At 59.6% G+C, this 115,343-nt stretch carries 97 protein-coding genes and 3 pseudogenes (1 of these 100 only partly in view); 46 read left to right on the top strand and 54 right to left on the bottom strand.

Going from position 1 to position 115,343, the window contains the following annotated elements; all coding sequences use genetic code 11:
* Positions 1–51: 51 nt before the first annotated feature.
* Genes QPJ95_RS07345 through dapE form a run of 3 tightly spaced genes read right to left on the bottom strand, consistent with a single transcriptional unit; the run spans position 52 to position 2,182 of the window.
* Positions 52–618: a TIGR04282 family arsenosugar biosynthesis glycosyltransferase gene (locus QPJ95_RS07345; protein WP_270917544.1), complete on the bottom strand. Its 567-nt coding sequence runs from the start codon at positions 616–618 to the stop codon at positions 52–54.
* The gene (locus QPJ95_RS07340; protein ID WP_270917545.1) at positions 615–1,040 is read right to left on the bottom strand and encodes a GNAT family N-acetyltransferase; all 426 of its coding nucleotides are present in this window, start codon (positions 1,038–1,040) and stop codon (positions 615–617) included. Before QPJ95_RS07340 ends, QPJ95_RS07345 begins: the two co-directional genes overlap by 4 nt.
* Positions 1,037–2,182, bottom strand: a complete 1,146-nt coding sequence (gene dapE, locus QPJ95_RS07335) for a succinyl-diaminopimelate desuccinylase (protein WP_270917546.1) — start codon at positions 2,180–2,182, stop codon at positions 1,037–1,039. Before dapE ends, QPJ95_RS07340 begins: the two co-directional genes overlap by 4 nt.
* Before the next feature lie 321 nt (positions 2,183–2,503).
* Between dapE and QPJ95_RS07330 the strand changes: the two genes are divergently transcribed.
* From QPJ95_RS07330 to QPJ95_RS07320, 3 genes are all read left to right on the top strand, one after another.
* Entirely contained in the window at positions 2,504–4,075 is a 1,572-nt protein-coding gene (locus QPJ95_RS07330; RefSeq protein ID WP_270917547.1) for a Hint domain-containing protein, read from the top strand.
* A 4-nt stretch (positions 4,076–4,079) separates the two neighbouring features.
* The gene (locus tag QPJ95_RS07325) at positions 4,080–5,174 is read left to right on the top strand and encodes a Hint domain-containing protein (RefSeq protein WP_270917548.1); all 1,095 of its coding nucleotides are present in this window, start codon (positions 4,080–4,082) and stop codon (positions 5,172–5,174) included.
* 67 nt (positions 5,175–5,241) lie between these two features.
* Positions 5,242–6,306, top strand: coding sequence for a transporter substrate-binding domain-containing protein (locus QPJ95_RS07320; RefSeq protein ID WP_270917549.1), 1,065 nt, complete (start codon positions 5,242–5,244; stop codon positions 6,304–6,306).
* A gap of 16 nt (positions 6,307–6,322) precedes the next feature.
* On the opposite strand, the gene QPJ95_RS07315 is transcribed toward QPJ95_RS07320, so the two are convergent.
* Positions 6,323–6,670 carry a hypothetical protein gene (locus QPJ95_RS07315; RefSeq protein WP_270917550.1) on the bottom strand — a complete coding sequence of 116 codons (348 nt, stop codon included), beginning with the start codon at positions 6,668–6,670 and terminating at the stop codon, positions 6,323–6,325.
* Between the two features lie 155 nt (positions 6,671–6,825).
* On the opposite strand from QPJ95_RS07315, the pseudogene QPJ95_RS07310 reads away from it, so the two are divergent.
* Positions 6,826–8,403 (top strand): annotated as a pseudogene (locus tag QPJ95_RS07310) (choice-of-anchor L domain-containing protein).
* 252 nt (positions 8,404–8,655) lie between these two features.
* On the opposite strand, the gene QPJ95_RS07305 reads toward QPJ95_RS07310, so the two are convergent.
* The gene (locus QPJ95_RS07305) at positions 8,656–9,000 is read right to left on the bottom strand and encodes a hypothetical protein (protein WP_270917551.1); all 345 of its coding nucleotides are present in this window, start codon (positions 8,998–9,000) and stop codon (positions 8,656–8,658) included.
* 131 nt (positions 9,001–9,131) lie between these two features.
* On the opposite strand from QPJ95_RS07305, the pseudogene QPJ95_RS07300 reads away from it, so the two are divergent.
* Positions 9,132–9,769, top strand: a pseudogene (locus tag QPJ95_RS07300) (urocanate hydratase); the annotation flags it as partial.
* 128 nt (positions 9,770–9,897) lie between these two features.
* Here QPJ95_RS07300 and dapD read toward each other — a convergent pair.
* The 4 genes from dapD to QPJ95_RS07280 form a co-directional block, all read right to left on the bottom strand.
* The gene (gene dapD, locus QPJ95_RS07295; RefSeq protein ID WP_270917552.1) at positions 9,898–10,725 is read right to left on the bottom strand and encodes a 2,3,4,5-tetrahydropyridine-2,6-dicarboxylate N-succinyltransferase; all 828 of its coding nucleotides are present in this window, start codon (positions 10,723–10,725) and stop codon (positions 9,898–9,900) included.
* Positions 10,726–10,783: 58 nt separating this feature from the next.
* Entirely contained in the window at positions 10,784–11,221 is a 438-nt protein-coding gene (locus QPJ95_RS07290; RefSeq protein WP_270917553.1) for a hypothetical protein, read from the bottom strand.
* 70 nt (positions 11,222–11,291) lie between these two features.
* Positions 11,292–11,891: a GntR family transcriptional regulator gene (locus QPJ95_RS07285; RefSeq protein ID WP_270917554.1), complete on the bottom strand. Its 600-nt coding sequence runs from the start codon at positions 11,889–11,891 to the stop codon at positions 11,292–11,294.
* Positions 11,892–11,929: 38 nt separating this feature from the next.
* Positions 11,930–12,850, bottom strand: coding sequence for a threonine/serine dehydratase (locus QPJ95_RS07280; RefSeq protein ID WP_270917555.1), 921 nt, complete (start codon positions 12,848–12,850; stop codon positions 11,930–11,932).
* A gap of 74 nt (positions 12,851–12,924) precedes the next feature.
* On the opposite strand from QPJ95_RS07280, the gene QPJ95_RS07275 reads away from it, so the two are divergent.
* Positions 12,925–13,773: an LOG family protein gene (locus QPJ95_RS07275; protein WP_270917556.1), complete on the top strand. Its 849-nt coding sequence runs from the start codon at positions 12,925–12,927 to the stop codon at positions 13,771–13,773.
* Positions 13,774–13,818: 45 nt separating this feature from the next.
* Here the strand turns inward: QPJ95_RS07275 and QPJ95_RS07270 are convergent, their stop codons facing one another.
* The 3 genes from QPJ95_RS07270 to QPJ95_RS07260 all read right to left on the bottom strand — a co-directional run bounded on the left by QPJ95_RS07270 (position 13,819) and on the right by QPJ95_RS07260 (position 16,090).
* On the bottom strand, positions 13,819–14,028 hold the full coding sequence (locus tag QPJ95_RS07270) for a hypothetical protein (protein WP_270917557.1): 210 nt from the start codon (positions 14,026–14,028) through the stop codon (positions 13,819–13,821).
* Between the two features lie 179 nt (positions 14,029–14,207).
* Positions 14,208–15,395 carry a 23S rRNA (adenine(2503)-C(2))-methyltransferase RlmN gene (gene rlmN, locus QPJ95_RS07265; protein WP_270917558.1) on the bottom strand — a complete coding sequence of 396 codons (1,188 nt, stop codon included), beginning with the start codon at positions 15,393–15,395 and terminating at the stop codon, positions 14,208–14,210.
* A 158-nt stretch (positions 15,396–15,553) separates the two neighbouring features.
* Entirely contained in the window at positions 15,554–16,090 is a 537-nt protein-coding gene (locus QPJ95_RS07260; protein ID WP_270917559.1) for an invasion associated locus B family protein, read from the bottom strand.
* A 169-nt stretch (positions 16,091–16,259) separates the two neighbouring features.
* Here QPJ95_RS07260 and QPJ95_RS07255 point away from each other — a divergent pair, with 169 nt between their 5' ends.
* A complete protein-coding gene (locus QPJ95_RS07255) occupies positions 16,260–17,258 on the top strand; it encodes an asparaginase (RefSeq protein WP_270917560.1) in 999 nt (332 codons plus the stop codon).
* 37 nt (positions 17,259–17,295) lie between these two features.
* On the opposite strand, the gene QPJ95_RS07250 is transcribed toward QPJ95_RS07255, so the two are convergent.
* The 7 genes and pseudogenes from QPJ95_RS07250 to QPJ95_RS07220 form a co-directional block, all read right to left on the bottom strand.
* Positions 17,296–17,610 (bottom strand): YciI family protein, encoded by a 315-nt coding sequence (locus QPJ95_RS07250; RefSeq protein WP_270917561.1) that lies wholly within the window; start codon positions 17,608–17,610, stop codon positions 17,296–17,298.
* Positions 17,611–17,658: 48 nt separating this feature from the next.
* Positions 17,659–18,087: an SRPBCC family protein gene (locus tag QPJ95_RS07245; RefSeq protein WP_270917562.1), complete on the bottom strand. Its 429-nt coding sequence runs from the start codon at positions 18,085–18,087 to the stop codon at positions 17,659–17,661.
* The gene (locus tag QPJ95_RS07240; RefSeq protein WP_270917563.1) at positions 18,084–18,404 is read right to left on the bottom strand and encodes an ArsR/SmtB family transcription factor; all 321 of its coding nucleotides are present in this window, start codon (positions 18,402–18,404) and stop codon (positions 18,084–18,086) included. Before QPJ95_RS07240 ends, QPJ95_RS07245 begins: the two co-directional genes overlap by 4 nt.
* Positions 18,405–18,482: 78 nt before the next feature.
* Positions 18,483–19,241: a TSUP family transporter gene (locus tag QPJ95_RS07235; RefSeq protein ID WP_270917564.1), complete on the bottom strand. Its 759-nt coding sequence runs from the start codon at positions 19,239–19,241 to the stop codon at positions 18,483–18,485.
* Between the two features lie 3 nt (positions 19,242–19,244).
* Positions 19,245–20,120 carry a phosphoserine phosphatase SerB gene (gene serB, locus QPJ95_RS07230; RefSeq protein WP_270917565.1) on the bottom strand — a complete coding sequence of 292 codons (876 nt, stop codon included), beginning with the start codon at positions 20,118–20,120 and terminating at the stop codon, positions 19,245–19,247.
* A gap of 81 nt (positions 20,121–20,201) precedes the next feature.
* Entirely contained in the window at positions 20,202–21,242 is a 1,041-nt protein-coding gene (locus QPJ95_RS07225) for an AI-2E family transporter (protein ID WP_270917566.1), read from the bottom strand.
* A 104-nt stretch (positions 21,243–21,346) separates the two neighbouring features.
* A pseudogene (locus tag QPJ95_RS07220) lies at positions 21,347–22,639 on the bottom strand (DUF2330 domain-containing protein).
* A 289-nt stretch (positions 22,640–22,928) separates the two neighbouring features.
* Between QPJ95_RS07220 and QPJ95_RS07215 the strand changes: the two are divergent.
* The 3 genes from QPJ95_RS07215 to QPJ95_RS07205 all read left to right on the top strand — a co-directional run bounded on the left by QPJ95_RS07215 (position 22,929) and on the right by QPJ95_RS07205 (position 26,788).
* Entirely contained in the window at positions 22,929–24,077 is a 1,149-nt protein-coding gene (locus QPJ95_RS07215) for a phosphoserine transaminase (RefSeq protein ID WP_270917567.1), read from the top strand.
* A gap of 77 nt (positions 24,078–24,154) precedes the next feature.
* A complete protein-coding gene (serA, locus tag QPJ95_RS07210; RefSeq protein ID WP_270917568.1) occupies positions 24,155–25,750 on the top strand; it encodes a phosphoglycerate dehydrogenase in 1,596 nt (531 codons plus the stop codon).
* A gap of 306 nt (positions 25,751–26,056) precedes the next feature.
* The gene (locus QPJ95_RS07205; protein WP_270917569.1) at positions 26,057–26,788 is read left to right on the top strand and encodes a metallophosphoesterase family protein; all 732 of its coding nucleotides are present in this window, start codon (positions 26,057–26,059) and stop codon (positions 26,786–26,788) included.
* A 196-nt stretch (positions 26,789–26,984) separates the two neighbouring features.
* On the opposite strand, the gene tdh is transcribed toward QPJ95_RS07205, so the two are convergent.
* Both tdh and QPJ95_RS07195 read right to left on the bottom strand, forming a co-directional pair.
* Positions 26,985–28,028, bottom strand: coding sequence for an L-threonine 3-dehydrogenase (gene tdh / locus QPJ95_RS07200; RefSeq protein ID WP_270917570.1), 1,044 nt, complete (start codon positions 28,026–28,028; stop codon positions 26,985–26,987).
* Positions 28,025–29,212, bottom strand: a complete 1,188-nt coding sequence (locus QPJ95_RS07195) for a glycine C-acetyltransferase (protein ID WP_270917571.1) — start codon at positions 29,210–29,212, stop codon at positions 28,025–28,027. Before QPJ95_RS07195 ends, tdh begins: the two co-directional genes overlap by 4 nt.
* Positions 29,213–29,390: 178 nt before the next feature.
* Here QPJ95_RS07195 and QPJ95_RS07190 point away from each other — a divergent pair, with 178 nt between their 5' ends.
* The gene (locus tag QPJ95_RS07190) at positions 29,391–29,888 is read left to right on the top strand and encodes a GAF domain-containing protein (RefSeq protein WP_270917572.1); all 498 of its coding nucleotides are present in this window, start codon (positions 29,391–29,393) and stop codon (positions 29,886–29,888) included.
* A 33-nt stretch (positions 29,889–29,921) separates the two neighbouring features.
* On the opposite strand, the gene QPJ95_RS07185 is transcribed toward QPJ95_RS07190, so the two are convergent.
* A complete protein-coding gene (locus QPJ95_RS07185) occupies positions 29,922–30,488 on the bottom strand; it encodes a helix-turn-helix domain-containing protein (RefSeq protein WP_270917573.1) in 567 nt (188 codons plus the stop codon).
* A gap of 111 nt (positions 30,489–30,599) precedes the next feature.
* Between QPJ95_RS07185 and QPJ95_RS07180 the strand changes: the two genes are divergently transcribed.
* Entirely contained in the window at positions 30,600–31,775 is a 1,176-nt protein-coding gene (locus QPJ95_RS07180) for an acetyl-CoA C-acyltransferase family protein (protein WP_270917574.1), read from the top strand.
* Positions 31,776–31,869: 94 nt separating this feature from the next.
* On the opposite strand, the gene ubiB is transcribed toward QPJ95_RS07180, so the two are convergent.
* Positions 31,870–33,399, bottom strand: coding sequence for a 2-polyprenylphenol 6-hydroxylase (gene ubiB / locus QPJ95_RS07175; RefSeq protein WP_270917575.1), 1,530 nt, complete (start codon positions 33,397–33,399; stop codon positions 31,870–31,872).
* Positions 33,400–33,402: 3 nt separating this feature from the next.
* Positions 33,403–34,155, bottom strand: a complete 753-nt coding sequence (gene ubiE, locus QPJ95_RS07170) for a bifunctional demethylmenaquinone methyltransferase/2-methoxy-6-polyprenyl-1,4-benzoquinol methylase UbiE (RefSeq protein WP_270917576.1) — start codon at positions 34,153–34,155, stop codon at positions 33,403–33,405.
* Between the two features lie 85 nt (positions 34,156–34,240).
* Here ubiE and mutM point away from each other — a divergent pair, with 85 nt between their 5' ends.
* The 8 genes from mutM to gyrB all read left to right on the top strand — a co-directional run bounded on the left by mutM (position 34,241) and on the right by gyrB (position 44,175).
* Entirely contained in the window at positions 34,241–35,092 is an 852-nt protein-coding gene (mutM, locus tag QPJ95_RS07165) for a bifunctional DNA-formamidopyrimidine glycosylase/DNA-(apurinic or apyrimidinic site) lyase (protein ID WP_270917577.1), read from the top strand.
* 63 nt (positions 35,093–35,155) lie between these two features.
* Positions 35,156–35,932: an enoyl-CoA hydratase gene (locus tag QPJ95_RS07160; protein WP_270917578.1), complete on the top strand. Its 777-nt coding sequence runs from the start codon at positions 35,156–35,158 to the stop codon at positions 35,930–35,932.
* A 221-nt stretch (positions 35,933–36,153) separates the two neighbouring features.
* A complete protein-coding gene (rpsT, locus tag QPJ95_RS07155; RefSeq protein ID WP_270917579.1) occupies positions 36,154–36,417 on the top strand; it encodes a 30S ribosomal protein S20 in 264 nt (87 codons plus the stop codon).
* 568 nt (positions 36,418–36,985) lie between these two features.
* Positions 36,986–38,398, top strand: a complete 1,413-nt coding sequence (gene dnaA / locus QPJ95_RS07150; RefSeq protein WP_270917580.1) for a chromosomal replication initiator protein DnaA — start codon at positions 36,986–36,988, stop codon at positions 38,396–38,398.
* Between the two features lie 203 nt (positions 38,399–38,601).
* Positions 38,602–39,720: a DNA polymerase III subunit beta gene (gene dnaN / locus QPJ95_RS07145; RefSeq protein ID WP_270917581.1), complete on the top strand. Its 1,119-nt coding sequence runs from the start codon at positions 38,602–38,604 to the stop codon at positions 39,718–39,720.
* A 60-nt stretch (positions 39,721–39,780) separates the two neighbouring features.
* Entirely contained in the window at positions 39,781–40,878 is a 1,098-nt protein-coding gene (recF, locus tag QPJ95_RS07140) for a DNA replication/repair protein RecF (protein ID WP_270917582.1), read from the top strand.
* Positions 40,875–41,495, top strand: coding sequence for a LysE family translocator (locus QPJ95_RS07135; RefSeq protein WP_270917583.1), 621 nt, complete (start codon positions 40,875–40,877; stop codon positions 41,493–41,495). Before recF ends, QPJ95_RS07135 begins: the two co-directional genes overlap by 4 nt.
* Positions 41,496–41,757: 262 nt before the next feature.
* Positions 41,758–44,175, top strand: coding sequence for a DNA topoisomerase (ATP-hydrolyzing) subunit B (gene gyrB, locus QPJ95_RS07130; RefSeq protein WP_270917584.1), 2,418 nt, complete (start codon positions 41,758–41,760; stop codon positions 44,173–44,175).
* Between the two features lie 278 nt (positions 44,176–44,453).
* On the opposite strand, the gene QPJ95_RS07125 is transcribed toward gyrB, so the two are convergent.
* A complete protein-coding gene (locus QPJ95_RS07125; RefSeq protein WP_286018249.1) occupies positions 44,454–45,674 on the bottom strand; it encodes a BCCT family transporter in 1,221 nt (406 codons plus the stop codon).
* 376 nt (positions 45,675–46,050) lie between these two features.
* On the opposite strand from QPJ95_RS07125, the gene pncA reads away from it, so the two are divergent.
* The 3 genes from pncA to pncB all read left to right on the top strand — a co-directional run bounded on the left by pncA (position 46,051) and on the right by pncB (position 50,314).
* The gene (pncA, locus tag QPJ95_RS07120) at positions 46,051–46,650 is read left to right on the top strand and encodes a bifunctional nicotinamidase/pyrazinamidase (RefSeq protein ID WP_270917586.1); all 600 of its coding nucleotides are present in this window, start codon (positions 46,051–46,053) and stop codon (positions 46,648–46,650) included.
* Between the two features lie 66 nt (positions 46,651–46,716).
* A complete protein-coding gene (locus QPJ95_RS07115; protein WP_270917587.1) occupies positions 46,717–48,963 on the top strand; it encodes a PAS domain-containing hybrid sensor histidine kinase/response regulator in 2,247 nt (748 codons plus the stop codon).
* A gap of 61 nt (positions 48,964–49,024) precedes the next feature.
* Positions 49,025–50,314: a nicotinate phosphoribosyltransferase gene (pncB, locus tag QPJ95_RS07110; RefSeq protein WP_270917588.1), complete on the top strand. Its 1,290-nt coding sequence runs from the start codon at positions 49,025–49,027 to the stop codon at positions 50,312–50,314.
* A gap of 80 nt (positions 50,315–50,394) precedes the next feature.
* Here the strand turns inward: pncB and QPJ95_RS07105 are convergent, their stop codons facing one another.
* From QPJ95_RS07105 to QPJ95_RS07080, 6 genes are all read right to left on the bottom strand, one after another.
* A complete protein-coding gene (locus QPJ95_RS07105) occupies positions 50,395–51,852 on the bottom strand; it encodes an aldehyde dehydrogenase family protein (RefSeq protein ID WP_270917589.1) in 1,458 nt (485 codons plus the stop codon).
* The gene (locus QPJ95_RS07100; protein ID WP_270917590.1) at positions 51,845–52,318 is read right to left on the bottom strand and encodes a GNAT family N-acetyltransferase; all 474 of its coding nucleotides are present in this window, start codon (positions 52,316–52,318) and stop codon (positions 51,845–51,847) included. The genes QPJ95_RS07105 and QPJ95_RS07100 overlap by 8 nt, the downstream gene beginning before the upstream one ends.
* Positions 52,315–53,913, bottom strand: coding sequence for an ABC transporter ATP-binding protein (locus tag QPJ95_RS07095; RefSeq protein WP_270917591.1), 1,599 nt, complete (start codon positions 53,911–53,913; stop codon positions 52,315–52,317). Before QPJ95_RS07095 ends, QPJ95_RS07100 begins: the two co-directional genes overlap by 4 nt.
* Entirely contained in the window at positions 53,910–54,725 is an 816-nt protein-coding gene (locus QPJ95_RS07090) for an ABC transporter permease (RefSeq protein ID WP_270917592.1), read from the bottom strand. Before QPJ95_RS07090 ends, QPJ95_RS07095 begins: the two co-directional genes overlap by 4 nt.
* Before the next feature lie 43 nt (positions 54,726–54,768).
* On the bottom strand, positions 54,769–55,716 hold the full coding sequence (locus QPJ95_RS07085; protein ID WP_270917593.1) for an ABC transporter permease: 948 nt from the start codon (positions 55,714–55,716) through the stop codon (positions 54,769–54,771).
* Between the two features lie 247 nt (positions 55,717–55,963).
* Entirely contained in the window at positions 55,964–57,442 is a 1,479-nt protein-coding gene (locus QPJ95_RS07080; RefSeq protein WP_270917594.1) for an ABC transporter substrate-binding protein, read from the bottom strand.
* Between the two features lie 164 nt (positions 57,443–57,606).
* Between QPJ95_RS07080 and panB the strand changes: the two genes are divergently transcribed.
* The 3 genes from panB to glpK all read left to right on the top strand — a co-directional run bounded on the left by panB (position 57,607) and on the right by glpK (position 60,852).
* Positions 57,607–58,446 carry a 3-methyl-2-oxobutanoate hydroxymethyltransferase gene (panB, locus tag QPJ95_RS07075; protein ID WP_270917595.1) on the top strand — a complete coding sequence of 280 codons (840 nt, stop codon included), beginning with the start codon at positions 57,607–57,609 and terminating at the stop codon, positions 58,444–58,446.
* Positions 58,443–59,300 (top strand): pantoate--beta-alanine ligase, encoded by an 858-nt coding sequence (gene panC / locus QPJ95_RS07070; RefSeq protein ID WP_270917596.1) that lies wholly within the window; start codon positions 58,443–58,445, stop codon positions 59,298–59,300. The genes panB and panC overlap by 4 nt, the downstream gene beginning before the upstream one ends.
* A gap of 67 nt (positions 59,301–59,367) precedes the next feature.
* Positions 59,368–60,852, top strand: a complete 1,485-nt coding sequence (gene glpK, locus QPJ95_RS07065; RefSeq protein WP_270917597.1) for a glycerol kinase GlpK — start codon at positions 59,368–59,370, stop codon at positions 60,850–60,852.
* A gap of 103 nt (positions 60,853–60,955) precedes the next feature.
* On the opposite strand, the gene QPJ95_RS07060 is transcribed toward glpK, so the two are convergent.
* From QPJ95_RS07060 to QPJ95_RS07005, 12 genes are all read right to left on the bottom strand, one after another.
* Positions 60,956–62,209 carry a flavin-dependent oxidoreductase gene (locus QPJ95_RS07060; protein WP_270917598.1) on the bottom strand — a complete coding sequence of 418 codons (1,254 nt, stop codon included), beginning with the start codon at positions 62,207–62,209 and terminating at the stop codon, positions 60,956–60,958.
* Between the two features lie 81 nt (positions 62,210–62,290).
* On the bottom strand, positions 62,291–62,833 hold the full coding sequence (gene idi / locus QPJ95_RS07055) for an isopentenyl-diphosphate Delta-isomerase (RefSeq protein ID WP_270917599.1): 543 nt from the start codon (positions 62,831–62,833) through the stop codon (positions 62,291–62,293).
* 148 nt (positions 62,834–62,981) lie between these two features.
* Entirely contained in the window at positions 62,982–63,443 is a 462-nt protein-coding gene (locus tag QPJ95_RS07050; RefSeq protein ID WP_270917600.1) for a c-type cytochrome, read from the bottom strand.
* Positions 63,444–63,553: 110 nt separating this feature from the next.
* The gene (locus QPJ95_RS07045) at positions 63,554–64,582 is read right to left on the bottom strand and encodes a P1 family peptidase (protein ID WP_270917601.1); all 1,029 of its coding nucleotides are present in this window, start codon (positions 64,580–64,582) and stop codon (positions 63,554–63,556) included.
* A gap of 83 nt (positions 64,583–64,665) precedes the next feature.
* The gene (locus QPJ95_RS07040; RefSeq protein ID WP_270917602.1) at positions 64,666–65,019 is read right to left on the bottom strand and encodes a cupin domain-containing protein; all 354 of its coding nucleotides are present in this window, start codon (positions 65,017–65,019) and stop codon (positions 64,666–64,668) included.
* Complete coding sequence (locus QPJ95_RS07035; RefSeq protein ID WP_270917603.1) at positions 65,016–65,762, bottom strand: SDR family oxidoreductase; 747 nt, start codon at positions 65,760–65,762, stop codon at positions 65,016–65,018. The genes QPJ95_RS07040 and QPJ95_RS07035 overlap by 4 nt, the downstream gene beginning before the upstream one ends.
* Positions 65,763–65,824: 62 nt before the next feature.
* A complete protein-coding gene (gene arfB, locus QPJ95_RS07030; RefSeq protein WP_270917604.1) occupies positions 65,825–66,244 on the bottom strand; it encodes an alternative ribosome rescue aminoacyl-tRNA hydrolase ArfB in 420 nt (139 codons plus the stop codon).
* Between the two features lie 332 nt (positions 66,245–66,576).
* Positions 66,577–67,200 carry a queuosine precursor transporter gene (locus QPJ95_RS07025; protein WP_270917605.1) on the bottom strand — a complete coding sequence of 208 codons (624 nt, stop codon included), beginning with the start codon at positions 67,198–67,200 and terminating at the stop codon, positions 66,577–66,579.
* Positions 67,201–67,356: 156 nt separating this feature from the next.
* Complete coding sequence (locus QPJ95_RS07020; RefSeq protein WP_270917606.1) at positions 67,357–68,265, bottom strand: esterase-like activity of phytase family protein; 909 nt, start codon at positions 68,263–68,265, stop codon at positions 67,357–67,359.
* Complete coding sequence (mepA, locus tag QPJ95_RS07015) at positions 68,238–69,059, bottom strand: penicillin-insensitive murein endopeptidase (RefSeq protein ID WP_270917821.1); 822 nt, start codon at positions 69,057–69,059, stop codon at positions 68,238–68,240. The genes QPJ95_RS07020 and mepA overlap by 28 nt, the downstream gene beginning before the upstream one ends.
* 44 nt (positions 69,060–69,103) lie before the next feature.
* Positions 69,104–70,468 (bottom strand): MFS transporter, encoded by a 1,365-nt coding sequence (locus tag QPJ95_RS07010; protein WP_270917607.1) that lies wholly within the window; start codon positions 70,466–70,468, stop codon positions 69,104–69,106.
* A gap of 50 nt (positions 70,469–70,518) precedes the next feature.
* On the bottom strand, positions 70,519–71,067 hold the full coding sequence (locus QPJ95_RS07005) for an acyl-CoA thioesterase (RefSeq protein ID WP_270917608.1): 549 nt from the start codon (positions 71,065–71,067) through the stop codon (positions 70,519–70,521).
* Positions 71,068–71,196: 129 nt separating this feature from the next.
* On the opposite strand from QPJ95_RS07005, the gene QPJ95_RS07000 reads away from it, so the two are divergent.
* The 3 genes from QPJ95_RS07000 (at position 71,197) to yaaA (ending at position 74,480) form a co-directional block, all read left to right on the top strand.
* Entirely contained in the window at positions 71,197–71,484 is a 288-nt protein-coding gene (locus tag QPJ95_RS07000) for a YggT family protein (protein ID WP_270917609.1), read from the top strand.
* 143 nt (positions 71,485–71,627) lie between these two features.
* Complete coding sequence (gene recQ, locus QPJ95_RS06995; protein WP_270917610.1) at positions 71,628–73,676, top strand: DNA helicase RecQ; 2,049 nt, start codon at positions 71,628–71,630, stop codon at positions 73,674–73,676.
* A 30-nt stretch (positions 73,677–73,706) separates the two neighbouring features.
* Complete coding sequence (yaaA, locus tag QPJ95_RS06990; protein ID WP_270917611.1) at positions 73,707–74,480, top strand: peroxide stress protein YaaA; 774 nt, start codon at positions 73,707–73,709, stop codon at positions 74,478–74,480.
* Positions 74,481–74,493: 13 nt separating this feature from the next.
* On the opposite strand, the gene QPJ95_RS06985 is transcribed toward yaaA, so the two are convergent.
* Positions 74,494–76,773, bottom strand: coding sequence for a response regulator (locus QPJ95_RS06985; protein ID WP_270917612.1), 2,280 nt, complete (start codon positions 76,771–76,773; stop codon positions 74,494–74,496).
* Between the two features lie 145 nt (positions 76,774–76,918).
* On the opposite strand from QPJ95_RS06985, the gene QPJ95_RS06980 reads away from it, so the two are divergent.
* Together QPJ95_RS06980 and pbpC are read left to right on the top strand one after the other, a co-directional pair.
* Positions 76,919–82,360: an alpha-2-macroglobulin family protein gene (locus QPJ95_RS06980; RefSeq protein ID WP_449301433.1), complete on the top strand. Its 5,442-nt coding sequence runs from the start codon at positions 76,919–76,921 to the stop codon at positions 82,358–82,360.
* 95 nt (positions 82,361–82,455) lie between these two features.
* On the top strand, positions 82,456–84,456 hold the full coding sequence (pbpC, locus tag QPJ95_RS06975) for a penicillin-binding protein 1C (RefSeq protein ID WP_270917613.1): 2,001 nt from the start codon (positions 82,456–82,458) through the stop codon (positions 84,454–84,456).
* 196 nt (positions 84,457–84,652) lie between these two features.
* On the opposite strand, the gene QPJ95_RS06970 is transcribed toward pbpC, so the two are convergent.
* From QPJ95_RS06970 to QPJ95_RS06955, 4 genes are read right to left on the bottom strand one after another with little or no spacing between them, the layout of a single operon-like run.
* Positions 84,653–86,695, bottom strand: coding sequence for a hypothetical protein (locus QPJ95_RS06970; RefSeq protein ID WP_270917614.1), 2,043 nt, complete (start codon positions 86,693–86,695; stop codon positions 84,653–84,655).
* Positions 86,692–89,463: a DUF4159 domain-containing protein gene (locus QPJ95_RS06965; protein ID WP_270917615.1), complete on the bottom strand. Its 2,772-nt coding sequence runs from the start codon at positions 89,461–89,463 to the stop codon at positions 86,692–86,694. Before QPJ95_RS06965 ends, QPJ95_RS06970 begins: the two co-directional genes overlap by 4 nt.
* Positions 89,463–90,350: a DUF58 domain-containing protein gene (locus QPJ95_RS06960; protein WP_270917616.1), complete on the bottom strand. Its 888-nt coding sequence runs from the start codon at positions 90,348–90,350 to the stop codon at positions 89,463–89,465. The genes QPJ95_RS06965 and QPJ95_RS06960 overlap by 1 nt, the downstream gene beginning before the upstream one ends.
* Entirely contained in the window at positions 90,347–91,354 is a 1,008-nt protein-coding gene (locus QPJ95_RS06955; RefSeq protein WP_270917617.1) for an AAA family ATPase, read from the bottom strand. Before QPJ95_RS06955 ends, QPJ95_RS06960 begins: the two co-directional genes overlap by 4 nt.
* Before the next feature lie 64 nt (positions 91,355–91,418).
* On the opposite strand from QPJ95_RS06955, the gene QPJ95_RS06950 reads away from it, so the two are divergent.
* The 3 genes from QPJ95_RS06950 (at position 91,419) to QPJ95_RS06940 (ending at position 93,211) form a co-directional block, all read left to right on the top strand.
* Complete coding sequence (locus QPJ95_RS06950) at positions 91,419–92,000, top strand: DUF1285 domain-containing protein (protein WP_270917618.1); 582 nt, start codon at positions 91,419–91,421, stop codon at positions 91,998–92,000.
* Between the two features lie 127 nt (positions 92,001–92,127).
* Positions 92,128–92,880, top strand: coding sequence for a hydroxypyruvate isomerase family protein (locus QPJ95_RS06945; protein ID WP_270917619.1), 753 nt, complete (start codon positions 92,128–92,130; stop codon positions 92,878–92,880).
* 94 nt (positions 92,881–92,974) lie between these two features.
* Positions 92,975–93,211 (top strand): DUF2798 domain-containing protein, encoded by a 237-nt coding sequence (locus QPJ95_RS06940; protein WP_270917620.1) that lies wholly within the window; start codon positions 92,975–92,977, stop codon positions 93,209–93,211.
* A 344-nt stretch (positions 93,212–93,555) separates the two neighbouring features.
* On the opposite strand, the gene polA is transcribed toward QPJ95_RS06940, so the two are convergent.
* On the bottom strand, positions 93,556–96,351 hold the full coding sequence (gene polA / locus QPJ95_RS06935; protein WP_270917621.1) for a DNA polymerase I: 2,796 nt from the start codon (positions 96,349–96,351) through the stop codon (positions 93,556–93,558).
* 813 nt (positions 96,352–97,164) lie between these two features.
* Between polA and QPJ95_RS06930 the strand changes: the two genes are divergently transcribed.
* On the top strand, positions 97,165–98,103 hold the full coding sequence (locus QPJ95_RS06930; protein ID WP_270917622.1) for an ABC transporter ATP-binding protein: 939 nt from the start codon (positions 97,165–97,167) through the stop codon (positions 98,101–98,103).
* A gap of 28 nt (positions 98,104–98,131) precedes the next feature.
* Here the strand turns inward: QPJ95_RS06930 and QPJ95_RS06925 are convergent, their stop codons facing one another.
* Positions 98,132–98,458, bottom strand: a complete 327-nt coding sequence (locus QPJ95_RS06925; protein ID WP_270917623.1) for an ArsR/SmtB family transcription factor — start codon at positions 98,456–98,458, stop codon at positions 98,132–98,134.
* 84 nt (positions 98,459–98,542) lie between these two features.
* Between QPJ95_RS06925 and QPJ95_RS06920 the strand changes: the two genes are divergently transcribed.
* On the top strand, positions 98,543–99,034 hold the full coding sequence (locus QPJ95_RS06920; RefSeq protein WP_270917624.1) for a DUF6428 family protein: 492 nt from the start codon (positions 98,543–98,545) through the stop codon (positions 99,032–99,034).
* 175 nt (positions 99,035–99,209) lie between these two features.
* Here the strand turns inward: QPJ95_RS06920 and QPJ95_RS06915 are convergent, their stop codons facing one another.
* Positions 99,210–99,674, bottom strand: coding sequence for a DUF1203 domain-containing protein (locus QPJ95_RS06915; protein ID WP_270917625.1), 465 nt, complete (start codon positions 99,672–99,674; stop codon positions 99,210–99,212).
* A gap of 207 nt (positions 99,675–99,881) precedes the next feature.
* Here QPJ95_RS06915 and QPJ95_RS06910 point away from each other — a divergent pair, with 207 nt between their 5' ends.
* From QPJ95_RS06910 to QPJ95_RS06885, 6 genes are all read left to right on the top strand, one after another.
* Entirely contained in the window at positions 99,882–102,809 is a 2,928-nt protein-coding gene (locus QPJ95_RS06910) for an error-prone DNA polymerase (RefSeq protein ID WP_270917626.1), read from the top strand.
* A gap of 123 nt (positions 102,810–102,932) precedes the next feature.
* Positions 102,933–104,450, top strand: coding sequence for a 2,3-bisphosphoglycerate-independent phosphoglycerate mutase (gene gpmI / locus QPJ95_RS06905; RefSeq protein WP_270917627.1), 1,518 nt, complete (start codon positions 102,933–102,935; stop codon positions 104,448–104,450).
* Positions 104,447–105,571, top strand: coding sequence for a murein hydrolase activator EnvC family protein (locus QPJ95_RS06900; protein WP_270917628.1), 1,125 nt, complete (start codon positions 104,447–104,449; stop codon positions 105,569–105,571). Before gpmI ends, QPJ95_RS06900 begins: the two co-directional genes overlap by 4 nt.
* Positions 105,572–105,587: 16 nt before the next feature.
* Positions 105,588–106,919: a S41 family peptidase gene (locus QPJ95_RS06895; RefSeq protein ID WP_270917629.1), complete on the top strand. Its 1,332-nt coding sequence runs from the start codon at positions 105,588–105,590 to the stop codon at positions 106,917–106,919.
* Between the two features lie 141 nt (positions 106,920–107,060).
* Positions 107,061–108,119, top strand: coding sequence for a bifunctional transcriptional activator/DNA repair enzyme AdaA (locus QPJ95_RS06890; protein WP_270917630.1), 1,059 nt, complete (start codon positions 107,061–107,063; stop codon positions 108,117–108,119).
* On the top strand, positions 108,116–108,868 hold the full coding sequence (locus QPJ95_RS06885; RefSeq protein ID WP_270917631.1) for an isocitrate lyase/PEP mutase family protein: 753 nt from the start codon (positions 108,116–108,118) through the stop codon (positions 108,866–108,868). Before QPJ95_RS06890 ends, QPJ95_RS06885 begins: the two co-directional genes overlap by 4 nt.
* On the opposite strand, the gene QPJ95_RS06880 is transcribed toward QPJ95_RS06885, so the two are convergent.
* Positions 108,865–109,242 carry a hypothetical protein gene (locus tag QPJ95_RS06880; protein ID WP_270917632.1) on the bottom strand — a complete coding sequence of 126 codons (378 nt, stop codon included), beginning with the start codon at positions 109,240–109,242 and terminating at the stop codon, positions 108,865–108,867. The two genes, QPJ95_RS06885 and QPJ95_RS06880, sit on opposite strands and share 4 nt — an antisense overlap.
* An 11-nt stretch (positions 109,243–109,253) precedes the next feature.
* Positions 109,254–110,015: a DUF6478 family protein gene (locus QPJ95_RS06875; protein WP_270917633.1), complete on the bottom strand. Its 762-nt coding sequence runs from the start codon at positions 110,013–110,015 to the stop codon at positions 109,254–109,256.
* 283 nt (positions 110,016–110,298) lie between these two features.
* Between QPJ95_RS06875 and QPJ95_RS06870 the strand changes: the two genes are divergently transcribed.
* The 3 genes from QPJ95_RS06870 (at position 110,299) to QPJ95_RS06860 (ending at position 113,587) form a co-directional block, all read left to right on the top strand.
* Positions 110,299–111,189 carry a CPBP family intramembrane glutamic endopeptidase gene (locus tag QPJ95_RS06870; protein WP_270917634.1) on the top strand — a complete coding sequence of 297 codons (891 nt, stop codon included), beginning with the start codon at positions 110,299–110,301 and terminating at the stop codon, positions 111,187–111,189.
* Positions 111,190–111,249: 60 nt separating this feature from the next.
* Entirely contained in the window at positions 111,250–112,206 is a 957-nt protein-coding gene (gene accD, locus QPJ95_RS06865; RefSeq protein WP_270917635.1) for an acetyl-CoA carboxylase, carboxyltransferase subunit beta, read from the top strand.
* A 106-nt stretch (positions 112,207–112,312) separates the two neighbouring features.
* Positions 112,313–113,587 carry a bifunctional folylpolyglutamate synthase/dihydrofolate synthase gene (locus tag QPJ95_RS06860; RefSeq protein ID WP_270917636.1) on the top strand — a complete coding sequence of 425 codons (1,275 nt, stop codon included), beginning with the start codon at positions 112,313–112,315 and terminating at the stop codon, positions 113,585–113,587.
* A gap of 216 nt (positions 113,588–113,803) precedes the next feature.
* Here the strand turns inward: QPJ95_RS06860 and zapE are convergent, their stop codons facing one another.
* Positions 113,804–114,874, bottom strand: coding sequence for a cell division protein ZapE (gene zapE, locus QPJ95_RS06855; protein ID WP_270917637.1), 1,071 nt, complete (start codon positions 114,872–114,874; stop codon positions 113,804–113,806).
* Between the two features lie 160 nt (positions 114,875–115,034).
* Between zapE and QPJ95_RS06850 the strand changes: the two genes are divergently transcribed.
* A protein-coding gene (locus QPJ95_RS06850; RefSeq protein WP_270917638.1) for an MFS transporter crosses the window boundary here: on the top strand, positions 115,035–115,343 show its 5' portion. Its footprint extends 942 nt past the window's final position; the window shows 309 of its 1,251 coding nt (coding positions 1–309); it begins with the start codon at positions 115,035–115,037; its stop codon lies off the right edge, out of view.

Below are 115,343 nucleotides of genomic sequence, written 5' to 3'. Positions count from 1 at the left end.
CCGCCTAACATGGTCGGCGGCTAAGGTCATTGGGAAATATGAGTGTCCGTTTTACAGATCGGCGATTGTGTCCACGTCGCGCAGGCTGTCCGTCAGAGCAATGCGGTATCCGGGCAAACTGGCCAGGCTGTCGCTCAGCGCATGTTCACTGGACCAGCGGACATCGGTGAAGATGCCACGCGGCTGGCGTTGCGGGTGTTTCAGCCCCACCAGCCAATAGCCACCATCCAGCGCCGGGCCAAAGGCTGCATCGTGATTCCCCAGCGCGCTAAAGGCGCGGGCGATGTGTTTGCGGGAGATGTCGGGAATATCCGCTCCAATCAGACAAGCCGGGCCCCTTGGCATCGCTGCCAGCATCCGCGCCATCCGCTGGCCCAGATCGCCGCGCCCTTGTGGCATCCGGGGCAGGTCAGCAGGCCAGAGGCGCGCCGACAGGGCGCGATCCGGGGTGACCGCCAGTACAATCTGCCAGCGTGGATCACGTAGGCGGCGGATTAGCCGTGTTGATTGATGGCGAAACCACCATGCTGCGCCAACCATACCCAGATCCCGTCCCAATCTGGTTTTCACCCGCCCCGGCTGCGGCAGCTTCAGCATGATGATCAGCGTGGGCTTCACCGCAGATCCAACACCATGTCGCGATGTTCGATCCCCGCATCCAGATAGACCGCCCCATAGACCGAGAAGCCCAGTCTCTCATAAAATCCTAAGGCATGCAGTTGCGCCCCCAGCTTGGCCTTGGTGACACCGGGTTGATCCTTGGACTGCTGTACGGCCGCTTTGATCAGGTCAGCCCCTAAACCAGTGCCACGTGCTGATTTCAGCACACAAACCCGGCCAATTTTGGCGGTGTCGCCTTGATACACCACTCGGGCAGTGCCGGTCGGCACGCCGTTGTCCGTTGCCAGAAGGTGGGTCGCGAGTTTGTCCAGATCGTCAATTTCCTCATCGATCGAAACGTCCTGCTCGACAACAAAGACCTGATGCCGCAACGCAAAACAGGCGCCGTGATCACTGGTGACCGAGATCGAATAGCTCATCCAAAATAATCCGTCAGAATACGGCTGTAGATTGCCTTTAACTGGTGGATCTGTGCGACTTCTACCCTCTCGTCCACCTGGTGCATGGTGCGGCCAACAAGACCGAATTCCACCACCGGGCAGTGGTTCTTTACAAAGCGCGCGTCCGAGGTGCCGCCAGTGGTCGACAGTTCGGGTTTGACGCCGCACTCTGCTTCGACCGATGCGGAAACCAGATCTGACAGCGGCCCGGGGGCGGTGATGAAGCTCTCGCCGGAAATCGATATTCTGACCCCGATTTCAAGACCAAACTCAGCGGCGATCTTGGAGGATTCGTCCCGCAGCCACTGGCTCAGGCTGGCGCCGGAATGGGAGTCGTTAAAGCGGATGTTCACCGTCGCATTTGCCTGCGCGGGGATGACGTTGGTGGCGCTATTGCCGGTGTCGATGGTCACCACCGCCAGTGTGGATGCATCAAAATGCGCGGTGCCCTGATCCAGCTGATGGCTGGCCAGATGATCCATCAGCCGCACCATGGCGTTCAGCGGGTTGTTGGCGCGGTGAGGATAGGCCGAGTGCCCCTGAACGCCGGTAACCGTAAACCAGGCCGTCATCGACCCGCGCCGGCCGATCTTGATCATTTCACCCATGGTGTCGGGGCAGGTGGGCTCCCCCACCAGACAGACCGACATCGCCTCATCCTCGGCTGTCATATAGTCCAGCAGCGCGGTGGTACCGTCAACGGCGTCGCCTTCTTCGTCGCCGGTGATGGTCAGGATGATGGCCCCGTTGGGTGGTGTGTCACGGACAAAATCAATGGCCGCCGCCGCAAAGGCCGCAACCCCGGATTTCATGTCGGTGGCACCGCGGCCATACATGAACCCGTCTTTCTCCTCGGCGCCAAACGGCGGCATGGTCCAGGCGGCCTCGTCCCCCAGTGGCACCACATCGGTATGGCCGTTAAAACCAAATGTGCGCGCATGCCCCTTGTCGCCCCAGCGGGCAAACAGATTGCTGACGTCGCCGCGATCAACGCGGCAACAGGTGAAACCGCCCTCGGTCAGCAGCTTTTCCAACAGCACCAGGGCGCCACCCTCAACCGGGGTAACCGAGGCGCAGCGGATCAGATCGGCGGTCAGGCGGGCAGGGTTGATTTGGGACATCAGAGGGCTCCGGCAAATGTGGGTTGCCTTGGATTAGCGCGAATTTGGAGGTGACGCAATTCGTGCAGTGGCAAGCTTGTCTTGGAAATGTGGCGTAAAAGCAGCGACATGACGCGAATTTTTCTGGCCGGATGACAGCGGGCGGTAATACATGTTAAAGATTTGTTAATAAATAACCCGAGGCAGGGCATCCGAGCACAGCGGTCACCGTAATAGCGGGACCACATTTTCAGCCACCGTCAACAGGCGGGGTCCGTGTGAAATGACGGGGGAAAACCCTCGCGCCGGATGTTTTGTCTCATTGAGGAATGAGGCAGAGACATGGTTGCAGCGTCAGAACTTACTTATCAGACCAATGCCAGTGCCATGCAGATGGCAGAGGCCATTTTTGGCGATGGTGTCACCGTTGTCAGCGCCGACTATACAGGGGATAGCAGGTCCTCGGCGATCTATTCCAATGGCGATAGCATTGCTCCCGGGGCCACCCCCGGAGACACCGGCGTCATCTTGTCTACCGGCCGGGCCAAGGAATATACCAATTCATCTGGTGAGGCGAACCAGGACGCCAACCAATCCCGAAATACCAGCGGTGAAAACAACAATGCCGATTTCAATGCCGCCGCCGGGTCCAACACCTATGATGCCTCATATCTAGACGTCACCTTTATCCCCGACTCAGGGGTAATGACGATGCAATTCATCTTTTCTTCCGAGGAATACCCCGAGTTCGAGAACTCGGTTTATCAGGATTTCGTGGGTGTCTGGATCAATGGTGTGCAGGTCGATCTGGTGGTCGGAAACGGCGATGCTGACCCGGGCAATGTGAATTCCACCAACAATGAAAACCTGTTTCTCGATAACTCGAATGATGCTTATAACACCGAGATGGACGGGCTGACGGTCACCATGACGCTGACCATGAATGTCATTCCGGGGGTGGAAAACACCATCCGTATCGGCATAGCGGATGTGTCCGACAGCAGTTACGATAGTAATCTTCTGATCGCCGGAGATTCGGTGCAGGTTGATTTTGTCGCGATAGAAGACTCTACCAACCTCTATCCAAGCGGCAGCAAGACCATCGACGTGTTGGCCAATGACGTTGATAATTCCAGCGGCACGCTGACCATTACCCACGTGAATGGTGTTGCGGTTTCTGCGGGGTCAACGGTGACGCTGAACACCGGCCAGACGGTTCTTCTGAACGCTGATGGCACCCTGACATTGACAGGTGACGGTGACACCGAGAATTTCAATTTCACCTACACGGCGTCCAACGGCGTCAACACTGATACCGGTTTTGTCAACGTCAGCTCGATCCCTTGTTTTGTGGCCGGAACACTGATCCGCACCCCCTATGGCGAGTTGGCGGTGGAAGATCTGCAGCCCGGTGATCTGGTGGTGACCCGTGACGACGGCGCCCAACCGATCCGCTGGATTGGTGCCCGGCTGGTCGAGGCCGAAGGCGATTTCGCCCCGATTCACATTCGTAAGGGGACCTTTGGGTCGCACCGTGATTTGCGCGTTTCACCTCAGCACCGGGTTCTGGTGCGCGATAGCCTGGCCGAGTTGCTGTTCGGAGAGGCCGAGGTGCTGGTGGCCGCCAAAGACTTGCTCAATGATCGCTCGGTGACCCGCAGCCCCGGTGGTGAGGTAACTTATGTGCATCTGATGTTTGACCGCCATCAGGTGATTTTCTCCGAAGGGCTGGAGACTGAAAGTTTCCTGCCGGGTCCGCAGACCACAAACCTGTTGGAGCAGCCGGTTGTCGATGAGATCTGCGCGTTGTTTCCTGAACTGGATCCGGCCACCGGTGAAGGATACGGTGACACCGCCCGGCCGACCCTGAAATCATACGAAGCGCGGCTGTTGTCCGCAACCAAGGTCGCTTGATCTGATGGCTTGGCTGGCGGTGTCATCCTCGAATTTCAATCAATTTGACGCGGGCGGAATTGAGCCCGATGCGACCGCTGAACATCGGGACTGCAACCCGGACGCCCTCTTGGTCCGGGGCTCGCTGGTGGTTGAGATGCGGCTGCCAGACAGCCAGCGCCCGGAGCCATTGCTGTTGTTTGCACAAGACGGCGATTGGCCGGTGAGATTGGCGCTGCGGGCGGTCCCCGGTGGTGGTTTGAACTTGGTTCTGGAGCAGTTCGGAACCGTTGAGCATCGGACCTTGAACCCAACCGATTCGGGCCGAACCGAGCTGTTGCGGCTGACGTATTCGTGGGATGCGCCGCAGCGTTGGGGGCGGTTGGCGTTGGAACGGGTGGACGGCGGTCAGGCGCAGATTGTCGAGCTTAAGGCGCCGCGACCCTGGCGCCTAGCGGACCTGAGGGCGCTGTTGCAGCCTGGCCCGTTTCGGTTTGTCTCGACGGATGTTCAATATCTGGCGCTGTCAGATCAGATCGAACCGGTTGGACCAATGCCATCTCTGGCGGCGCATACGCCGATTGCCACTCCGCAAGGCTACCGGGCTTTGTCGACATTGCAGCGGGGCGATCTGGTGCTGACAGGTGATGGCACCACGGTTCCGGTGCTGCATGTGGTGAGGCGGTCCGTGCCGGCCGCTGGCTCGTTCCAGCCCATCCGGTTGCGGGCGCCCTATTTTGGCCTGTTACAGGACATCGACGTCGCCCCGTCGCAACGGCTGGTGCTGTCAGGATCCGAAGTGGAATACCTATTTGGCCAGCAGTCGGTATTGGTGCCGGCGCGGCATCTTCTGGCGACTCATACAGCCTTTCAGCCCAAGATCGACAAGCCGACGACTCGCTATATGCAAGTGTTGCTGCCGGATCATGCCGCCCTGCTGGCCGCCGGCGCGGTGGTGGAAAGCCTGTTTGTTGGACGCCTACGCAGAGACCGAAACCGGCTCGCTGCAAGTCTCTTGGCTGAATTGGACCGGTCAGGCCTACCGGAACATGGTCGCTCAAAATACCCGGTTTTACGGTCTTTTGATGCCACCGTATTGGCCGAACGCCGGATCGCCTGAATCCTGCGCACTTGCGCGGCGGCTGCGTTCCGCCTAAAAATGGAAATTACGTGTATTTATGATCTGAATGGCCCCTTTGTTGCGAATTATTGCTGCTCTTTTTATTCTGCTGTTGAGCTGGGGTCAGTCCCTGACCGCGCAGACACTGACTGTTGCCACGGTCACCCGGCCGCCGTTTTCATTTGTTGAAAATGGCCGGGATGCGGGATTCTCCATCGACCTGTTGGCTGAATTGTCCGACCGGTTGGGTTGGAAATATGAGATCAACCGGGCTGACGCGTTTTCCGAAATGCTTGGGTTGGTGGGGCGCGGTGAGGCTGATTTGGCGATTGCCAATATCTCCATTACCGCCGCTCGTGAAATTGTAATGGACTTTAGCCAGCCGATTTTTGAGAGCGGTTTGCAGATGATGGTTCGGGTTGAAGACCTGCAGACGCCGTCCTTGCTGAACGCAGTGTTGTCCTGGGATCTGGCGGCGGCCATTGGCATAGCTTTTGTGCTGTTGGTCGGCGGTGGTATGTTGATGTGGGCATTAGAGCGCCGGGCCCAGCCCTATTTTGACCGGCCGTTGAAAGAGGCCTGGTTTCCTTCGTTCTGGTGGGCGCTGAACTTGGTGGTGAACGGTGGCTTTGAGGAGCGCGTGCCGCGCACACCAATTGGCCGCATGTTTGGTGTGGTTCTGGTGGTCTCATCGCTGTTTGTGGTTTCGGTGTTTGTGGCCAAGATCACCGCAGTCATGACCGTCAATGCGATTACCGGGTCGGTGAATTCCGTCAATGATCTGTATGGCAAACGCGTTGGCACCATCAGAGGCTCGACCGCCGCTGGATTTCTTGACCGGCGCGAGATTGCGTATCGCGGCTATGACGGGCTGTCTGCGCTGAAAGAGGCCTTTGAGGTGGGCAATATTCAGGTTGTGGTCTTTGATGCGCCGATTCTGAGTTATTATACCACCCACAAAGGCTACCGATATGGCCGCACTGTTGGATCTGTGTTTCTCAAGGAAAACTACGGCATCATTTTCCCCGATGGCTCACCGCTGGTGGAAGATGTCAATCGCGCCTTGCTGGCCCTGCGCGAGGATGGAACCTATGATGTGATCTACCGCCGGTGGTTTGGGGCGCGCGACTAGGCCGTCTTTATGATGTTCAGTGAATCGTGGGCTCGTCATCGCCAAAAAACGGCGTCATCTGGGCCACAATCACCGAGTTTTCTTCCAGCGCACGCTGCATCAGAGCACGTTCTTCAGCCTCGATTTCGTGACCTTCGGTTTCACGCTCGGCCAGAGTGCCATATCCGGTGACATCCAGCGGAGCCGTGTCCGCCTGTTTCAGGATCGCCACTGTTTCGCGCACCGCTTCGGCCTCATCTATGCCCGAGGCAAAAATCATCAGCGCGGCGCCGGTGGCGCCTTTGGGCAGGCCATCGCCTTCTTTGCGGCCAATCTGGACGACAAGCGTGTAAACCTGCTGGCGGGATATTTTCTTCTTTTCCATGCCGATGCCATAGACCCGCGCGGGGGCGGGGGTCAACCAGAGACAGGAAGCAGGGTCGAAGAACTCATGATTAGTCCTGCCAATATCCAAAATTTCTTCATTTATAAACTCATATTGAATAAGGATGACCAATAGCATTTAACGAGGAAGCAAACATGCCCACCGCGTCTGAATTGCCAATTGATACCAGTGCCAGCGCGATGGATATGGCAAATGCCATGTTTGGAAATGGCATTTCCATTGCTAGCGCCAGCTATTCCGGCGCCGCCTCCGCCTCGGGGATTTATACCGATGGGGATCTGGTGGCCGGGGATATTACCCCTTCGGACACCGGTGTTATTCTATCTACAGGTCAGGCAGAGGACATTACCAACAGCAGTGGTGATGTGAATACCCAGGCCGGGACCTCTACAAACCATCATTTGGCTGGCACCAGCGAGCTGACCGATATTGCCGGGGTGCAAACCTATGACGCCGCAGTGTTTGAGGCAACATTTGTGCCCGAAGGTTCGACCCTGACCATGCAGATAACCTTTTCCTCCGAGGAGTATCTGGAATACGTAAATGAGGGATTTAATGACGCAGTTGGTATTTGGGTTAACGGGGTGCAGGCTGAACTGACCATTGGTGAAGGCGACATTTCGATCGACAACATCAATGATGGATCAAACCCGAACCTCTATGTCGACAATGCGCAGACCGATGATACCTACAACACTGAGATGGATGGCTTTACGATAACCTTGACTCTCAAGGCGACGGTGATCCCAGACCAGGAAAACACTATCAAGATCGCTATCGCTGACGCCGGAGATGGTAAATACGATTCCAATCTCTTGATCGCGGGCGATTCCATTCAGACTGATTTGATAGCAACGGATGACGAGGTGACGATTTCTGGCGATGGGTCCGAGGATCTGGATGTTCTGGATAACGACATTCACACTGCAGGGGCCAGCCTGACGATTACCCACATTAATGGCCAACCGGTAACTGCCGGCGAATCGGTTACCCTGGCCACCGGCGAAGTGGTAACGCTGAATCCTGACGGAACGTTTTCTATCACCAATGACAGCGATGTGGATGAAACCAACACGTTTTCCTATACGGTTGAGGATGATCTGGGGAATACGGACGTTGGTTTTGTGGAGGTCACCACCGAAGTGTCTTCCCCGCCTTGTTTTGTGGCCGGAACATTGATCAATACAGAGAATGGCCCGGTGGCCGTTGAAGAGCTGGAAATAGGCGCTCTGATTAAAACCCGAGACCATGGTCCGCAGCCTCTGCGTTGGGTTGGACGCAGTTCACGCCGTGCCGAAGGGCGCGATGCGCCGGTGGTCTTTTCGGCTGGGGCACTTGGCAATCACGAAGGCATTGCGGTCTCTCCCAATCATCGGGTGCTGATCACTTCGCAACGCGCTGAACTTCTATTTGGACAGTCCGAGGTATTGGTCTAGGCGAAGCATCTGATCAACGACAGTACGATCCGGGTGCAGGCGGATGGCCGCCAGGTGACTTATGTACATTTGCTTTTTGATCAGCATGAAATTGTCTGTGGCAACGGGCTGGAGAGTGAAAGCTACCATCCCGGTGCCGAAACCCTGGATGCCTTTGATGCAGAGACCCGAGCTGAAATTCTTGAGTTGATGGACGGTCAGAACGGATATGGCCCGACAGCACGACCAGAGTTAAAGTTACACGAAAGCCGGCTGCTGTCGGATCCTAATCTCTAGTACTGTGTGCTCATCCGATACCCTTGATGAAAGGTCATCCGCACAAAGGTGACCGGTTGCTGTTGAAACCAGAGGGTGCGCTCCATCTGTTCATTTACGGCCTCAGCTGACAGGGTGAGCGCGGCATTTAAATACCGGACTTGCGCCAGCAGCCATTCATTGGGTCCAACCGTTTTGAAATCGGCCTCGACCAGCTCTGGCACCGCCGGAATATTGATAAAGCGTTGTTCGAACTGGAACGATCTGCTGTCGTCATGCTCCTATAGATTGCAAGCATGGGTCAATTTCCTCATACTCAGAAGATCGGACACTCTCCAGGTGCAGGACCTGGGCGTGGCGGTGGGTGGCGTTGCTCTCTTCAACGTGCCGCCGCAGCTCCAGATGCAGCGTTTCTCCAGCCGAGCCCTCTCCGGGGATGATCTCGTTGCGGTTCAGGTCACGTCGTCGCGGTGAGTGCTCTAGCAGCTGCAACTCTTCCGGCAGTGAGGTCCGCACGCTGAAATCCGAACCGATGTCAAAGGCGCCACCATGGGCCAGGTGTTCGGCACCATAAAGAGCCCGTCGCCCAGGTTTGCCCCGGCGATCAGGCGCTGTCATTGGCCGGAGCGTTTTGCAACCGCCATTCAACCGGGCGGGCACCCATCCAAGCCTGAACATCCTTCACTTCCCTGGGCTGTTCAACGATATGGATATGCACCGGGTTGTGGCCCTGGAGCGCCAATACAGTGGCCAGATCGTCGGGGCAACTGGGCAATGCCGCCGATATTTTCCAGACCTGTACCGCCGCGCCAAGGCGGGTGGCCGGTGCCCCATCATAGTGACCGACCAGACCTCGGCCCATGATCCAATCAATGGCCATCTACCGCAGGGTTGGAGCATTGGAGAGTGGAACGACAAACGCAAAACCGACCCCAAAGCAGTGGAGAAAGCAGCCCGGGCCTCGATGGCGCTGCAGGTCGAGGCCATGTGCCGGTTTCACGCGATGGGCGTTGTAACCGTGGAATACGGCGCCAATATCCGCCAGATGGCACTGGAAGAGGGGCTGAAAATGCGCTTGATTTTCGTGGTTTTGTGCCCGCCTATATTCGACCTCTGTTCTGCCGTGGCATCGGCCCGTTTCGCTGGGCGGCACTGTCCGGTGATCGCGAGGATATCTACAAAATCGGTGCCAAGATGAAACAGCTGTTTCCGGAGAGCACTTTTCTGCATAAATGGCTCAACATGGCGCACGACCGGATCGCCTTTCAGAGATTGTTGGATCAGACTTGGAGATCGCCACAAAGCAGGGCTGGCTTTCAACGAAATGGTGCGCAATGGGGAATTGATCACACCGGTGGTGATTTGTCGCGATCATCTCGATTCGGGGCTTTGCCCCCGCCGCCATGCTGGCGGCTCCCCCAGGATATTTATTGGCCAGATGAAAACGGGATCCTTTATTCATCTGGCTCTAAATATCCTGGGGTCTGGGGCAAAGCCCCAGCCACCGGAGGTGAATCAGTCGCGCAGAAGCTCATTGATGGCAGTCTTGGAGCGTGTTTTAGCATCAACGCGTTTCACAATCACCGCGCAGTACAGGCTGACACCATTTTTCGATGGCATTGAGCCGGACACAACCACCGAGTAAGGCGGCACTTCTCCGTACATGACTTCACCAGTTTCGCGGTCAACAATTTTGGTGGACTGACCTATGTAGACCCCCATGCCAAGCACGGCACCTTCGCGGATGATGCAGCCTTCGACGACTTCTGAACGGGCGCCGATAAAGCAGTTGTCTTCGATGATGGTTGGACCGGCCTGCATCGGTTCCAACACGCCGCCAATACCAACGCCGCCGGACAGGTGTACGTTCTTACCAATCTGAGCGCAGGATCCAACCGTGGCCCAGGTGTCAACCATGGTGCCTTCGTCGACATAGGCGCCTAAGTTAATAAAGGACGGCATCAGCACCACACCGGGGGCGACAAAGGCGGATTTGCGAACGATGGCGTTGGGAACAGCGCGGAACCCTGCTGCTTTCCATTGGTCTTCGCCCCAGCCCTTAAATTTGCTGTCGACCTTGTCCCACCAGCCGCTGCCCTGTGGGCCGCCAGATTGCATTTCCATATCTTTGATGCGAAAGCCCAGCAGAACGGCTTTTTTAGCCCACTGGTTTACGTGCCAGTCGCCATTTTCCAGTTTTTCGGCGACCCGCAGGCTGCCTGAATCCAACGCATTTAGCGTGTCTTGAATGGCCTCACGGGCCTCTCCGGTAGCGGCGGGAGTGATGCTGTCGCGGACCTCCCAGGCGGCTTCGATGGCGGTTTCCAGCTGGGCGTTGGACATATGTTAAGCTCCGAAAACGTAATGGTTCGGGCTTTCATAGCGGCAATTCCTGCTCAGGTCATCGCCAGATTTCAACGAATGTGCCGTTCTCGACCTCAATTTCCCCGAAACTCTGAGATTCTTGCAGGTCGGAGACATCCGGCAGTGCCCTGATCATCTCGCGAAGTGTTTTCTCGATGTAGTTCTGCGGTGCCAGTTTGTTCAGGCCGAGCAGTTTTTCCGTAAGGCTTCGTTTATGTTTCACAAAGACAATTACCCTGCAGAAGTTTGCCTCAGTATTGAACTGGCCCCCGATATGGTAGGTGGTGCCGTTTTTCAGGGCACCAAATTGAGGGGCCTGGTTTTCTGGTTTGACGGCACTGCAAGTGAATGCCGCTGCCGTCAGGCCGGTTTGCAGGGTGCTTATCAGCGTTCTCTCACAGGTTCGCGGACCTGTTTCAGCACCTGTGACCTGTGAGGTAGAAAAGTTGGGGATCGTGAAATTAAAGTAATACATGTTGAACGCCTCAAATTGACATGCATTTACAGTGGCTAATGGTATTGTCAGAATTAAGGCAGCGCAAAGATCAGCGCACCCGTCGGAGGTGACGACGCAGAATCTCACAGGCCGCTGCGGCATCGCGGCGCAGCATGGCTTGAACGATTGCGGCGTGATCCTTGTCTGTGCGGCGGCTCCACCGGTGCTGCCAGTTGGCGAACAGATGACGGGCAGAGGCAATGTGAAGATCGTCGATCGCGGCCAGTAGCCGTGGCATCGCACAGGGGGTTAGAATCACCCGGTGAAACCCGCGGTTCAGCTTTTCCCAGACCGCCATGTCATCAGCAGCGTCACAGGCAATGCGGGCCGCTTCAGCTGCATCCAGATCCTGCTGGCTTAGGTTTGCGATGGCATGGGTGAGGGCGAGGATCTCGAGAGAGATCCGCATTTCGATGACTTCGTGAATTTCGCCTGGGTCCTGGGCGGTGACCCTTGTGCCGCGCCTTGGAATGGACTGCGCCAGCCCATGTGCCTCGAGCCGCAGCAGGGCCTCACGCACTGGCACATGGCTGGTGTCAAACTCCCGTGCGATATGGTCCTGACGGAGTTTCTCTCCGGCGGGAAGATCACCTGCAACGATGCGTTCGCTGAGGCTGTGATAGATGAAATCGGCGATTGTGGCTGTCATAGATAATAGATAAAATTCAAATCAGTGGCCCGCAAGAGCTATCCCAGCGGATTTGGCGCTATATTGCCGCCACAAATCAGCACGGCAACGCGTTCACCCGCTGCGGGGCGGTAGGCGCCGGATATCAGCGCTGCCAGTGCGGTGGCCCCTGCCGGTTCGACCAGAATCCGATGCTGCATCCACAGGGCTTTCTGGGCGGTGGTGATCGCCCTGTCTGTGACCGTGACAGATGTGGTGTTTTGCGATGTGGCCAGCTCGAAACAGATATTGCCGACCCGTTTGGCCCCCAGCGCATTGGCGGCAACGCCCGAGACCTCGACATCAACCGGGTGTTGGCTCTGAAGGGCAGCGTTCAGAGCGCAGGAGGTTTCCGGTTCCACTGCGACGATCTTTTTGCCGCCGTCAAACCAGGCCATGGCGCCAGCGATCAAGCCACCCCCACCAACCGCAATCAGCAGAGTATCAGCCTGCAATCCCTGCTGCTGCCATTCGGCGAAACATGTGCCCTGGCCGCTGACGGTGGCGGCGGCGTCATAGGCGTGCACCTGCATGGCCCCGGTCTCGGCTTCGTAGTGTTGCGCCAGTTCAAGGGCATTGGCATAGGCCCCGGAAACCACTTGCAGGTCTGCGCCCGAGTCGCGGATGAGGGCGATTTTGGCAGGACCGGCCATTTCAGGCACGTAGATCCGCGCCCGGTGCCCCAGCTTATGTGCCGCATAACCCACCGCAGCACCGTGGTTGCCGCCGGATGCAGCCACCAGCCCCGCCGCCGGCACCTGCTGGCTGAGCAGGGTGTTAAAGGCTCCGCGCGCCTTGAAACTACCGGTGTGCTGCATGTGCTCCAGTTTCAGCTCAACCGCGGCGTTCAGTCCAAATCCCTGAACTTGCAGCACCGGCGTGACCTGAATATGGCCACTAATCCGTTCAGCAGCGGCTTCAATGTCGCTTTTCCAACCCATCTTACGCGCCTTTATCTAGTGTTGCGGCGGTTGACCTTATAGGCTGAAATAAAACACGCAAGCAGGATCCCAAAATGAGTGATGACCGCCACAGCCGATTTCGCGATGCCCATTCCGACCGGGATCAGGCCGAACATGTGCCTTCGACACCTCAGAGTGATTCCCCGGCCTATCGCCTGGCCTTTGCCGATGAGGATTTCCTCTGCCGTGACGAATTGCGCCCGGTGCGGTTACAGCTGGAACTGCTGAAACCGCAATTGTTGCTGGACGAACGCGGTATTGAAAGCACCATCGTATTGTTTGGCGGCGCTCGTATTCCGGACCCCGCGCATAAGGACCAAGCGCGCACTCAAACTCTGGCAGATTTGTCGAAATATTATGACGAGGCGCGTGAGTTCGCCCGCTTGATGACGTTGAAGTCGATCGAGACCGGCGGCCGTCAGCACGTGATTGTCACTGGCGGTGGTCCCGGCGTGATGGAGGCCGGCAATCGTGGGGCGATGGATGCGGGCGGGGCGTCGATTGGGTTGAGCATTGTCTTGCCGCATGAACAGGCCCCGAACGAATATGTGACCCCGGATCTCAGCTTTAACTTCCACTATTTTGCGATCCGAAAGATGCATTTCCTGATGCGGGCGCGGGCGATCTGCGTGTTCCCCGGTGGTTTTGGCACCATGGATGAAATGTTTGAGAGCCTGACCCTGATCCAGACGGGCCGGATGGAGCGGGTGCCGTTCCTGCTGTTTGGCAAGGCGTTCTGGGAAACGGTCATCAACTGGGATGCGCTGGCAGATGCCGGCACTATTTCGGATCAGGATCTTGATTTGTTCCGCTTTGTTGATACCGCGCAAGAGGCGATGGAGCTCATTGAAAACTGGGAGCCGGCGCCGCCGCGCGATAATCTTCCCGGGCGGGAGAAATAATCCGCCCCTGCGATAGAGTATAATTAAAGATATGAACTGGGTGGGTTAGGCCATGTCTGTCGGCAGCACGCCCAGTTCAACGCCCTGGGGCAGGCTGGTCAATACCTGTGCGCCGCGCACGTCTTTGATCGCATATCCGTAGCCCTTCAGGCGGAATTTCCATTCCCGCGCACTCAGTGCTTTTTCCCGCTCACCGCGGATCAGGTTTAGAACGCCATCCTCGATCATGCTGCCGCCAATATCTGCCTGTGTCATTGTCAGATCTCCTGTTTCTGATTGTTCTCAGAATGGAAACTGATTGTTCGACATGTCAGAACTGTACCGGAATTGAGGAAATTTTGAGGCGCATTGTGGCGGCCTGCCTTATGGGCACGAAGGTGTTGCGGCAATTTTGCCCCACCCGGCCATTAGACCGAGTGGGGCTGACAGTCGGGTCAGGAGGAAATGTTCGCCTCGGCTTCGATCTGCTTGCGGCTCTTGCGGGCGCGTTCAGTGGCGGATTTCAACTGACCACAGGCCGCCATGATGTCTTCGCCGCGCGGTTTGCGGATCGGCGAGGCATAGCCCGCCTCGTGGATGATATCCGCAAAGGCGTGGATGCGGTTGCCCGAGCTGCGCTTGTACGGAGCTCCGGGCCATTCGTTGAACGGGATCAGGTTGATCTTGGCCGGGATACCCTTGATCAGCTCGACCAGACGATGGGCGTCTTCCTTGCTGTCATTGACGTGGTCCAGCATCACATATTCAAAGGTGATACGCTCAGAATTGGCAACCCGTGGATAGTCCCGCAGGGCCTGCAGCAATTTCTCCAGATTCCAGCGTTTGTTGATCGGCACCAGCTTGTCGCGTACCTCATCGGTGGTGGCGTGGAACGAGATCGCCAGCATGCAGCCGATTTCTTCCGCTGTACGGGCAATCTCGGGGACGACGCCGGAGGTCGACAGGGTAATGCGGCGGCGGCTGAGTTGAATGCCCTCGGGGTCCATTGCGATCTTCATCGCGTCGCGGACGTTTTCAAAGTTATACAGTGGCTCACCCATGCCCATCAGCACGATATTTGACAGCCGCCGGGTGCGGTCATCCGAGCGGGTGCCGGGCACCGGCCATTCGTCCAGATCGTCGCGTGCCATCATCACCTGGCCGATGATCTCGGCGGATGTCAGGTTGCGGACCAGTTTCTGGGTGCCGGTGTGACAGAACGAACAGGTCAGGGTGCAGCCCACCTGAGACGAGATGCACAGGGTGCCGCGATCTGTTTCGGGGATATAGACCACCTCGACCTCGTGACCGCCGGCGATGCGAACCAGATATTTGCGGGTGCCGTCCTGAGATACCTGTCTGGTGATCACCTTTGGGATTTCAATGACACAGTGCTCGGCCAGGTCGGCGCGCAGGGTTTTGGACAGGTTGGTCATCTCGGCAAAGTCGCGTTTGCCCCACTGATAGATCCACTGCCAGATCTGGCCGACCCGCATTTTGGCTTGCTTCTCGGCGGTGCCAAGTTGAATCAGTGTCGCCCGCAATTGTTCGCGCGTCTGGCCGACAAGATTGATCTTACCGCCCTCGGGCAGCTTGCGGGGCAAGGTTAAAACGTCTTGGGTGATCGGTGTGTCGGCTGTCATGGCTTTGGACTCGGAGCTAAGAGAGTGGATGCAGCTCTATATAGGAGTTTTCGCCAAGATCAAAAGTTTTTGGCCAAAGTCGTTACCAATGCGACATTTTGAGAGAACGCATTGGCCGAAGTTCCGGAACCTTTGTGATACCGGAACTCAGTGTTTTCTTACTTAGTGCAACGCTTGTCAGCGTCTTCGATTGAGGCGGTAAAGCCCAGCAAGGAAAAGCTGTCTTGCGTCTGGGTGCCGCGGGCGGACCGGGCGGTCAGAATCGCCTTTGCTCCACGCTTCATCGCGGTAATAATCTTGGCATCGTCGGCGGCAGTTGCAGGCCAAGCCCATTCGTCATCGGTGAACAGTTCAAACTCGGACTCGCCAACTTTCATGTTCACTGTGGACCCCGGAGCAAATGGATAGCCGCCGGTAAAGGTTACCTGTCCGCTTGCGTCGCCGTCAGGGCGGTAGAAAACAAACAGCTGAATTTCGCTGCGACGCACGGCAACAACCCGACCATCGCGCGTGTTGACTGATTCTTCCGGGGCTGAGACGGCCCAGCATTCGACAGGATCATTCCCTTGAAACACACTCCAGGCCACGTTGGCGGCAACGCGGTTGGTGCTTTGGTTTTGTTGTGCATTTGCTGTGGTGGCGATGATACCGGCCAGACACAGGCTCACGATTGCATGGGCAAATTTCGATGCCATTTGTCCCGACTCCAAGACTGTCATAACCTCAATAACGCCAGAGAGCCTGCAGTGTTCGCCACCGTCTAGGCCAATTCCTCTCGCATGTTGACACAACCACACTAACGACATTAGCACCACTGGAGAAAGTGCGATTGGCAGGAAATCGCCAAGAAAAAGGGCTAATAGCATGACAAATCCGGTTCCGATGGCTGAAATCTGGCGTGGCCAGTTGCTCGAGAGCCTTCATCTGGGGCATGCGGTTGTCTGTGACGACAGCGGTCAGGTGGTCCGCAGCTGGGGCGATCCGGACGCGGTGATCTATCCGCGCAGTTCCTCTAAGATGATCCAGGCGCTGCCGTTGATCACCTCGGGGGCGGCTGAAAAATTTGGCCTGACCAGTGAGCAGTTGGCTTTGGCCTGTGCGTCGCACAATGGGGCTGCGATCCACACCAGCAGGGTCAACGCATGGCTGTCGCAACTGGGGTTGAGTGATGGTGATTTCCGCTGTGGTCCGCAACTGCCCAGTGATATCCCTGCGCGCAATGACCTGATCAAGACGGATACCAGCCCCTGTCAGGTGCATAACAATTGTTCTGGTAAACACGCTGGTTTCCTGACCCTGGCCAAGCACATGGGGGCGGGGCCAGAGTATGTCGAGCTGGACCACCCGGTGCAGCAGGCGGGTTTGACGGCGTTTGAAGAGACCACAGGTCAGGATAGTCCCTGTTATGGCATTGATGGATGTTCGGCCCCGAACTTTGCCACCACGGTAACGGGTATGGCGCGGTCAATGGCCTGGTTTGCATCCGCCTCGGACCGTTCGGATCGGGCTTCGCTTGCGGGTCAGCAATTGGTGGCGGCGATGACGCAGCACCCTGATCTGGTGGCCGGCGAGGGTAAGGCTTGTACCAACCTGATGCGTGCCATGGGCGGTAAGGTTGCGATCAAGACTGGGGCTGAAGGGTTCTATATCGCCATCATCCCAGAGAAACGCATGGGTATCGCCCTGAAAATCGCAGATGGTGCGACCCGCGCTAGTGAATGCGCGATTGCCGCCATTCTGGTGTCACTGGGCGTTCTGGATGCCAATCATCCCGAGACGGTGAAGTACATGAATGCACCGCTACTGAACCGTCGCGATATCAACTGCGGTGTGGTTCGGCCAGCCGCTGAATTGCTGTTCTGAGTGTCTGTACTGCCCGGCCAATAGGCCGGGCAAGATACTACATTTCCAGAATTTCGGCCACTTCAACCGAACCATCGCCATCGACGACCATAGGGCAGCCTTTGGCCATTTCGCTGGCGGCATCGATACTGGCGGCCTCGACCACCGAATAACCAGCCAGCGGGTTGGCGCCGCCATCGTCCGCAATACCACTGGCACTGACGGTTTTTGACATGCCAACCGGTGCGCCTGGCACGATCAGGGCGTCTCCCATCGATCCCATCCAGTCTTTCCAGGCCTGCATGACCTTGGCGCCGTCTTCGGGAGTGTCGGGTTTCTTGCCACCATGATAGGCGAAAATGAACTGGGCCATTGCGAGTATCCTTGTGTAAAAATGAAACGGGTTAAAGTGCCGGGGTGATTAGGTGATATTTGCCGCGAGTTTGCGCAGCGAGGATGTCCAGCCTGCCTCGTGCCGGGCGCTTTGCGCGCTGTCGTCCAACGCGCGGTGATCGACAAGAAGGCGCGCGCCCGAAGTGCTGGCAACCACGGTAAAGGTCACATGGCTTTCGGTGCCGCGTTGGTCATCGTCGTCATGCCAGCCCCAAGTAAAGCCAACCGATTTTGGCGCGTCCACATGGGTGACATGGCCCGAGACTTTGAATTGCTGACCCTCATCATTGCGCATGATCGAAAACCACGGCCCGGTGCGGCTGAGGTCAAGATCATGTTCGGGCACATGCATGCCCTCGGGGCCCCACCATTTTAGCAATTTTTCCGGCGTCGTCAGCCAGTGGAACAACCGTTCGGGGCTAACTGAGAAATCGCGTTCCAGCCGTAGGTCGGTCATATATCGTCCTCCATCAGCGCGGTCTCCAGCCGGTGCAGGCTGGTGTCCCAAAATTCGCGCTTTGATTTGGTCCAGGTGGCGATCAACTGCAGCCCTTCGGGGCGGGCGGAATACAGCCGCCGGGTGCCCACGGCGCGCTGCTCTATCAAACCGGCCTCGCGCAGGACCTTTAAATGTCGCGAAATGGCCGGCGCGGTGAGCCCCGAGCCGCGCACCAGATCCCCCGCCGGTAATTCGCCGTGGTCCATCAACTGGTTCACAATCGACATGCGGACCTCGTCAGCCAGTGCGGAAAATGATTTTAGAAGCGGTGTCATGATATCATTATTAACTTATGTGTTAATTAAGGCAAGTGTTAAGTGTTTCGAGGAGGGGGGGGTGGTCGCCCGAACGGCTCAGATCATGTCCCACAGCAGTTTCAGCGCCAGCGACACCGAGGTGACCACCAGCAGCGGCTTGATCAATCGCGCCCCCTGTTTCTGGGCCATTTGCGCGCCTGCATAGGCACCGGCAATTTGCGCCACTCCCATCGCCAGCCCGGTGATCCACCACGGCGTTGCCACAAAGGCAAAGGCCAGCAACGCGCCGGCATTTGAGGCAAAGTTCAGCAGCTTGGTGTGGGCAGTGGCCTTTAGAACGCCGTAGCCCGCCATCGTGATAAAGGCGATCATGTAGAAACTGCCCGCACCCGGCCCCAGCAGCCCGTCATAGGCGCCGCACAGGGGCACCATGGTCGCGGCAAACAGAACCGGGGTCATTCGCCGATGCCGGTCGGTGTCCCCCAGCCCCTTTTTGGTGGCAAAAAACACCGCGATGCCAATCAGCAGTACCGGCAAGATCATTCGGATCCAACCGGTGGGCAGCATCGAAACCAGCAACGCCCCGGCGATGGAGGCGGCAAAGGCAATCAGTGCCGAGCCGCCTTGTTGGCGCAGATTGACATGACCGCCACGCGCATAGGTCAGTGTCGCGGTCCCCGCGCCGAACAGACCCTGGATCTTATTGGTGGCCAGTGCCGTCAGCGGATTGGCCCCCGCCAACATCAGTATCGGCACCGTGATCAGGCCTCCACCACCGGCAACGGCATCCATGAACCCCGCAACAAACCCCGCCGCCAGTAACAGCAGCAGGGTCTCAAAACCCACTTCCAGCATAGATTACCCTTTGAATTCGTCGCGGCTGTAGCCCTGCACAAACAGCAGGGCGGTCAGGTCACCATGATTGATGCGAATGTCACATTCGGCTGCAACCGAGGGCTTGGCGTGCAGCGCAACCCCGGCCCCTGCGCGTTTTAACATGCCCAGATCATTGGCCCCGTCGCCAACCGCCATCACATCCGCCTCGGTGATGCCCAGCTTGGCGGTGATCTGTTCCAGCGCCTCGACCTTGGCCTGGCGTCCCAGTATGGGCCGTCCCGCCTCACCCGTCAGTTTGCCGTCGGCCACATGCAGCATATTGGCCCGGTTTTCGTCAAAGCCAAGTTCGGCCGCAACCTTGGTGGTGAAGGCGGTGAAACCTCCCGACACCAGCGCCGCATAGGCGCCGTCTGCCTTCATTGTCGCCAACAGGGCAGCACCGCCGGGCATCAGGGTGATGCGCTCGTCGAGAACCTTGGCAATGACGCTTTCGGGCAGGCCCTTCAGCAGGCCAACCCGTTCGGTCAGCGCGCCGTCAAAATCCAGCTCGCCGTTCATGGCGCGGGCAGTGATGTCCTTGACGCGGGCACCCACACCGGCCTCTTCGGCCAGCTCGTCAATGCATTCTTGCTGGATCATGGTGCTGTCCATATCAGCCAGCAGCATCTTTTTGCGCCGCCCCTTGGTCTGTTGGATTACCAGATCCACGCCCATGCCCTGCAAGTCGGCCCAAACGTCCCATTGATTGTCGGGTCGGATGTCCACTGCAAACTCGGCCGCCTCGTCCGGGGCAAGCCAGGTGGCATCATTGCCGCCCCAGGCATTGCGCAGCGAATCAACCAGCGCCGGGTCCAGTGATGGGTCGGCGGGACTACAAAGAAGGGTGACAGTAAACATCTGTTGGCTCCAAATGGACGTGGGCGCGATTACGCCCCTAATAGCCACGCCAGCCGGTGTGGGCTAGCCCCAAGCGCGCTGTTACAGATCGCCCGTTTCAGACATCATCACGGCGATAAAGCGGGTATTGGGGATCTCGGCGAGGATGATCATCACCATTGCAGTCAGTGGAATTGCCAATATCGCCCCCATCAACCCCCATAGCGCGGTCCAGATTGCCAGTGACAACAATACCGTAAATGGGCTGAGGTTGACCGACCGGCCAAGGAATTTCGGCTCGATGTAATAGCCCACCGCAATCTGCGGGATCATCAGTGTCACCAGCGCTATGGCGGCGTGTGAGAACGAGGCGAACTGAACCAGGCTCATGGTCACTGGAAACATCACCGCAATGATCGACCCGATATAGGGAATGTAGTTCAGCAACCCGATCAGGATGGCCCAAAAGGCCGCCTGTTCGATGCCGAGCAACAGCAGGATCGCATAAGATACAAAGGCTAGGATCACATTGACCAGTGTCTTGGCTGCCAGATAGCCACCGATCTTTTCGTTGATCTGGCGCGCCATCTCCAATGTGTGCGCGGCCTGCTTGTGGTCGCCCATCGCGCGGCGTGTCTTGTTTGGCAGGTTGTCCAGCTCGGCCAGGATGAACACTGCGTACAAGGCCGCCGCAACGATCACGGTGCCACCGTTGCTGATGGTGGCGATCGCCGTTGGCATCAGGGTTGTGGCATCAATAAGATCCAGCACTCGTTCGCCCAGATTGGCCCAGCTGGGCAACTCGTGTACTCCGATCAGGGTCACAAACTTTGCCTGCAACACGTCAAAGTTTTCAGCATATCCCGGGATTGCAGCAGAAATTGCTGCGGCGTTTGAGGTGATAAAGGCGGCCAGCACCAGGACAGCAGCGGCAAAGGCCAGCAGGACCAGAAACCGACGCCAGCGGCGTGGCAGCGCGCCCAGCACCGGCACCCGCACCAGTGCCTCGGCAGCCGTGGTCAGGATGTAGACCGCGATGATCCCCACCAGAACAGGCAGGAGAATCGACTGACCCACTATCAGTAGCCAGCCCATCATCAGCATCAGCGCAACCGAGTAGGTCACCATTGCCAGTCTGCTCATCCCAAAACACCCGCTTGCAAATCCCTTACCCACACAGACCACGCGGCAGTGGCTGTTTGCAATGCCATTGCGTGCAGTCTCTGGTTGCCAGAAAACTGGTGCTATTACCAATAACCCTTTGGTACTGTGGCGCGGACCTTTCGTTCAACATCGCGCGCGGGCCAGCCTGTAACATCGGACAGCTGGACCGCCTCTTTGCGCAGGCGCAATCGCAGCCTTTCGACATATTTTTCACCAGCGTCACAGCTGACATCGCCGACGAAAGGGTGGTTCATCACGTAGCGCCCCTGAAAATTCTCTCGGTTGTTGGTGACGCGGAACGCGATGTCCTTTTGCATCTGCCCTTTGGTGTATCGGGCGTGCAGCCGGGTGACATAGACGTCCTTGGCCGGGTTATCACCATTCTTCAGCCAGTGGACGCCCAGCTCTTCCAGCTCAGCGCGGCTAAGAGGGTCGGCGGCGCAGGGGTCGCACCACTGCATGTCCCAGGCATATTCCGTCACAATACCACCCCAGTTCGGTGCAGTCTTGGCGAATAGGGCTTTGTAAAAACCGCCAAAATCCTTTTCGACAAACGACGGGATGTCAAAATTGCTGGGCAGCATATTGACCGGGTAATTCGCTGTTTCTACCCGCCCCTTGCGGGTCAGCATAAAGAACAGAGCATCCTGCGCGCCGCTGCTGTTCAGTTTTCCCAGTTGAATGGGCAGCATGAACTTGCGCGCGCGAAAGCTGATTTGCAGAGGCGGTAGTTCCTTCACTTCGCTGGCTTTGTGGCGCTCCAGGTTCACCCTGGCGACAAAGAATTTCATGCCAGCCTTGATGTATCCGCCCAGCACGGCCTCAGCTCCGTCGGGTAGCTTGTAGCCCTCGCCGGTCAAGAATTCGGACAGCCCGTCTGATTGCCCTGCTGCAAGAATCAGGATGTCATAGGTGCCAACCGCAAACTTGCCTTTGATCTTGATGCCCAAGGCATCAGCGCGACGATAGATCGGTTCCTGTCTGGGACGAAACAAACCGCCAGCGGCTTCCTCGATGACAACGGGTTCGACCGAATACTCGATATTGCCGCCCGTGCAGGGGTCATAATCGTTTTATTCCACCAGCCGTGGCGCAGTGTAGCTGTCCAGATGCGTGATGGTCTCTGGTGCGACCATACCGACCTGTTCGCGTTTCAGAACCTTGGGGGTGGGGATGATGATGGCGAAATCTTTGGCAACCCCGCGATAGTCGGATGACATAGTGATCACCGACCGGTTGCCATCGCGTACAAAAACAACTTTCGACGATTGATTATAAAGCGAGCCATCTGCCTTGGCGACATAAAAGCCGCAAAAGGCCTGAGCCGTACTTGCCCAGGTAAAGGCCCACAATAGGGCCAAAGAAATACGTAACATGTAATCCCTCCAGTAGATTAAATCTAAGGTAGAGTTGCATGAAAAATTCAAAATGGCACCCCACCAATCCCGGCTGTATGTGACAGCCCCGAAATCTGTGATCTGCGTTGAAAAGGAGAGGACTGTCGCATGCTGCGTGTTTCCGATCGTAGTCCCTTTGCGTCGCAATTCATCGAAGGATAGCCGTAATATGTCGCTTTTCCTGTTGCGCGCCGCGCCGCAGCACCCTAGCTCTGGCGGTGGGACACCCTTCCCCAACGAAGGGCACTTATCTGTAAGGATAGCATCAATGGCTACTCAGCAACCGGCCACGCGGCCGGCCAATCCGCGTTTTTCCTCGGGCCCCTGTGCCAAACCCCCCACATTCGAACTGTCCAAGCTGGCCGACGCCCCCCTGGGTCGCAGTCACCGCGCAGCTGTCGGCAAGGCCAAGCTGAAGCAGGCCATCGAAGGCACCCGCGAGGTTCTGGGCATCCCAGCTGATTACCGCATCGGTATCGTCCCTGCCTCGGACACCGGGGCTGTTGAAATGGCTCTGTGGTCGCTGCTGGGTGAGCGCAAAGTTGAAATGCTGGCCTGGGAAAGCTTTGGCGCCGGCTGGGTCACCGATGTGGTCAAGCAGCTGAAGATCGACGCCCAAGCGAAGATCGCTGACTATGGTCAGATCGTTGATCTGGCCTCGGTTGATTTTGCCAATGACGTTGTGTTCACCTGGAACGGCACCACCTCGGGTGTGCGGGTGCCCAATGGTGACTGGATCGCCACCGACCGCGCGGGCCTGACCATCTGTGATGCGACCTCGGCCGTCTTTGCGATGGATCTGCCCTGGGACAAGCTGGATGTGACCACTTTCAGCTGGCAAAAAGTTCTGGGCGGCGAAGCGGCGCACGGCATTATCGTTCTTTCCCCCCGCGCTGTTGCCCGTCTGGAAAGCTACACCCCGGCCTGGCCGCTGCCCAAGATATTCCGCCTGACCAAAGGCGGTAAGCTGATCGAGGGCATCTTTACCGGTGCCACCATCAACACGCCCTCGATGCTGGCGGTCGAAGACTACCTGTTTGCGCTGGACTGGGCGCAATCGGTTGGTGGTCTGCAGGGGATGATCGCCCGTGCCGACGCCAACGCCCAGGCGGTGTTTGATTTCTGTGACGCCAACAGCTGGATTGCCAATCTGGCCGAGGATGACGCGACCCGTTCAAACACCTCGGTCTGCCTGAGGTTCACCGATAGCCGCATCCAGGACGGTGCTGCCTTTGCCAAGGCGGTGGCCAAACGTCTGGAAGCGGAGAATATCGCGCTGGACATCGGTGCTTACCGCGATGCGCCTGCCGGTCTGCGGATCTGGTGTGGCGGTACGGTTGAGACCTCGGACATTCAGGCCATGCTGCCTTGGCTGGCCTGGGCATTTGACGCCGAAATCGCCGCTCAGGCGGCCTAAGCCCCCCTCATGTCAGTGTAGGGTGCGTGGTTCCACGCACCACTCCTCGCTCCAAAGAATTCAAAAGGACCAAAACCATGGCTCCCAAAGTACTCGTATCCGACAAACTCTCTGAGACCGCCGTGCAGATCTTTCGCGATCGCGGCATCGACGTCGACTTCATGCCTGACCTGGGCAAGGACAAAGACAGGCTGGCCGCAGTGATCGGTCAATACGATGGTCTGGCGATCCGCTCGGCGACCAAAGTGACACCAACCATCCTTGAGGCCGCCACCAAGCTCAAAGTTATCGCCCGCGCCGGTATCGGCACTGATAACATCGACAAGGAAGCCGCCTCGAAAAAAGGTGTGATCGTGATGAACACACCGTTCGGCAATATGATCACCACCGCCGAGCACGCCATCGCCATGATGTTCGCCGTCGCCCGCCAGATCCCCGAGGCCAGCACCTCGACCCATGCAGGCAAGTGGGAAAAATCCAAGTTCATGGGCACCGAGCTGACCAACAAGGTGCTGGGCGTCATCGGCGCCGGCAACATTGGTGGCATCGTTTGCGACCGTGCGCATGGTCTGAAAATGAAGGTTGTCGCCTATGACCCCTACTTGGGCGAAGAGAAAGCCGACAAGATGGGCGTTGAAAAGGTTGAACTGGATGCGCTGCTGGCACGCGCCGATTTTATCACCCTGCATGTGCCACTGACCGACCAGACCCGCAATATTCTGTCGCGCGAAAACCTGGCCAAGACCAAAAAGGGTGTCCGCATCATCAACTGTGCCCGTGGTGGTCTGGTGGACGAAGAGGCGCTGGCTGATCTGTTGAAATCCGGCCATATCGCAGGTGCGGCTTTTGACGTGTTCGTGAACGAGCCCGCCAAGGAAAACGCGCTGTTCAACCTGCCCAACGTGGTCTGCACCCCGCACCTGGGTGCTGCCACCTCGGAAGCACAGGAAAACGTTGCCCTGCAAGTGGCTGAACAGATGTCGAATTATCTGCTGACCGGTGCCGTAGAAAATGCGCTCAACATGCCCTCGGTGACGGCCGAAGAAGCCAAGATCATGGGCCCCTGGATCAAATTGGCCGACCACTTGGGCAGCTTTACCGGGCAGATGACCGATGAGCCGATCAAGGCGATCAACATCCTGTATGACGGTGTTGCCTCGGAAATGAACCTGGCGGCGCTGAACTGTTCGGTTGTGGCCGGTATCATGAAACGCGCCAACCCGGACGTGAACATGGTTTCGGCTCCGGTTGTCGCGAAAGAGCGCGGCATCCAGATTTCCACCACCAATCAGGACAAATCCGGTTCGTTTGATGGCTACATCAAGGTGACCGTGGTGACCGACAAGCGTGAACGCTCGGTTGCGGGCACCGTGTTCAGCGATGGCAAGCCGCGGTTCATCCAGATCAAAGGCATCAACATCGACGCCGAGGTCGGCGCCCATATGCTGTATACCACCAACGAAGATGTCCCCGGCATTATTGGTACTCTGGGCCAGACTATGGGGGAAAGCGGCGTCAATATTGCCAACTTCACGCTGGGCCGTACCGCTGCAGGCGGCGAAGCGATCGCCCTGCTGTATGTGGATAACCAAGTGCCTGCCGATGCTCGTGCCAAACTGGCCGAGACGGGTTACTTTACCCAGATCAAACCGCTGGAGTTTGATGTCAGCTAAGCATAGGCCATTTCACTAACAATATGAGGGAATCGCCGCCGTGGCGGTTCCCTTTTTACGGGACTCACTCTTGCAGTTCCCTCGATGTCCTGTTGCTATGCGATAATGGCAAATCGCATTGGTTGAGCAATAGGTGAGAGACATGGTCCCCCAGATGTTGGGCGACACTTAGCAAAAACCGATTGTCCGACTTCCGGCAGGCTCGACGCGCTGTTGTTCCAAAGCCGCAATGTGACCGTCACCTGCGAGATCAACGATAAACGGGCCTAACACCCCGGCATAGATGAAACAGCAACAGGACCACCTATGACCTCTCCCATTTACGCCATCGGCGATATTCACGGTCAGCTCGAGATGCTGGAGGCGGCACTGGGGCGTATCGAGGCGGATGGTGGCCCTGATGCCCGCATCGTTTTTCTCGGTGATTACACCGACCGTGGCCCGGACAGCCGCGGTGTGATTGATCTGTTGCAGCGGGGACAAGCCGAGGGCCGCAATTGGGTCACCCTGATGGGCAACCATGACCGGATGTTCGCGATGTTCCTGGAGGATTACCCGCGCACCGATTCGCAGCTACTGGTTGGTTTCCACTGGCTGCATGCGCGTATTGGCGGGGTGGAAACGCTGGCGTCCTACGGGGTTGACGTTGTCGAGGGCGACCGCACCTATAGTGTCCATGAGCGTGCGCAGGCGGCGGTGCCGCAAAGCCACATTGATTTTATGGCGGCGCTGCCAAGTCATCATCAAGAGGGTGACTTGCTGTTTATTCACGCCGGGATTCGTCCCGGTGTGGCGCTCAAAGATCAGGACATCGAGGACAAGATCTGGATCCGCGAGGAGTTCCTGAGCTACCCTGATCCGCATCCCTGGCTGGTGGTGCATGGTCATACGCAGGTGCCTCAGCCTGAGCATCATGGAAACCGGGTCAATTTGGATTCAGGCGCAGGATACGGTCGCCCGTTGACGGCTGCGGTGTTCGAAGGTCAGGATGTCTGGGTTCTCAGCGAAACGGGACGTGTTGCTCTTTTGCCTGAATGAGCGAATAACGCACGGATTTTTCACATATTTATGCATTTTTGACTTTTTCGTGTTATCGAAGTCTCGTGGCTGGAGGGCCATTTTTTATATGTGATTTTTTAGGATCTTTTGCCAATTCAAAAGGTAGTGTTGGCCCCCAGCCATGATTTTAACTGTGGTGAGCGACCAATTCTACGTTAATTCAGCGGCCCGATGATTATGTCCAATCAAGGACAACTTTGCCACTTTGCCCGGACTTCATCGCAGCAAAGCCCTGCTCAAAGTCATCGACGCCAAACCGGTGGGTGATGACACCGCTGACGTCCAACCCGTTTTGCAGCATTGCGATCATCTTGTACCAGGTCTCAAAAATTTCCCGCCCGTAGACGCCTTTGATGGTGATCGCCTTGAACACGATGCGGCTCCAGTCCACCGGTGATTTACCCGGCGGGATACCCAGCATTGCAATGTGACCGCCCATCACCAGCGCCTCGATCATCTGGTCCAGCGCCGCCTGATTGCCGGACATCTCCAGCCCGACGTCAAACCCCTGCGACATGCCCAGTTCTGCAATCACATCGTTCAGATCTTCCTTGGCGACATTCACCGGACGCACATTGGCGACCTTTTCCGCCAGCGCCAGCCGGTCCGGGTTCACATCGGTAATCGCCACATGCCGTGCGCCGACGTGCCGCGCCACCGCAGCGGCCATGATACCGATGGGGCCGGCGCCGGTGATCAGCACGTCCTCGCCCACCAGATCAAAGCTGAGCGCGGTGTGAACTGCGTTGCCAAGCGGGTCGAGGATGGCGCCGATATCGTCTGAAATCGCGTCGGGCAGTGGCACCACATTGAACGCCGGCAGCCGCAGATATTGTGCAAAGGCCCCCTGTTCATTGACGCCGATCCCGCGGGTCTCGGGATCAAGATGGAACTTGCCGGCCCGGGACTGGCGCGATTGGTGGCCGATCAGGTGGCCCTCGCCACTGCAGCGCTGGCCAATCTTCAGGTCGGTCACGTTGCGGCCCAGCTCGACAATCGTGCCGGCGAATTCGTGACCGGTGATCAGCGGCACCGGCACCGTCTTTGCCGCCCAGGCGTCCCAGTTCCAGATATGCACATCGGTGCCGCAGATGCCGGTTTTGTTGATCTTGATCAGCACATCATCCGGGCCGATGTCCGGCACCGGCGCGCGGGTCATCCACAGGCCTTCCTTGGGGTGGGATTTTTCCAGCGCCTTCATGGTGTTTGGCTTGCTCATTTGAGGATCCCCAGATCTTTGCCCACCTTGCCAAAGGCGGCCAGCGCGTGTTGCAGCTCATCCCGGGTCAGCGCCGCATTCATCTGGGTCCGGATGCGGGCCTTGCCACGCGGCACCACCGGAAAGAAGAACCCCGAGACATAGACGCCTTCGTCGAACAGCCGCGACGCCATATCCTGCGCCAGCTGCGCCTCACCCAGCATCACCGGCACAATTGGATGTTCGCCCGGCAGCAGGTCAAAACCTAGCGCGTCCAGGCCGGCGCGCCAGAATTTGGTGTTCTCAAACAGTTGTGCGCGCAGATCTGCGCCCCGTTCGACCAGCCGGATGGCTTCCAGCCCGGCAGCAACAATAGAGGGCGGCAGCGAATTAGAGAACAAATAGGGCCGCGCCCGCTGCCGCAGCAGGTCGATCACTGGCTGCGGCCCGGCGATATAACCGCCGATGGCCCCTCCCAATGCTTTGCCCAGTGTTCCGGTGACGATGTCCACATCAATGCCAAAGTGATCCGGCGTTCCTGCACCGTTGGGGCCCATGAACCCGGTGGCGTGGCAGTCGTCCACCATCAGCACCGCGTCGTATTTATCCGCCAGTGCGCGGATTTCCGGCAGTTTGGCCAGATAGCCATCCATCGAGAACACGCCGTCGGTGGCAATCATGATATGGCGCGCCCCGTCCTCGCGCGCCTGTTTCAGCCAGGCCTCAAGATCCTTCATATCGCTGTTCAGGTAACGATAACGCTTGGCCTTGCACAGGCGGATGCCATCGATGATCGAGGCATGGTTCAAACTGTCCGAGATAATGGCGTCCTCGGGTCCGAGCAGAGGTTCAAACAGCCCGCCATTGGCGTCGAAACAGGCGGCAAACAGGATCGAATCATCCTTGCCCAGAAACTTGGCCAGCCGTTGCTCCAACGCGCGGTGGATATCCTGAGTGCCACAGATGAACCGGACCGAGGCCATGCCAAAGCCCTTGTCATCCATCACGTTTTTAGCGGCGGAGATCAGATCAGGATGATCCGCCAACCCCAGATAGTTGTTGGCGCACAGGTTGATCACCTTGTGCTCGCCCACCATGATCTCACCGCCCTGAGGCGAGGTGATCATTCGCTCGCGCTTGGTCAGCCCCTCGGCTTCGATCTGCGCCAGCGTGTTCGAGATGTCGGTCAGAAAAGCGGTGGTCATGCGGTGAACTCCTTATCCGTGGAATATTATCTAGCATAACGGATTTGATTCCCAAATAGGGGATTTCAGTATTGTGGAAAAAAATCCGTGAAACTGGAATATTGGTACTAACGGAGATGCCGCTTGATCAGCGGTCGCGTTGCGGCAAAGGTCGCCCTACTTTTCAGGGAAATATTGTATGACCAATAACACTGCACAGGCCCGGTTTGAACTGGCCCTTTCATCCGCAAAAACAGCCCAACAAGCCTATGATGCGCTGAGTGAGCTGACCAAAGAGCTGGTCGGGGCCAAGCTGTTTACGGTGATGACGGTTGATATGGCGACAGAGCTGGCACAGCGCACTTATACCAGTGACCCGGAAAATTACCCGACCTCGGGCACCAAACCAATCACCCGCAACAGCTGGTTTTCCATCGTGCATGACCAGCACGAATGTTTTGTTGCCAATACCATCGAGGATATTGCGCAGGTTTTCCCCGACTATGAGTTGATCAATACGCTGGGCTGTCAGTCGGTGATCAACCTGCCCATCGTGATTGGTGGAACACTGGCCGCAACGGTGAACATTCTGCATGAAACGGGTTATTACACCGAGGATCGCGTGCAGCGCACCAAGGATCTTCTGACCCTGCCGTCTCTTGCCGCGCTTTGTGTGGCGCAACGGTTGATCACCTAACGGTCGTCAGGTTGGGCGCAGTCCAAACGGCCCTCAGGCATTCTTTACAATCAAAAACACCCGCGCCGCGCCGGTCGGTGCGGTGATCGAATGAGCCACATCCGCCGCGTAGCGGGCGGTATCACCGGTCTGTAGCTGGTTGCGGGCATGGCCGGAAATCACAGTGATTTCACCCTCCAGCACCGTCAGATGTTCAACCGCGCCGCGGGTGTGGGGTTGGCTCTTCAGCGCGCCGCCTTTGTCGAAACTTATGTCATAGACCTCGTGACCGCCGGCCTCTTCTGGTGGCGACAGGATCAGGATGCGGCAGCCCTGGCCGATGTTCTCGATTTTGGGCACGTCGACGGCGCGCAGCACCTCGATCCTGTCCTGTGCATCCTTGGCGTCCAGCAAGCCGGCAAAATCCACCTGCAGCGCACGGGTCAGGTTCCACAGGGTGGCAATGGTGGGCGAGCTTTCGCCGCGCTCTATCTGGCTGACCATGGAGCGGGACACGCCCGACAGGTTGGCCACCGCCTCCAGGCTTAAGCCCTGGTCGCGGCGCGTCTGTTTCAGGCGCGAGGGCAGCAGTGTCAGGATATCATCTGTGTTTTCCGTCATAACGGAGTCCTGCGCCCCGTGGTCGAATTTGTCAATGACGGGACGTCCCGGCAGACAGGGCGATGCTGCGGTTGCATAATACAGGTAACAGATTTCATGAGGAGAGAGACCATGACTGATATCGTCATTCTGGACGGCGCACGGACCGCAATCGGCACCTTTGGCGGCGCATTGGCCAATACAGCGCCGATTGATCTGGCTGCCACAGTGTCCAAGGCCGCAATGGAGCGCTCAGGCGTGGCGCCTGAGCAAATCGGCACTGTGGTGTTTGGCCATGTGATCAATACCGAGCCGCGCGATATGTATCTGAGCCGGGTGGCCGCGATGCAGGCGGGGGTGCCCGACAGTGTCCCGGCGATGAACGTCAACCGGCTGTGTGGATCTGGTGCGCAGGCCATTGTCTCGGCGGTCCAATCCCTGATGCTGGGCGATGCGGAATTCGCTTTGGCGGGTGGCGCCGAGAATATGTCGCGCAGCCCGTTCATCATGCAGCAGCAGCGCTGGGGCGCCAAGATGGGCGATGTGATGTCGCTGGACATGATGCTGGGGGCGCTGAATTGCCCGTTTGGCACTGGCCACATGGGGGTGACGGCGGAAAACGTTGCGGATGAGCATGACATCACCCGCGCCCAGATGGATGAGTTTGCAATGCTCAGCCAGTCCCGTGCGGCAGCGGCGATTGAGGCGGGGTATTTCCACAGCCAGATCACCCCGGTTGAGGTCAAGGTCAAGCGCGCCCTGGTGCCGTTTGAGGTGGATGAACACCCCACCGCCAGCACGCTGGAGAAACTGTCCGGGTTGCGGACAGTGTTCAAGAAAGACGGCCGCGTCACGGCGGGCAATGCCAGTGGCATCAACGACGGCGCCGCCGCGATGGTGCTGTCGACTGCCAGTGCCGCCGCGGCTGCTGGTTTGAAGCCCAAGGCGCGTATTCTGGGCTATGCCCATGCTGGTGTGCGCCCCGAGGTGATGGGCATCGGTCCGGTTCCCGCCGTTCAGGCCCTGTTGCAGAAAACCGGTCTCTCAGCTGGCGATTTCGACGTGATCGAAAGCAACGAGGCCTTTGCGGCGCAGGCGCTGGCGGTGAACAAAGAGCTGGGACTGGATCCGGCCAGGGTGAACCCCAACGGCGGTGCCATTGCTCTGGGCCATCCGGTTGGGGCCACCGGCGCCATCATCACCCTGAAGACGCTGTATGAGCTGGAGCGCATTGGGGGCTCAAAAGGCTTGATCACCATGTGCATCGGCGGCGGACAGGGTATTGCACTGGCGATTGAATTGCTGTGATCTGAGAGCGGGGAGGGGGCTGTCTGCCCCCTCTTGGCCACAGGCCAATTCACCCCCGAGGATATTTTTGGCCAGATGAAGCCTGCGGGGGATATTACAGGATCTGGCTGAGCACGGCGAACAGGCCAGCACCGACGACGGCTCCGGTTAAGGCCGGTGTGAGCCAGGACGTGGTCAAACGCTTGTGGTCCTCTGGCGCGGCGGATTGGGCAATCAGGGCCGATTCGACCAGTGCGGGCAGGCGTGGGCCAAAGCGGGCCATGACCTGAGCTGTGGACAGCAGATCCTTGATCACCGCGCGCGGGCCGATGGATTTCTTGATATAGTCACCCACCACCGGATAGGCGGTTTCCCAGATGTTGATATGGGGATCCAGCGAGCGGGCGACGCCTTCGACGACGACCATAGTGCGTTGCAGCAGGATCAGTTCGGTGCGGGTTTCCATGCCAAAGCGCTGGGTCACTTCGAACAGGTAGTTCAGCAAACGGCCCATCGAAATATGGCTGGCATCCATGCCAAAAATCGGTTCGCCCACGGCGCGCAGGGCGCGGGCAAATTCGTCGACATCGCGGTTGGCGGGCACATAGCCGGCCTCAAAATGGACCTCGGCGACGCGTTTGTAGTCGCGATTGATGAAGCCAAACAGGATTTCGGCATAAACCCGGCGGGTGTATTCGTCGATATGGCCCATAATGCCAAAATCATAGGCGATGATATCACCATTGGCGGCGACCTTGAGATTGCCCTGGTGCATGTCGGCGTGGAAGAAGCCGTCGCGCAGGGCATGGCGCAGGAACAGGCTGAGCACCCGTTCTCCCAGCGCCCGGCGATCATGGCCCGCAGCGTCCAGGGCCGCATTGTCGCCGAGATCGACTCCGTCTGCCCAATCCAGCGTCATCACCCGGCGGGCTGAGTAAGCCCATTGGATGGTGGGAAGCTGAAAGCCTTTGTCCTGACTGGTATTGGCGGCAAATTCCGACGCCGAGGCGCTTTCCAGGCGCAGGTCAAGTTCAGCCTGGACCACACCGTCAAAGTGTTCAATCACTTCCAGTGGCCGCAGCCGCCGGGCGCTGGGGGCAAACAGATCGACGATGCGGGCGGCAAAGTAGAAGGCGTCTACATCTTTGTTAAAGGCGCGCTCGATCCCCGGACGCAGCACTTTGACGGCCACTTCCTTGCCGCAATCAGCCAGCCGTGCCCGGTGAACCTGGGCGATCGAGGCGGCGGCGATGGGGTCGCTGAATTCCGAGAACATCTGGTCCACCGGCAGGCCCAGCTCGCGTTCGATCTCGGCTATTGCTTCCGCTTTGGAAAACGCTGGCAGCTTGTCCTGCAGCACCCGCAATTGTAGCGCCAGATCCTCGCCCACCACATCAGGTCGGGTCGACAGCATCTGGCCGAACTTGATATAGGCGGGCCCCAGTGCGGTCAGCGCCCGGGTGAGGGGCGGCATGTCGGGGTCACCCTTGTGGCCCAGCCATTTGAATGGCCAGCCCAAAGTATGCGCCAGGATGCGCAGGGGTTTTGGCGCGTCAAAGGCGTCGAGCACCACGCGCATGGCGCCGGTGCGTTCCAGGGTGGCGCCGGTGCGGATCAGGCGGATGATGTTGTGGGGGCCACGCATGGTTTAGATTTTCCAGCCAGAGTGCAGGGCGGCAATGCCGAGACTTAAGTTGCGATACTTGGCGTGCTCGAAGCCAGCTTTGCGGAGCATGCCCAGAAACGTCTCCTGATCGGGGAAGTTGCGGATCGATTCGACCAGATACTGGTAGCTGTCGTAGTCATTGGCGATCAGTTTTCCCATGCGCGGTATCACGTTGAAGGAATACAGATCATAGGCCTTTTGCATCGCCGCGTTGGGCAATTGGCTGAATTCCAGCACCATCAGGCGGCCGCCCGGTTTCAACACCCGGTAAGCCTCGTTCAGGGCCTCTTGCGGGCGGGTGACGTTCCGAATGCCAAACGAGATGGTATAGACGTCAAAGGAGCTGTCCTTGAACGGCAGCGCCATGGCGTCGCCGGTGACCCAGTCCAGACTGTCGGCCATCTGATCGGCCTCGGCGCGGGTGCGTCCCGCCTCCAGCATGGGGGTGGTGATGTCGAGAACGGTGGCATGGCCGCGGCCTGCGCGTTTCAGGAACCGGTACGAGATATCGCCAGTGCCGCCAGCGACATCCAGTAGGCGCTGGCCGGGGCGGGGCGCCAGCCAATCCATCATCGCATCTTTCCAGACCCGGTGAATTCCAAGGCTCATCACATCGTTCATGATGTCGTATTTTGACGCCACCGAGTTGAAGACGCCTTGTACGCGACCAGCCTTTTCAGCCTCGGGGACGGTTTCAAAACCGAAATGGGTGGTGGTCTCGGATGTGTCTGCCATTGGGGAGCCGTTTTCTAAATTTCGCCCCTGTTATAAGGCGCTGGCAGGGAGGTACAATGCGGCCGTTTGGTTTGGGAGCAAAGTGATGCCGGAATTACCCGAAGTTGAGACGGTACGCCGTGGATTAAGCCCTGCAATGGAGGGCGCGGTGATCAGCCATGCACAGGTCAACCGGCCTGACCTGCGCTGGCCGTTCCCGGAGCGTATGGCGGAGCGACTGACGGGTGCGCGGGTTCTGGCCTTGCGACGGCGGTCGAAATATCTGCTGGTGGACCTGGATCGTGGTGAAACACTGCTGGTTCATCTGGGCATGTCGGGGCGGATGACGGTATCGGGGGACCCGTTGGGGCAGTTTGTGCATGACCATCCGGCGGCGCAGAAACATGATCATGTGGTGTTTGACATGGATAACGGCGCCCGCATCACCTTTAATGACCCGCGCCGGTTTGGCGCGATGGATCTGCTGGAGACGGCAACAGCAGATCAGCACAAGCTGTTGTCGGTGCTGGGGCCGGAGCCACTGGGCAATGATTTTCACGAAGACTATCTTATCCAGGCTTTTGCGGGGCGCAATACGCCGGTGAAATCGGCGCTTCTGGATCAGGGAATCATCGCCGGCCTGGGCAATATTTATGTCTGCGAGGCATTGTTTCGCGCCAAGATATCGCCACGTCGCAAAGCTGGGCAGATTTCCGCCGGGCGGGTGGCCGCTTTGGTTCCGGTTGTCCGGCAGGTGCTGTCCGATGCCATTGACGCCGGCGGATCCTCGCTAAAGGATTTCCGGCAAGCCGATGGAACTCTTGGATATTTTCAGCATAGCTTTGATGTCTATGGGCGCGAGGGTGAACCCTGCAAACGTGAAGGTTGTGGCGGTACAATAGGTCGAATCACCCAGTCCGGGCGTTCAACCTTCTATTGTGGCAAGTGCCAAAGATAGCTTGAATGAGACGGTCTGCGTGGTAATGAATCGTTCGTAACGGAATAATGAAAGTTCACAAATATGGCCTTTGAGACGATCATCGCCGAAGTGCAGGACCACGTTTCCCTTATCAAGCTGAACCGGCCTGACGCGTTGAACGCGCTCAACTCCGTATTGCTGCAGGAATTGTGTGCCGCCGTGGAAGAGGCGGAAGCCAATGATAAGGTGCGCTGCATCGTGATCACCGGATCCGAGAAAGCCTTTGCCGCGGGCGCCGACATCAAAGAAATGGCAGAGATGAGTTTTGTTGACGTGTTCACTGGCAATCTGTTTGCCGACGTCAACGATCGGATTTCTGCCATCCGCAAGCCGATCATTGCTGCAGTCAGCGGCTATGCTTTGGGCGGTGGTTGCGAAATAGCGATGATGTGCGATTTCATCATTGCGGCGGATACTGCCAAATTCGGCCAGCCCGAGATTAACCTGGGCGTCATTGCCGGCATGGGCGGCAGCCAGCGTCTGACCCGCTTTGTTGGCAAGTCGAAATCCATGGATATGAACCTGACGGGTCGTTTCATGGGGGCCGAAGAAGCCGAGCGCGCCGGTTTGGTGTCGCGGGTTGTTCCCGCCAAGAAACTGATCGAAGAGGCAATGGCCGCGGCGCAGAAAATTGCCGAGAAGTCATTGCTGACAGCCGCCGCCGCCAAAGAGGCGGTGAACCGCAGCTATGAACTGACCCTGAGCGAAGGCATTCTGTTTGAGCGCCGGGTGTTCCATTCAATGTTTGCCACCGAAGATCAAAAAGAGGGCATGGCGGCCTTCCTGGAAAAACGCGAAGCGCAGTTCCGCGACAAGTAAGCCCGGATCATGTAAACGTCAGGAGCAGGCCCATGTGGCCTGTTTTTTCGTTTTTGAGAGACCGCGCAAGACTCGGGCTTGCCAAAGAGCCGCGTTTTGCGTAAGTCAGCCCGGATATATGCGCGTGCAGCCCGCTTAGGCTAGACTCACACCGGTGGATCAATCCGGGTTGGCTGGCATTGCGCGTCAGAGATACAAACCCGAGAGTAAGGTCCAATACCATGGCAAATACACCACAAGCAAAAAAGCGCGCCCGTCAGAACGAGAAGCGTTTTACTGTCAACAAAGCCCGTCGTTCGCGCATCCGCACCTTCCTGCGTACTGTCGAAGAAGCCATCGAATCAGGCGACAAGGAAGTGGCCGCTGCAGCTCTGCGCGCGGCTCAGCCTGAACTGATGCGCGGCGTCACCAAGGGCGTTTACCACAAGAACACTGCATCGCGTAAAGTCTCGCGCCTAGCAGCCCGCGTTAAATCGCTGGGTTGATTCCCTAGGGGTGATTCCCTGAGTTTTGGTTCCTGGACCAAGTATGACTATACGTCAAAGGCGCTGCAATTTGCAGCGCCTTTGCTTTTTTGTCACGCTCTTTGAGCTGTCCAAAGGGCCAGAGAGATTCTTTATCCACAATCTCCGAGTCAACATCAGAGTTTCATTGATGGCCGGTGCGCTATGTTGCTACCAATAGTACAGCGATTCATTCGCTGGGGGGACTAGGCTGCTCGCGACTTTCCTGATGGGCATCAGGAAATCTTTCGTGACTTAAAAATTCGGATGCGTACTCTAATTTATTGAGCGCAGATTGAATGCAACTGCCTCGGGTGATTCCGGGTGGCAGCCTTGTCGCATTGTAAGTGCGTAAAATTGACTAAATCCATGTGGAAACATGGGTGTTTTTGCTTTGCGAATGTCAAAGAAACTGTCCCGTAGGGAACGGTGTAGATCAGTTTAATGCTGGCCTGTGCCTGGGATAGTTATGTTTTATTGGCGTTTGCTGAGACTGTAGGGCGAGTGCTGGGCTGGTAAAGCCATTAATTCGGGATGTATGAGGCGCGGAATGACAGAAGATAAATGGAGCCAACTGAGACAACGGTTGCTCAAGACAATTGGCCAAAACAATTATACCACGTGGATTGAGCCACTTGAGTTTGATGTATTGGAAGGCGGAGTGGCTATATTCCACGTACCAACCAATTTCATGGGAAATTACGTTAGCCAAAACTTTGCAGATTTGATTCTGCATGAATTCAGCCTGTCCGGTGAACCGGTGCAGCGTTTGTCATTCAAAGTTGCTGCCAATTCGCCGGTCCGTCCGGCCCGCGCCCCTGAGCGTGCCGAAGAGCCTTATCTGGAATTGGCCGATCGGAACGTCGAGCTGGAGAATTCTGCTCCGCGTGCTGCCAGCGCGACTCTGGCCAAAATGGAAACACTGCAGGCCGCGCCGCTTGATCCGCGTTTCACATTCGACAGCTTTGTCGTTGGCAAGCCCAACGAGTTGGCCCACGCCGCCGCGCGCCGGGTTGCCGAGGGTGGTCCCGTCACCTTCAATCCGCTGGTGCTCTATGGGGGTGTTGGTCTTGGTAAGACCCACCTGATGCATGCCATCGCCTGGGAGCTGATCGCCCGCAAGCCCGACCTCAATGTGCTGTATCTGTCGGCAGAACAATTCATGTACCGCTTTGTGCAGGCCCTGCGCGAACGTCGCATGATGGATTTCAAACACCTGTTCCGGTCAGTTGACGTGCTGATGGTGGATGACGTTCAGTTTATCGCTGGCAAGGGATCGACACAGGAAGAGTTCTTTCACACCTTCAACGCGCTGGTGGATCAGAACAAGCAGATCATTATTTCAGCCGACCGCGCCCCGGGTGAGATCAAAGATCTGGAAGACCGGGTGAAGTCGCGGCTGCAATGTGGTCTGGTGGTCGATCTTCATCCCACCGACTATGAGCTGCGTCTTGGCATTCTGCAGACCAAGGTAACGCAATACGGCACCTCTTATCCGGGTCTTCAGATTGCCGATGGGGTGCTGGAGTTCCTGGCCCATCGCATTTCCACCAATGTGCGGGTGCTGGAGGGCGCTTTGACCCGTCTGTTCGCCTTTGCCTCGCTGGTTGGGCGCGAGATTGACATGGATCTGACCCAGGATTGCCTGGCCGACGTGCTGCGCGCCTCGGAGCGAAAAATCACCGTTGAAGAGATCCAGCGCAAAGTCTCCGACTACTACAATATCCGCATGTCTGACATCATTGGCCCCAAGCGGCTGCGCTCCTTTGCCCGTCCGCGTCAGGTGGCGATGTATCTGTCCAAGCAGCTGACCAGTCGGTCGCTGCCGGAAATTGGTCGCCGTTTTGGCGGCCGGGATCACACCACGGTGATGCACGGCGTCAAGCGCATCGAGGAGTTGAAGCAAACGGATGGTCAGATTGCTGAAGACGTCGAAATGCTGCGCCGCGCGCTGGAAGCATAAAATCCTTTGATTTGACGGCCCCGGAGAGATCCGGGGCCGTTTTTTCGTGCGGTAAGGCAACGATTGCCCGGCAATGAGGTGACATCGATGGTGTGCCCCCTTGACGGGGTGGCCATTCCACTGAACAAATCCATGAAAAGCCTTGTGCCGGTTGGGTAAAACGTTAGTTTGCCCTTCCCGGCCATTCGAAGAGGATTGAGGGAATGAAGATCAGTATCGAACGTGGTGCCCTGCTGAAGGCAGTGTCACAGGCCCAGTCAGTTGTGGAGCGCCGCAACACCATCCCGATTCTCGCCAATGTTTTGATCGAGGCCGAAGGGGAGCATGTGCAATTCCGCGCCACCGATCTGGATATCGAAGTGGTCGACAAAGCGGTTGCTCAGGTAGAACGCGCTGGTGCCACCACAGTGTCAGCCACCACCCTGCATGAAATTGTCCGCAAACTGCCCGATGGGGCCTTGGTTTCCCTGACAGCTGACGCGGCCACCGGACGGTTGACGGTTGAGGCCGGACGGTCCAATTTCTCATTGGCGACGCTGCCGCGTGAGGATTTCCCGGTGATGGCGTCATCTGAATATCAGTCCAATTTCACCGCGCCTGCCGGCATGCTGCGTCGGTTGTTTGATAAATCCAAGTTTGCGATCTCGACCGAGGAGACCCGTTACTATCTGAACGGTGTGTACATGCACACGGCGGATGGGGCGGATGGCAAGGCATTGCGCTGTGTGGCCACCGATGGTCACCGTCTGGCCCGCATCGATGCGGATCTGCCGGCCGGCGCGATGGATATGCCTGGCGTCATTGTTCCTCGTAAAACCGTCGGCGAGTTGCGTAAGCTGCTGGATGATGACGAGATGGAGATCGCGGTGTCGGTAAGCGAGACCAAAGTGCGCTTTGCGACGCCTGATATCACGCTGACCTCAAAAGTGATCGATGGGACCTTCCCCGATTACACCCGGGTTATTCCACAGGGCAACACCCGTCGTCTGGAAGTGGACGCCAAGGAATTTGCCCAGGCGGTGGACCGGGTGGCGACCGTGTCCTCCGAGCGTTCGCGGGCGGTGAAGCTGCAACTGGACGAAGACCGGCTGATTTTGTCGGTCAATGCGCCAGACAGCGGTGCGGCCGAAGAAGAGCTGGCTGTGGCCTATAGCGATGAACGGCTGGAGATTGGTTTCAATGCCAAATACTTGCTGGAGATTGCCAATCAGGTGGATCGCGAGAACGCGGTATTCATGTTCAACTCCTCGGGGGATCCGACCCTGATGCGCGAAGGCAATGACCAGAGCGCAGTCTATGTTGTGATGCCGATGCGGGTTTGATCGCCTGACGGCGATGCCTCCGGCGGGAGTATTTTTAGCAAAAAGAAATGAGGCCGGGCGATGTTGGCTCTGACCGCCCTGACCCTGTCTCATTTCCGCTCGCACAAGCGGTCGGAGCTGGCGCTGGATGGGCGCCCGGTGGCCATTCATGGCGCCAATGGCGCTGGCAAGACCAATATTCTGGAGGCAGTGTCGTTGTTTTCTCCGGGGCGCGGTTTGCGCCGGGCAGGTGCGGCGGATATGGCGCTGCGCAGCGCGGCGCTGGGGTGGAAGTTGAGCGGGCAGTTGCAGGCTCCCAATCAGATTTTTGAGATTGACACCTGGTCCGAGGCTGGCGCGGCGCGGCAGGTTCGGATTGATGGCAAGACTGCCAGCCAGATTGCCTTGGGCAAGATCTGCCGGGTGGTTTGGCTGATCCCGGCGATGGATCGTTTGTGGATCGAGGCGGCTGAGGGGCGGCGGCGGTTTCTGGACCGCATTGTTCTGAGTTTTGATCCATCCCATGCCGAGGCCTCGCTGAGTTATGAGAAATTCATGCGCGAGCGCAATCGGCTGTTGAAGGAACAGGTGCGGGATCCGGCCTGGTACCGGGTGCTTGAGGCGCAGATGGCCGAGGCTGGCAATCGGCTGCATCAGGCGCGGGTGCGGGCGCTGGAGCATCTGCACCGGGCGCAGGCCGAGGCCGAGACGGCGTTTCCGACCGCCGAGTTGGAGCTGATCCAGAGCGAGGGCAGTATGCCCGGCAGTGAAGAGGATCTGCGGGAGGCGCTGGCCGAGAGCCGGTTTCGGGATCTGGCGGCGGGGCGCACGCTGGTCGGGCCGCATCGCAGTGATCTGATCGGCACCTTTGCCGCCAAGGGCATACCCGCGAAGGACTGCTCGACCGGCGAGCAAAAGGCACTGCTGGTTTCGCTGATCCTGGCCAATGCGCGATCTCTGGCGCAGCGGGAAGGGGCACCGCCGATGTTGTTGCTGGACGAGGTTGCGGCGCATCTGGATGCGGACCGATGTGCGGCGCTGTATGATGAGATATGTGGTCTGAAAGCGCAGGCCTGGATGACTGGAACCGGGCCAGAGCTGTTTGATGTCTTGCGCGGTCGGGCGCAGATGCTGCAGGTGACCGAGGCCGACGGCCTGTCGCAGGTTCACCAGGCGTGAGTATCTCGGTTTGGGATCTGCTGCTTTATGGTGGGGCGTTGTTCGTCTTGTTCCTGACGCCGGGGCCGGTCTGGATGGCATTGGTGGCACGGTCCCTGTCGGGCGGGTTTAACGCGGCCTGGCCACTGGCGGTGGGGGTGGCCTGCGGCGATATTCTGTGGCCGCTGGTGGCGGTTGCCGGCATGTCCTGGCTGGCCTCCGAGGTGTCGGGTCTGATGGTGGTGATGCGCTGGACCGCCTGCCTGATGTTCGTTGCCATGGGAGTTCTGCTGATCCGTCATGCGGCAGACGGAGTGCAGGAAAACAAAACCCTGACCCGACCCGGCACCTGGGCGGGGTTTTTGGCTGGGGTCGCGGTGATCCTGGGCAATCCCAAGGCGATCCTGTTCTACATGGGGCTACTGCCGGGATTTTTTGATCTGTCACAGCTTACCCGGGGTGATGTGGCTGCCATTGTTGCCCTGTCGTTCCTGGTGCCACTGTTGGGAAATCTGGCGCTGGCGGCATCGATCCACCATTTGCGCCGCTTCATCACCTCGCCTGGGACTCTGCGGCGAATCAATCTGATTTCGGCAGGCTTGCTGATCTGTGTCGGTCTGGCGATCCCGCTGTTTTAGCCTGCGAGGCGCAGTGCGGCGATCACGCGGGGTGCCCGCGCCTGGGGCGGTAAATATTGCTCCGGTGTCCTCAAGCCAGACCGTTTTTCGAATTCCTCTCCGGCCTCAGAGGGCGGAATCCTCGCCGGGTCTGCGGCGGCTGAAACAGGCCAGGGCGCTGGCGGTAAAAGCAGCCTGATCCTGTCCATAAAAAGCGGGCGAATTGCGTGACAACCCGGCTCGGATTCCGTATAAATTGGCAAAGATCAAAAGGAAGACGCGAATGTCCGGAACCGAGCAAGCCCCCGCAGAATATGGCGCGGATTCTATTAAGGTTCTCAGAGGCTTGGAGGCGGTCCGAAAACGTCCGGGCATGTATATTGGCGACACCGACGATGGCTCCGGTCTGCACCACATGGTCTATGAGGTTGTCGACAACGGCATTGATGAGGCGCTGGCCGGTCATGCCGATGCGGTGACGGTGAAAATTCACGCAGATTCATCGGTTTCGGTCAGCGACAACGGACGCGGAATTCCGGTTGATATCCACAAAGAAGAAGGTGTGTCCGCCGCCGAAGTGATCATGACCCAATTGCACGCGGGCGGTAAGTTCGACAGCAATTCGTATAAGGTCTCGGGGGGGCTGCACGGGGTTGGCGTGTCGGTGGTGAACGCACTGTCCGTCTGGCTGGAACTGCGCATCTGGCGCAATGGCAAAGAACATGTCGCACGGTTTGAGCACGGTGACACAGCGGAGCATCTGAAAGTGGTGGGCGACTGTGGCGACCGCACCGGCACCGAAGTGCGGTTCATGGCCTCGACCGATACTTTCAGCAATCTGGATTATGTTTTTGAAACTCTGGAAAAACGCCTGCGCGAGTTGGCTTTTCTGAATTCGGGTGTCAAAATTGTGCTGATCGACGAGCGCCCGGCTGAACGTCTGGAAACCGCGTTGTTGTATGACGGTGGGGTCAAGGAATTCGTCAAATATCTGGACCGCCACAAATCCCCAGTGATGGAAACGCCGATTTATATCATTGGTGAACGCGACGATATCGTGGTGGAAATCGCCATGTGGTGGAACGACAGCTACCACGAGACGGTGCTGCCGTTTACCAACAACATCCCGCAGCGCGATGGCGGCTCACATGTGGCCGGGTTCCGCGGTGCGCTGACCCGCACCATCAACAATTATGCTCAGGCCACCGGCATCGCCCGGCGTGAGAAGATCAGCTTTACCGGTGATGACGCCCGCGAGGGCCTGACCTGTGTGTTGTCGGTCAAGGTGCCAGATCCGAAATTCTCCTCTCAGACCAAGGACAAGCTGGTCAGCTCGGAAGTGCGCCCGGCGGTCGAGGGTATGGTCAACGAAAAGCTGGCCGAGTGGTTCGAAGAGAACCCGGCGCAGGCCAAACAGATCGTCGGCAAGATCATCGAGGCGGCCCATGCCCGTGAGGCGGCCCGTAAGGCGCGTGAATTGACCCGGCGCAAGACGGCGATGGATGTGAACTTCCTGGCAGGCAAGCTCAAGGATTGTTCCGAGAAAGATCCCTCCAAAACCGAAGTCTTCATTGTGGAAGGGGACTCAGCCGGGGGCTCGGCGCAGACTGGCCGGGACCGTCGTACACAGGCGATCCTGCCGCTCAAAGGTAAGATCCTGAACGTTGAGAGGGCCCGGTTCGACCGCATGCTGGGCAGCCAGGAGATTGGCAACCTGGTGATGGCACTGGGCACCGGCATTGGTCGCGACGAATTCAACATCGACAAGCTGCGCTACCACAAGATCGTCATCATGACCGATGCGGATGTTGACGGGGCCCATATCCGAACCCTGTTGCTGACCTTCTTCTTCCGGCAGATGCCCGAGCTGATCGAGGGTGGCTTTCTCTATATTGCGCAGCCGCCGCTGTATAAGGTCAGCCGCGGTAAGTCCGAGAGATACCTCAAGGATCAGGCGGAAATGGACGACTACCTGGTTAACCAGGGGGTTGAAGGCGCCGTATTGCGGCTGGGCAACGGCGAGGAGCTTGCCGCTCAGGATCTGACCCGTGTGGTTGATGAGGCGCGCAAGCTGAAGCGGGTGCTGGACGCCTTCCCAACCCACTACCCACGTCATATTCTGGAACAGGCGGCGGTGGCTGGTGGCTTTGTGCCCGGCGCTGTGGACGCTGATTTGCAGGGTGTGGCCGACAGGGTTGCGGCGCGGCTGGACCAGATTGCGCTGGAATACGAAAAAGGCTGGCATGGTCGCATCACCCAGGACCACGGCATCCGGCTGGCCCGCATTCTGCGCGGCGTCGAAGAGGTCCGCACCCTGGACGGACCGATGCTGCGCTCGGGCGAGGCGCGCAAGGCGGGCAGTTTCACCAAAAGCCTGCAGGAGATCTACTCCGCTTCAGCCACCCTGGTCCGCCGGGATCGCAATCAGGCCATCCATGGCCCATTGGGACTGCTCAAGGCGATCCTCGACGAGGGCGAAAAAGGCCTGTCGCTGCAGCGCTACAAGGGCTTGGGCGAAATGAACCCCGACCAGCTGTGGGAAACCACTCTGGACCCGGATGCCCGCGTTCTGTTGCAGGTACGGGTGGATGATCTGATCGAAGCCGACGATCTGTTCACCAAGCTGATGGGCGATGTGGTCGAGCCGCGTCGCGAGTTCATCCAGAAAAACGCATTGAGCGTGGAAAACCTGGATTTCTAAACCTGCGCAGGGGTGCGCATCGTTTTGCGCATCGACCATAGATCGACGCAATTGCTCCAAAATCTTTCGCACCCGTTTTCGGGTGCGAAATGCGTTTTGATAGGGGGTATTTACGGGCGCAGCAGCGGGGGCCGGTGTTTGGACCTCATATGTTGGCTAGCCAGCGTAGGGGCCAGCGACCCCGCGATATGCGCCGTGACCGCCGCTATGGTCTGCTGTGATCGAGATATGGATGGCTGCCCCCGCCGCTGACAATAGCGGGAGCAGGCACGTTGGGATCAGTGGACAGATTCGATCTTTTTGAAATCGAGCTCATTTTCCTCTGGTGATCCTTTGATGGCAGCAACCTCGGCCCGCTTCATCAGCAAGATATAGGCGACGCAGACCACATAGATGCCGACAACAATGGCACCAATCCACTGGATCTGCAGCCATTGGCTTTGAAAGGCCAGCGTCAGGCCGAACAGAACAGCGACGTTGCCAGCGACATAAGTCGCTTTGCCAAACCGATCGGTGGTCAGCGAAAAGTTATCGGAGTAAAGGCGGATCAGGCTGTCCAGCGAGTTGATGACAAAAGTCACCCCAACAATGACCATGGCGATGTTCAGAACACCGGTGGTGTCGATGCCGTTGGCAAAGTAGAAATACAGCACCGAGAACCAGATCGCCAATGGGATGGATGGGATCACCAGCAGCGCCAGCAATAGATACTGAACCCGCAAACCGCCGACAAACCGCGCCGTGAACTGACCAATCATGATCGACCAGGCGAACCACCAGAACAGGTAAAACTCGTGGTAATCGTTGATCGGAGACGCGAATTTATGGATGTTTCCAAAGTACCCAGATGCCAGATCGCTAAGGTTCAAGGCCATATCGCCAAAGCTCATGCCGGCGTAAATCCACATGAAGGCAATCAAGCCAAGAAACAGAAACGTCGATCCGACGCTTAGAACTTTGACAAATTTAATGTCGGTACTGGAATATGCGGCCGCCAGGATAACGCAGAATACGATCACATAGAATGTGGTGATCACTGTCTCGCCGTCACGGACTTCGGGCATGTAGTACGGCAGATAGATCAAAAACAGACTGGCCGTGAAGGCGCAGGTGGCAACGATGACGATGTTGTTCAAAACCTTTACGAACGGGATTTCAAAAAACTTGACCCGGGGTTCAATGACACAAAAATAGAAACTGGTCAGGAAGTAGAAGCTCCAGATCAGAAAGCCCCAGAACCCGAACTCAATCGAAAGCGGGTTGGTAAAGCCGTAGTCCGCTGCATTGGCGCTGTCCGCATAGGTTGGGAACTCGCCCAGCGGGAACATGATGAGCCCAACATCAAGCCCGGACGTGAACAAAATGGCAATGAAGGTGAACAGCGGCACCGGGGTGACGCCGACCACCCGCAAATTCCACCATTTGATGACGCAAAACGCCACCAGCGCCAGTGCCATTACAATCCCGAATGAGATTGTAAGAGATAGTATAGTCGCCATTTAGTTCCCTCCCAATTGGCATGTGCGGATATCCGCGCGTCCTGATAGGGTTGGCTATCAGGGGCTTTTTGAGTGGATGTACTATTTATTGAACGACTGTACCATAAATTAATTGCCGCATGACGTTGACCTATGCCACCAGTCTTTACGGACCCCAACAAACGCGATCCGAGGCTATGGGGATGGGGTCTTGGGGCCAGGCAAAAGCCAACAGTGATCTGGACCTGTAGGGCAGCAACAGGCTTCATCAATCAGATGATTGGAAAACTGTCACCGATAATCACCTTACGCGAGCCGCTGACAAGTCAGTTTGGCGCCCACATTGACCTGCGACCCGTCATTGCCTAGGCCAGACGGACCAGAACGGGAGATCAATATGACCAATGCGCTTATCATCATCGATGTACAGAATGACTTTTGCCCCGGCGGCGCGCTGGCCGTTCCAGGTGGTGATGAAATCCTACCGGCGATCAATGCCATGATGGCGGATTTTGATGCGGTGGTTCTGACGCAGGACTGGCACCCTAAGGGACATTCGTCATTTGCCTCGTCGCAGGATGGAAAGGCCCCGTTTGACACCACAGCAATGGCCTATGGACCGCAGGTTTTGTGGCCGGACCATTGTGTGCAGGGCACTGAAGGCGCCGCGTTTCATGCGGATCTGGCGACCCATGCGGACCTGATCATCCGAAAAGGCTATCGCCCTCATATCGACAGCTACTCAGCCTTTTTTGAAAACGATCAGACAACCCCGACCGGATTGCAGGGCTACCTGAACGAGCGTGGTATCAAGGAGTTGACCATTGTTGGTCTGGCCACAGATTTCTGCGTCGCCTTTTCTGCGCTTGACGCTGTGCGCCTTGGCTTCAAGGTTCGGGTCGAACTGGCGGCCTGTCGCGCCATCGACATGGACGGGTCGCTGAACACCGCATTGGAGAGCATGAAAAATGCCGGGGTGACGCTCGGTCAGATGTGAGTGTGAAATATTAATACCGTAGCTCTAAATACGTTGCGAAGTGGCAATAACGCACAGGTAAATATGATGACTGAACTGCGAGGTGCATCCCTGGGCGCGTCGACCGACTATCATCGGATCTACAACCCGACAAATCTACTTTTGCGCTACGCAAGAGGCCGCATTCGGCACTTTGCAAGTCGTCAGATTTTTGCCGTTGCAACCGGTATCGTTCTTTGGTTTCTGATTTCACCGCGTATGGCGCTGATTGCACTGATCCTCGCGGTCTTAGGTGACTTTGCCGACTGCGTTTATTTGCGGTTCATTCCACGCCTTTTGGAGCGCGGCCACTCGTATCAACAGCTGTCATTGTTCAGTGGGGTTACTGCGGCGATACAGGCCCTGACCGCAGCAACCTGTGTGTGGATTTCGTGGCATGCACAGCACGACAGTGCCGAGCCACTTTTTGCGCTGGGGTTGCTGATTTGTGCGACGATCAACGGCGGATTGGTGCTGCCTTATAACCGCATCGCTGGGGGCGTCCGCTTAACGGTTTATGGCCTGACGCCCCTCGCCGTTTTGGCAGGAGAAGTGTTGGGCGGCTTTGAACCCGATACCCATATGCATATAAACCTGGCCGGGCTGGCCATGCTCTATACGATGATGATTTGGCTTCAAAGATTTATGGTTGGAAACTTTCACCGCACCCGCGTGCATATGAAATCTCAGTTTGAGCATCGCCAGCAATTGGAAGTATCCAACGCTCTGTTACAGGAACAACAAGAGCAGGCAATACGTCTGGCCCTGGTGGCGGAACACGCCAGCGACAGTGTGTTCCTGATCGATCGGGAGGGCAAGATTTCCTGGGTGAACGACTCCTTTACCCGGATCACTGGCTATACGTTTTCCGAGGCGGTTGGGCATACCCCCACTGAACTTTTGGTGAATGAAGATGTAGACCAAGAGGCGGTCAGAATATTGATGGAAAACCGGGCAAAGGGGCTGCCGTTTCAGGTTGAGGTCCAAAGCTGCTGTAAGGACGGTTCATTGATCTGGATTGAGACCAATCAGGTTCCGGTGCGGGGCTACAACGGTGAAGTGGAAACCATTGTCGCGGTTGAACGTGACGTGACTGCGGCCCGTCTACATGCACATGAGATGGAGCAGGCACGGATTGCGGCGGTGGAAGGAGAGCGGAGCAAAGCTGACTTCCTTGCCACCATGAGCCATGAAATCCGCACTCCAATGAATGGTGTCATCGGCATGGCGCAAATGTTGGAAGGCACCTCGCTGGATCTAGACCAGCAGCTCTATACCAGTACGATCTTAAGCTCTGCCAAGACCCTTCTGGCGCTGATCAATGATGTGTTGGATTTGTCAAAACTGGATGCCAACAAGGTGGTATTTTCGCGCGTTGACTTTGACATCCACGAAAGTTTTCAGGAAACGCTTTGTCTGTTGCAACCGCAAGCGCAGGAAAAGGGGGTGGTGCTGGTTCTTGATGCTCCAAAGGATATCCCCAAGACCATTCACGGAGATGACCGCAGAATTCGTCAGATTCTGCTGAACCTTGTTGGCAACGCCATCAAATTCACCGACACCGGAGAGGTCAGGGTGGCGCTGGATATCCAGCCGCAGGGGGATGCATTGGAGCTCAGCTTTTCTGTCAAAGACACCGGCATCGGTATCCCGGAGAATAAGCTAGATCATATTTTTGAGCATTTTTCACAGGCCGATGCCGCCACAACCCGCAGGTATGGTGGCACCGGTCTTGGGCTTGCGATTTCACGCAAACTGACCAAAGCCATGGGGGGCGATATTGCTGTCATCTCAGAGGTTGGGGCGGGGACCTGCCTGACGGTGACGTTGGAACTGGCCGCTGCAAAGCCTTCGTCTGATGCCGGGCTGAACACCGAGATTGTGGCCTCTGCCGCGCCATCTGTCCCGTCTGGGATGCGGGTTCTTGTGGCCGAGGACAACAAGGTAAACCAGCTGGTGATGCGCAAATTCCTGCGCGATGTTCCCGTCGAGCTGGCGTTTGCGCAAGACGGTAGCGAGGCGGTGGAAATGGTTCAGCAGACCAGGCCGGACCTAGTGTTCATGGATATGTCGATGCCGGTGATGAACGGCCTAGAGGCCACCCACGTCATCCGCAACGGCGGTGGCACCCAGCCGGTGATCGTTGCGCTGACTGCAAATGCCTTTGACAGTGATCGCGACGCCTGCCTGCAGGCGGGGATGGACGACTTCCTGAGTAAGCCCTTGAACCGCAATGACCTACTGGCGGTCCTGCAACGATATGGCGCAGCACTCAAGATCCCTTCAAGCTGCTGATTTTCTTGCTCCTGCCGTCGCGCTGCCTTATCAGTCAGTGAACCAACGAATGAGGTCGCCGGTGGATATCGCAACCCGGGTCTATAATCATAAGTGGAAGATTGATCCGATCATACGATCGTTGATCGACACTGATTTCTATAAATTGCTGATGTGCCAGTCGGTGTTCCGCAATAAGCCGGATACTCAGGTGGCGTTTTCGCTGATCAATCGTTCAATCAAGGTGCCGCTGGCCGATCTGATCGACGAGGGTGAGCTGCGCGAGCAACTGGACCATATCCGAACACTGACACTGTCGCGTGGTGAAAGCACCTGGCTGCGCGGCAATACATTCTACGGCAAACGGCAGATGTTCCGGCCGGATTTCATGGAATGGTTCGAAGGTCTGCGGCTGCCTCCGTATCACTTGGAACGCCGCGGTGATCAGTACGAGTTGACGTTTGAGGGCAGCTGGCCCGAGGTGATGCTGTGGGAAATCCCGGCCTTGGCGGTGCTGATGGAACTGCGCAGCCGTGCCGTTCTGAATAGGCTGGACCGGTTCGAACTGCAGGTTCTCTATGCCCGCGCCATGACCAAGGTTTGGGAAAAGATCGAGCGGTTACGCCAGATTGACGGGTTGAGCATTGCCGATTTTGGCACCCGCCGCCGTCATTCGTTTCTGTGGCAGGACTGGTGCGTTCAGGCGATGAGCGAGGGCTTGGGAGGCAAATTCACCGGCACCTCGAACTGCAAAATTGCCATGCGTCGCGAGCTGGAGGCGATTGGCACCAATGCCCATGAGCTGCCGATGGTCTATTCGGCCTTGGCCGAGGATGATGCGGCGCTGGCGCAGGCCCCCTATGACGTGCTGCAGGACTGGAGCGACGAACACGAGGGCAATCTGCGCATCATTTTGCCAGATACCTATGGCACCAAGGGGTTCCTCGACAACGCACCGGACTGGCTGAACCAATGGACCGGCATTCGGATCGACAGCGGTGATCCGGCCACTGCCGCCGAGATCGCCATCAACTGGTGGCAAGAGCGCGGCGAGGACCTTAGCCAGAAACGGGTGATCTTTTCGGATGGTCTGGATGTCGAGAAAATCGCCGAAATGCATGCGAAATTCTCGGGTCGGGTCAATGTGTCCTTTGGCTGGGGCACCTTGCTGACCAATGATTTTCGCGGGCTGGTGCCGGATCAGGGTTTGGCGCCGTTCTCGCTGGTGTGCAAAGCCGTTTCTGCCAATGGCCGCCCAACCGTGAAACTGTCGGACAACCCCGAAAAAGCAATGGGCCCTAGGGATGAAATCGAGCGCTACAAACGGGTGTTTGGCGTCGGTAAGCAAAAGCGGATGCGGGTGATCGTATAACCACCCGCTCCGAGGTCTTTTACGCCGCAAAACTGCCGTAAATTGTTTCGCGCGCGAAACAATGCGGCAATTTTGATGACCTATCCGTGGTGTGCTGCAACGGTTTTCAGCTGTGAAAACCCATACAGCGCCTCAAAGCCTTTTTCGCGGCCATGACCGGATTTTCCGACGCCGCCAAAGGGTAGCTCAGCCCCGCCGCCAGCGCCGTAGTTGTTGAGAAACACCTGGCCGGCGCGCAGCTTTTTGGCCAGCCGCATCTGCCGCGCACCGTCACGGCTCCAGACGCTGGCGACCAGGCCGAATTCGGTGGAGTTCGCAATCTCCAGCGCCTCTTCTTCGGTATCGAAGGGAATGATCACCTGAATGGGACCAAAGATCTCTTGCTGTGCCAGCGGGTGATCGGCGGGGACATCGGCAAACAGGGTCGGGCGAACATAGGCACCGGCTGCGGGGGTGCCATCGACGATCCTGCCCTGCGCAGCCATGGTCAAATCGGCGCCTTTTGCCATAAACCCTTCGACAATATCCTTTTGCCGGGTCGAGATCAGCGGCCCCAGGCGAAGATCCTCGGAGGCGGCGCCAACGGTTAGCTCGCCGTAAGCTGTGCTCATCCGCGCCACGATTTCGTCGTAGACGCCACGCTGCACCAGAATGCGCGAGGAGGCCGAACAGGTCTGGCCTGCGTTCTGAATGCCGGCATTGACCAGAAATGGCAAAGCCGCATCCAGATCGGCATCGTCAAACACCAGCTGCGGAGATTTCCCGCCCAGCTCTAGGGTGACAGGAATCACGTTTTTGCCTGCGGCCTGCTGAACCAGCGCGCCGGTGGCTACCGATCCGGTGAAGGAAATGTGCTGGATACCCGGGTGCGAAGACAGCGCGGCGCCGGCCTCAACGCCCAGTCCCGGAACAACATTCAGCGCGCCGGCGGGCAACCCGGCTTCCTGTGCGATATGGGCAAAGGCCAGGGCTGTCAGGCAGGCCTCTTCTGCCGGTTTCAACACCGTCGCATTGCCCATCGCCAGCGCTGCGCCAACCGATCGACCGATGATCTGCATCGGGTAATTCCACGGCACGATATGGCCGGTCACGCCATGTGGTTCGCGCAATGTGTAGACGGTATAGCCATCCAGATAGGGGATGGTCTCGCCATGCACCTTGTCCGCCGCACCGCCGTAGAATTCCATGTAGCGGGCCAGCGCCACTGCATCGGCGCGGGCCTGGGTCAGCGGTTTGCCCACATCCATCGCCTCTAGCGCGGCCAACTCGTCGACGCGCTCCAGCACCAACTGACCGATGCGGGTCAGGATGCGGCCACGTTCCAGCGCCGTCATACGGCCCCAGTCGCCATTCAGCGCGGCGTCGGCGGCCTGCACTGCGGCGTCGATGTCGGCTTTGCCGCCCCGCGCGATCTGGCAGATATCGCTGCCGTCGGATGGGTTCACCAGCGTCAGGGTTTCGCCACTGGCAGCGGCGCTCCACTGGCCGCCAATCAGGCAGGTGGTGGGGTCAAACCAAAGGGATTGCACGTCAGTCATCATGAGGTCCTGCTATGTCGAAAGTGTAGCTTTTTATCTGGTGTTCAGTATATGGGGCGCCTTCGCGCAGTTCGCGCACGCCGGGCATACCGCTAAGACAGGTGCCCCAGAATGCGGCGGCCTGCTTTGAGTGGGCGGACAGGCCCATGCGCCAGCGGCCGGGGAATTCCTGTAGCAGGATTTGCGCCGCCTCGTAGCCATAGCCCAGGCGCCGGTGTTTTGAGAAAATCGCAAACTCTGACAGTTCGCGACGGTCATCCGGCAAGTTCAGCACAATGGCAAAGCCGATACGGGCGGCGTTCTTGTTGATCCAGAAGGCGGTGACATCCTTGCGGTGCAGAAACTGGTCTGCGCGCTCGTCCGGATTGACGCCCGCCTTGGGGGCGACCTCGCCGAAATAGGGCGCCAGTGCCGCCGCCAGAAAGGCCCGTTCCCGTGGCAGGATAAGGCTCAGTGTCAGGCTCATGCGACAACTGTCATCGCGTCGAGGTCGGGCAGTTTTGGTGCCGCCGCCAACAGCGTCCGGGTGTAGGGGTGCTGTGGGTCGGAAAATACCGCTTCCGTCGGGCCCTGTTCAACGATCTCGCCAGCCTTCATCACCAGAACCTTGTCGGTGATGGTGCGCACCACGTTCAAATCGTGGCTGATGAACAGATAGGTCAGCGAATAGGCCTCGCAGAGCTCTACCAGCAGATCGAGGATCTGCGCGCGAACGGATACATCCAGCGCCGAGACCGCCTCGTCGAACAGGATCAGTTCCGGCCGGGTGATCAGGGCGCGGGCGATGGCAATGCGCTGACGTTGGCCGCCAGAGAACTGGTGGATGTATTTGCGCCCGTCAGCGGCGGACAATCCAACCGCGATCAGCGTTTCAGCGATCAGCTGCTGGCGGGCGCTGCCGGTGGGGGGATCGTTCAATAGATAGAATGGTTCGGTGATCAGCCGGTCGACCCGGTGACGCGGGTTGAAGCTGCCAAAGGGATCCTGAAACACCACCTGCATTTTGCGCCGCAGCTCGGCCCCCTGATTGGGGGTGACGGGCTGCCCAGCCAGCTGGATTTCGCCGCTCTGCAGCGGCTCCAGCCCCAAAATGGCCCGTGTCAGGGTCGATTTCCCGCAACCGGATTCACCCACCAGCCCCAGCCGCTCGCCTTGGTTCAGGGTAAAGCTGACTTTGTTGACTGCGCGGTAGCTGCCGGGCGCTGCAAACAGCGAGCTCCGGGGCAGCGCGTAGTCGCGCACCGCATCCTTGACCTGCAACAAGGGCTTGGAGGTGGGGGTTGGCGGCAGGGTCACCTGATGGTTCGATGCGGCAAACAGCATACGGGTATAGGGCTGCTGCATATTGCTCAGCAGCTCCTGAGTCGGCCCGGACTCGATGATCTTGCCCCGCCGCATCACGACAATTTTGTCGGCCAGATCCGCCACCACTGCCAGATCATGGGTGATCATCAGCAGCCCCATGCCATAGTCCTGCACCAGATCTTTCAGCAGTGCCAGAATCTGCGCCTGCGTGGTGACATCCAGCGCTGTTGTCGGCTCGTCTGCGATCAGCAGTTTGGGGCGCAGGGCGATGGCCATGGCGATGACCACCCGCTGGCGCTGACCGCCTGACAACTCGTGTGGAAAGCGGCTCAGCGGGAAGCGGTCGGCGGGCAGGCCCACACGTTCTAGCACGTCGATCGCATGCTGGCGGGCCTCGGCTTTGGGCATTGCCTTGTGAATCAGGATGGTTTCCATCACCTGATCACCGATGGTCTGTACCGGGTTCAGCGCGGTCATCGGCTCTTGGAACACCATGCCAATTGACGCGCCGCGCAGGCCGCACATCTGGGCCTCGCTCTGCTCTAGCAGATTGTTGCCGCCCAGTGAGATGGTGCCGCTGGCCTGGGCCACCTCGGGCAGCAATTGCATCACCGCAAGGGCCGTCATCGACTTGCCCGAGCCGCTTTCGCCAGTGACCGCGACGATTTCACCCGGAGCGACCGACAGCGATACGTGCTGTAGAATCGGAATGTCTGCGATTGTCATCGACAGGTTTTGAATGTCCAGCAAGCTCATGTCCGGACCACCCGCAGCTTGGGGTCCAGCCAGTCGCGCAAGCCGTCACCCATCAGGTTCAGGCCCAGCACGGTGACGATGATTGCACTGCCGGGGATCAGCGCCAGATGAGGGGCAAAGCTGACCATGGTCTGGGCATCCGCCAGCATCCGGCCCCAGCTGGGGGTGGGGGGCTGGGCGCCAAGGCCGACATAAGACAGGCCCGCCTCGGCCAGAATGCCCAGGCTGAACTGGATGGTGCCCTGCACGATCAGCAGGTTGGCGATATTGGGCAGGATGTGCTCAGCCGAAATCCGCGCCAGGCCCTTGCCGGAAACCCGGGCGGCAAGGATGAACTCGCGCTGCCACAGCGACAGCGATGCGCCGCGGGTGATGCGGGCAAAGACCGGAATGTTGAAAATGCCGATGGCGATGATCGCGTTGACCGCGCCGGCGCCAAAGATGGCGGTGATCAGGATGGCGATCACCAGCGAGGGGAAGGCAAACACCAGATCATTGCCGCGCATTATCAGCTCGTCCAGCCCGCTGCCGCTGCGGGCGGCGGCTGTCAGGCCGAGGGGAATGCCGATGCTCATGCCGATGCCCACGGCCACCAGCGCCACCGCAATCGAGGTGCGCGCCCCGACCATTACCATTGAAAAGATGTCGCGGCCAAAATGGTCGGTGCCCAGCCAGTGGCTGAGATTCGGCGTTTGCAGCTTGGCGGGGATATTCATCGCGGCGTGGTCAAACGGTGTCCAGACGAAGGACACCAGCGCCGCCAGCAACACCAGCGACGACAACGCCGTGCCTATAATCAGATTGCGGGTCATGGATGGTTACTCACTGATGAATGGGCGCAAAGGGTAGCAAATCTCATGTCCGGTTCCTGAGCCTTGGGTCAACGGCCGCATAGGCCAGGTCCACCAGAAAATTCACCGTAATCACCGCAAAGACCAGCAGCATCACCACCGATTCAACCACGATCAGATCGCGGGCCGAAATCGCCTGAAACACCAGCCGCCCCAGCCCCGGCAGATAGAACACCTGCTCGATGATGATCGCGCCTGCCAGCAGGAATGAAAATTGTAGCCCGATGATGGTCAGCACCGGGATCAGCGCGTTGCGCAACCCGTGCCGCCACAAGGCCTGACGGCGGCTTAGCCCCTTGGCGCGGGCGGTGCGCATAAAGTCCTCGCCCAGAATATCCAGCAGCGCCGAGCGCATCACCCGAGCCAGAATGGCGGCCTGTGGCAGCGCCAGTGAAATCGCCGGCAGGGTCAGCGAATGCAGCCCGGCCAGTAGTCCGTTGTCCCAACCGGCAAAGCCACCCGCATTGAACCAGCGCAGGTTGATGGCAAAGATCAGCACCAGCATCATGGCAAACCAGAAGTTCGGCACCGCGACGCCTAGTTGCGTTGCGCCCATCACGGCCATATCGCCGGTTTTGCCGCGACGGGCAGCGGCATAGATGCCGGCCGGAAAGGCGATCAGCGTTGACAGTATAAGCGCGTATAGCGCCAGCGGCAGCGACACCCACAAGCGGTCGGAAATCATCCCGGCCACCGGTGTGCGATAGGTGTATGAGGTGCCAAAGTCACCCTGCACCATGCCGCCGACCCAATCGGCGTAGCGGGCAAATTTGGACTGATCCAACCCCAGCTCACTGCGCAGCGCTGCCACCGTGTCGGGCTGCGCATTGATCCCCAGCATGAACGAGGCCGGGTCTCCCGGTGCGATTTCGATGACAAAGAAGATCACCAGCGAGGCGACGGCCAGGCTGAGGATCAGGGAGAGCAGGCGTTTGAGTGAATATCTTATCATTGGCGGCACGTTAGAAGGGCGCTTTGAGAAGGTCCAGAGGGATCGTAAAAGAAACGTGAGATCACAGATGGAAAATCGTCTGTTGCCAATGGTATAGCAGAAAAATGTGCGGGTTGCGCGCCAATGCGGATAAAGGCCCTGCAGCGGGTGCAATCAGATCCGGGTTGTTGTTTGGCCAACCGTCACTGGCGGGGGCCTGAATTGAAAAAGGCCCCGTTGCCGGGGCCTTTGACGTGATGTGATGGGTCTAGTCGGCCCAGCTGACAGCGGTCAGATCGGTGGCCTGCGTTGGCGCATTGCTCCACAGACCCTGAACCCCAGCCTTGGCCACGCTCAGCTGTGCCAGCTGAAACAGATAGCCGTTGACGTAATCCTCAGAGATAATGGTCTGCGCCTGTTGCATCAGCGCGATCCGCTTGTCGGGATCGGTGGTGGCGTTCAGGTCGCTCATCAGCTCTTGGAAGCCCTTGTTGTCATACTGAAAATAATACTCAGGACGGGCATAGATACCAATATCCATCGGCTCGGTGTGGCTGATGATGGTCAGACCAAAAGTCTTGCCCCGGAATACGGTTTCCAGCCACTGGGCCCATTCCACGTTGATGATCTCAGCCTTGATGCCAACCTGCGCCAGCTGCGCGGCGACGATCTCGCCTCCGCGACGGGCATAGGAGGGCGGCGGCAGGTGCAGAGTGGTTGCAAAGCCATCAGCCAGGCCGGCCTCGGCCAGCAGCGCCTTGGCTTTTTCCGGGTCATAGGCGGAATTGCCGGTTAGATCGACATAGGCCGGGTTGTGCGGCGCAAAATGGCTGCCGATCGGCGTGCCATAGCCGAACATCGCACCGTCGATGATGGACTGACGATCAATGGCATGGGCCACAGCCTGACGCACCAGCACATTGTCAAATGGCGCTTGCTTGTTGTTGGTTGACAGGATGGTCTCACCCTCGGTCGAGCCAACGAGAACCTGGAACCGTGGGTCCGCTTCGAACTGCGGGATGTTTTCCGGTGCCGGGAAGCCAATAAAGGCGTCCACATCTTCGGCCATCACAGAGGAAAACGCGGCGGTGGGGTCGCTGATGAACTTGAACGTGACGCTGTTCAGCACCGCAGGGGTGCCCCAGTAATCGGCGTTTTTCTGCAGATCGATCCGGTCGCCCTGCATCCAGTTGGCGAATTTGAAAGCGCCGGTGCCGATGGGGTTGGTCTTGATATTGTCGATGCTCTCGGGGGCGACAATCACTGCGTCACCCCAGGCCAGGTTGAACAAGAAGCTGCCGTTCGGCTCTGCCAGCGTCACCTTGACGGTCTGCGCGTCAACCACAGTGACATCGGCGATGTCGGCAAACAGGGCTTTCTGCGCGTTGGTGCTGTCCTCGGCGCGGGCCCGATCAAGGCTGAATTTCACGTCGCCGGCATCCAGAGTGGTGCCATCGTGAAAGGTCACACCAGCCTGCAGGTTAAAGGTATAGGTCAAGCCGTCGCCGGAGATATCCCAGCTAGCGGCCAGACCGGGAACCACAGAGCCATCGCCCATGAACCGGGTCAGGCCCTCAAATACGTTGGAATACAGAACCGAATCGATGGCCCCGGCCGCAGCACTTGTTGGGTCCAGATGTGGTGGCTCCAGCTGCATCGCGACAATGATCGAATCTTTGGCTACCGCCGCGCCGGCGGTCAGCGCCAGTGCCGAACTTGCCGCAAGAATTAGTGATTTTATTGACATAATCAATCTCCCCGTCTGGTTGTCTGCGCCTGTGAGTGTGGCGCTTTGAGCGGAGTGTTCCCGCTTTGCGTTACGTAATCAAGGCCATGTGGACATTTCGCGCACTGGAAGCACGCGGCGTAAATTGTTAGTTGTGCGCAACACGAACAGCCAGCAGGTCCAACATGAGCGCCACTGCCAGAAAGACGGCCCCCAGTGCCGAAGATATTCGCGCCCGCAAGGGCAAAACACCCATCGTAAGTCTGACCGCCTATACCACGCCAATGGCGCGGTTGATGGATGCTCATTGCGACTTTGTGCTGGTCGGTGACAGCGTCGGAATGGTGCTGCATGGGCTGCCCTCGACCCTGGGGGTGACGATGGAGATGATGATCCTGCATGGTCAGGCGGTGGCCCGCGGGCTGCAGCTTGCGATGATGGTGATCGACATGCCGTTTGGGTCGTATGAGGAGGGCCCGCAACAGGCCTTCCGCAATGCTGCCCGGTTGATGGCGGAGACCGGGGCTGGCGCGGTCAAGCTGGAGGGCGGCGTGGAGATGGCTGACACCATCCGCTTTCTGGTGGCGCGTGGTATTCCGGTGATGGCCCATATCGGCCTGACACCGCAGTCGGTCAACACTCTGGGCGGCTATAAGGTGCAGGGCAGGGATAAACAGGCCGCCACGGTGATGGCCGACGCCCGCGCGGTGGCTGATGCCGGGGCGTTCTCGGTGGTGCTGGAAAAGGTGCCGCAGAGCCTAGCGGATCAGATTACCGCAGAGGTGGTGATCCCGACAATCGGGATTGGTGCCTCAGCTGGTTGTGATGGGCAAATTCTGGTTGTTGATGATATGCTTGGCTTCTTTACCGCCTTCAAAGCCAAATTCGTCAAACGCTATGCCGATCTGGGCGCTGAGGCCGAGGCGGCGATTGCCACCTATGCGGCTGAGGTGCGCACGCGGGCCTTCCCTGCGGCTGAGCATGTGTTTGCAGATCAATCCCCCAACAAGAGTGCCAAGACATGACAGCCCCGATTCTGCGCCGCCTTAGCGATCTGCGCGCCAGACATGCAGGCTGGATTCGGGCGGGTGAACGGGTGGCCGTGGTGCCAACCATGGGCGCGCTGCACGCCGGTCACCTGTCGCTGGTCGAAGCTGCCTGTGCAGCCTGCGACCGGGTGATCGTCACCATCTTTGTCAATCCGCGCCAGTTCAACAACGCCGCTGATCTGGCCAATTATCCCCGCACCGAGCACAGGGACGCCGAAAAACTGTCGGGGCTTGATGTGGATGTGATCTATGTGCCGGGTGGCGATCAGATTTACCCCGAAGGATTTTCTTCCAATGTCTCCGTCTCGGGTGTGTCTGACGTATTGGAGGGCGAGTTTCGTCCGGGGCATTTTGACGGTGTCGCCACCGTGGTGGCCAAGCTGTTTTTGCAAACCGGGGCGCATCAGGCCTTTTTCGGGCAGAAGGATTTTCAACAGTTGATGGTGGTCAAGCGCATGGCGCGGGATCTGGATATCCCGATTGAGGTGATTGGCTGCCCAACCGTGCGCGAGGCTTCCGGTCTGGCGATGTCCTCGCGCAATCAGCGGCTCTCGCCCGAGGGGCTGGAGCGCGCCGCAAAGCTATACCCGATCATGCAGCAAGTCGCAGCCCGGCTGGCGGGGGGAGAGGGTTTTGCGCCGCTGGCGGCGGAGGCGCGCGACCAACTGAACAAAGCAGGGTTCAAGGATACCGAGTATTTTGATCTGCGCTGCGAAGAGCATTTGCAACTGCTGCAGTATCCAACCCGTCCGGCGCGCCTGCTGGTGGCGAGCTGGATGGATGGCATTCGGTTGATCGACAATATCGCGGTTGATGTACTAACGACTTAGTAAGGGCTGGTCGCGATAGCAATTTTGCGGCTAGTGTCTGCCTCGAGACTGAATTCAAGGGGCGGACATGAGCTATATTTTGGCAATCGATCAAGGCACCACTTCGACACGGGCGATCCTGTTCGACGGTCAGATGCAGGTTGCGGGCCGCGCTCAGCAAGAATTCCCCCAGCATTTTCCGCAGGCCGGCTGGGTTGAGCACGATCCCGAGGATCTGTGGAACAGCACCATTGAGACCTGCCGCAGGGTGATGGCGGAGCTGGATATCACGGCGGCTGATATCGCCGCTATCGGCATTACCAACCAGCGCGAAACCACAGTGGTCTGGGACCGCAACACAGGCAAGGCGATCCACAATGCGATTGTCTGGCAGGACCGGCGCACCACCTCAATCTGCGAGACTTTGCGCGGCGCGGGCCACGAGCCGATGATCAGCCAGCAGACCGGGCTGTTGCTGGATCCTTATTTTTCGGGAACCAAGCTGAGCTGGATACTGGACCGGGTGCCGGGCAGTCGGGAGCAGGCGGTCAAGGGCGATCTGCTGTTTGGCACGGTCGACAGCTTTCTGATCTGGCGGCTGACGGGTGGGGCCTCGCATGTGACCGATGCCACCAATGCGGCGCGCACCCTGATGTATGATATCCGTCAGGGGGAATGGAGCGCCGAGATTTGCGGATTGCTGAATGTGCCGATGGCGATGCTGCCCGAGGTCAAGGACAGCGCCGCTGATTTTGGGGTGACACAGGCGGAATTTCTGGGCGGCGAAATCCCGATTCTGGGGGTGGCTGGCGACCAGCAGGCGGCCACCATCGGTCAGGCCTGTTTTCAACCCGGCATGATGAAATCGACCTATGGCACCGGCTGTTTTGCGCTGTTGAACACCGGCGATACACCTGTAGCCTCAAAAAACCGGATGCTGACCACCATCGCTTATCAACTGGAGGGCAGGCCCACCTATGCGCTGGAAGGCTCGATTTTTATTGCCGGTGCGGCGGTGCAGTGGCTGCGCGATGGCATGGGTATGATCGAAAACGCGGCCCAGACGGGTGAACTGGCACCAAAGGCCGATCCCGGACAGGATGTGCTGCTGGTGCCCGCCTTTACCGGTCTTGGCGCGCCCTACTGGGAGCCGGACAGCCGCGGCGCCGTATTTGGTCTGACCCGCAATTCTGGCCCTGCCGAACTGGCGCGCGCGGCGTTGCAGAGTGTGGGCTATCAGACCCGCGATCTGTGGGAGGCAATGCGGGCGGACTGGGGCGGTGATACAGATGTCACCCTGCGGGTGGACGGAGGCATGAGTGCCAGTGACTGGACCATGCAGAGCCTGTCAGACCTGCTGGGCGCGGCTGTTGACCGGCCGGTGATGCAGGAAACCACCGCGCTGGGCGCGGCCTGGCTGGCCGGGATGCGGGCCGGGATCTATCCCGATCAGGACGGATTTGCCAAGACCTGGGCGCTGGACCGTCAGTTTACCCCGCAACTGGCAGCGGCGAGCCGTGAAGTGGCCTATGCCCGCTGGAAACGGGCTGTGCAGGCGGTGATCGGGATCTGAAACGGGGGGCTCCCGCACCGTCCTGGATATCCGGCTGCGCCGGAATATCCAGGACTGGTTTGGGCCTGGCGCCGCGCTGACGCGCGGCGCGGTTGCGATCCATTCAGACCCGGGCACTCGCCGCGATGATGCTTGGTTTGGCGTTCAGATCTTTGACCGAAAACCCCGCCAGAGCCTTGTATTTCTCGGCATGCGCCGCCAGTTCGGCGACGGGGATGACGCTGTTGATATCGTCGAAATCGCCGCCACAGAGGTCTTCGACCTGTTGCAATACCCCATCAGGGCCGTTGCCCGAGCGGTTGGCGTGCGCCACACCGGTGGCAATGGGGCGCACCTCATCCTCAAAGGCCTGCAGGGCCGCTGCGGTGACGCCGTGCTGGAGGATGCGGGCACCGATCACCCGCGCATCAATGATCGCCTGACCCGCACCGTTGGAGCCGACCGGATAGGTTGGATGGGCGGCATCGCCCATCAGGGTGACATTGCCATAGGTCCATTGATCCAGCGGATCCCGGTCGACCATCGGGTATTCATAGACCACTTCGGCCCCCTTGATCAGGGCTGGAACGTCGATCCAGTCAAACTGCCAGCTGCTGAAATCGGCCAGGAAGTCATTGATATCGGCGGCCCGGTTCCAGTCTTCCTTTTTCCACGGCGCGGATCGGTCGAAGCTTTTCTCGGCGATCCAGTTGAGGGTGGCGATGCCGTTTTCATCCGGGTTTGAGATCGGATAGGCAACCAGACGGACATCATCATGGCCGATCATCACCATGGCGGCGCCGCCCAAAAAGGCCTTGGCCCGGGTGGTTGCACGCCACAGAATTCGGCCATTCCAGATTGGTGCGCCCTCATCCGGTGCGATCTGGGCGCGCAGGGCGGAATGGATGCCATCGGCGGCCACAATCAGATCGCCTTTGATGCGACGGCCATCGGCCAGCAACAGGACGGCACCGTTAGCGGTGTTCTCAAAACCATCTGCGCGGGCGCCGGTGGTGATACACTCAGCGCCTGCACGCTCAAGCAATACGCGGTACAGCATCATCTGCAAGGCGCCGCGGTGGACCGAATACTGCGGCCAGGCATAGCCAGCCCAAGTGCCGCGCGGTTCTTCCCAGATGGTCTTGCCCAGCTTGGAATAAAACCCGTATTGCCGCGTTTTGACGCCAATGGCCTCTAGCTCTTTGGCCAGATCCAGATCCAAAAGTTCGCGCACGGCGTTGGGCTGCAGATTGATGCCGACGCCCATCGGTTTGATTTCGGCCGCGGCCTCAAAGATATGAAACGGCACGCCAATCTGGTGTAGTGTCAGCCCGAGCGTCAGCCCGGCGATGCCGCCGCCAGCGATGAGAATGGTCAATGAAAGTCCTCCAAGTCGTTGATTGCAGAGAAAACACAATAGGGTGTTACGGGCAAGGCAGCGGCCTGAGTGTCGCTGCGTTCAGGACTTGGAGGCGATAATCAAATCCGGGCCAAAAATGACATCGGCATGGTTTTGCAGGTAGATCTTTAGCCAGGGGGTGAAGCGCTCAGGGTAGCGGGCGACTTCGGCCAGCAAATCGTGGTAATCAACCCAGCGGGTATCCATCACCTCATCCGGGTTCACCACCATTTTTAGGGGCCGGTGCACATGGGCGAGAAAGACGTCAACGACTTCGTGCTCGATCAAATTGTTACCGACGTCAGCGCGATATTCCAGGTGGTGGCGGAATTCTGGGTACAGACCGGTGATTCCCAGTTCCTGCTCCATCCGTCGCACCGCACAGGCCGAGGGTTGTTCACCCCACATTGGATGGGTGCAGCAGGTGTTGGCCCAGAGGCCCGGCGTGTGATATTTGCCCAGGGCCCGGCGCTGCAGCAGGATATCAAGACCTTTGACAACAAACACTGAAACCGCCTTGTGTTTCAGGCCCTTTTCATGGGCGAGCAGCTTGTCGGTCGGGGTCAGGGTGCCATCCACCCAGGCTGGGATCAAAGTGTTCATTCCAGGTCCGCGATTGTTATAATTCAGGATTTGTCCGGATCAGACCATATCCAGGTTAATCGCTAGTATCTGGCGGCTCAAAAAGCAATGGAGCGAAAGGCCGCGGCGGGTGACCGCGCCCTTTCAGGTTTTTCAAAAGACTGCCGGATCAGTTGCTGGCGGGCTCTTCGGTCGTTTCTTCAGCTTCCTCGGCGACCGGAGCCGGGCTGACACTTGCGAGGAAGGCAAAGATGTCTTCGCCGCCCTTTTTCAGCTTGAAGGACATTTTCGACTTGGCCTTGGCGTTGCCGGTTTCGGCCCGCATGAATTCTTTTGGGTTAGTGACAAAGCCAATGAATGCCTCTTCGTCCCAAGCAAGACCGCCTTCGCCTGCAGCGACTAGATCCTTGCCGTATTTGAAGCCTTCATAGGTGCCGGCAACACGGCCTGGAAGACCCCAGAGGTTGGGGCCGGTTTTGCCGCCTTTGATGATGGCTTCGCCTTCGCCCGAGACGACGCTGTGGCATGCTTTGCATTTGTTAAAGGACTTTTTGCCCTTGGCGATATCACCCTCAGCAAAGGCTGGCGCGGCGAGTAGGCTGACAAATGCAGCTGCGGCGAGTAGTTTCATAGGTTTGCTCCGGTTCAATTGGCTAAAGGCATTACTTGCCTTCGCGGCAGAATAGTCAACTGAAGCAGTCGCGAGTTTGATGTATATCAGTAAAAACGCGCGGGATCTTGCTAATCGGGGCTTTTCCAGCAGGGCAGCAGGTCGCCAGGCATGGGATTTGCGCAATATGCGGCGCGGGCGATTGCCCGGCTCAGGCACAATGATGCGGCATGGCCGATCAGCGACAGATCGGATTCGGTGGTGTGCAGTTCCCGGGATTCGGTGCTGAGGGCAAATACCAAATCGCCATCGCCTGGTGAGTGGGCCGGCACCGTGGCGCGGCCAATGCCGTCATGCGCCGCAATGGCCAGCCGCTGACACTGGGCCTTGGTGAGGGTTGCATCGGTGGCGACAATGGCGATTGTTGTATTGCCGCGATCCTGCGGCAGCGGCAGCCCCGCCGCTTGCGCCAGCATGGAGTCCATCTTGCGACTGTCGAGACTGCGGCCCAGTCCGGCGGCGGGGTCCGGCCCCAAGCCGCCAAATTCACCGTCGATCTCAAACGGCGCGGCCCAGAAATGCCGATCACCCGGCGTGGTCACCGCGCCAATTGGATTGGAGGCGACCAGCGCCCCAACCGTGATGCCGTTGTCCAGCACAAAGGAGGCTGAGCCCAGGCCGCCCTTGACCATGGCGGTCAGGGCACCGGTGCCTGCCCCCGCAGTGCCGAGGGCAAAATCCTCGGCGGCGGCGTCAAAGGCCGCCCGGCCCAACGCGTGATATGGGTTGTCTTGCCAGTCTTTGGCACCGCCGTTCAGCAGGTCAAACAGGATTGCACCCGGGACCAGCGGTATTACCGCCGGCCCCAGTTTGAAGCCCCGCCCTGCGGCCCGCAGCGCGTCAACCACGCCGCTACAGGCATCCAACCCATAAGATGAGCCGCCGGACAGGGTGAGCGCATCCACCCGGGCCACTGATTTGTCCGGTGCCAGCAGATCAGTTTCACGGGTGCCCGGAGCGCCGCCCATCACATGCACTGAGGCTGTAAACGGGTGATCCGCGGTCAGCACCGTGGTGCCGGATTTCAGAACATCGTCCTGTGCATTGCCGACTTTCAGGCCGGGGACATCGGTGATCAGGTTCTTGGGGCCGGGTTTCATTGCAGGGTCCTGTGAAAAAGGGAAGGGGGGCGCGCTTTCGCGCGCTGCCTCCGGCGGAGGTATTTTGGACAAGAAGAAAGGCGTTAGATCCTTGGTTTTGGCGCGGCAGTTGCAGGGTTTCCGGAATTGGGCTCACCTTTTGGTTCAATCAGAAGAACCTTGCATTCTACCTCGGCGCGAGGCCGGTGCATTATGCCCTTGGGGACGATATAGAGTTCGCCCGCGCGGACCACTTCCGAGTCGCCATCTTTGATGTCCATCACCATCTCACCTTCGAGAACGAGGAAGAAATCATCGGTGGTTTCGTGCAAGTGATAGGGGAATTCGCCCTGAAACTTGACCACCATGATGTCGTTGTCATTGTAATCGGCGACAACCTTGGGATTCCAGTGGGTTGAAAACAGCGCCAGTTTTTCGGCCAGGTTTACGCGGCTCATATGCAGCGACCTCCGTCCACTTCCATCGCCACACCGGTCACCATGCTGGCCTCGTCCGAGCACAGGTAGCAGGCAGCATTGCCCATGTCCTCGGGGGTGGAAAAGCGACCGATTGGGATGGAGGCGATAAACTGGGCGCGTTTTTCAGGGGTGTCTTCGCCCATGAAGGATTTCAGCAGTGGGGTTTCACCGGCCACAGGATTGATGGCGTTGACGCGAATGCCCTGTGGCGCCAGTTCAACCGCCATCGCCTTGGTGGCGGTGATCATCCAGCCCTTGGAGGCATTGTACCAGTTTAGATTGGGCCGCGGGCTGACCCCAGCCGTTGAGGCGACGTTGAGGATGGCGCCGGACTGGCGCGATTTCATATGCGGAACCAGAGCGCGGGCGGTGAGGTAGACTGATTTCATGTTCACATTGAAAACACGGTCAAAATCGTCTTCGCTGACCTCGTCCAAAGGGGTTGGCAGGTGGGTGATGCCGGCGTTGTTGATTAGAATGTCAACGTGGCCAAAAGCGGCGATTGCCGCCTGCGCCATGGCATTGACCGAGGCGGCATCGGCGACATCCACCGTTTGCGCCACACAGTCGGCACCGAGTTTTTCGGCCATATCAGTGGCCGCGTCGCCATTGATGTCGGCAATCATCACACGGGCGCCCTCGGCCAGGAATTTTTGCACGATGCCGGCGCCAAACCCTGAGGCGCCTCCGGTGACGATGGCGGTTTTTCCGTTGAGGCGCATGACATTCTCCAAATTGACTGGGCGGCAAAGTAGCAGCGCGCCGCGCGGGTGCAATCGCCGGATCAGTCATCGCCGATTTTACCCCGCGTCGTTTTCAATACGCTGCGCTGTTTCTTGGCGGTGATGCGGCGCTGGACCGAGCCACGGGTTGGTTTGGTGGCGATGCGGCGCTTGGGGGCGACCAACGCCTTGCGAATCAGATCGGCAAGTCTTTCACGTATCAGATCCCGGTTGCGCTGCTGCGAACGGGTTTCATCGCAATACATGACAATCGCGCCTTCTTTGGTCCAGCGACGTCCGGCCAACCGCCTGAGCCTGTTCTTTACGGGCCCGGTAAGCGCTGGGCTGCGATCGGCCTCAAACCTAAGTTCCACAGCGGTAGAGACCTTGTTGACGTTCTGGCCGCCGGGCCCCGAGGCGCGGACAAAATGTTCGCTCAATTCCCAGTCTTGCAACGCGATAGTGTCGGTGATGCGCAGCATGGGGATTGTCCTATGGTCTGTTGAGCCGGAGTGTTAGGTCGGCGTTGTAGCTGATCTGTCCAAAGGGGTCACATTAATCGGTTCAACAATTGGTTCAAAATATCAAAAGGGCTGACCGAACACGTAACGGGCAGCCCTTCTTGAGTTTCGGAGGTGTGCCGGTTAGGCGGTCCCCAATTCAGTTTCTGCTAGTGCCAAGGTTTGCCTCAGCGCTGAGTCTCCTGAACTGTTCCGACACCAAACTCCAAGTTCTCAATAGACATAGAGTACCTCCTCTCATTTGTTACGCATGGGATCAGCGTGGCATAGAAAATGGAGATGTCAAAACAAAATCATGTGGTGTTCGAGGTAAGCTTCCCCACGATGATGCGGAAAGGCACCAAAGCGATCAGCGCCAGCGACAGCTTGACGATCCAGTCTGCACAGGCCAGCGACACCCAGAGCGGCGCCATTGGGCCAAAGCCGAGCAGGGGCAGCATTTCGCCTGCCCAAGAGATATCATTGCCTGGTTCAAGCCAGATCAGCGCCGCTGAAAAGGCGATTGTGAAAAAGATGGCGGTATCAATCAGTGACCCAACCAGCGTTGACGCCAGCGGCGCCCGCCACCAGGCGCCTTTGCGCAGGGCCGAGAAGATCGAGATGTCCAGCATCTGCGCGATGAGAAAGGCGAGGCCAGAGCCAATGGCGATACGCAGGGTTACCAGCGGGCCAAATTCCCCGATGATCTGGGTGCCGATCAGCGAACAAAGGACGCCAACAACAAAGCCGACAAGCACCACTTTGCGGGCTGGCCCTTCGCCATAGACGCGATTCATCACATCGGTGACCAGGAAGGCGAGGGGATAGGTGAAGGCGCCCCAGGTCAGCCATTGGCCGAACAGGAATTGCACTAAGATATTGGAGGCCACAACGATTATGGCCATGGCAACAATGCCGGGAAGATGGATGCGCGTCATTTTCTGAGTCCGTTTTTACAAGGTAGCGGCAACTTGATGGGTGATTTTTGCAGGCAGTTCTCGGACCTAGTCGAGACGTCTTGATTTGGCAAGTGTTGTGCTCTGGGACGGTGCTTGGGTGCCCAATCGCCGGGCCCAAGCCTGCGGTGATCCGGGCTAGTCGGGGAGTGCGTATTCCACCAATTCGGTGCGCTGCAATATCAAGAAGTTGTCGTCGGAGATCATCGTGGCACGCAGACGCCCGGTGGGGTCGCGCCAGACCGACAGCCCTTCGAGATTGTCATGGCTGCCAGGGGAGGTTTGCAGCAGAATCTGCTCGTTGACAGGGCCATTTTTGGTGAAATCCCAGCGCCGCAGACGGCTGCGAAAGCCAAACAACCCATAATCGCGTTCCAGGAGGTAAAAGCGACCGTCGGGGCCAATATCGGCGCTGACCGGAAAGAAATCTCCCCTGGGTGGCAGGGTGAACGGCGTCGACCAGCTGCGCCCGTCCCAGTGCCAGACCGGAATTTGGCCATCGCTGTTCAGAGCGTGTTCCGGCAGGGTGTAGAGATGCCCGCGCGCATCACTGGCCAGCGCCTCTAGCGCCTTGTTAATGGGCAGGGATCGGAATTCTTTGGGCCGTGGTAACACCTCGCCGCGACTGCTTGCCTTGTGATGGCGCACCACCCGCGAGATGCCCTCGAAAGAGATATAGATGGTTCCACTCGGGGCAATGGCCAGCCCTTCACTGTCGCGGGTCCGACCTCTCAGAGCGCCGCCGGATGACGCACGCAGTTGATGCACTGATTGAATTTCGATACCTGATATCTGGCCCTTGTCACGGTTGATTTGCGCCGTGGCGAGGGTGGCGCGATCGCTGAGAATGGTCATCGAACTGCCATCGGCGCTGAGCGACAGCGCCGAGAGACCGCCGAACCAGTCTGCGCTGATGCGCCAGGTGTAGCTGCCCAGATATGTCGCCCTGTTGGCCGCATCATTGCGGTTGGCAGCCTGGGCCGCAATCCCGAGGCTTGCGGCAACTATCAGGCTTAGCGTTAGTTTGACTGCAGTACCGAGGCGCATTGTTTTGGCAGATCCGACAAAGTGTAATCGCGACGAGGTTTAGGTTTTGGCGCGTTGGGGTCAACCGGTTTTGGCGGCGGCGGGTTCAGGATGTCATCAACCCATGTCTGGGCAGCCCCACATCCGTCGCCCTTGGGCGGCGCTGCCTGATTGGTGCAGCCTCGGGCGCCCTTGGGGCATTTCAGGCGCACGTGAAAATGATAGTGGTGTCCCCACCAGGGGCGAATTTTGCGCAACCAGCGACGGTCACCGGTCTCATCCTTGCACATCTGGACCTTGGCGCCGGGGAATACAAAAATCCTGGCGACCCGTTTATCTTTGGCTGCGGCGCGCAACAGGGCGTGATGCTGTGGCGTCCAGCTGTTGTTGACGAAGGCACCGTTGGCCCGGCGCATTGAAATGGACGACAGGTCTTCGCGCTGGCGGCTGTTCAGGTCAAGCTGGTCCGGTGGCAGCATCCAGATATCGACATCAAGGCCGATCTGGTGACTGCGGTGACCCGAGAGCATCGGCCCACCACGAGGCTGGCTGATGTCACCGATATACAGCCCGTCCCAGCCCCGTTGTCTGGCCGCGAACCGGCTGAGCTTTTCAATGAAATCAATAGTCTCGGGGTGGCCCCAGTTGCGATTGCGCGACAGCCGCATCGCCTGCCATGTGGCGCCGGTCTCGGGCAGTTGCACAGCACCTGCCACACAGCCCTTGGCATAAGAGCCAATGGGTGCGGGCTGTTGTTGTGAACCGTTGGGTTTTGCCCCGAACAGCTGCTTGGCCGCGGTCTCACCGCTTGCCATACTGGTAAGGTAAAAAACTACGAACAAACTGGCAAGTAGCTGTTTCAATCCTGGTCTCCCTCGGCGCGGACCCATATCAGCAGAATCAGCCCGACAATAAACAGGACGACCACTGGCGATATGCCCAAGCGTGCGCTGCCGGTGACACTTGTGGCAACCCCTATGAGGGCCGGAGCCAGAAACGCGGTGGCGCGGCCCGACAATCCGTACAGGCCAAAGCTCTCAGTCGGGCGTTCAGGGTTGGTATGGCGCACCATCAGGCTGCGGCTGGTGGCCTGCAGGATTCCGCCGAAGCCGCCGATCAACACGCCGCAGCAGAAGAAAATCATGTCCGGTAGGGTTGAGCTCTGGGCCAGAGGCACGCCGAACAATTGATCGCGGGACATGCCAACAATGATGGTGCAGACCAGTGTCAGCACCAAGATAGAGACGATGATCACCGGTTTGGGGCCAAATCGGCGGTCGGCGTGGCCTCCGAACCAGCAAAACAGCGCTGACGATATTGCCGCGACAATGCCAAAGATCCCGATCGAGGTGATCTCCCAGCCCAGCACCAGACGCGCATAGACGCCACCAAACCCGTAAAGCCCGTTCAACGCATCGCGGTACAGCATGGACGAGCCGAGATAGCTGGCCAGGCTTAGCCGGTTGCGCAGGTTTTTCAGGGATTGCACCACCAGTCGAAATGCGCCGCCAAAACTGCCAGGTTGGCCGGTGCTTTTGCCGTCCCGCACCCAGAGGAAATAGGGGATCATGAAGACCGCGAACCACAGGGCGGTGATGGGACCAACAGCGCGGGTGCCTTCGCGGCTGGCTGCATCCAGGCCAAATGCCGGGTCCAGCCCGATCAGGGTCTTGCCGTTGCTTTGTTCCACAAACAACAACAGCAGAATGAACAGCGCCACCACGCCGCCCAGATAGCCAAAGGCAAAACCCGAGCCCGAGATCTTGCCGACGTCATCCTTGTTGCACAGCGATGGCAGCTGTGAATTGATAAAGATCAGCGCAAATTCAGCTCCGATAAACCCAATGCCAAAACTGATCAGCATCCACCACAGGTTTGACCCCTCTGGGTCCATGAACCACAGCCCAGCCGCGCCGATCACATACATCACGGAAAAGACAATGATCCAGGGCATGCGCCGCCCTGAGATATCGGCCAAGGCCCCCAGCAATGGCCCGCCAAAGCCAATGATCAACCCGGTCACCGTCAGACACAGCGACCAGATGGTCTGCGCCTGCGCCTTGGCGGCCTCGTCTGCCAGCCCCTGACCCATAAAGAAGTCGGCGGCCACGGCGGCAAAGAACGGTCCAAAGATAAAAGTGACCAGTAGGGTGTGGTAGGGTTGGCTGGCCCAGTCAAAGAAATACCAGCCCCAAATGCGCTTGCGCGTTGAAATTTCCTGCATAGCTATCCCTGAAATACCTTTTTACGCAGGTATGACAGCGGTGATTGCAGTTAGGCAAGCCCATCCTGCATCGGTGGCCAGGGGCGGGTGGCATCGGCCTGACACCAGGCTTTGATCCAATCGGGCATTGGCGGCGGCACTGCATTGGCGTGACCCATTTCCGCCAGAACCTGCGCTGGGGGGATAATACCGGTTTTGCCGGTCACCGCAGAGCGGAACATCACGTGGCTGGCGCATTCGCCATTCTTTTTCCACATCGACTGTTCAAGATAGATGAACTTGTCGTCCCAGGTGACCGCCCGACTGCGCATCTCAAACCGTTCAAAGCCGCGAATGCGACGGCGAAAACGAACAGTGCTGCCCGCCATGGTCATGCCCCAACGGTGTTTGCTGATGGCCGCAATCAGACCAACCCGTTGTGCGTTCATTGTGCGGCCCAGATCATAGAGCGTCATGGCGCGGCCGTTGTTCAGCTCCAGCCAGATATCCAGATCCCAGGGCCAGCAGATGTGATGCGACACATGGGTCTCGGTTAGCTGCAACGGCGGCATGCGGCGGGCAAGGAGCATATCCTTGATCAGGCGGACAATCGGGAACATGGGTAAGGCCTTTGTAATCTGCGCCTGTCATGCCCTCTTTGGCAGCAACGTCAACCACAACTTCGCGGAAGGCTTGCGCTTTGCGGTGTTGCTGCTTACCTCTGGGTCGGATCCAAAGAAGGAAATAAGATGTTGTCGTTGTTCCAAATCCTGATGCTTGTCCTCGACATCGTCTGGTTCTTTATTATTGCTCATGTGATCATGAGCTGGCTGATCAATTTTCAGGTGCTCAACCTGCATCAGCAACTGGTTGGCCAGATCTGGTATTTCCTGAACCGTATCGTCGAGCCGATGTATGGCCCGATTCGCCGCATTTTGCCCAATATGCAGGGCATTGATCTGGCGCCGCTGGTGGTGTTGATCGGGGTCTATGCGCTGCGCATTATTTTGGCCAATAATATCTCTGCCTTCTACTGACTGGCCGCTTTTGACTGGCGTTCTGCGTTAGGTATTTAAGGACAAGAAGAAGTAGGGGCCATCTGGCCCTTGCTGTGCGATTCTGCATGTGAGATTGTAACGATCAAACGAGCAGCAACTCCCCCACGCGAGGCTTTCCGCCGATGACAGCCCTGCCAGGCGCTTCCCCACTCTTACGCGATGTCTTTGGCTTTGACGCCTTCCGCCCCGGTCAGGAAGAGATCGTTGATGCCGTGACCGCGGGTGAAAACGTATTGGCCATCATGCCAACAGGCGGCGGCAAATCCCTGTGTTTCCAACTGCCGGCGCTGATCCGCGAAGGGGTTACGGTGGTGATATCGCCGCTGATTGCGCTGATGCGCGATCAGGTGCGGGGCTTGCAAGAATCCGGTGTCGCCGCCGGGGCGTTGACCTCCGGCAATACCCAGGAAGAGACCGACGCTGTATGGGAGGCCCTGGAGGCCGGGCGGTTGAAACTGCTGTATATGGCACCTGAACGGCTGGCCTCAGGCGCGGCGATGGGTATGTTGCGGCGTATCGGGGTCAGCATGATTGCGGTGGATGAGGCCCATTGCGTCAGCCAGTGGGGCCATGATTTCCGGCCTGATTATTTGCGCATCGGTGAGCTGCGGCAGGCGTTGGACGTGCCGCTGGCCGCCTTTACCGCCACGGCGGATGCCGAAACCCGCGACGAGATTGTTCAGAAACTGTTCGACGGCCAACCGCCGCGATCCTTTTTGCGCGGGTTTGATCGTCCGAATATCCATCTGGCATTTGCCACCAAAGACGGTCCCCGGCGGCAGATCTTAGGCTTTGCCGCCGCCCGCAAGGGGCAATCGGGCATTGTCTATTGCGGCACCCGCGCCAAGACCGAAGCGCTGGCAAAGGCGTTGCGCGATGAGGGCCATGTGGCCTGCCACTACCACGGCGGCATGCAGGCCGAGGACCGGCGCATCGTCGAGACCCGCTTTGCCCGCGAGGACGGGTTAATTGTGGTGGCCACGGTGGCCTTTGGCATGGGCATCGACAAGCCTGACATTCGCTGGGTTGCCCATGCGGATCTGCCCAAAAGCATCGAGTCCTATTATCAGGAAATCGGCCGGGCCGGGCGCGATGGCGCCCCGGCCGAGACCATGACCTTGTTTGGCCCGGATGATATTCGCCTGCGTCGCAGCCAGATCGACGAGGGGCTGGCGCCGCCTGAGCGCCGCGCCGCCGATCATGGGCGGTTGAATTCGCTGTTGGGGCTGGCCGAGGCGCTGCACTGTCGCCGCCAAAACCTGCTGGGCTATTTTGGCGAGGTAACTGAACCCTGTGGGCACTGCGACCTCTGCGACACCCCGGCCGAGGTGTTTGACGGCACCACCGCAGTGCGCAAGGCGCTCTCGGCTATTTTGCGCACCGAAGAGTGGTTTGGTGCGGGCCATTTGATCGATATTCTGACCGGCACTGAGAGTGATAAAATCCGGGCGCGCCGACATGATCAATTGTCGGTCTATGGCTGCGGTCGCGAATATGGCAAACGTCAATGGCAGGCGGTGTTTCGGCAGATGATGGGGCATGACCTGGTGCGCCCCAACCCCGAACGCCACGGTGCGTTGCAGATGACCGCGGCGGCGCTGCCGGTGCTGAAGGGAGAGGCCCAGATCTCTCTGCGCAAGGATTCGATCAAAACAGCCAGCCGCCGCCCTGCAGTGAAAGCTCTGGTCTCCGAGGAAGACGCGCCGCTGTTGTCGGCACTGAAGGCCAAGCGGCGGGCGCTGGCTGAGGCACAGTCAGTGCCGGCTTATGTGATTTTCCCCGACCGGACCCTGATCGAAATGGCGGAAACCCGTCCCTGCGATCTGGATGCGATGGCGCATATCGGTGGTGTGGGGGCGAAGAAACTGGAGCGCTATGGCGATCTGTTTCTGGCGGTCATCAATGGCGCCGCCGAGGAGGTTCACCCAGTTCGGCGCAAACTGGCCGGGCGGTCGGCGGGCACTGTGTATGATGCGCTGTTAGAGGCGCAAAGCCAGTTGTCTCGCGGCGAGGGTGGCACCGAAAAACCACTCAGTTGCTCTGCCAGCCTGTTGGCAAAGGTGGCTCAGATGCGGTCAAGCGATGAAGCGGGACTTGTGCGTTTGCTTGGTGACAAACGGGCGGAACGATTTGCCGCCGCATTTCTGAATATTCTACGGACTGAGGGTTAAAGCATGTCGAATTTGAACAGGGAGACCGGGATGCTTGTTGTTATCTCGCCGGCCAAGCGGCTGGATTGGGCAGACCGCGCCGTTGCAGTGACGCAGCCGGAGTTTCAGGCGGATGTGTCTCGGCTGGTTCGAACCGCGCGAAATCTGACGCTGGGTGAGTTGAAAAAGCTGATGAGCCTGAGCGACGATCTGGCCCGGCTTAACCGGGACCGGTTCCGCGATTTTGCTGATGACCCTGCCGCTGACATCACCCGGCCTGCGGCGCTGGCCTTTGCCGGGGATACCTATCTCGGGCTTGAGGCGGCGACGCTGGACGGTGACGAAATGGCCTGGGCGCAGGATCATTTGCGCATCCTGTCCGGGCTCTACGGGGTTTTGCGGCCACTGGACGCGATCCAGCCTTACCGGTTGGAAATGGGCAGTCGGTTGAAGACGCGTCGCGGCAAGAACCTGTATGAATATTGGCGCGATCAGCTGAGCCTGTCGCTGAATGCCCAAGCGCAGGTGACGGCGGCGCAAGTCTTGGTGAACTGTGCCAGCAAAGAGTATTTTGGTGCCGTCGCCCCCAAGGCGCTGACGCTGAAAGTGATCACACCGGTGTTCATGGAAGACAAAGCTGGTGCCCCCAAGGTGGTGAGTTTCTTTGCCAAGCGTGCCCGGGGTGCCATGGCGCGTTTCATCATTCAGAACCGCCTGCGTGATCCCGAGGCGCTGCAGGATTTTGATATCGGCGGATATGCCTATCAGGCTGAGATGTCGACGGCAGAGGCACCCGTCTTTCTGCGACCCTATGCCAGCCCGTAACGATGGGCCCTGACTAGGGCTGGATCGGTTGGGTTTCGTCGGGGACATGGCGTTCGATCTGCTGGTGAATGACTGCCTTGCGGAGCGGTTTGGTCAGATAGTAGTCCAGACCTGCAGCTAAGATTCCTTCGGAATCCCCATTCATCGCATGGGCGGTCAAGGCGACGATCGGGACATGGCGACCGGAATTTCCCTCGATATTGCGGATCTCACTGGTGGCCTGCTTGCCGTCCATTTTTGGCATGGAAATATCCATGAAAATCAGGTCAGGAGAAAAGTCGTTATAGGCCTCCACGGCCTCAATCCCGTTGTTGGCAAAGCGGATGTCGATGTTCAGGTCTTTGACCATCTTGCGGAACACCAGTTGATTGGTCTTGTTGTCCTCGGCGGCCAGAATGCGCATCAGACGCGGTGCGCTGCTGTCTGGGCTCGGATCCTGGGGGGCTGGCTCAGTGGTCTCGCTGGCCGCTGATTCCGCTGTTGAGGGGGGGGGCGTGTCCGGGGTCGCAACCTCTGGAGTGGCCAATGGCTTATTGTCGGGAACCACCGTGCCCATTGCCGCCAGTTTGGAGAACAGGTCATTCCGAAGCACCGGTTTCTGCAGAACCCCTTGAATCAGGTTTTGGGTGGTGGTGTCGCGCGCAAAGTTCGAGTTTGAGCTGAGCAGCAGGAACGGCACCTCCCGCCAGCCGCCTTGGCGCAGCGCGGTGGCCAGTTGCACCCCATCCATAACCGGCATGTGGTGATCGCTGATCACCAGATCGATGGTGTCGTCCATCAGCTGCAAAGCCTCGCTGCCCGAGGCTGCGGTTGTCACCTCTGCGCCCAGCATTTGCATCTGTTTCTGCAGGATAGAACAGTTCATCGGCAGGTCATCGACAATCAGCACATGTCGCAGGTTGGTGGGCAGTTCCGCGGTGTAGGGCTGATCCCCTTCGGCCATTGGCAGTGGCACCCGGAACCCAAAGCATGATCCTTTTCCTTGCTCGCTGTCGACCCAGACTGACCCGCCCATCAATTCGATCAGACGCTTGGAGATCGCCAGCCCCAGACCGGTGCCCTCAAACTGGCGGTTCCGCTCGTCTTCGACTTGATTGAACTCGCCAAAAATATGCTGGATCTTGTCCTCTGGAATTCCAATGCCGGTATCTTCGATGGCGACATGGATGGCACAATTGGCGCCATCTTCACCCGGCACGCCGGTGACACGCAGCGCCACATGGCCTGCCTTGGTGAATTTTACGGCATTGCCGACCAGATTGGTCAGGACCTGCCGAATACGGCCGGGATCGCCGATAAATCGCGTTGGCAGGAACAGGTCATAATCCACCAGCATCGCCACCCCTTTGTCGCGGGCGGTAGGCTGCAACAGCATCACAACCTCATGGATGCAGCGTTCCATGTCAAAATCTTCGCTGTGCAGCACCAGTTTGTCGGCTTCGATCTTGGAGTAGTCGAGCACGTCGTTGATGATCACCAGCAGCGCCTCACCCGAGTTTTTGATGGTGTCGGCGTATAGCCGCTGTTCATCACTCAGGTCGGTGTCATTCAGCAGTTCCGCCATGCCCACCACCCCATTCATCGGGGTGCGGATTTCATGAGACATATTGGCCAGAAAGGCAGACTTGGCGCGGTTGGCGGCCTCGGCCCGCTCTCGGGATGTGCGCAGTTCTTCCTCGTAGTGAACCGATGAGGTGATATCCAGCGCAAGGCTGACGACATCGCCACCGTGGCCACGTTGGTCGATCAGTTTGAGATAACTGTCGTTCCACAGTCGAATAACCACAGGTTCCGGGGTCGGTGACACCCAGCGCGCCGTCATCATCTGGCGCCATTCATCGGGATTGTGCTGTCCGGTGTTGACCAGACCTTCGTCCGTCAGGATCTGTAGAATGCGCATGTAAGAAATGCCGGGCGTGACTTCTTCAAGGCCTTCGAATGTATTGAGATAGGCGGTGTTTGCCCCGATCAGTTTGCTGTCGGCGCCAAAGAAGGCAAAGCCATCCTGGATGGTCTGGATCGAATGCCACAAGCGGCGTTCGGCCACCTCGATCTTTTCGTTGGCCACATGCAGGTCGGATTTGACCTTTTCATTCTCGCCCCGAACAGTTGCAACTTCGTCCCTGAAGGTTGCCACCTCGGCCTGTGTTGCGCCAATCTGTTTGGTCAGCGCCAAGGCATGACGGCCCAATTTGCGATTGGCAGCTGAAAGTTCCGCCTGCTTGAGCTCAAGCAGGCGTTCAGCGGCCAAACGGGCGCGCCGCTCGAGAGCTAGTCTGTCAGATTTGGGCATCCCTATGGGCTCCAGCGGCGACGATACAGGTGGGTCAGCACCCAAGATCAATTCAGAACGTGAAATGGTATTTATGCTTAGCTACGTCGTCGGCCTTGCCATGTGGTTAATCGCGTGACAGCCTGATATAAATTTGGAGGGTGCCATGATTGCTGTGTGCGTTAGATTTTTATTTTTTATTTTCATGAGTTTGTCGGTCAATTCAGCGGTTTGGGCAGACTCCTTGGTACCGCCCTTCCGTTTTGTCGCCACCAAAGATGTCGACTTCTATGGCTCTGATTTACAATCAATTTTTGATACCGACCTGCAAAGCTGTGTCCGGGTGTGCGCAAGTCAGGACAATTGTGTGGGATTTTCCTTCAATTCCCGGTCGAACTCGTGCTTTCCAAAGAGTGTGATCGGGAAATCAAGCCCTTACGTGGGGGCCTTTTCGGCCCAAAAGATCCAAACACCAGCCTCGATTCGCGCCATAGGAGAGACCCGCAGCTCTGAGTTGTCGTTTCTGACACCGGTTGATTTGACACGTGCCAGCGATCTCGCCCGCGAAACCGGGTTGCGTCATCCGGCGGGCAGCTATGAGCTGGATCAGCTGATCGAAGTCGCCCATGCGCGGGCCCAGGAGGGCAATAAAACCGCAGCAATGCGCTGGATGGGGGCGGCAGTTTCGCTGAGTGATCAGCCGGACCTTTGGGCCGATTACGCCGATTATTTACTGCGCATCACCCAAGGGAACAGCGCGCAGAAACGTAAGTACCAAGAGCGCGCCCTGTCCGCAGCGGTGAACAGCTATTTGCGCAGTGAGCATCGCGGCAGTCGAACCACTGCGTTGGTTCTGGCCGCCAAAGCGCTGGAAGCGCTGGGCCGTGGTCGTGACATGTTGCCGGTCCTGCGCCTTGCCGAGGACATACAGCCCCGCCGAACCACCGCCGAAATGCTGGACAATGCGATTGGCAAATACGGCTTTCGGGTCAACGACAGCACCATCGAAAGCGACAGTGCCGCGCCGCGGATTTGTATCGAGTTCTCTGAGGAATTGGTCAAATCCGGGGTGGATTATGGCGATTACCTGAAACTGCCGGACAGCCGCATGGTGGCAGAGCCCAGCGGGCGCCAGCTGTGTATCGACGGCGCCGAACATGGACAGCGCTATCGCGTGACCCTGCGCCGTGGATTGCCAGCCGCCAATGGCGAGGCGCTGTACCGCGATATCGAGCTGACCCATTATGTTCGGGACCGGTCCGCCTCGGTGCGGTTTCCCGGTCGCTCTTATGTGCTGCCCAAGTCCGATCTGGCGGCGCTGCCGATTGAAACCGTCAACCTGACCAAAGTTGAGTTGCAACTGCGGCGGGTCAGTGACCGCAACCTGCTGCGGGCGCTGCGAGAGGGCCTGTTTGGCCGTCCGCTGTCGCAATGGCAGGACGAGTATTTCTCGGAGGAAATCGCCCAGGAGGTCTGGACCGGGTCCGCCGATGTGCAAGGCGATCTGAACCGTGACATGACCACCCGGCTGCCGCTGGCCGAGGCAATTGCCGGTCAGCCGGTCGGTATCTACGCCCTGAGCGCCCGTATTCCGGGGGCAGATCCCTATGACAATCCGGCGGCGACGCAGTGGTTCGTGCTGTCGGATCTGGGGATCAGTTCGATGTCAGGCGCCGATGGGCTGCATGTGCAGATCAACGGGTTGTCTGATGCCAGCGCCAAATCCGGGGTCGAGATCACTCTGGTGTCACGCGCCAATGCGGTGCTGGGCACGGCGATGACGGATGATAGCGGTTATGCAAAGTTTGCGCCGGGATTGTCACGCGGTCGCGGGGCTTCTGCTCCGGCCATGATTCTGGCCCAGAGCGGCGAGACGGATTTTGGATTTCTGTCGCTGACGGACCCGGGGTTTGACCTCTCGGACCGCGGTGTCGAGGGGCGCCCGTCGCCGGGGCCGGTGGATGTCTTCCTGGCCACGGATCGCGGCGCTTACCGTGCTGGCGAGGTTATCAACGTGACCGCCCTGACGCGGGACAGCAAGGCGCAGGCGATCGAGGGCCTGCCGTTGATTGCCATCCTGTCGCGCCCGGACGGGGTGGAATACAGTCGCCATATCTCGGACGGTGGCCAATTGGGCGGTCATGTCTTTGCTCTGCCGGTTGGACTGTCGGCGCCGCGTGGGTCGTGGCGTCTGGACATCAAAAGCGACCCCAAGGCGCCGGCGCTTGCCAGCCGCCAGATACTGGTCGAGGATTTTCTGCCCGAACGGATCGACTATACCCAAGAACTACCCACCGGCGGCCTGCGTCCCGGTGACAATGCACCGCTGACCATCGAGGCGCGTTACCTGTTTGGCGCACCGGGGGCCGGATTGACGATCGAGGGCGATGTCAGTCTGCGCGCCGCTGCCACTGTCGATGGCTGGGCTGGCTATCAGTTTGGCCGCTACGACGGGCAAAGCACCACCCAACGCAGCTATTTCGGCAACGATACAACCGATGCCCAAGGGTTGGCCACGATGTGGATCGACATCCCCACTGGCGCCGCCACCGGCAAGCCGATGACCGCCACCGTCACCACCCGTCTGGCAGATGGATCGGCCCGCCCGGTCGAGCGACGGCTGACGGTTGCGGTGCGCCCGGATGCGCCGGTCATCGGCATCAAACCGATGTTCGAGGATGTTGTAGGCGAGGGCAGCGAGGCGGTGTTCAGCGTGATCGCTCTGAATCCTGATCTGCAGGCGATGCCGATGCAGGTGAAATGGACCCTGAACCGGGTGCGCACCCATTATCAGTGGTATCAGCTATACGGCGACTGGAACTGGGAACCGACCACCCGCCGCACCCGCATCGCGACGGGTGAGGCCTCGCTGTCAGGCGAGCCGCTGGTGCTGTCGCAACCGGTAGACTGGGGTCGTTATGAATTGGTGATCGAGCGGCTGGATGGCGACGGGCATGTCTCGGCGGCGTTGGATTTCTACGCCGGTTGGTACGCCCCGGCGGATGCCGCCTCGACACCGGACCGGCTGGAGCTGTCACTGGACCGCGAGACCTATCAGCCCGGTGATACCGCCAATCTGCGCATCGTGCCGCGCGCTGCGGGAACCGCGCTGATCTCAGTTCTGTCAAATGAGCTGATTGAACGCCACGCGGTCGAGGTCCCTGCCGGCGCCTCGGTCATTCCTTTGACCGTGACCGAAGACTGGGGCAGTGGTGCCTATGTCAGCGCCATGGTGATCAAGCCAATGGACGGTGCCACTGACCAGACCCCGGCGCGCGCACTTGGGTTGGCGCATGTCAGTATTGAACAACCCGGCCAGCAGCTGACCGTCACCGTGGAGGTACCCGAAGTGGCGCGCCCTCGGGGCCGGGAGATCGCAACAATCCGCGTTGACGGTGCCAGTGCCGGCGGTGAGGTCTGGCTGAGTGTGGCGGCGGTGGATCTTGGTATCCTTAACCTTACCGGTTTCAAAAGCCCGGACCCATCGGCGCATTATTACGGCCAGCGCCGTCTGGGCATGGAATTGCGCGATATCTATGGCCGCCTGATTGACGGCCAGAACGGAGCCCTCGGGCAGGTGCGATCCGGCGGCGACGCCGACACCGGCATGCGGATGCAATCGCCACCACCGACCCAGGATCTGATGTCGGTGTTCTCGGGGCCGTTGCAGGTTGACGCTGACGGTACGGTAGACGTCCCGATTGAATTGCCAGCCTTTAACGGCACCGTGCGGCTGATGGTTGTGGCCTGGTCCGGGCGTGCCGTGGGGCAGGCCGAGCAGGACATGCTGGTGCGTGATCCGGTGGTTGTCACTGCCTCGGCGCCGCGGTTCCTGGCGCCCGGCGACAGCAGCCGGGTGCTGTTGGAGATCGTCCATGCAGACGGCCCAAGCGGCGAGATGGCGCTGACAGCGCGGGTGCTGGGGACGGGTCTACAGTTGGGGGACCTGCCAGCCTCGGTGACGCTGAGCCATCAGGGCAAGGCGACGCTGGAGCTGGCGGTTGCTGCGTTGCAAGTGGGCGATCCGGAAATTGAGCTGACCCTGACCACCCCCAGCGGCCAAGAGCTGGTGCAGCTGTTGCGGCTGCCGGTGCGGGCCAATGATCCGGTGGTGTCGCAAACCCGGCGCTTCTCGCTGGGGTCGGGGGACAGTTTCCGCTTTAGCGCCGATGTCTTTGCCAATCTGCGCGCCGGAACTGGCCGCGCCGTGCTGTCGGCGGGACCACTGGCCAAATTCGACGTGCCCGGTCTGCTCAGCTCGCTGGACCAATACCCCTATGGCTGCACCGAACAAGTGACCTCCAAGGCGATGCCGCTGTTGTATTTGTCCTCGGTGGCGCAGGCCTCGGGGCTGGGCAATGGACCGGCGGTACAGATGCGGGTGCAGGACGCCATCGCCAAGGTGCTGACCCGACAGGCCAGCAATGGCGCCTTTGGGTTGTGGCGGGCCGAGAGCGGCTATTTCTGGCTGGATGCCTATGCCAGTGATTTCCTCAGCCGGGCGCGGGCGCAGGGCTATATGGTGCCGGATCAGGCCTTTCGCCAAGCGATGGACAACCTGCGCAACCGGGTGAATTACGCGGCTGACTTTGATCATGGGGGCCGCGCACTGTCTTATGCGCTGCTGGTGCTGGCCCGCGAAGGCGCCGCGTCGATGGGCGATCTGCGCTATTATGCCGACGTTAAGGGCGATGCCTTTGACTCGCCGTTGGCGGCGGCCCAGTTGGGCGCGGCCCTAGCGTCTTACGGCGATCAGACCCGCGCTGACAAGATGTTCACGCGGGCGGCGGCGATGATAGGCCGATCCAGACCCGAGGCCTCGTTGTGGCGGGCTGATTTTGGCACTCACCTGCGTGACACCGCTGCGGTTCTGGCGCTGGCCGTCGAGGCGGGCAGCACTGCGATCAGCCAGGATTATCTGAGCAATCGTCTTATCCGCACCGAGGGGCATCGCTCCACGCAAGAGGCCGCATGGACGCTGATGGCTGCGCAGGCGATGATCGACACGCCCGAGGATTCGGGGCTGTTGGTGGATGGCCAGCCGGTGCCAGGTGCCTTTGTGCAGGTGCTCGAAGCGGATGCCGCAGGCCAGGTGATCGAGATATCCGTTGCCTCGGGGCGCAGCACGGATATCACCCTCACCACGCTGGGGGTGCCCGAGGTGGCGCCCGAGGCTGGTGGCACCGGCTTCACCATCAAGCGAGAGTATTACGCCTTGGATGGAACGCCGATTGAGCGCCGCGACTTTGCTGTGGGTGAGAGGTTTGTCACCGTGCTGCAGATCTCTCCGCATGAAAATCTGGGCGCCCGGTTGATGGTCAATGACCCGCTGCCGGCAGGGATTGAGATCGACAATCCCAATCTGCTGCGCTCGGGCGATCTGCGCGAGCTGGACTGGCTGGATCTGGCTGAGGCGGAGCATAGCGAGTTCCGCTCAGATCGGTTCCTGGCAGCGGTCAATCTGCACGGCACTGGTACCGTGACACTGGGCTATATCGCCCGCGCGGTGACACCGGGCAGTTTCCACCACCCGGCGGCCTCGGTCGAAGACATGTATCGCCCAGCCTACCGCGCCCGCACCGCAACGGGTCGCGTTACGGTCCGGTGACATCCGGGACGCAAATCACCAAGGGTCGCGACCCGGACCATCAAAGGGGCAAAAAGTGGACGTGGTGGGTCGCGATTTTTGCCATCACAGTTGCTGTGCTTCTGGTCGCGGGGAACCGCGCGTTCAACGCTTGGGTGCAGCGCACCGAATTGCCGGTCACCCTGGCGGAAACCTCAACCGAGGTCCGCGACCGCAATGGGGCTTTGCTGCGCGCCTACCCGGTTGGCTCGGGTATCTGGCGGCTGGCGGTGCATCCCGATCAGGTTGACCCGGACTATTTGTCGATGCTGGTGCGCTACGAGGACAAGCGGTTCTGGACCCATGCCGGCGTTGACCCAACCGCCATGCTGCGCGCGGCTGCACAGGCGCTGTGGAACTTTCGCGCAGTGTCGGGCGGATCAACCCTGACCATGCAGGTAGCCCGGCTGCTGGAAGACGGCAGCACCGGCCGCTGGGCGGGCAAGCTGCGTCAGGTCCGGCTGGCGCTGGCATTGGAGCGGCGGCTTAGCAAGCAACAGATCCTAACACTCTATCTGACCCATGCGCCCTATGGCGGCAATCTAGAAGGTATCCGCGCCGCCACCCTCGCGTGGTTTGGCAAAGAACCGAAGCGGCTGACGGCCTCACAATCGGCGCTGCTGGTGGCGCTGCCGCAATCCCCCGAGCGCCGCCGCCCGGACCGGGCGCCTGACCTGGCACGCGCCGCCCGCGACCGGGTGTTGTCCCGCATGGCGCGCCAAGGGATGATTGATGCCGACGAGATGCAGATGGCACAGGGTGAGGCCATGCCGCGCAAGATGCTGCCTTTTGCCCAGTTGGCCCCCCATCTCGGCGACCGGATGCGGGCCGCTGACCCTGAAACCCAGAGATTTGATCTGACCATTGATGCGGCAGTCCAGGCCCGCATGGAGCAGCTCTTGCGGGATGCGACCCGGCAACAGGGTGAGCGGCTGTCGGCGGCGATGGTGGTGGCGGATTACCAGACCGGAGAGGTGCTCGCCTCGGTTGGATCACCCGGCTATCGCGACAGCCGGCGGTTGGGGTTTGTCGATATGACACAGGCGCTGCGATCCCCCGGCTCGACGCTGAAGCCGCTGATTTACGGGCTGGCCATTGATGAGGGGCTGGTCCACCCGGAAACGCTGATCCATGACGGGCCGGTGAATTTCGACGGCTATGCGCCGCAGAATTTTGATGGCGCATTTCGCGGCGATCTGCGAGTGCGCGAGGCGCTGCAGCTGTCGCTGAATATCCCTGTGGTCAAGCTGACCAACGAATTGGGAGCGCCGCGGATCATGTCGGCGCTGCGCCGCGCCGGGGTGGCCCCCAAACTACCCGGAGGGGTGCCGGGGCTGGCCATTGCGCTGGGCGGGGTTGGTGTTACGCTGCAGGATCTGGTGCAGCTCTATGCCGGGCTGGCAGCCGGCGGCCAGGGGCCGGCACTGTCCCTGCGGCTGGATGAGGTCCGCGCGCAACAGGGGCGGTTGATGTCAGATGTGGCGGCCTGGCAGCTGATGGACATCCTGCGCGGGCTGGCGCCGCCGCAGGGCGCGCGGGCCGGGGTGCTGGCCTATAAAACCGGCACATCCTATGGTCACCGAGATGCCTGGGCGCTGGGCTGGGATGGCCGCCACGTGATTGGCGTTTGGATGGGCCGCGCCGATGGTACCCCGGTGCCGGGGGTATTTGGTGGCAGTCTGGCAGCACCAGTGTTGTTCGAAGCCTTTGGACGTCTGAAGCCGGACTTTGAGCCCCTGCCACCGCCGCCGCCCGCAACTTTGATTGTCAGTTCTGCCGAGCTGCCCCGACCACTGCGCCGGTTCCGCCCGCGCGGTGCTGCATTTGACGGCCCCAGCGATGCACCGCAACTGCTGTTTCCGCCAGATGGCGCCCGTCTGAGTCTGCAGGATGGCCCGCTGACCCTGAAACTGCGCGGCGGCGCCACGCCGTTTCTGGTGCTGGCGAACGGGCGGCCGGTGATCCAGGGTCAGCATCTGCGAGAGTTTGAGATCCCCAATCCGGGTCGTGGCTTCTCTGCGCTGGTGGTGGTGGATGGAGACGGCCGGTCGGCCCGCGCCACTGTGCGGCTGGACTAGGGCTCTGAAAGGTCACCCAAAGGCTCCCGCGTCTGCGCGAAGCATCGGTTAATACCGACGCAGCTTGCAGACTTGGGGGTGGCGCCGCGCTTTGCGCGGCGCCACCCCCAACGGAAGGCCGATCTCCGTCAGGAGTTCAACGACGGGCGGGAGCCTTGGGATGCAGGTCACTGAGCGCAGTTGGTCAGGACCAAAGTTAACGCCGTCCCTCTCGGATCCATCCAAGGGCGATGAAAAAGCTGGACAGCAGCAACAGCAGCCAGGGCGGCAGCAATTGGCTTTGCACCACCGACAGGGTTTCGTAGGCCTTGCGCGGCGTCAGGCCGATCCAGCCGCGGCCTGCCGCCGGGCGCCCGGCGCGGACGTTCCTCAGAACGGGCAATCCGTCCTGCAGGGGCAGCAACCCGCCACCTGAGGGTTTGATCACCGGGTGCAGGATCTGCAGGGTGGCAATGGTTTCCTCGAATTCACGCGGGGCGGCAGGGCCGAGGCCGATGACGGCTGTCAGCGCGCCTTCGGTCAGGCGGTAGAGGCCGATCTCGGGGCCGTCATACTGGGTTTCCCATTGTCCCGGACCGGTTTCGGTCAAGTCCAGATCTACGGTGCTGCCATCGGGGTGGGTGACGGTGACCTTGCCGACCGAATCGTCCAGGCTGCGGCGCCGGATACGCATCCTCTGGCCGTTGGCCTCGGCCCAAAGGGCCTGCTCTTCCAATTCAGGCTCTTTCATCATCCAATGGGCCAGCCGACGCAGCAGCTCCAGTTGCGGGCCGCCGCCCTCATAGCCCCGGCTCCACAGCCAGGCGTGATCCGAGGTCAGCAGCGCCACACGGCCCTCGCCAACCCGGTTCAGCACCAGCAGCGGGCGATCCTCGATGCCAGACATCAGGGTATGGCCTTGCGGTTGGTCCACCTCGATTTGGCGCAGCCATCGCCCCCAGTTTGCGGCGTCGCCCAGATCGGCGGTGACCGGGTGTCGTTTCCCAAGCTCGGTGACCACAGGCTGATAGGGATCTTCGATCACCCGGGCTGTCGGGCGCGCGGGCAGAACCATTGACAGGGGCGAGCGGTAAATACTGTCGGCGGTGGCAAAATCCGGCCCTGCGGCGACAAGAACAGCGCCGCCGTTGGTTACATAATTGGCCACATTATCCAGATAGATCGCCGGTAAAATGCCGCGCCGCTGATAGCGGTCAAAGATGATCAGGTCAAAATCGTCGATCTTTTCCAAAAACAACTCACGGGTGGGAAAGGCGATCAGCGACAGCTCGTCCACCGGCACCCCGTCCTGCTTTTCCGGCGGCCGCAGGATGGTGAAATGGACCAGATCCACCGCGCTGTCGGATTTCAGCAGGTTGCGCCAGGTGCGGCTGCCGGGGTGTGGCTCGCCCGAGACCAGCAGCACCCGCAACCGGTCCCGTACGCCGTTGATCTGCACCAGCGCGGTGTTGTTGCGGCCGGTCAGCTCGCCCTGTTCGGTGGGCACGGTGAACTGGATCACATTGCGTCCGCCGTGCGGCAAAGTCAGCGGCAGGTCGATATCGGTGCCGATGGGAAGTGAGAACCGTTGCGGGGTTGCGCCGTCGATCGATATCTCCAGCGCGGCCAGCAAGTTGTTGTCCGGCACTGCGCCCTGATCCTCAATGCGCAGTGTCAGGGTCACCGGTTCACCGATAATGGCAAAGCCGGGGGCATTGCGCAGGATCAGGCGGCGGTCCCAGTCGGTCTCTTTGCCGGTCGCCAACAGATGCAGCGGGGCCGGCAGGTCAGGCGCGTCTTGGATATCGTGGACCTGACCATCCGACAGCGCGATAATGCCGGCAATCCGGGCGCGCGGCTCTTCGGCCAGTGCCGCGGCGATTGCCCCCATCAGTTGCGAGCCGGTGTCGCCTTCGCCATCGCCAAGCGTTATCCAGCGGGTCTCGGTGTTGGGGCGATCTGCCAGCTGGCTGGCAAGAGCCGCTTTGGCCGCTGCCATCTGGGTCGGGCGGTCGGATAGCTGGTTGCTGGCGGTTTCATCCGCCACCACCAGTACGATGTCGCTCAGCGGTGCCCGGTCTTCGACCTGATAGACGGGCCCGCACAGGGCGGCGATCAGCACCAGCGCCGCCAACCCCCGCAAGGCCCAGCCGGACAAGCGCCGCCAAAGGGCAACGCCAATGCTGATCAGCGACAGGGCCGCGAGCCCCCAGATCAGTACCCAGGGCACCAGCGGATCAAAGAGAATAATCTGTGTCATTGGCCCAACCTGTCCAGCAGCGCAGGCACATGGACCTGATCGGATTTGTAATTGCCGGTCAGCACATGCATCACCAGATTGACCCCAAAGCGATAGGCCAGCTCGCGCTGGCGTTCGCCGGCAAAGCCACGCCCCACCGGCAACCGGGGGCGTCCATTGTTGTCCACCGCCCAGGCGGCGCCCCAGTCATTGCCGCCGATCACCACCGGCGTCACCCCATCGTTGAGATTGCGGAACGGCATGCCCTCGATATGCTCGGCGTCGGCGGGGGCGGCTTCGACCCAAAGCTCGCCACGCTGGTGACGGCCGGGAAAGTTCTGCAACAGGTAAAAGGCGCGCGTCAGCACATGGTCGGCGGGCAGCGGTTCCAGCGGAGGAATATCCAGTGACCGGGCCAGTTGCTGCAATTTTCGGGCGTTTGCACTGCTGGCTCCGGCGCCCACCAGATTGGCGTCTCGGGTGTCGAACAAGATCATGCCGCCCGTGCGCAGATAGGCGTTCAGCCGGGTATAGGCTGCCGCCGAGGGGCGCGGCTGGTCTGGCGTGATCGGCCAATACAGCAGTGGATAAAACGCCAGCTCATCGCGCTCCAGATCTACCCCCACCGGCAGGGAGGGCTCGATTGAGGTGCGAAAAGACAGCGTATTGGACAGCCCGCGCAGCCCGCTATGGGCGATTTCATCGACCTGATCATCGCCAGTCAGCACATGCGCCAGTGCCAGTTCCGAGCTGAGGCCAAGCTGATTTTCGCCCTGTTGCGCCAGGGCGGCATGGGGGGGCAGGCCAAGCCAAGCCGCCGTAGCCAGACCCAGCACCAGGGCGGCGGTGCGCGACAGGTGCATCAGCCCCGACAGCGCCAGCGAGGCGGCAACGTCCAGTGCCAGCAGCACCAGTGCCAAACTGATCAGCGCGCCACCCAAGGCGCGTTCGGCAGAGGCAGCAGCGTGGATCACCGGCACATCATGGGGCCAGATCGCAGGCTGCAGCTGGTCGCCCGCCCGCAGAACATTGCGCGCCAGTTTGCGGCTGCCACTGTCATACAGGCCGGGGCGCAAATCAGGGCCTACTGGGGCCTCCATCAGATCTGGGCCGTCAACGCCGGACAGGGTGTCGGCCTCGCTAAGGCGGCCAAAGCCGTCCAGCACCTTGATCGGCGTCCAGACCGTGCCCTCCAGTTCATCGGCGGCGGGTGGCTTGGCGGCGGTCGAGACCGCCAGCCGCTCCAGCATATCGACAAACAACCCAGACAGCGGCAGGCTGGTCCATTCGGCATTAGCGGTCACATGAAACAGAACCACCTGCCCCTGACCCAGCGGTTTGCGGGTGACCAGCGGAGTGCCATCGGCCAATTCGGCAATCACCCGGTCCGCCAGACTGGGATCGGGTTGCGCCACCACTTGTGAACTCACGGTGACCTCTTCGGGGATGGTCAGGCCATAAAACGGCGAGTCCTGCTGGAACGGCGCCAGGGTCTTGGGCTCACCCCAGCTCATCGCGCCGCCCAGGCTGCGGCCGCCACTGCGCAACCGAACCGGCATCAGTGGGTGTTCTTCGCTGCGTGAGATATCGCTGGCCGCCAGCCGTGGGCCGGCAAAACGCAGCAACATGCCGCCCTTTTCGACCCATTCGGTCAGCTGTTCTTCTTCGGTTTGGGCCAGTCGCGCCACATCCGCCAGAATGATGACATCCGGATTGGCTGGCAACAGATCGCCCAGCCCGCCTTCGAACAATTCAGCGGTCGGTTGCAAGGCCTGGCGCAGGTAGTGCACTGGCGACAACAGCACCAGACCTTCGTTGTCGGTCTGCGACGAGATCAGCGCCACTTCGCGGCGGCGCAGGCTGTCATCAGTCAGGGCCACGGCGCCGGCGGACCGTATCCGCTGCAGTTCAAACCGGGTGATCCGGGCGCGCAGTTCCGACGGCAGGATCAGCCTGGCACTGGCCCTGTCGGCGCCTGCGGTAAAATCAACACTGGCCGAGGCCAGCACCCGCATGGTGCCACCGGGATCAACACCCTGGGCCAGCACGGTGACCTGCTGCTCGGCGCTGGTGTGGCTGCGAATCACCGTCAGCTCAATAGCGCCGTCTGCGACTTGAGCCGGCAGTAGTCCGAGCCTGTTGGCACTGCTCTGATGCACCTGCAACTCTCCGCGCGCCCGCAAGGCCGAGATCAGCTGATCCCGGTCGGGGTATTCCAGCCCATCGGCAAACCACAGGGTGTCAAACCCTGCGTCCACCGCAGCTATGTGATCCAGCGCGGTGGCTATCTGGTCCGGGTTTGGCTGCCACGGCTGCGGTCCCAGCCCCGCCACCCGGCTGCGCCAGACATCGGCGGATTGGAACTGCAGCGGCTCCGGTGCGGTCAGCCGCAGCACCGCCACGGTGCGACCGGCACGGCCGGCCTCGGTCAGCGTGCTGGTGATCTGTTCGCGGCGCTGCCGCCAGTCGTTCGCGCCGACCCAGCTGGCATCCAGAACCAGCAGCAGCGACCCGCGTCCGGCGGTTGAGGGCGCCGGGTTCAGCACCGGCCCCGACAGGCCGATGATCGCCGCGGCAACTGCCAGCATGCGCAGCAGCAACAGCCACCACGGGGTGCGGTCTGACAGGCTCTCGTCGTCGCTGAGCCCCAGCAGCAGGGTGACCGCCGGGAACACCCGACGCACCGGTGCAGGTGGCACGGCGCGCAGCAGCAGCCACAGGATGGGCAGCGCCAGCAACCCCAGCAGCAGCCAGGGCGTGGTGAAACCGATGCCAGCCAGCAGTGTCATTATCGGGTTCTTTCTAATGCGTGATACAGCCACAACAGCGCCGCCTGCGCACTGTCTCCGGTGTGATGCAGCCCGATCTGCCAGCCGGTGGCACGGCACAGGGTTTCCAGCCCATCACGTCGTTCGGCCAGCCGTTCAAGATAGCGGTCGCGCAGCGCCGAGGCCTTGAGCGTTTCATGGCAGAGCCCGCCACCGACGCTCTCAAACAGGGTGCGGCCGGAAAAGGGAAACTCCTCTTCGCTGGGATCGAGGACTTGTAGCAGAACACCGCGCAATCCACGGTCAGCGGCCTTGCTAAGCGCCAGTTGCAATTCGTCAAAGGGGCCAAGGAAATCGGAAATGAACAACCCGCGGGCATGGGGGATCATGGCGTGATGTTCGGGGGGCGCATAGTCGGTATCATCGTTGAGGCTGAACGCCTCGGCCATGCGCAGGACCTGCATATTGCCACTGCGCGGCGGCAGCGAGGTGCCTGTCAGGCCAACCCGCTCACCACCGCGCAGCATCAGGATCGAGGCCGCCAGCGCCAGTTTTCGGGCGCGGTCGATCTTTTGCGGCAGATCGGGTTTGGAGGCAAAGCGCATCGAGCCGCCCTGATCCACCCAGACATGCACCGTCTGGGCAATCTGCCACTCGCGTTCCCGGATGAACTGCTGATCGCCGCGCGCCGAGCGGCGATGGTCGATCATATTGCGGCTGTCGCCGGGCTGTGCCGGACGGTATTGCCAAAAATCATCGCCCATCCCGGCCCGCCTGCGGCCATGCTCTCCCAGCAATACCGAGCCCGCCAACTGTTCGGCCTGCACCAGCAACGGCGGCAGGCTGCCGGCCTCAATTTCGGCGCGGCGTCTGAGCCCGGTGGCTTGGGAGAGGCGGGGAGAGGTCACGCGGCGGCCCGGGTCCGGGTGAGCTCGGCCGCGGTGCTGGCGATCAGCTCAGTCAAACTGTCGCCACGGGCGCGGGCCGCAAAGTTCAACGCCATGCGGTGGCTGAGCACCGGCTGCGCCATATCAATCACATCCTCGGCGCTGGGCACCAGATGACCCTGCAACAAGGCCCGTGCCCGGACCGCCAGCATCAGCGCCTGCGCGGCGCGGGGGCCGGGGCCCCAGGCCACGGTCTGGGCCACTTGTTCAGAAACGCCGGGTTCATCGGGGCGAAAGGCGCGCACCAGATCCAGGATCAGTTCCATCACCGATTCGCCAACCGGCATCCGGCGCAACAGGGTCTGCGCGGCGATCAGGTCTTCTCCCGTGAACACCTGCACGGCCTTGGTGTTGATGGTGCCGGTGGTGGCCAGCAGAATATCCCGCTCGGTGTCACGGGTTGGATAATTCACGTCAATTTTCAGCAAAAACCGATCCAATTGCGCCTCGGGCAGCGGATAGGTGCCCTCTTGCTCAATCGGGTTCTGGGTGGCCAGCACATGGAACGGAGTGCCCAGTGGCCGGTCTTCACCCGCCACCGTCACCCTGTGCTCCTGCATCGCCTGCAGCAGCGCCGACTGGGTGCGTGGACTGGCACGGTTGATTTCATCTGCCATCAGCAACTGGCAGAACACCGGACCCGGTACAAACCGGAACGACCGGTGGCCGTCGGCGTCGGTGTCCAGCACTTCGGAGCCCAGAATATCAGCCGGCATCAGGTCGGGGGTGAACTGGATCCGGTTACCATCCAGCCCCATCACCGTCGCCAGGGTCTCTACCAGCAGGGTTTTTCCCAGCCCGGGCAACCCGATAAGCAATCCGTGACCGCCACACAACAGGGTCGACAACGCCAGCTCCACCACCCGCTCCTGTCCGATGAACTGCCGGGTGATCGAATCCCGCGCCTGTTGCAGCTTTTCTTGCAAAGCCTCGATTTCCGTCAGCAGGTCGTCGGGTTCGGACATGACATTCCCCTTGTCGCCAATATATAGTGGTACTCTATCGTGCTGGAGAGAAATGGCAAAAGCAATGAGTGGACAAAATGACGTGACCCCATCCGCCGAGGGGATTGCTGCCTCGATAAAATCCACAAAGAGCGGCGGAATGCCGCCAGTGCACTTGTGGAATCCAGCCTTCTGCGGTGATCTGGACATGCGGATCGCCCGGGATGGCACCTGGTTTTATCTGGGCACCCCAATTGGCCGCTTTGAACTGGTCAAACTGTTCTCGTCGATTCTTAAGCGCGAGGATGGCAAGTATTTCCTGGTCACTCCGGTGGAAAAGGTTGGCATAACCGTCGATGACGCGCCCTTTGTTGCGGTGGATTTTGACGCCACCGGCAGCGGCGCCGAGCAGGTTCTCAGCTTTTTCACCCATGTTGGCGACACTGCGGTTGCCGGGAAGGACCACCCCATCCGTGTGGAACGTGACCCACAGACCGGCGAACCCTCCCCCTATGTACTGATCCGCGCTGGCCTTGAGGCGCTGATCGACCGCAAAAGTTTCTACCGCCTGGTTGAGCTGGGTAGCCATCACCAGGGCTGGTTCGGGCTGTGGTCGTCGGGGCAGTTTTTCCCGGTGATCCCGTCCAGGGATCTGGACGAGGCGTGAGGGGGCTGCCGTCAAGTATCCGCAATTTGAAAGAATGAACGCGCCACAATCGGATCAACTTGTGGCACTAATCGATCAACTCTGATCTCGCCTCTGGGGTCGACCAGTTTAACCGGGAAGGTTTTTGATGCCCAAGTTTGCGGCCAATATCTCGCTGCTGTTTTCCGAGCTGCCCTATCTCGACCGGTTTCGGGCTGCCGCTGCCGCCGGGTTTGAGGCGGTGGAGATCCTGTATCCTTATGACACCGCCGCCAAGGAAACCCAGCGCGCTTTGATGAGCAATGGTCTGGAGCTGCTGCTGATCAACGCACCGCCGCCGAACTATACCGGAGGCGTGCCGGGCTATGCCGCCATTCCCGGCGGCGAAGGCCGGTTTCAGCACGATATCCGCAGGTCGCTGCGCTATGCTGAGCTGCTGCGTCCTGGGATGATCCACGTGATGGCCGGATATGAAAAGGGCGCCGAGGCGCAGCAGGCCTATATTCGCAATCTGCAATGGGCCGCGGATTGGGCGCCTCAGCAGCAATTTACCATCGAACCTCTCAACAGTGGTGATCAGCCGGGGTATTTTCTCGATGACTACAATCTGGCGATTGAGGTGCTGGAGGCCGTGGACCGAGCCAATGTCGGGTTGCAGTTTGATGCCTATCACGCGCAGATGATTCACGGCGATGCCGCCCAGGTCTGGGATCGTTTTTCGGCCCATGCCAGGCATGTTCAAATCGGCGCGGCCCCTGCCCGCAGCGAACCGGGTACCGGGCCGATGGATTTTGCCGCTCTGTTTGCCGCCTTTGACGCCAGCGGATATAGCGGCTGGGTCAGCGCCGAATACACCCCATCAACCCGGCGCACCGAGGATAGCCTGGGCTGGATGTCGTAATGAGCTGAACACAGGGGCCTGCATGCGCGCACTGGAGGTTTCATTCCAATTGCTGCATGTATGATAGGACAGAAATTTTAAAAGAGCTTCATCCATGATTTCAGCCCGTTTTGCCCCCACCCTGTTTGGCCTGATCCTGTCCGGTATCATGTCCGGTATTGTCACTTTTGTTGTGGCGATCAAAAATTTTGGTTTTGCGGGGCAAGCGTTTGATGCCTGGGTCTCGTCCTGGAGCTTCAGCTGGCCGGTTGCCTTTGCGGTGGTGCTGGTGGTGGCACCTTTGGTGCGGCGACTGGTGGCCAAATTGGTCCGCCAGCCCGTCGAATCGTGAGCGAAGTGTGATCAGCAGGCACCGGACCGGCTGCTGTCCCGACCGAATTACCTAACTGCAAACCCCATATGCGGTGGCGCGGCACGGCTGGCAATTGCGATGGCGAGTTTGACCCGCAGCGACCTGCCGGACCCATGGCGGTCTCCCGTCCGTCCTCGACCTCCTGCCGGAGGTGCTCCGCCCGTTGGGCGTGGCATGAAATGCTCCACAGGAGCATTTCATGCGGGCCGGGCGCCACCCGCGCCGCGCTTTGCGCGGCGCCCGGCCCAAGACTGTCAGGTTCAACTGGCGGAGCCTGTTCACCTGACAGGCGCGGGAGGGCGCCGTTTTTGAGGGGGCTTGGCTTAGTGTGCCTCGGCCCAATTGGCGCCACGGCCGGCATCGACGATGAGCTTCACGTCCAAATGCACCGCCGGATCGGCGGCGTTTTCCATTACTGATTTTGCGGTGGCAATGGTTTCCTCGACAGCCGCCTCGGGGACCTCGAACAGCAATTCATCGTGGACCTGTAGCAGCATGCGGGCGGGCAGGTGGGCGATGGCGTCGGGCATGCGGATCATCGCGCGGCGGATCACATCGGCGGCGGTGCCCTGGATCGGCGCATTGATGGCGGCGCGTTTGGCGAAACCGGCACGCGGGCCTTTGGCGGCAATTTCCGGCGTGTGGATACGACGCCCGAACAGGGTCTGCACATAGCCGTGCTCTTTGGCAAATTCGACGGTTGCGTCCATATAGGTGCGGATGCCGGGGAAGCGCTCAAAGTAGCGGTTGATAAAGCCCTGCGCCTCGGCCCTCGGGATGCGCAGGTTGCGGGCCAGACCAAAGCCGGAAATGCCATAGATGACACCAAAGTTGATCGCCTTGGCCTGACGGCGGATGTCCGGGGTCATCTCATCCATTGACACCCCGAACATCTCGCTCGCGGTCATGGCGTGAATGTCCAACCCGTCGGCAAAGGCCTGTTTTAGCGTGTCGATGCCGGCCACATGGGCCAGAATGCGCAGCTCGATCTGGCTATAGTCGAGCGACAGCAGCACGTTGCCCGGCTCGGCAATGAAGGCCTCGCGGATGCGGCGGCCCTCCTCAGAGCGCACCGGGATGTTTTGCAGGTTGGGATCGCTTGAGGCCATACGGCCGGTGTTGGCGCCGGTCTGCAGATACGAGGTATGCACCCGGCCGGTGTCCGCATTGATATGGTCCTGCAGGGCATCGGTGTAGGTGGATTTCAGCTTGCTCAGCTGGCGCCAGTCCAGCACCCGCGCGGGCAGGTCGTGAGTGCCGGCCAGATCCTCGAGGATATCGGCGCCGGTGGCATAGGCGCCGGTCTTGCCCTTCTTGCCGCCCTCAAGGCCCATTTCGTCAAACAGGATCTCGCCCAGCTGCTTTGGGCTGCCGACGTTAAAGGGGCGACCTGCAAGCGCATGGATTTCATCCTCAAGCCCGGCCATCTTTTGGGCAAAGGCGTTGGACATCCGGCTGAGTGTGTCGCGGTCGACCTTGATGCCGTGCATCTCCATTGTGGCCAGCACCGGAATCAGTGGTCGTTCCAGGGTTTCATAGACGGTGGTGACTTGGGACAAATGCAATTTCGGCTTGAACAGCTGCCACAGCCGCAGGGTTATATCGGCGTCCTCGGCGGCATAGGGCACCGCGTCGCTGATCGGCACTTTGTCAAAGGTGATCGCCGATTTACCGGCACCCAGCAGCGGTTTGATTGGGATTGGTGTGTGATCCAGATAGCGGTCCGACAGGGTGTCCATGCCGTGATTGTGCAGCCCGCCGTGCAGCGCATATGACATCAGCATGGTATCGTCGATGGGGGCAATATCCACGCCATAGCGATGCAGGATCTTGGCGTCATATTTCATGTTCTGGCCGATCTTCAGGATCGCCGGGTCTTGCAGAACGGGCTTTAGCATTTCCAGTGCTATGGCCAGCGGCATCTGCCCCTCGGCCAGCTCGTCCGAACCAAACAGATCGTCTGCGGCGGCGGCCCGGTGGGTCAGCGGGATATAGCAGGCCTCTCCCGGCTCAATGCACAGAGAGATGCCAACCAGATCAACCACCATCGAGTCGAGCCCGGTGGTTTCGGTGTCCACCGCCACCCAACCGCGTTGCTGGATCCGGTCGATCCAGGGCTGTAATTCCTCGGCGCTGGTCACGCAGGTATAGGCGTCACGGTCAAACGGCACCGCCTCGATGGGCGCGGCGGCCACGGCGGCTGGCTCGGTGATCACCGGGGGCTCTTGCCCCAGTTGATCCGCCATCCGCTTGGTCAGGGTGCGGAACTCCATCTCGGCGAGAAAGCCCAGCAGCACCTCGGGTTCGGGGTCGCGCACTTCAAGATCACCAATGGTGAAATCCAGCTGCATCTCGCAATCCAGCTGCACCAGCGTTTTGGACATCTCGATCTGGGCGCGGTTGTCGATCAGGGTCTGGCGGCGCTTGGGCTGTTTGATCTCTGCGGCGCGGTCCAGCAGGCTTTCCAGATCGCCGTATTCGTTGATCAGCAGGGCGGCGGTTTTAATGCCGATGCCGGGTGCGCCGGGAACGTTATCGACGCTATCGCCAGCCAGTGCCTGCACGTCCACCACCCGTTCGGGGCCGACCCCGAATTTCTCGATCACCCCGTCCCGGTCGATGCGCTTGTTCTTCATCGCGTCCAGCATTTCCACGCCGCCGCCGACCAGCTGCATCAGATCCTTGTCCGAGCTGATGATGGTGCAGCGGCCACCGGCGTCACGCGCCTGACAGGCGAGAGTGGCCATGATGTCGTCGGCCTCATAGCCTTCGACCTCTTTGCAGGCGATGTTAAAGGCGCGGGTGGCGTCGCGGGTCAGCGGGAACTGGGGGCGCAGATCCTCGGGGGTTGGTGGCCGGTTGGCCTTGTAAAGATCATACAGGTCGTTGCGGAAGGTCTTGCCCTTGTGGTCAAAGATCACCGCCACATGGGTGGGGGCATCGGGGCCGGTGTTGCCCTCGACATAGCGCTGCAGCATGTTACAGAACCCGGCCACGGCGCCGATTGGCAGCCCGTCGGATTTGCGTGTCAGCGGTGGCAGCGCGTGATAGGCGCGAAAGATAAAGGCCGAGCCGTCGATCAGATGCAGATGGCAGCCTTTGCCGAATTCCGTGCTCATGGCCTGTGCGCTCCTATGGGAAACTGTTCGTGTTCTGTTTCCAGAGTTATCGGTTATCTGGGGGCCAAGGGCAATTGGTGTTTACGGCAAAGCTGAGCCTGGAGACCGCTTTTGCTTGCCGCTTTTGACGCCAGGCGACGACGGCAGGTGCATGGCTCCTTAAGCGGGCGCCATTGAGACTGGGGTTGAATTTATTGTGAGGTCGGAGTCCAAATATTGTTGTACCTCTTGATAGGAGATTGCCTGTGAAATTCGCTGTTCGACTTCGCGCTTTAACCCGGTGTCATGTGGCTTGAGGGATTGCTGACTTTCCTTGGCTAGCGCGAAAACAGTTTTTAAATCAGGTCCTTGCCTGTGCAGACCCATCGATTCCAGAAGACCATCGACTGTTTGTTCGGATGTTTCAGGATTGATAAGATCCTCAAACCGCACGTGTATTTTAGGTTGTGAGCGAACTGTCGAGAATTTGTAGACAAGGGCTAGGTAGGCATTGATCTGACCATTCAACATTATGTTTATGGTCTGGTCATAGCGCTTAGAGCTGTGGAAGATGTAATCGCGTTTTTTCTAAGCGATCTCATCGTGTGGGACGATATGGCCGCCACTGGGTCCCGGGTTATCAAGAGGAAGCCCAGAGGGTTTTCCAGAAAACTGCGGCCTTAATCGCGGTATTCGACCCGGCCGGCGTTCTCGCAGATCTGCGGATAGATTCGCGGATGATCCGCTGCGCTCTCATGGTCGTCGCTGGCGGTCCTGATGCTTATCCCTTAGAGGCTTTTGTGAGCCAGAGTAAAAACAGGGACAGGTGCTGCGATGACACAGGATGCGATCCGGATTGAAGGTCTGCGCAAAACCTACAAGGGCGCCAAAGGGCAGCCCGAGAAACAGGCGCTCAAAGGTATCGACCTGAGCATTCCGCGTGGCTCGGTGTTTGGCCTGCTTGGCCCCAATGGTGCCGGCAAGTCGACGATAATCAATATTCTGGCCGGTCTGGTGCTGAAAACCTCGGGCAAGGTGACCATCTGGGGCTTTGATCAGGATGCCAATCCACGCCAGTCGCGCGCCTCGATCGGGGTGATGCCGCAGGAGTTGAATCTGGATCCGTTCTTTACCCCGCGCGGCGCGTTGGAGGTGCAGGCGGGTCTGTACGGAGTGCCCAAATCCGAGCGCCGCAGCGACGAGATCTTGGCGATGATCGGGCTGGAGGATAAGGCCGAGGCCTATGCCCGCACCCTGTCGGGTGGTATGCGGCGGCGGTTGTTGCTGGGCAAAGCGCTGGTGCATCACCCGAATATCCTGGTGCTGGACGAGCCCACCGCCGGTGTTGATATCGAGCTGCGCCAGATGTTGTGGAGCAATATCCGCAAGCTGAATGAACAGGGTATGACGATCATTCTGACCACTCATTACCTGGAAGAGGCCGAAGAGATGTGCGACGAGATCGCCATCATCAACGAGGGCGAGGTCGTGGCGCGCGACAGCACCAAAAACCTGCTCGGGCGATTGGATGCCAAGACGATGGTGGTGCATCCCGACACCGCGGTCTCGACCCTGCCGCAAGGCGCGGGGATCGAGGCGGAGCTGCGCGGTGATGGTGCCGTTGTGCTGCGCTATGGCAGCAACGCCACCAGCGCTGAACAGGTGCTGGCGGCGGTGCGGGCTGCCGGTATCACCATCCGGGATGTAAAAACGGAAGAGGCGGATCTGGAAGACGTGTTTCTGTCCCTGACCTCGTCCCGGGAATCTTGGTGATTGCGAATATGTGGGCTGCGTTGAAAGGTTAGCAGTCTTTGGGTATCCCACAACAGGCCACCACATCCTGATGGTTGTTACAGCAGTCGTTGATCAGATAACCAACCATGCCGCCCATGGCGTCAAAATTGACACGGTAGATGATATGGCGTGACTTGCGTTCGGCTGTGACCAGCCCGGCCTTGGCAAGGGTCGACAGGTGAAACGACGCTCTGGACGATGCAGCGTCAACGGCCTCGCCGATCTCTCCGGCCGAGGCCCCATCGCTACCCTTGGTGACCAAAAACCTGAGAATACGCAGCCGCGTTTCCTGAGCAAGGGCGCCCAGGGCGTCGATGACTTGAGTTTCATTCATAGTTCAACCTTTGTTGAAATGTCCGTTGACACGGCATTGTTTCAATAATACTTGAGATATTGAGATAACAAGGAGGGATACACGATGACTGATAGACTGACAACGCTGAACGACATGCTGAAGGTGCTGAAAACCCAAGATGCGAACCTGTCGCTGGTGTTTGCGACCGCAGAGGGTGAGATCGGCGGTGGGTATCACGTAACCGAACTGAAACAGACCTCGATCACCAGTATTGATTGCGGCAGAAATATTGATGACTGGCGGGAAACACATGTTCAGTTACTGGATGGCCAAAACGGCGATCATATGAGTATCGGAAAGTTTTCCTCCATCGCAGCCCAGAGCATAGTCAAATTGCACGGCCTGGGCGACGCGCCATTGTATTTCGAATTCGCGTTGAAGAACAAAGGACTTCGCCGGTATCAGGTTGAATCTCTTACGTCTGATGGCGATCAGGCCAGCATATTGCTGAGCGAAGGCCGGGCCATGTGCAAACCCGCCGCAGTGGGGAAAATGTCCGCCAAATCGACAGAATGTTGCGGTGCAACCAACGCCAGAACGGCGTGTTGTGGCTAGGTAGATCGTCGCGAGATCTCGGACATGTTCAGGCCCTGGTGTGAATACTCCTTGGCCTGTTCTTCTCGGACGGCACTGTGCCGCGTGCACCGATGGTGACGCCCGCCAGTCGAGACGATTGGCGGGCTGAAAATTGCCACTGTAGCTGGAGTGTCTTTGGCAAACACAGGTGTTCTTAGTCCCGGTCGACCCGTGCCTGATAGCAATTGTTGCGGGATGACCGGATGTGAATGTAGTTCACCCGCTCGTCCTTTAGAATCTCTTCAGCCTGCTGCATCATCTGTTCTTTGGTGATGACAACTCCGGTGCCATAGACGATGCGGTCATCGTGACTGTAGCCTTTGATCAAATAGTCAGGCGAGTGGGTGAATACCTCGGGCATCTGGTCCCCTTTGTGTTGTTCGCATGGATCCGCGCAAAGAAAGATTGGGCCGGTTTCCGCATAGGGTTGCGCCGCAGGAAATGGGCGGTGGGCCAGGATCAGCATTCCGGCACCTTGGGGAATGTAATTCAGGCAATGACGACAGGGGTTTCCACCGCCATCTGATTGTGTGTGCTCAGGAAGCTGGCCGTGGGTATCAAGCCCACCATTTTGCAGGGTGCGGACGATGTCGGTGGGCAGGGCAGTGATTTTGGTCATGAGATGTCTCCGTTTGTTGTTCAGACTTTGCCAGAACTCAGACATCTGGATCGACCCGTATCCTGCGCATTGCAACGCGGGGCTCCCGCCCGTTGTCGCCCCTGACCGGGGCTCCGCCCGTTGGGCGTGGCACCGCGCCTGCGGCCCGGTGCGGCTGGCATATGAGGGGACTCGAAGTGAGAACAAAACGGGAATATGCTGTGAGGTATGTTTGCCGAATTTGCGAATCTCTCTAACTTTACCTTTCTCACCGGGGCGTCCCACCCGGAGGAGTATGTTCAGCGTGCGCTGGCGCTGGGGATCCCGGCGCTGGCGATTGCGGATGAGAACTCGGTTAGTGGTATCGTGCGCGCCCATACCGAGGCTCGCGATATTGCCCGTCGGGTGCGCGAGCGGCTGGCTTGGGATAAGGACCATGATCCGATTGGGCCGCCCTGTCCGGATGGCATGGTTCGGCCGGCCAGCTTTCCGATCTATGATATGCCACGGCTGATCCCGGCGGCAAAGCTGGTGTTCACCGATGCACCACCTGTCGTCGCCTTGCCGAAAACCCGTGTGGGCTGGGGCAACCTGTGCCGGCTGATCTCACGCGGGCGGCTAAGGGCGGCTAAGGGGGGCTGCACCCTGCACTTATGTGACCTGCTGCAGTTCTCCGAAGGCCTGCATCTGCTGCTGGTACCGCAAGCGCTGCGGCGGCAGGGCGGCGCGGGCGGGTGGTTGCCGCATATGGACGGTTTGACGCGCTGCTTTGGGGACCGGATGCATCTGTTGATGGCTCCGGCTTATGACGGCGCTGATGGCGCGTGGTTTGCACAGATTACGGCCTGGGCTACTGATTTGGGTATTCCCACGCTGGCCAGTGCTGCGCCGCGGATGCATCACGGGGCGCGGCGGCGGCTGGCGGATGTGCTGAGCGCGATCCGGTTGCATATCAAGGTCGAGGCATTGGGCCGCTCGGCGCTGGCCAATGGTGAACAGCGGCTGCGGTCCGAGGCTGAGATGCGGCGGATCTTTGCCGGTCATGAGGGCGCTGTGGACCGGGCCGGGGTGCTGGCAGGGCAGCTGACTTTTTCGCTGGATGAGCTGCGCTATGAGTATCCCAGCGAAGCGGCTGATGGTGAAGCTCCGGATGAGAGGCTGCGCCGTCTGGCGTTGGAGGGGCTGGCCTGGCGCTACCCGGCCGGGGTCAGTGCCAAAGTGCGGGCGATGCTGGAGCATGAGCTGACCCTGATCGGCAAGCTGCGCTATGAACCGTATTTCCTGACCGTGCGCGACATTGTGCATTTTGCCCGTGGCCGGGGCATCCTGTGTCAGGGGCGCGGCTCGGCGGCCAATTCGGTTGTTTGCTATTGTCTGGGGGTTACCTCGGTTTCCCCTGAGATCGGCACCATGGTGTTTGAGCGCTTTGTCTCCGAGGCCCGCGACGAGCCGCCCGACATCGACGTGGATTTTGAGCACGAGCGGCGCGAGGAGGTGATCCAGCATATCTATGACCACTACGGCCGCCACCGCGCCGGGCTCTGCGCCACGGTGATCCATTACCGAGGCAAACGGGCGATCCGCGAGGTGGGCCGCGCCATGGGGCTGAGCGAGGACACCATTTCGGCGCTCAGCTCGCAGCTTTGGGGATTTTTCAGCGCCAAGGGGCTGGAGGCGCAGCGGATGGCGGAAATCGGGCTGGATGCCAGCGATCTCCGTCTGCGCCAAACCATGGATCTGGTCTATCAGATCATCGGTTTTCCGCGTCATCTGTCGCAGCATGTGGGCGGCTTTATCATCACCGATGGTCGGCTGGACGAGCTGGTGCCGATTGAAAACGCCACCATGGAGGGGCGCACGGTGATCTGCTGGGATAAGGACGACATCGACGCGCTGGGCATTCTCAAGGTGGATGTGCTGAGCCTGGGCATGCTGACCTGTATCCGCAAGGCGTTTGAGCTGATCCAGACCCATCACCGCCAGAGCTGGAGTCTGGCCAGCCTGCCGCCCGAGGATCCGGCGGTTTATGATATGCTGTGCAAGGCGGACAGCATTGGGGTGTTTCAGGTGGAGAGCCGGGCGCAGATGAATTTCCTGCCTCGCATGCAGCCGCGGACATTCTATGATCTGGTGATCGAGGTGGCGATCATCCGGCCCGGACCCATTCAGGGCGATATGGTGCATCCCTATATCCGCCGCCGCAACGGTGAAGAGCCGGTGAGCCTGCCCTCGGATGCGCTGGGCGATGTGCTGCGCAAGACGCTGGGGGTGCCGCTGTTTCAGGAACAGGCGATGCAGATTGCCATTGTTGGTGCCGGCTTCACCCCGGAACAGGCCGACCGGTTGCGGCGCTCGCTGGCGACCTTCAAGAAACACGGCAATGTCAGCGAGTTCCGGGCGTTGTTCCTGCGCGGCATGGCGCGCAACGGGTATGAGACTGAGTTTGCCGAGCGTTGTTTCAGCCAGATTGAGGGTTTTGGTTCGTACGGATTTCCCGAAAGCCATGCCGCCAGTTTTGCGCTGCTGGTCTATGCCAGCGCCTGGATCAAGTGTCACCATCCCGGCATTTTTGCCTGCGCCCTGCTGAATGCGCAGCCGATGGGGTTTTATGCCCCGGCGCAGATCGTGCGCGATGCGCGGCAACACGGGGTCGAGGTGCAGCCGATCTGCATCAACGCCAGTTTCTGGGACAATGTGATGGAGCCGGACGGGCGCGGTGGGCTGGCGCTGCGGCTGGGGTTGCGCCAGATCAAGGGATTGCGGGAAGAGGACGCCAGCTGGCTGACCGCAGCCCGTGGCAATGGCTACACCGAGATTGACGATGTCTGGCGCAAGGCGGGGCTGGCCCCTGCGGTGATTGAGCGGCTGGCCGAGGCGGATGCTTTTGCCGGCCTAGGGCTGAGACGTCGCGAGGCGCTGTGGGCGGCCAAGGCGATTGCCTCGGTCAAGCCACTGCCGCTGTTTGCCCGAGGGCTGGAGGGGGAGGCGATAGATGAGCCTGCTGCGATGCTGCCGAGGATGTCGCTGGGGGAAGAAGTGGTGGAGGATTATGTTGCCATGCGATTGTCGCTCAGGGCGCATCCGCTGGCGTTGTTGCGGGATCACCTGACGCCGCAGAACCCTGGACCCAGCGCTGGGCGAGAGGCGGCGATTTGAGTATTTTTAGCAAAAAGAAGCCTCTGCTGTGGCCCGCGTTGATGCGGTGCAGAATAACAACGGTTTCCCCGCTTGCTGGGAGGTTGTAAAAGGCAGCAAATACCCCTGCTCCGGAGCCCCCACATGTCCACGCCCAAACCCGTTGTTCTCTGTATTCTTGATGGCTGGGGCAGTGGCGAATCCAAAGTGGCCAATGCGCCGCATCTGGCGCAGACCCCTGTTTTTGATGTGTTGATGGCGCAGGGGCCGCAGGCGCGATTGATCACCCATGGTCCTGACGTTGGTCTGCCCAGTGGCCAGATGGGCAACTCGGAAGTGGGTCATACCAATATCGGCGCCGGTCGGGTGGTGGCGATGGATCTGGGGCAGATTGATCTGGCGATCGAGGATGGCTCATTTTTTGAAAACGCCGCTTTGCTGGCGTTTATCGCCAAGTTGCAGGCAAGCGGCGGTGCTGCGCATCTGATGGGGTTGGTGTCGGATGGTGGGGTGCATGGGCATATCAGTCATATTCTGGCGGCGATAAAGGCGATCACCGATGCGGGGGTGCCGGTCTGGTTGCATGCGGTGACCGATGGCCGCGATGTGGCGCCGAAATCGGCGCTTGGGTATTTTGACACACTGCAGGCGGCACTGCCTGCGGGGGCTGAAATTGCCACGGTCACCGGGCGCTATTATGCGATGGATCGTGACAACCGCTGGTCGCGGGTCCGTCAGGCCTATACGGCGATGATCAAGGGCGGCGGCCGTTTTGTGGCGGATGCCAAGGCGGCGGTGACGCTGTCTTATGAGCAGTCTGAAACAGATGAATTCATCTCGGCCTCGGTGGTGGGGGAGTACCCGGGGGCGCGGGACGGCGACGGGTTTTTCTGTCTCAACTTCCGCGCCGACCGCGCGCGTGAGATCCTGGCGGCGATTGGTCAGCCGAGGTTTGAGGCCTTTGACACCGGCAGGCGGCCGAAACTGGCGGCTTTATTGGGCATGGTGGGATATTCGGATGATCACAATAGCTACATGACCGTGGCCTATCCCAAGGCGGTGATCGTCAATACTCTGGGGCAATGGGTGGCCAAACAGGGGCTGCGTCAGTTCCGCCTGGCCGAGACCGAGAAATACCCGCATGTCACCTTTTTCCTGAACGGCGGCAAGGAAGCGCCCGAGCTGGGCGAAGACCGCTTTATGCCAAAATCACCCGATGTGGCGACCTATGATCTGCAGCCGGAAATGTCGGCCCCCGAAGTCACCGCCAAGTTTGTCGAGGCGATTGAGGCGGGTTATGATTTGATCGTAACCAATTACGCCAACCCCGATATGGTGGGGCATACCGGCGATCTGGCGGCGGCGATAAAGGCCTGCGAGGCGGTGGATCAGGGTCTGGGTCAGGTCATTGCGGCGCTGCGAGACGCTGGCGGTGCGATGCTGGTGACCGCGGATCACGGCAATTGCGAGGTGATGGTCAATCCGCAAACCGGTGAGCCGCATACCGCTCATACGTTGAACCTGGTGCCGCTGGCTCTGGTGGGCGGGCCGCCGGGGGCCAGATTGCGCGACGGACGTCTGGCCGATCTGGCGCCGACGCTGCTGGAGCTGATGGGGCTGGATCAGCCTGCGGAGATGACCGGTGAGAGCCTGCTGAAATGATGCGGCGCGCGGTCTTTCTATTACTCTGCCTGCTGGGGCAAGCGGCTGTTGCCGCCGAGGATCCGGCCACTGCGGCCCGCGCGGCCAGCACGCAGCTGGAAGCGGCGACCCTGCAGTTGCAGGCGGCTGACAGCGCGCGCGACCGGGTTAAGGCGCTGACCGAAACCGTGCGCGCCTATGAGGCCGGTTTGGCTGCGATGCGGGATGGGTTGCGCCGGGTGGCGCGGCGCGAGGCACAGCTGGTTGCGCAATTGCAGGCGCGCCAGGATGAGGTGGCTGATCTGCTGGGGATTTTGCAGACCATCGAGACCTCGGCGCCGCCTGTGCTGCTGCTGCATCCTTCGGGGCCGCTGGGCGCTGCCCGTTCGGCGATGATGCTGGCCGAAGTCACCCCGGGACTGCATGCTCGTGTCGAGGTGTTGAAACGGGATCTGGAGGAGGTGCAGACCCTGCGCCTGCTGCAGCAAAACGCCGCCGACACCCTGCAGAGCGGTTTGGCAGGGGTGCAACGGGCGCGCGCCGAGCTGTCGACGGCGATTGCCGACCGCACCGACCTGCCGCGCCGGTTTGCCTATGATCCGGTGCGCACCTCGATCCTGATTGCCTCGACTGAAACCCTGCAGGGGTTTGCCAGTGGGCTTGCCAATATAGTTGAGGGTGAAATCGCCGAAACCAGTGCTGATATCAGCGCCCAGCGGGGCCAGGTGCCGCTGCCGGTGCAGGGCTTGGTGTTGCGCGGTTTCGGAGCTCAGGATGCGGCTGGTATTTCGCGCCCTGGCCTGTTGATCGCGGCGCGACCTCGGGCGCTGGTCTCCTCTCCCACCGCGGCAACCATCCGCTATCGCGGGCCGCTGCTGGATCTGGGCAATGTGGTGATTCTTGAACCGCAATCTGACATGTTGTTTGTGCTGTCGGGACTGGCCGAGGTTTTTGGCGAGGCGGGGCAAGTGATACCCAAGGGGACACCTGTCGGATTAATGGGTGGCGCAACACCGGAAATCGGTGCGATATTGTCACTAAGCGGTGATGGGGCTGGAACTGACCGGACAGAAACGCTCTATATAGAAGTTAGACTGGATGATACTCCCGTGGACCCTGAGATTTGGTTCCGTACCGACTAAGGATGGATAAAAGCATATGAAAAAGTTTGCGATGGCAGCTGTCGGCGGAACGCTGGCAGGAATCCTGGCGACCACCTATGTGGCGGGACCGCTGCTGGCACAGGAAGACGCCCGCGCGGCTACCGTGTATGAGCAGTTGGACCTGTTTGGTGACATTTTTGAGCGCATCCGCGTGCAATACGTGGAAGAGGTCGATGAGACCGAGCTGATCGAAGCGGCCATTGGCGGCATGTTGGCCTCGCTTGATCCGCACTCCAGCTATCTGTCGCCCGATGACGCGATGCAGATGCGGGTGCAGACGCGCGGCGAATTTGGCGGCTTGGGCATTGAGGTCACTCAGGAAGAGGGCTTTGTCAAAGTGGTGTCGCCGATGGATGGCACCCCGGCGGATGAGGCTGGCATGGAAGCCGGCGATTTCATCACCCACGTCGATGGCGAAAGCGTGCTGGGCCTGTCGCTGGATGAAGCGGTGGATATGATGCGTGGGCCGGTGGGCTCCGAGATCATCATCACCGTGGTGCGCGAAGGCGAGGACGAGCCGTTCGACGTGTCGATTATCCGCGACACCATCAAGCTGACAGCAGTGCGGGCGCGCACCGAGGGCTCGACCGTGGTGCTGCGGATTTCCACCTTCAACGATCAGACCACGCCGAACCTGATTTCCGGGTTGAGAGAACAGATTGCTGAGGCCGGCGGTATTGATAAGGTCAATGGCGTGGTGCTGGATCTGCGCAACAACCCGGGTGGGCTGCTGAACCAGGCAATCCGGGTCTCGGACGAGTTCCTGGAGAGCGGCGAAATCGTTTCGACACGGGGTCGCAACCCGGAAGACGGCGAACGGTTTAACGCCACGCCTGGCGATCTGGCCGAAGGCCTGCCAATTGTGGTGCTGATCAATGGCGGATCGGCTTCGGCCTCTGAAATCGTGGCCGGCGCCCTGCAGGACCATCGTCGCGCGATCATCGTCGGCACCAAGAGTTTTGGTAAGGGATCGGTGCAGACGGTGATGCCGCTGCGTGGAGACGGTGCCATGCGCCTGACCACAGCGCGCTATTACACCCCATCGGGCCGGTCGATCCAGGCGCTGGGTGTTTCGCCTGACATCATTGTCGAACAGCCACGCCGCAGGCCGAATACCGAAGAGGACGAGGCGGCAACCGCACGTCGTATGCGCTCGGAAGCGGATCTTCGCGGCAGCCTGAACAATGACAGCCTGTCCGAGGACGAAATCCGCCAGATCGAAGAAGATCGCGCCAAGGCTGAAGCTGCGGCTGATCTGCGGGATGACGATTATCAGCTGGCCTATGCCATTGATGTGCTGAAAGGGCTGTCAGCGCTGGCAAAATAAGCCGGACAGAATGCTAAAAGAACAGGGCCGTCCCGTTGGGGGCGGCCTTTTCTGTCTGCCGGTCCAAAATTTCACTTCACAATTTACATCGACGCCCGATTTCCGGCGACGGGTCGGCACTGCATTGGCTATCACTGTGGCATGATGTTTGATTTGCCAGAATTCACCACCCTGTATGACGCGCTGGTGGCGCGGGATGAACGCTTTGATGGGCGGGCCTATGTCGGGGTGACCTCGACGGGTATTTTCTGTCGGCTGACCTGCCCCGCGCGCAAGCCCAAGCCCGAGAACTGCCGGTTCTTTGGCTCGGTTGGGGCCTGTATCGACGCTGGCTTTCGGGCCTGCAAACGCTGTCACCCGCTGGCCCCGATGGCCGCTGCCGATCCCCTTGTTGATCGCTTGCTACAGGCGCTTGAGGCCCGTCCCGGATATCGCTGGTCTGAGGATGATATCGGCGCCATGGGTTTGGATGCCTCAACCGTGCGGCGCAGTTTCAAACGGCACTTTGGCATGACCTTTCTGGAAATGGCCCGCCAGCGCCGCCTGCGGCAGGGCTTCACGGCGCTGAGCGCCGGCGACCCGGTTATTGCGGCGCAGATTGACGCTGGTTTTGATTCCGCCAGTGCCTTTCGCGCCGCTTTTGCGCGGTTGATCGGGCAATCGCCGGGACAGTTCAACCGCGATGCCCTGCTGCTGGCCGATTGGATCGAGACGCCGCTGGGTTCGATGATCGCAGTCAGCTGTCGCCATGCGCTTCACTTGCTGGAATTCATCGACCGCAAGGCCCTGCCGCGAGAACTGGCCAGGCTGCAGCAAAGCAGCAACGGTGGCCTTGGCTTTGGTCGCCCGGAGCCAACCGCACAGGTGGCCGAAGAGCTGGGCCGGTTTTTCAGCGGGGATAGCGCGTGTTTCGCGACGCCACTGGCGCTGAATGGCACCGCATTTGAGCAGCAGGTCTGGGGCGCCCTGCAGCTTATTCCAGCCGGTGAGACCCGCAGCTATTCGCAACTGGCGCGCGACATTAGCCGACCCTCGGCGGCGCGGGCGGTGGCGCGGGCCAATGGTGCCAACCAGTTGGCGTTGATCGTACCCTGTCACCGGGTGATTGCGGCGGATGGATCGCTGACCGGATATGGTGGCGGATTGTGGCGCAAGCAGCGGTTGATAGAGATTGAGCAAAGATATGGAGACGCAAAGTGAGTGAACAAAGCAAAAAGGCGCAGGATTTTGCAGCGCTGCATGTGCCCGGAGACCCTTTGGTGCTGTATAATATCTGGGACGCGGGCAGTGCCGCTGCGGTGGTCAAGGCGGGTGCGGTTGCGGTCGCCACAGGCAGCTGGTCGGTGGCCGGGGCACAGGGTTACGGCGATGGAGAACAGCTGCCACTGTCGCAGCTGGTGCAGATTGTCGAGCGGATCGTACAAACCGTCGAGGTGCCGGTGAGTGTCGATTTTGAAGGTGGCTATGCGGTGGCTGGTGCAGCGCTGACGGGCAATGTCGCGCAGATCGTGGCGGCTGGCGCTGTGGGGCTCAATTTTGAGGATCAGATTGTCGGTGGCACCGGGCTGTATGGCATCGAAGAGCAATCTGAACGTCTGCGCGCCGTCCGCGCCGCGAGTGCCGATTTGTTCATCAATGCGCGCACGGATCTGTTTCTGAAACAGCAAGACACCAGCCGGCATGCTGAGCTGATGGAGGAGGCGATACAGCGGGCCAGGGCCTTTGCTGCGGCGGGAGCCAGTGGGTTATTTGTGCCGGGGCTGGTGGATCTGGAGCTGATTGCCCAGATCTGCAAGGCCAGCCCGCTGCCGGTCAATGTGATGATGCGCACAGAGGCAATGACCCGCAAATCCGTGGCCAGGGCCGGTGTGGCACGCTGCAGCTATGGGCCGCAGCCCTTTGTTCAGGCGATGCAAACCCTTGCCCAGACCTATCTGGCGCTGAGCTAGTTGGTTTCCAGACAATGACGGCGAAAGGCGCGTTTCAGCATGTCGAGCTCGGCGCGCAGAAGCGTGACCTCAGCCCGCAGGTCATCGGCTGCCGCCTCTCCGGCAATCAGGGTGAAATCACCAAGTTTGCGGTCCGAGGCGGCGTCATAAATGACAAAACTGTGGACGCCATCCGCCACCGCGTGACTGGGCACAAGAACCTGCAAGTTCCACTCGCTGCCAGTGCCGCCTTCTTTCAGCATCACACCGTCGACCAGTTGATCCAAATAGCGCACCTGAATATCAGGCCGGGCTCCGGTGTCCGGCGCATTGGTGATCCGGCCTTCCCAGATGCCAGTGTGAAAGCGGATTTTGCTCAGCGACAGCTCGCTCATTTTGGTGGTCCTCAAATAGCGGCGCGGTGGTGGCGCGAGAAGGTGAGATCGCGCAGGATCACCTGGTTCATGTCGGGGGTTTCAAAAATCAGATCAAGCCAGATTTTTTCAATTCGTTTTTCATTGAGGCGGGAATAGGCCAGATCAAATTCGACCAGGGCAGAGGCATCACCCAGCGGCAACTCACGCACCAGCTGTTCGGTGTTGGGGCCATGTTTGATGTTTAGGCGGACAAAGATTTCCTGCGGTTTTTCGGTCTCGATAATGCTGTCGACCCGCAGCAGATGCTGGCGCGTCATGCCCTCGGCGGCCTCGGGAGGCAGCTCGATCACCAGTGACAGAAACGACCCGTCAAACTGGAACACATCCATTCGCAGGCCAAAAGGGGCCAGATCCTGTTCCCGTGTGTTGCGCAGCTGGCGCAGGGTCAGCTCAGAATAGGTGCAGTCGTGGAACAGCTGTACCTCGTCGCCCAGCTTGGATTTGGAGGCGGCGGAAGACAGGCCAGGTTCAGCCAGCGGGCCACGCCACAGAGCGGGGCGCCAGGACCAGTCGGTGCCATGGGGTTTGGGGAAAAAGGAGGATCCGATCTGCGGCAGCGCCAACCGTCCTTCGGCCACATGGATCAAACGATCCAGATGGGCGCGCAATTGACGCGCCCGATTGCGTTGCGCTCTCAGCTCACTCAACGGAGCAAGCTCTGCCTGCCGGGCATTCTGGCGCCAATGGCTCAAGGCACGGTGGTGAAACAGTCGGTCCAGTATCCTGCCCATAGTGCCCTCAAATAGATCAGCGGACGTTTTGCCCTGTTGATTGCCCGCAATGTAACGCTTGTTAACCAAGCCGGCAATTCGCTTTCTTAACTGGGGTCAGGGATTTGCGCCACCGCTCCGCTGAGACCGAAAGCCGCTGCGGCCGCGCTGCCCCACCCGCCAACTTGTCTTTGCGGCTAATCCTGCCTACCGTTCAGCATGAAAATCCTTACAAACGCGCCCGACCATGCCGCAACTGGATCGGTGATGACCTGCACTCCGCCCGTGGACCGGCGCCGCACATATGCCAGATAACCGCCGCTACGCCGCCCAAGAGGCGCTGGTGTCCGGCGCCCGCAACCGGGCTCAGCTGTGGCGGCTGATCCTTGGGCTGCTGGTGATCATCGGGGTTGGGTTTCTGCTGTACTCATTGGCCTATAGCCTTTTGGCCAGCCTGTTTCCCGGCCCCTGGCTGGCTGGGTTGCAGGACGGATCGAATCCGCCTGCCATGCTGGCGCTGCTGGGGGGATTTGGCTTTGTCATCGTTGGCGTCACTGTGGCGGCCTGGCTCATGCAGAGACGTTCCTTATTCAGTATCACCGGCTCACCTCGGGCGATGGCCCGGCAATTCGCACAGGTCAGCCTGTATCTCATGGCGCTGGCCGGGGCGCTGCTGCTGTTGCCGCCGTACCAGATGGGGGCGCCGATGGTTGCCAATCTGCCGGTGCTGACCTGGCTGGCCCTGTTGCCGCTGTCCGCCGCGGCGCTGTTGGTGCAGACCGGAGCCGAGGAAATCCTGTTTCGCGGCTATCTTCAGCAAGGGCTGGCGGCGCGTTACCGTCAGCCGCTGATCTGGCTGGTCGTGCCGTCACTGCTGTTTGCTCTGGGCCATTATTTGCCTGCCGAAGCCGGGGAAAATGCGGTTCTGATTGCCATTTGGGCGGGGGTGTTTGGCATTCTGATGGCTGACCTCACCGCCCGTGCCGGCACCATAGGCCCGGCAGTCGCGGTGCATTTCTTCAATAACTTCACCGCATTATTGCTTTTTGCCTCGCCCAGCAGTCTCAACAGTCTGGCGCTTTATCTGCTGCCATATGAGATGTCGGACGCCGCGGCATTGCGGCCCTGGCTGGCGGTGGACTTTGCCCTGATGGTCATCGGCTGGCTGGTGGCGCGCCTTGCGATACGCCGCTGATTGCAATTGCCGTCGTGTGGCCTTATCTGGGAGGTCAAACTGCCCCAGCAGAGGCCTGCTATGAACTGGATTACCAACTACGTCCGGCCGCGGATCAATTCGATCTTCTCGCGCCGCGAAGTCCCCGAGAACCTGTGGCAGAAATGCTCCGAGTGCGGCACCATGCTGTTTCACCGCGAGTTGAGCGACAATCTGAATGTCTGCACCAACTGTGATCACCACATGGCGATCACCCCTCGGGCGCGCTTTGATGCGCTGTTCGACGGTGGCATATTCACCGAAATCGAGGTGCCGATGCCGGTCGCCGACCCGCTGAAATTCCGCGACCAGAAACGATATCCGGACCGGCTGAAGGCGGCACAGAAAAAGACTGGCGAAGGCGAAGCGATGCTGATCGCCGAAGGCGAAATGGGCCGCACTCCAATTGTTGCCGCGGCGCAGGACTTTTCGTTCATGGGCGGCTCGATGAGCATGTATGTCGGCAACGCCATTCTTGCGGCAGCCGAGCGGGCGGTTGAGTTGAAGCGGCCCTTGGTGCTGTTTTCCGCCGCTGGCGGCGCCCGGATGCAAGAGGGTATCCTGGGTCTGATGCAAATGCCGCGGACGACCATTGCGGTGCAGATGCTGAAACAGGCGGGCTTGCCTTATATCGTCGTGCTCACTCACCCGACCACCGGCGGCGTCACCGCGTCTTATGCAATGCTGGGGGATGTCCATATCGCCGAACCCAATGCGCTGATCGGCTTTGCCGGCGCCCGGGTGATCGAACAGACCATCCGTGAAAAACTGCCCGAAGGGTTCCAGCGGGCTGAATATCTGCTGGATCACGGCATTCTGGACCGGGTCACCAAGCGCACCGATCTGCGCAAAGAGCTGATCACAATTATCCGCATGCTGATGGGCCTGTCGCCGCAGATCGTTGGCGATCTGCCGGCCCCGGACAAGTTGGACGAGGCAACCCCGGACGCCGGAAGTGACACCCGGGACGCCGCAAAAACCGAAGCCGCCGCACCTTAGCGGCGTTACTCAGACTTTCATGCGCACATAGCCGCCTTGTTTTGCCGCCTGCCCGAAACGGTGGGCGGTTTTTCCGTAAGCGACCTGTCACAGGGATTTGCCTCCAATGACCCAAGCCTCCTCTGATACCATCCTGACCCGCATGATGGCGCTGCACCCCAAACTGATGGACCTGACGCTGGGCCGGGTCTGGCGGCTGCTGGCGGCGCTGGACAATCCGCAGGATAGGCTGCCACCCGTCATCCATCTGGCTGGCACCAACGGTAAGGGCTCGACACAGGCGATGATCCGCGCCGGGATCGAGGGCATGGGGAAGTCCGCCCATGCCTATACCTCGCCGCATCTGGCCCGGTTTCACGAACGGATCCGGCTGGCTGGTGAGTTGATAACCGAGGCGCATCTGACCGAGATTCTGGACGAATGTTATGAAAAGAACGGTGGTGAAACCATCACCTATTTTGAGATCACCACCGTGGCCGGCCTATTGGCCTTTGCCCGCACCCCGGCGGATTACACCTTGCTTGAGGTTGGCCTGGGCGGCCGGTTGGACGCCACCAATGTGATTGCAGCACCGGAACTGACGGTCATTACACCAATCTCGATCGACCATGAACAATTCCTCGGCGATACTCTGAGCAAGATCGCCACCGAGAAAGCAGGCATCCTCAAACGCGGCGTGCCCTGCGTCGTTGGTCCTCAGCCTGCGGAGGTGATGGAGGTCATCGAGGCCACCGCGGCCCGGCTTGGCGCGCCGCTGATCGCCCAGGGCCAGCATTGGCACGTCACCCAGGAACACGGGCGCCTGGTGTTTCAGGATGAGCGCGGCTTGCTGGACCTGCCGTTACCGGCGCTGCTGGGCGCGCACCAGATCCAGAACGCCGGCGCGGCTCTGGCTGTCCTGCGTCATCTCGGCGCCGATGATACGGCCTGCGAAGCGGCGATGACAAACGCGGTCTGGCCCGCCCGAATGCAGCGCCTGAAAACCGGCCCGTTGGTGCAATCCGCACCCGAGGCCGAGCTGTGGCTGGACGGAGGCCACAACGTCGCCGCTGCCTTGGCTCTGGCGGATGTTCTGGCCAATCTGCCCAAGCGCCCCACTCATCTGATCTGCGGCATGCTGAATACCAAGGACGTGACCGGCTACATGGCGCCGCTGGCCAAACATGCCAACAGTCTCACTGCGATCTCAATCCCGAATGAGGTCAATACTTTGGCCGCCGCAGACACCTCAGTTGCCGCGGCGAAAGTGGGGATGAAAACCACCACCGCAACCTCCGCCGCTGCTGGCTTGGCAGCTATCATCAATCAGGACCCACAGGCCCGGGTTCTGATCTGCGGCTCGCTCTATCTGGCCGGTGCCATCCTGCGCGAAAACGGCTGACCAAAAACTGGCGCGCCCGCTCTTCATCTGGCCATAAATATCCCGGGGGAGGCGCGGCTTGCCGCGCCGGGGGCGGAGCCCCCTAACCTAACCTGTGGGCGGCGCCCCCTAACCTAACCTGTGGGCGGCGCCCCCTAAGTCCATACTGTGGGCGGCGCCCCCTGATCTAACCTACAGGCGGCGCCCCAAATCTATCCTGTGGCCAGCATCCGCGTTTCAACCCGACTGCCCCCAGTCCTCACTCTGCATCTCGCGCAATCGGCTGGCGGTGCGGGCAAATTCAAACGTGCCTTCGCCCTCCAGATACAGCATCTCCGGTTGCGCTGCTGCTGAACAGATCAGCCGTACCTGCGCCTCGTACAGCGAGTCGATCAGGGTCACAAACCGTTTGGCTTCATTGAAGTTACTGCGCGACAGGCTGGGGATGTCTTCCAGTATCAACACCTTCACCTCAGCCGCGATGGCCAGATAGTCCCCGGGCCCCAGCATCTTGCCACAGAGGTCGTAAAACGTCGCCCGCGCCACCCCATTACGAAAACCCGGCAGGACGACCTCGCGGCCTTTGACCTGCAAAGCAAGCGGCTGCGCGGTACCACCGGAAAGATCCTGCCAGATTGTCTGAATCGCAGAGGAGGCCTGCGGCCCGTTGGGAGTAAAATATACCTGCGTCCCCTGCAGCCGGTCCTGCCGATAATCAGTTGGGCTGACCATTTCCCAGGGCTCCATCTTATCTTTGATGAGATCAATGAACGGCAGGAACAACTGTCGGTTCAGCCCGTCCTTGTACAGATCACCCGGCATCCGGTTAGAGGTGGTGACCACCACCACCCCGGCCTCAAACAGCGCCTCAAACAGCCGCCCGACGATCATCGCATCTGTGATATCGCTGATCTGCATCTCATCAAAGGCCAGCAGCCGCACCGAGGCGACAATCCCTGCGGCAACCGGTGCCAGCGCGTCCTCGACCCCGTCCTGGCGCGCCTGATGCATGGCGGCATGGATTTCCTGCATGAAGGCGTGGAAATGCACCCGGCGTACCGGGATGTCATCCAGGCTGTCGACAAACAGATCCATCAACATGGACTTGCCGCGGCCAACCCCGCCCCAAAGATACAGGCCCCTCGGCGCAGGCGGTAGTTTTTTACGAAACAAGCCGCGTCTTACGGGGGCGGCGCGCAGGCCGGTGCTGATCCGGTCGAACAGCGGCAGCACGGCCTGTTGCGCCGGATCCGGCTGCAACTCACCCTTGGCGATCTTGTCGCGGTATACAGTGGCTAAATTGGTCATGTGCCAGCCATAACCCGGCTCGGAAAGGTTGAAAAGCACTGCCGATCAGCGCCGCACTGCGGCTCACATCAAATATTCTGATGTGACGTCACAAAAATCCTGATTTGAGAGCTGGATTCGTTGCCGGTAAGGTCTCGGGATGCATATCAGGAGCTCACTTATGCCGCGCCAGCCATCCCTTTTTACCCCGGTTCTGATCGTCGGATGTGTGATCATCATGGTCAGCTTCGCGGTGCGGGCGTCCTTTGGCGTGTTCCAGATCCCGATTGCCGAGGAATTCAACTGGGCGCGCAGCGAGTTTTCGCTGGCCATTGCGATCCAAAATCTGGCCTGGGGCATTGGTCAGCCGCTGTTTGGCGCTCTGGCCGAGAAGATCGGCGACCGCAAAGCAATTGTGCTGGGGGCGCTGATCTATGCTGCTGGCCTGGTGCTCAGCGCAGGATCCAGCACGGCGTTTGAAATGCAGGCT

The sequence above is a fragment of the Parasedimentitalea psychrophila genome (assembly GCF_030285785.1).
Taxonomy (GTDB): domain Bacteria; phylum Pseudomonadota; class Alphaproteobacteria; order Rhodobacterales; family Rhodobacteraceae; genus Parasedimentitalea; species Parasedimentitalea psychrophila.
Note: the sequence above shows the minus strand (reverse complement) of the source record. Positions and strands in the feature narration are given on the sequence as shown.

Excerpts from the sequence above, each read along its gene's own strand:
- QPJ95_RS07340 (WP_270917545.1), bottom strand. The coding sequence starts at position 1,040 with ATGAGCTATTCGATCTCGGTCACCAGTGATCACGGCGCCTGTTTTGCG.
- dapE (WP_270917546.1), bottom strand. The coding sequence starts at position 2,182 with ATGTCCCAAATCAACCCTGCCCGCCTGACCGCCGATCTGATCCGCTGC.
- QPJ95_RS07330 (WP_270917547.1), top strand. The coding sequence starts at position 2,504 with ATGGTTGCAGCGTCAGAACTTACTTATCAGACCAATGCCAGTGCCATG.
- QPJ95_RS07325 (WP_270917548.1), top strand. The coding sequence starts at position 4,080 with ATGGCTTGGCTGGCGGTGTCATCCTCGAATTTCAATCAATTTGACGCG.
- QPJ95_RS07320 (WP_270917549.1), top strand. The coding sequence starts at position 5,242 with ATGGCCCCTTTGTTGCGAATTATTGCTGCTCTTTTTATTCTGCTGTTG.
- QPJ95_RS07315 (WP_270917550.1), bottom strand. The coding sequence starts at position 6,670 with ATGGAAAAGAAGAAAATATCCCGCCAGCAGGTTTACACGCTTGTCGTC.
- QPJ95_RS07305 (WP_270917551.1), bottom strand. The coding sequence starts at position 9,000 with ATGACAGCGCCTGATCGCCGGGGCAAACCTGGGCGACGGGCTCTTTAT.
- dapD (WP_270917552.1), bottom strand. The coding sequence starts at position 10,725 with ATGTCCAACGCCCAGCTGGAAACCGCCATCGAAGCCGCCTGGGAGGTC.
- QPJ95_RS07290 (WP_270917553.1), bottom strand. The coding sequence starts at position 11,221 with ATGTATTACTTTAATTTCACGATCCCCAACTTTTCTACCTCACAGGTC.
- QPJ95_RS07285 (WP_270917554.1), bottom strand. The coding sequence starts at position 11,891 with ATGACAGCCACAATCGCCGATTTCATCTATCACAGCCTCAGCGAACGC.
- QPJ95_RS07280 (WP_270917555.1), bottom strand. The coding sequence starts at position 12,850 with ATGGGTTGGAAAAGCGACATTGAAGCCGCTGCTGAACGGATTAGTGGC.
- QPJ95_RS07275 (WP_270917556.1), top strand. The coding sequence starts at position 12,925 with ATGAGTGATGACCGCCACAGCCGATTTCGCGATGCCCATTCCGACCGG.
- QPJ95_RS07270 (WP_270917557.1), bottom strand. The coding sequence starts at position 14,028 with ATGACACAGGCAGATATTGGCGGCAGCATGATCGAGGATGGCGTTCTA.
- rlmN (WP_270917558.1), bottom strand. The coding sequence starts at position 15,395 with ATGACAGCCGACACACCGATCACCCAAGACGTTTTAACCTTGCCCCGC.
- QPJ95_RS07260 (WP_270917559.1), bottom strand. The coding sequence starts at position 16,090 with ATGGCATCGAAATTTGCCCATGCAATCGTGAGCCTGTGTCTGGCCGGT.
- QPJ95_RS07255 (WP_270917560.1), top strand. The coding sequence starts at position 16,260 with ATGACAAATCCGGTTCCGATGGCTGAAATCTGGCGTGGCCAGTTGCTC.
- QPJ95_RS07250 (WP_270917561.1), bottom strand. The coding sequence starts at position 17,610 with ATGGCCCAGTTCATTTTCGCCTATCATGGTGGCAAGAAACCCGACACT.
- QPJ95_RS07245 (WP_270917562.1), bottom strand. The coding sequence starts at position 18,087 with ATGACCGACCTACGGCTGGAACGCGATTTCTCAGTTAGCCCCGAACGG.
- QPJ95_RS07240 (WP_270917563.1), bottom strand. The coding sequence starts at position 18,404 with ATGACACCGCTTCTAAAATCATTTTCCGCACTGGCTGACGAGGTCCGC.
- QPJ95_RS07235 (WP_270917564.1), bottom strand. The coding sequence starts at position 19,241 with ATGCTGGAAGTGGGTTTTGAGACCCTGCTGCTGTTACTGGCGGCGGGG.
- serB (WP_270917565.1), bottom strand. The coding sequence starts at position 20,120 with ATGTTTACTGTCACCCTTCTTTGTAGTCCCGCCGACCCATCACTGGAC.
- QPJ95_RS07225 (WP_270917566.1), bottom strand. The coding sequence starts at position 21,242 with ATGAGCAGACTGGCAATGGTGACCTACTCGGTTGCGCTGATGCTGATG.
- QPJ95_RS07215 (WP_270917567.1), top strand. The coding sequence starts at position 22,929 with ATGGCTACTCAGCAACCGGCCACGCGGCCGGCCAATCCGCGTTTTTCC.
- serA (WP_270917568.1), top strand. The coding sequence starts at position 24,155 with ATGGCTCCCAAAGTACTCGTATCCGACAAACTCTCTGAGACCGCCGTG.
- QPJ95_RS07205 (WP_270917569.1), top strand. The coding sequence starts at position 26,057 with ATGACCTCTCCCATTTACGCCATCGGCGATATTCACGGTCAGCTCGAG.
- tdh (WP_270917570.1), bottom strand. The coding sequence starts at position 28,028 with ATGAGCAAGCCAAACACCATGAAGGCGCTGGAAAAATCCCACCCCAAG.
- QPJ95_RS07195 (WP_270917571.1), bottom strand. The coding sequence starts at position 29,212 with ATGACCACCGCTTTTCTGACCGACATCTCGAACACGCTGGCGCAGATC.
- QPJ95_RS07190 (WP_270917572.1), top strand. The coding sequence starts at position 29,391 with ATGACCAATAACACTGCACAGGCCCGGTTTGAACTGGCCCTTTCATCC.
- QPJ95_RS07185 (WP_270917573.1), bottom strand. The coding sequence starts at position 30,488 with ATGACGGAAAACACAGATGATATCCTGACACTGCTGCCCTCGCGCCTG.
- QPJ95_RS07180 (WP_270917574.1), top strand. The coding sequence starts at position 30,600 with ATGACTGATATCGTCATTCTGGACGGCGCACGGACCGCAATCGGCACC.
- ubiB (WP_270917575.1), bottom strand. The coding sequence starts at position 33,399 with ATGCGTGGCCCCCACAACATCATCCGCCTGATCCGCACCGGCGCCACC.
- ubiE (WP_270917576.1), bottom strand. The coding sequence starts at position 34,155 with ATGGCAGACACATCCGAGACCACCACCCATTTCGGTTTTGAAACCGTC.
- mutM (WP_270917577.1), top strand. The coding sequence starts at position 34,241 with ATGCCGGAATTACCCGAAGTTGAGACGGTACGCCGTGGATTAAGCCCT.
- QPJ95_RS07160 (WP_270917578.1), top strand. The coding sequence starts at position 35,156 with ATGGCCTTTGAGACGATCATCGCCGAAGTGCAGGACCACGTTTCCCTT.
- rpsT (WP_270917579.1), top strand. The coding sequence starts at position 36,154 with ATGGCAAATACACCACAAGCAAAAAAGCGCGCCCGTCAGAACGAGAAG.
- dnaA (WP_270917580.1), top strand. The coding sequence starts at position 36,986 with ATGACAGAAGATAAATGGAGCCAACTGAGACAACGGTTGCTCAAGACA.
- dnaN (WP_270917581.1), top strand. The coding sequence starts at position 38,602 with ATGAAGATCAGTATCGAACGTGGTGCCCTGCTGAAGGCAGTGTCACAG.
- recF (WP_270917582.1), top strand. The coding sequence starts at position 39,781 with ATGTTGGCTCTGACCGCCCTGACCCTGTCTCATTTCCGCTCGCACAAG.
- gyrB (WP_270917584.1), top strand. The coding sequence starts at position 41,758 with ATGTCCGGAACCGAGCAAGCCCCCGCAGAATATGGCGCGGATTCTATT.
- QPJ95_RS07125 (WP_286018249.1), bottom strand. The coding sequence starts at position 45,674 with ATGGCGACTATACTATCTCTTACAATCTCATTCGGGATTGTAATGGCA.
- pncA (WP_270917586.1), top strand. The coding sequence starts at position 46,051 with ATGACCAATGCGCTTATCATCATCGATGTACAGAATGACTTTTGCCCC.
- QPJ95_RS07115 (WP_270917587.1), top strand. The coding sequence starts at position 46,717 with ATGACTGAACTGCGAGGTGCATCCCTGGGCGCGTCGACCGACTATCAT.
- QPJ95_RS07105 (WP_270917589.1), bottom strand. The coding sequence starts at position 51,852 with ATGACTGACGTGCAATCCCTTTGGTTTGACCCCACCACCTGCCTGATT.
- QPJ95_RS07100 (WP_270917590.1), bottom strand. The coding sequence starts at position 52,318 with ATGAGCCTGACACTGAGCCTTATCCTGCCACGGGAACGGGCCTTTCTG.
- QPJ95_RS07095 (WP_270917591.1), bottom strand. The coding sequence starts at position 53,913 with ATGAGCTTGCTGGACATTCAAAACCTGTCGATGACAATCGCAGACATT.
- QPJ95_RS07090 (WP_270917592.1), bottom strand. The coding sequence starts at position 54,725 with ATGACCCGCAATCTGATTATAGGCACGGCGTTGTCGTCGCTGGTGTTG.
- QPJ95_RS07085 (WP_270917593.1), bottom strand. The coding sequence starts at position 55,716 with ATGATAAGATATTCACTCAAACGCCTGCTCTCCCTGATCCTCAGCCTG.
- QPJ95_RS07080 (WP_270917594.1), bottom strand. The coding sequence starts at position 57,442 with ATGTCAATAAAATCACTAATTCTTGCGGCAAGTTCGGCACTGGCGCTG.
- panB (WP_270917595.1), top strand. The coding sequence starts at position 57,607 with ATGAGCGCCACTGCCAGAAAGACGGCCCCCAGTGCCGAAGATATTCGC.
- panC (WP_270917596.1), top strand. The coding sequence starts at position 58,443 with ATGACAGCCCCGATTCTGCGCCGCCTTAGCGATCTGCGCGCCAGACAT.
- glpK (WP_270917597.1), top strand. The coding sequence starts at position 59,368 with ATGAGCTATATTTTGGCAATCGATCAAGGCACCACTTCGACACGGGCG.
- idi (WP_270917599.1), bottom strand. The coding sequence starts at position 62,833 with ATGAACACTTTGATCCCAGCCTGGGTGGATGGCACCCTGACCCCGACC.
- QPJ95_RS07050 (WP_270917600.1), bottom strand. The coding sequence starts at position 63,443 with ATGAAACTACTCGCCGCAGCTGCATTTGTCAGCCTACTCGCCGCGCCA.
- QPJ95_RS07045 (WP_270917601.1), bottom strand. The coding sequence starts at position 64,582 with ATGAAACCCGGCCCCAAGAACCTGATCACCGATGTCCCCGGCCTGAAA.
- QPJ95_RS07040 (WP_270917602.1), bottom strand. The coding sequence starts at position 65,019 with ATGAGCCGCGTAAACCTGGCCGAAAAACTGGCGCTGTTTTCAACCCAC.
- QPJ95_RS07035 (WP_270917603.1), bottom strand. The coding sequence starts at position 65,762 with ATGCGCCTCAACGGAAAAACCGCCATCGTCACCGGAGGCGCCTCAGGG.
- arfB (WP_270917604.1), bottom strand. The coding sequence starts at position 66,244 with ATGCTGCGCATCACCGACACTATCGCGTTGCAAGACTGGGAATTGAGC.
- QPJ95_RS07025 (WP_270917605.1), bottom strand. The coding sequence starts at position 67,200 with ATGACGCGCATCCATCTTCCCGGCATTGTTGCCATGGCCATAATCGTT.
- QPJ95_RS07020 (WP_270917606.1), bottom strand. The coding sequence starts at position 68,265 with ATGCGCCTCGGTACTGCAGTCAAACTAACGCTAAGCCTGATAGTTGCC.
- mepA (WP_270917821.1), bottom strand. The coding sequence starts at position 69,059 with ATGGCAAGCGGTGAGACCGCGGCCAAGCAGCTGTTCGGGGCAAAACCC.
- QPJ95_RS07010 (WP_270917607.1), bottom strand. The coding sequence starts at position 70,468 with ATGCAGGAAATTTCAACGCGCAAGCGCATTTGGGGCTGGTATTTCTTT.
- QPJ95_RS07005 (WP_270917608.1), bottom strand. The coding sequence starts at position 71,067 with ATGTTCCCGATTGTCCGCCTGATCAAGGATATGCTCCTTGCCCGCCGC.
- QPJ95_RS07000 (WP_270917609.1), top strand. The coding sequence starts at position 71,197 with ATGTTGTCGTTGTTCCAAATCCTGATGCTTGTCCTCGACATCGTCTGG.
- recQ (WP_270917610.1), top strand. The coding sequence starts at position 71,628 with ATGACAGCCCTGCCAGGCGCTTCCCCACTCTTACGCGATGTCTTTGGC.
- yaaA (WP_270917611.1), top strand. The coding sequence starts at position 73,707 with ATGCTTGTTGTTATCTCGCCGGCCAAGCGGCTGGATTGGGCAGACCGC.
- QPJ95_RS06985 (WP_270917612.1), bottom strand. The coding sequence starts at position 76,773 with ATGCCCAAATCTGACAGACTAGCTCTCGAGCGGCGCGCCCGTTTGGCC.
- QPJ95_RS06980 (WP_449301433.1), top strand. The coding sequence starts at position 76,919 with ATGATTGCTGTGTGCGTTAGATTTTTATTTTTTATTTTCATGAGTTTG.
- QPJ95_RS06970 (WP_270917614.1), bottom strand. The coding sequence starts at position 86,695 with ATGACACAGATTATTCTCTTTGATCCGCTGGTGCCCTGGGTACTGATC.
- QPJ95_RS06965 (WP_270917615.1), bottom strand. The coding sequence starts at position 89,463 with ATGACACTGCTGGCTGGCATCGGTTTCACCACGCCCTGGCTGCTGCTG.
- QPJ95_RS06955 (WP_270917617.1), bottom strand. The coding sequence starts at position 91,354 with ATGTCCGAACCCGACGACCTGCTGACGGAAATCGAGGCTTTGCAAGAA.
- QPJ95_RS06950 (WP_270917618.1), top strand. The coding sequence starts at position 91,419 with ATGAGTGGACAAAATGACGTGACCCCATCCGCCGAGGGGATTGCTGCC.
- QPJ95_RS06945 (WP_270917619.1), top strand. The coding sequence starts at position 92,128 with ATGCCCAAGTTTGCGGCCAATATCTCGCTGCTGTTTTCCGAGCTGCCC.
- QPJ95_RS06940 (WP_270917620.1), top strand. The coding sequence starts at position 92,975 with ATGATTTCAGCCCGTTTTGCCCCCACCCTGTTTGGCCTGATCCTGTCC.
- polA (WP_270917621.1), bottom strand. The coding sequence starts at position 96,351 with ATGAGCACGGAATTCGGCAAAGGCTGCCATCTGCATCTGATCGACGGC.
- QPJ95_RS06930 (WP_270917622.1), top strand. The coding sequence starts at position 97,165 with ATGACACAGGATGCGATCCGGATTGAAGGTCTGCGCAAAACCTACAAG.
- QPJ95_RS06925 (WP_270917623.1), bottom strand. The coding sequence starts at position 98,458 with ATGAATGAAACTCAAGTCATCGACGCCCTGGGCGCCCTTGCTCAGGAA.
- QPJ95_RS06920 (WP_270917624.1), top strand. The coding sequence starts at position 98,543 with ATGACTGATAGACTGACAACGCTGAACGACATGCTGAAGGTGCTGAAA.
- QPJ95_RS06915 (WP_270917625.1), bottom strand. The coding sequence starts at position 99,674 with ATGACCAAAATCACTGCCCTGCCCACCGACATCGTCCGCACCCTGCAA.
- QPJ95_RS06910 (WP_270917626.1), top strand. The coding sequence starts at position 99,882 with ATGTTTGCCGAATTTGCGAATCTCTCTAACTTTACCTTTCTCACCGGG.
- gpmI (WP_270917627.1), top strand. The coding sequence starts at position 102,933 with ATGTCCACGCCCAAACCCGTTGTTCTCTGTATTCTTGATGGCTGGGGC.
- QPJ95_RS06900 (WP_270917628.1), top strand. The coding sequence starts at position 104,447 with ATGATGCGGCGCGCGGTCTTTCTATTACTCTGCCTGCTGGGGCAAGCG.
- QPJ95_RS06895 (WP_270917629.1), top strand. The coding sequence starts at position 105,588 with ATGAAAAAGTTTGCGATGGCAGCTGTCGGCGGAACGCTGGCAGGAATC.
- QPJ95_RS06890 (WP_270917630.1), top strand. The coding sequence starts at position 107,061 with ATGATGTTTGATTTGCCAGAATTCACCACCCTGTATGACGCGCTGGTG.
- QPJ95_RS06880 (WP_270917632.1), bottom strand. The coding sequence starts at position 109,242 with ATGAGCGAGCTGTCGCTGAGCAAAATCCGCTTTCACACTGGCATCTGG.
- QPJ95_RS06875 (WP_270917633.1), bottom strand. The coding sequence starts at position 110,015 with ATGGGCAGGATACTGGACCGACTGTTTCACCACCGTGCCTTGAGCCAT.
- QPJ95_RS06870 (WP_270917634.1), top strand. The coding sequence starts at position 110,299 with ATGCCAGATAACCGCCGCTACGCCGCCCAAGAGGCGCTGGTGTCCGGC.
- accD (WP_270917635.1), top strand. The coding sequence starts at position 111,250 with ATGAACTGGATTACCAACTACGTCCGGCCGCGGATCAATTCGATCTTC.
- QPJ95_RS06860 (WP_270917636.1), top strand. The coding sequence starts at position 112,313 with ATGACCCAAGCCTCCTCTGATACCATCCTGACCCGCATGATGGCGCTG.
- zapE (WP_270917637.1), bottom strand. The coding sequence starts at position 114,874 with ATGACCAATTTAGCCACTGTATACCGCGACAAGATCGCCAAGGGTGAG.